This window comes from Simplicispira hankyongi (assembly GCF_003570885.1).
Lineage (GTDB): Bacteria > Pseudomonadota > Gammaproteobacteria > Burkholderiales > Burkholderiaceae_C > Simplicispira > Simplicispira hankyongi.
Window position 1 is genome coordinate 571,582 of sequence record NZ_QXJC01000001.1, and the last position, 111,027, is coordinate 682,608.

The following is a 111,027-nucleotide window of genomic DNA, read 5'->3' on the forward strand; positions in this document are numbered from 1 at the left end:
TTGCGGCCGTCACGCATTGAGCCCGATGGCGACAACGGGAAGAAGATGGCCTGGAACCTGCTGATGAGTTCCTATCAACGACGCATCGGCTATACCTGGATCGAATTTGGTCGCCGGACAGCAGATGGTGTTTCACACTACCTCACCCTGGGCGCCGGCCTGTCAGCTGCGGTGGGGAAAACACAGGTGGACAGCTGGTTTTTTATCCTTGAAGGCGGGGCCAACGGCGCGGATCCCCGCATTGGCCAGGATATCTGGCTCACCAATGAACAGAAAATGGTTCTTACCCGGGAGCGCTTGCGCGAAGCGGTTGAAGGACAGGGTCGAGGCAAGATTTTCGAGAACGCACACAGCTACCGCCGCGCAGTCGATGAGCGCTTGTTCAAGATTGGGACCAAGCGCTATGAAGCGTTGATGGACACCCTGATCCAGCTGCGCCAGCCCCAGTTGTCAAAGAAGCCGGACGAAGCAGGGCTGTCGCATGCATTGACCGAGGCGCTACCGCCCATGCCCATTGAGCTGCTCGGAGATGTGGCTGAGGCTCTCAACCAGTTGGAGGAGGACCGTATCCAGTTGGAGGACATCCGCTCACTGGAACGTGCCATCAATCACTTCGAACAGCGCTACCGCACGTATGCAGGCACGGTGACGCGACGTCAAACCCGAGAGCTCAGGCAGGCCCAGACGGGGTTCGACAAGGCGAGCGAAGGACGCAACAAGGCCCATGTGGATTTGAAGGAGGCCCAGGACGCAGAAGTCCTGGCCCAAACCGATCACGCGGAGACCAAACAGATTTTGGCCGCTGCCAGGACCCGCCTGCAAACGCTTCAAAGCGATCCGGCCAATCAAGACGCCAACCGCCTGAGTCAGGCAGAAACCGATGCCAAGGAACGGAAAGCCGAGGCCGAAGCCGCCGAAACGCTCCGCAATCAGGCAAAGAAAAACCTGGACAGAGAGGAAGAGCGCAGCCGCCAATCAAACCAGCGCTCAACAGCGGCCAAGAGCGAGCTCCTGACAGCAAGAGCTCATTGCGCCGAAGCAGCAGAAACGGCGGGTACGGCGTCCTCGCTCACGGACAACCTGCTGATCACCCTCGTGCCGGAAGATCTGCCCCAGCTGGCTCCTGCAGAAATCCAGCAAGCGGCAACTCTGCTGCGCAATGCCACCAGCAAACGCCGGGAGGACATTCGTCACCTGGAGTCGCGACATACGGCGGTGAATGTCAAGCAACAGGCTCTGGTCAATCTGCAGGCCTCGCAACGTGATCGCCAGGCAGAGCTGGAAGAAGCGGCTGAGCGACGGGCCGTGGCCGACCTGGACACCGAAACTGCTGGCAACGAGCTGATCGACGCTTGGCACACCCATTGTTCCAACCTGGTCCACCTTCACCTTGACCAAGTTGCACCACTGGAACAACTTGTCGATTGGGTTACACGTCCAGAAGGTGCAAACCCCATTCAAGAGGCATTGACCGAGGCGTATCGGAAATCGACCCAACGCCATGCCGCCCAGCACTCGGCGTTGACTACCCAACAGAACACCCTCCAGTCCGAACAGGAAACGCTCAGCACTGAAAGGGATCGGCTGCTCGCCGGACACGATGCGGTTCCCACGCCTCCAGCCATGCGCGCCGCGGGGATACGCGATGAACGTCCAGGGGCTCCGTTGTGGCGACTGGTGGACTTTCAGCCGGATCTCGACGCGAAGCAGCGAGCGGGATTGGAGGCCGCGCTTGAAGCCTCGGGCCTGCTGGACGCCTGGCTGTCGCCCGACGGTGCATTGGTAGACGCCAATGGTGTGCAGTTGCTTGACAGCTCATGGGTACGTCGCCCGCCGATCCCTGGCCACCACCTTGCGAGCGCGCTGCACCCCGACGTCCCTGACGACAGCGCAGTGACCGCTGAACTGGTCGCGTCCTTGCTTGCCACCGTAGCGTATGGGTCGGAAGATCACGGCGAGAGCGAGTCGTGGGTCAGCGAGCGAGGCGGTTACCGCTTAGGTGCTCTCGCCGGCGCCTGGCAGAAGACACAGGCTGTCTACATTGGTCACACAGCCCGCGCGAACGCACGACAACGACGCCTCAACGAGATTGCCGACCGTCTGGACGAGATCGTCACGCTGCTGGAAGAGTTGCAACAAAAATTCCTGCGCCTCGCACAGGATGGACAAGAGGCGGAGCGTGAATGGAAGGGCGCGCCTTCCGACCATTCGCTGCGCGCGGCGATTCTCGCTGCGGCCGGTGCGGAGCGGGAAGTGCTCCAGGCCCGTCAGCGTCTTGACGCTGCGGATGCCCAATGTCGAACCGCTGAAGCGGAACTTCAGTCCGCCCGCGAGACCTTGGAGCGCGACGCTGCTGACCTTCAATTGCCTGCGGTGCTTGCGGACTTGTCGCTCATCAACGAAGCATTGGACCGATTCGCCAACGCTCATCAGCAACTGGCCCTGGCAACACGGGAATGGTGCAGTGCCTGGCCCGAGTACCAGACGCAACAGGAGCGTGAGAAAGAGGCTGTGGAGACCATGAGCGAACGGGAAGCGTCGTTCTTCGCAGCCAGCGAGCGCGCAGCTGAGTCTGCGGCGCGATATGAAGTCCTGAAAGGAATGATCGGCGCCAAGGTTGAAACGCTGCGTCAACAGCTGCAAGATGCATCCGCAGAGGTATCGATTGCCAATGGTGCGTGGGAAGCCGCCCAGTCTGCATTGACAACGGCCAGCGAGAAGCGTGCGGTGGCGGCAAGCCAAGCAGACACCGCTGACGCCGTACTGGCTGAACGAGCAGCCACCCGCGCGCACGCCATAGAGCGCTTGCAGCGCTTCACCGAGAGCAGCTTGCTGGCATCCGCTCTTCCGGACTTTCCGGTTCCGGACGGGAACATCCCCTGGACCATTGACCCGGCTTTGAACCTCGCTCGTAGGGCGGAGCACGCTCTCGCCCACATTGCAGACGATGAGGCGGCATGGGGTCGGATTCAACGACAGATCGCTGAAGACCTGACCGAGTTGCAGCGATCACTCAGTTCGCTGGGCCATCAGGCGACCTCGGAACCCAATGACTGGGGATTCTCTGTTCATGTTATCTACCTGAACAGGCCTGAGCGACCCGACGCACTGTCCAATCGGCTGGCCGACGAGATTGCGCAACGCAGCGAATTGCTCACAGCCAAAGAACGGGAGGTTCTGGAGAACCACTTGCAGGCGGAAATCGCTGCCGAGATTCAGCGCCTGATGCGCGCCGCCGACAAGCAGGTGGATGCCATCAACGAAGAGCTCCGCAAACGCCCCACGTCCACGGGGGTGCGCTACCGATTGCAGTGGCTCCCTCTGACACCGGAACAGGGCGCCCCCACCGGTCTTGAAGTCGCCCGCGAACGCTTGCTCAACCGAAGTGCCGACATGTGGTCGGCTGAAGACCGCAGCGTGGTGGGTGCCATGCTTCAGCAGCAAATCGCGGCGGAGCGCGCGCAAGCAGACGCCGGCACCACAGGTTCAAGCCTGGTTGAGCAGTTGGCAAAAGCTTTGGACTATCGCCGCTGGCATCGGTTCAGCGTACAAAGGCATCAGGATGGTCAGTGGCGCAAGCTCTCTGGTCCAGCCTCCAGCGGGGAACGCGCACTCGGTCTGACTGTTCCCTTGTTTGCGGCCATTTCCAGCTTCTACGGACGAGGAGGCAGCCCACACGCACCTCGCCTGATGCTGCTCGATGAGGCGTTTGCAGGCATCGACGACGCGGCCCGAGCACATTGCATGGGACTGATACGCGAGTTCGATCTGGATTTCGTGATCACCAGTGAGCGCGAGTGGGCCTGCTACGCAGAGCTTCCTGGCGTATCGATCTGCCAGCTCCAACGCCGCGAAGGCGTGGACGCGGTCTTCGTCTCTCGTTGGGCCTGGGATGGTCGAGCCAAGCGGCGGGAAGACGACCCGGACCGCCGCTTTCCCACTCAGTGATCCACATGGCGAACGATCCCGGTATTGATCCAAGGCTGATCCGAAGGCTCGGGGGCGGCGAGCTTGCTGAATTGCGACAGCGGATGAGGCAGCATTTCGAGCGCCATGGACGCACTCCAGAAAAATCGGGCTTCCACCTGACCAAGCTGAGCGCCGTTGAATACGAGGCGTTGGCTCTGCTCATCGGTCTACCTCCTCGATCCACCCAATCTGTCCGAATCGACATTGCCCGGTTCGACGCTGCCCTGCAGCATGCGGGCATGGCCAACTCGCTTCATGAAGCCCTGGAAATGCTGGATGGCCCCATCGTGAACCGAGCAGAGGCCAAGGCCGAGCTGCAGTCACGCTGGTCCAGCGTCACCGACGGTCAAGGGCTTCACCCCTCTCTGCAGGCGTGGTTGCAGGGTGCATCAGCCGTCGGCCTGCTCAAGCGGGTGTCCAAACAGGAGACCCAAACGGCTCACCTACTGCTTCAGCAAGCGCACGTGGTCTTGCTTCGCCTGCCAGCCCAGGGTCTGACACGCGCCCAACTGGCCGCCGAAGTGCTCGGCAATGCCCATGCCCTCGACACTGGACAAGCCGTAGCTTCGGTTGTGTTGGCCGTATTGCAACATGGCGCCAGTACCGATGAGCAGGAACAACCCCCTTCTGAGGAAGCCACAGAGGAAGCAGATGGCGCTCGTCGACCCAACGAACGGGTGCGAGATATCTGGGCTCGATCGGGCGTGCTCGTCAACGAGTTGGCCCGCCCTGCCCTGTTTCTGAATCTGCCAGTCCGCACTCCATCAAACACGCTGGCCGCACCAGGTGAACCAGGATACCTTTCCCTGCGCCGCCTCGTGAGAACACCGCCTGACTGGGACGTTGCGGATCAGATCATCTATGTCTGCGAGAACCCCAACATCGTCTCGATTGCAGCGGATCAACTTGGTGCCGCATGTGCTCCGCTCGTATGCACCGACGGCATGCCTGCAGCCGCGCAGCGTGTGCTGTTGAAAAAGCTGTCAGACGCTGGAGCCAAGCTGCTGTATCACGGTGACTTTGATTGGGCTGGTATTCACATCGCCAACAACGTCATGAAGCTCTGCGATGCACGTTCATGGCGATTTGGAGCCGAGGACTATCTCCAGGCAGTCAAGTCCCTCGCGCCCAAGGAGCGGGACCTAGAGGTTGTGCGCATTGCCGCATCTTGGGACTTTGCTTTGGTCGAGTCGATGCGATTGAAGGGAGTAGCCATAGCTGAAGAGGCTGTAGTCTCGCAATTGGTTGGTGATCTGCGGCATCCCCTTTGAAGTCAAATTGAACCTGAAGTGCATTCGTGTGCACCCTGTCTCGCTTGCCTCAGCGTCCGACCACCCTAAGAAGCGCTGCTCTTTGATACGATGAGTTTCAAGATGCAACGCCTTTTCAAGGCAAACAGGGAGCACCACATGGCCAATAGCCGCAACGTATTCATCAGCCACATCCATGAAGATGATCACCGTCTCACCCCGTTGAAGGACTTGCTGAACAAAGCAGGCATGGAGGTCCGGGACGGATCCATTCACAGCGACAAGCCCAACAACGCCAAGAGCCCGGACTACATAAAATCCGAAATCCTAAAGCCCCGGATCGAATGGGCTTCAGTGCTGGTGGTTCTGATTTCCCCAGACACAAAGGACAGTGATTGGGTGTCTTGGGAGATCGAATGTGCCGAGCGCATGGGTAAGCGAATTGTGGGTGTCTGGGACCACGGAGAGGCCCAATGCGACATGCCGCCTGCGCTTGACCAGTACGCAGACGCCATTGTGGGCTGGCAGGGTGAACGCGTGAAAGACGCGATCGAAGGACGCATCAACAATCGCGAACAGTCGGATGGCTCGCCCGCAAGTCCGCGCTCAGTCCCTCGGTATTCCTGCTAATCCATCGGCTATGCACTTGTATTCCTATGTGGTGGCGCGTGACTATGGTTTTGCGCCCAACCCATTCGGTGGCGTCTGCACCCTCGCCACTTGCAAGCCAGAGATCCGCCAACGTGCGGACGTGGGGGATTGGGTAGCCGGGTTGACCTCGGCAGCTGATCGGGCCACGCTAGGCTTCGTTTACATCATGAAGGTAGATGAAGTTCTCACTTACGATGCTTACTGGAACGACGCTCGATTCCAGCTTAAGAAGCCATCTCGCCGTGGAAGTGTGAAGCAACTGTTTGGGGACAACATTTATCACCAGAGCCCGACAGGTGTCTGGCATCAGGCGGACTCTCATCACAGCCTTGATGGGGGCGGCGCCAACCCAAGGAACATTGCTAACGACACAAGGTCGCACGGCGTGTTGGTCGGCCGTCGCTTCGCTTACTGGGGCAGCGCGGCCATTGATGTCCCGCAAGAATTTCTTAACTTCAATGGACACAGCATTCGACTGAATCGAGGGTATCGGTCGAAGTTTCCAGATGAATTCATCCGGGCCTTTGTCTCCTGGTTCGAATCGCTGGATGCACAGGGGTTTATTGCGCCTCCTTTCATGTGGCAGCGTCAGCGCTCAACCTGGGCCCGCCCGCAAACCTGACAGGGTATTCATGGAGTCCAAATGCCAAACGCCGTTCCAAAGCAACCTCCACTTACCCTCTCGCAGTACGCCAGCGCCGCAAGCGAGACGGACCGCTTTGCCAAGGTTCCGGGTGGAACCAGCAAGCTTACGTTCGGTTTTTTCGGCGAGGTTGGGGGATTGCTCGCTGCACTTAAGAAAGTCAATCGCGATCAACTCCTGGAATCGGAGACCGAGGTAGCAGGAGAAGAAATCGGCGATGCGCTTTGGTACCTCGTCGCAATGTCGGCAGCCCAAAACGTTGATCCTCAGCAACTCGGTCAGCATTGCCTCGCTTCGCTCCGTAAGCGATTTAATGAGTGTGACCATGATGGCCATGGTGCTGTCAGCTTTAGACAGATCGACGGCATCATTGACGTTCATGGCAGCGACTTGGCTCCGCGCCGAGTCGAACTGCTAAGTGAACTCGCACGAATGAGCGGTGAGGTGGTCGGCCACGGTACCCGCGAACAGTTGAGCCTAGGGGACGCTACTCGCGCCGATCAGTTCGGCCAATTGTTGGCCGTTCTCGGCCTTGTCTGCGCGTCATTCTTGCTGAAGCTGGAGGACGTCGCCCGAGACAATCTGGTGAAAATCCGCGGACGCTGGCCAGGGTCATCTAGAGCCTACCGGGATGCGTTCGATAACAGCTTCCCTGAACATGAACGGCTTCCTCGGATCCTACCCATTGAATTCATCGAACGCGGGCGAGTGGGTAGTACGTACGTGGTGCAGCGACTCAATGGAGTTCATGTTGGCGACCGTCTCACAGACAACAGCAATGAGGCCGATGACTATCGCTTTCACGACGTGTTCCACCTTGCCTACGTGGCGCATCTAGGGTGGTCACCTGTGATCCGTTCTCTGCTGAAGCTCAAGCGAAAATCCAACGCTGCGGTCGACGAAAATGAGGACGGCGCCCGCGCGATGATCATCGAAGAGGGGATCGCCACGTGGATATTCAACCATGCCAAGAGGCGCCGCTTCTACGAAGACGTGGAGCCCGGAAAGCTCGACTACGGTCTTCTCAAACAAGTCCACAGTATGGTGAGTGGCTACGAGGTTGATTCCTGCCCATTGTGGCAATGGGAACAGGCGATACTTGACGGGTTTCGCGTCTTTCGCGAGTTGCGAAAGACCGAGCACCGTGGAGGTATGGTCGTGGTGAACATGACCGATCACACCTTGACGTTTCAGCCAGCAACAAGAAGTGCCGAATGAACCCGAACACCTTCGTTCGAGAACTTGCATCCATCGAACTGATCAACGTGTTCAATCCGTATACGGACACGTGCCATGTGTACGACAAGAGCAATGCGGCATCTGTGAGACGAAGGAATCTCCGAACGTACTTGAGTGCGGCCCTGGCCCAAGGTGTTGACACGATTTGGATGGGGCGGGATCTTGGATACCGCGGAGGCAGGCGCACAGGCTTGGCGTTGACCGACGAGTATCACCTGGTTGATCTGGAGCGTATCTTTCCAAACACGACCTTTTCACGTGCAACGGTCGGGGACGCCGTTGCGGAACGTACGGCCGCAGAGATCTGGCGTGCTTTGAGATGCATTCCGAAGCAGCCGTTGCTCTGGAACGTCTTTCCACTTCACCCGCACGAACCCGGGAGCCAATTGAGCAATCGCCGCTTCGCGTCGCGCGAACTAGCGGCCGTTGAGGGGTTAAACGCACAGCTCATCCGTGAGCTGGGCGTCACGAGGATCGTCTCGCTTGGTCAAGACGCTGCCCACTACGCAAAGCGATTCGGAGTGGGCGTTGAGACTGTACGGCATCCGAGCTATGGTGGCGTGGTTGACTTTCGCCGAGGCATAGCAGAGTTGTATGGGCTTCGGGCAGACCTGATCAATCCTCAACAGAAACAAGCGTGTCTGTTTGCCGCGCAGTAGAAGGCTCCAGTGTCATTGCCCACTCGTCCGTTTCTCGTCCTTTACGTTGCGTGGCATCCAGCGTTCGAAGAAGGACATGCGATCGCCAAAAAACTTTACGATCACTATCGGCGTGAGCTATATAGCAATGTTGCGGGTGGTGCAGGACTGAGTGTGATCTACAGGCATGCTCCGGACCCTGCAACGTCAGCGCCAGCAGTAGTCGATTGCTCAGAAAGCGAAACCTGTGCCGTGGTCATGCTGATCGACGAACACTTTGCCAGTGATGAAAAGTATGTGTCTTGGGCAAAAGACTTGTTCACTCAGACAGATGCCATCGGACTAAGTGCTCGCGTTTTTCCGATTGCCATCACCGCTGGGGCAACCCACATTGGATTTGCCGAGCAGGCTGTACGTTGGGACCGATGGTCAACGCTGGACCATGAAGCGCGGCTGCGCCGCCTGACATCCGATCTGACATATCAGTTTTGCCGGATGTTGCGCGCCTACCTTGAGCACCTTGTCCGGCCACACGAGGAAGAAACTGCACTGGAACAGTATCTTAGAAAGGTGCAGATCTTCCTCAGCCACTCCAAGCACGACGCTGACGGGGAACGCATCGCCAAAGAAATTCGACAGCGCATTTTTGCTGGCGATGGTCTAGGTACGTTCTTCGACGTTCACGACATTCCTACAGGTCTGCGCTTTGACAGCGTCCTCTTGCAACAGGTCAAGGTCAGCGCGGTTGTTGCGGTACACACCGACAGCTTTTCTTCTCGGGAGTGGTGCCGACGGGAAATTATCGAAGCGAAGCGATGGAACGTCCCCTTGGTCGTCGCGGACTGCATTTCGGACACCGACGAGCGTGGCTTCCCGTATATGGGCAACGTTCCTGTCGTTCGGATGGATCCAGTCAAGGTTGACCGAATTGATCACGTCATCGCGCGCCTGCTTGATGAAGTGCTCAAGGACTTCCTATGGAAGTGCCGGGTTCAGTTGATGCAAAACGCTGGAACGCTTGATGCCGTATTTTTCCCTCGCTCACCCGAACTTGTCTCGTTGGCTGGGCTGAGCAATCAGGCGGGAGACCGCATTCTCGTCGTCTACCCGGACCCGCCGTTGGGTACTGAAGAGCAACGTCTCTTTGAACAGATCGCACCGCGCTATCAGTTGCGCAGCCTGACCGAATGGTTGGCATCAGCGAAGGCGACGCAGTGAGCTACAGCGAGCCCCTAAGCCATACTGCCATCGGAATCTCTATCTCTGGCAGCCAGGACATGGAAGCCCTAGGACTTGCCGAAGAGCATCTACGTGATGCCATGACTGAGGTGGCGCGACACTTGCTGGCGATGGGTGCGCGCTTGGTGTACGGCGGAGACCTCCGGGAGCACGGCTTCACCGAACTGCTCTTCGAATTGGTTGCGAGATACCGACGCGATGCGGACGTGGGTGACAGCCGACCCGCCATCGTGAACTACTTGGCGTGGCCGGTTCACCGCAGCATGCAACCCGAAAAAATCCAAACCCATTCCCAAGCCGTTGCAGGTCTGGCTGAGCTGCACTACCTAGACATTCAAGGCCGCAATATCGCGGCCGAGAAGCTGGAGGTATCCACCTCGCTTCCTACACCCGAAGAATGGTCCACAGGCCTTACCGCCATGCGCCACGTGATGACCAAAACGTGTGACGCGCGAATCATCCTTGGCGGGAAAGTCTCTGAGTTCAAGGGCCGTATGCCCGGTATTGCTGAAGAAGCTCTTTGCTCCATAGATTCAGGGCAGCCACTGTATGTGCTTGGGGGATTTGGAGGGTGTGCCCGCGGCATCGCCGAAGAACTGGGCTTGGTCGCTCCGCTTCAAGTACAGGCGACTCCCTGGGGCGACCGCGCCAAATTTAAAGGATTGACCGTTAACGCCCTCAACAATGGCTTGGATGAAGCTGAGAATCTAACGTTGGCACGAACAGTTCACGTCGACGAAGCCGTCGCGCTCATTCTTAGAGGACTGCTTCGGCGCTTCAGCGATCCTGATCGGTAAGTATCGGTTTTCGTGCTTTTCAAGCACCCCAAAAAAAATATCACGCGAACTTGGAAGCTGGTGCACAAGATCAAGGACCTTCAGCGGTGTCCCTGTCCGAATCGTCCCGGCGAGCCGAGCTGAGTGCCTTCTCCAGAGCTTTCTCCACCGCATCAATGCGGGACTGGCACACCTTGTAGGCGGCGACGGATTCCGTCACGATACTCAACAGATCATCGATGTTCGGTTCCTGCTGGTCACGCAAGGCCTGAGCGTGTTGCTGCAGCGTGCCGTAAGCTTCTTTGAACGTTTTCTGGGTCATTGGGCTCTGCCTTTCAACTCAGCGGCACGCTGGCCGTCTCTGAAATCGATGGTGATGTGGGTGTCTAGTGCAGTGGCGCTGGTGATCACCCGGCCTGTGGCGTCCCTGACGAGTGCAAAGCCTCTGTGGAGCGTCTTCTCGGGTCCCTGCCCTGCGATCTCTCGCATGAGCGCCTGAGCGTTGGTGCTTGCATCGGACAAAGTCCTTCGCGCGCGGGCACCTATGTCGTCGAAGGTTCTCGTCACGGCTTCTTGTCGTTGGCGCAGATCGGTGGACACCCTCTCGGAGACATAGCGCCATTCCGCTGTGCTCAGTACCTGCGCAGTGCGAAGCGACTGGCTGGCCTCGGCCCGGATTTCGTTCATCAAGGCCGGGACATCCCGCTGTGCCTGGTGCAGTTGCTGTTGCGCCAGGTGTTGGACGTCGGTCAACTGGCGTTGCGAGGTTTCGGCTGCAACACGCAGTTGATAAGCCGCATCGAGCTTGAGTTCAGACAACCACGCAGAGGTTTGCTGTTTCGCATGGGCCAATTCCTGTCTGGCGCCCGTTTCCACTGCGGTATAGAGCTGCGTGGTCATGCGACGCGAGTGCTCCAGGGCATGTGTTGCCCTCTGGGTCACGAATTCGAACATCGCCTTGGCTTCGCGCGTGCGTTTGACGATGGTGTGCTCGATCCCGGCGATGACTTTGGAGGGGGTGTCAAAACAGGCGTTTGAATCGACTCGGGTTTTCTAGACACCTCTGAGCCTCAAACCTGAGGCCCAATAGGAGGTGCCATGACAAAGCAACCATATCCCGAAGAATTCAAGATCGAAGCGGTCAAGCAGATCACCGAGCGAGGCCACCGGGTGGCCGATGTTTCTGCCCGGATCGGCGTGAGCCAGCACAGCCTGTACAAGTGGATCAAGGTTTACGCGGTGCCTGCGCCTGAGCGGCAGGCGCAGGCGTCCCAGACTGAGGAACTGCGGCGCCTGAAGGCTGAGCTCAGGCGCGTGACCGAGGAGCGCGACATCCTAAAAAAGGCCGCCGCGTACTTTGCCAGGCAGTCCGGGTGAGGTACGCGTTCATCAAGCAGCACGAGCAGGAATACAGCGTGCGGCGCATGTGCAAGGTGATGCAGGTCCACCCCAGCGGCTATTACGCATGGAAGGCGGCGCCGCAGAGCCTGCGTGCCAAGGAAGACCAGCGGCTGCTGAGCTTGCTCAAACAGGCGTGGCTGGAGAGCGGCGGGGTCTACGGCTACCGCAAGCTGACGCTGGACATGCGCGACCTGGGTGAGCGCTGCGGCAAGCACCGGGTGGCGCGCTTGCTCAAGGGCGAAGGCCTGCGCTCGCAGACGGGCTACGGCCGCAGGCCTGGGATGCGAGGTGGCAAGCCCGCAGTCGTCGCGCCCAACCACCTGCAGCGCCAATTCACGGTGGCCGAGCCCAACCAGTCGTGGGTCACCGACATCACCTACATCCGAACCCACGAAGGCTGGCTCTACCTGGCGGTCGTGGTCGACCTGTTCTCTCGTCAAGTGGTGGGCTGGTCCATGGGCAGCCGTATCGACACCGGCCTGGTCCTTGATGCGCTGCTGATGGCGCTGTGGCGCCGCCAGCCGCAGGCGCCTGTCCTGGTTCACTCCGATCAGGGATGTCAATTCACTGGCCACGAGTGGCAGACCTTCCTGCGTGAACACAACCTTGTCAGCAGCATGAGCCGGCGCGGCAACTGCCACGACAACGCCGTGGCCGAGAGCTTCTTCCAGTTGCTCAAGCGCGAACGCATCCGCCGGCGGATCTATACAACCCGTGACGATGCGCGATCGGACGTCTTCAACTACATCGAAATGTTCTACAACTCACAGCGCCGTCATTCGTCGGCTGCCGGGCTATCACCGGTAGAGTTCGAACAGCGACATTCCCAACGGCTCAAAAGTGTCTAGGAAAGCCGGGGCGATTCAGTGTGGACTGGCGCGAGCGGCTGGGGGCGTTCATTGCCGAGACCGACCGGGTGTTCGACCTCCTCGACGGCGTGATGCCCGAGATCGCCTGGTTGCAGGACACCGACACGCTGAGCTACCTGCACGCCACCGTGTCGCCGCGCGCCTACCCGGTGGCCGTGCCCGAGGTCCCCTTCCACCTCGATGCGCTGCTGGCCGATGCCCCGCTGCTCGGCGGTCTGGCGCCGATGCTGGGGAATGCGCACCTGCGCGTGACCACGGTGCGCGGGTTTCCCACATCCACCTGGCCCGGTGTGCTGGACGACCTGAATCGGCTCGGCTTTGCCTACCGCTGGTCCACGCGCTTTCTGTGCATGGACAAGGCCGAGGCAGAGAAGGAGCTGGGCCGCCTGCGCCGCCAGTGGTTCGCCAAGCGCAAGAACGTGATCGCCCTGCTGCGCGAGACGTTGTTCCAGCAAGAGTCGCCGCTGGTGGACACCGACGCGGGCAACAAGGCCGCCGACGCCGATGCGGCCCTGCAGGAACTGGGCAGCGACCAGGTGGCCTTCGGCTACGTGACCGCCACGCTCACCGTGCTCGATGGCGACGCGACCGCCGCCGATGAAAAGCTGCGCATGGCCGAGCGGGTGATCCAGGGCCGCGGCTTCGTCACCATCCCCGAGACGCTGAACGCCGTGGAAGCCTGGCTGTCGTCGATCCCGGGCAATGCCTACGCCAACGTGCGCCAGCCAATTATCTCAACGCTGAACCTGGCCCACCTGATGCCGGTCTCGGCCGTGTGGGCCGGGCCGGAGCGCAACCGGCACCTGGACGGCCCGCCGCTGGTCGTGACCCGCACCGAAGGTTCAACACCCTTCCGGCTGGTGACCCACGTGGGCGATGTCGGCCACACGCTGGTGGTGGGCCCAACGGGCATGGGCAAGTCGGTGCTGCTGGCCTTGCTGGCCCTGCAGTTCCGGCGCTACCCCGGCTCGCGCATCTTCGCGTTCGACATGGGCCGATCGATGCGCGCCACCGTGCTGGGCCTGGGCGGAGAGCACTACGACCTGGGCCACGACGGCGACATCGCCTTCCAGCCGCTGGCCGGCATCGACCAGGAGGGCTACCGCAGCTGGGCCGCCGAATGGGTCGAAGGCCGGCTGGTGCACGAAGGCGTGTCGGTGGGACCGGACGAGAAGGCAGCGATCTGGTCCGCACTGGGCAGCCTGGCCGGCGCGCCGCTAGAGCAGCGCACGCTCACCGGCCTGTCGGTGCTGCTGCAGTCCAACGCGCTGCGCCAGGCGCTCGCTCCCTACGTGCTGGGCGGCGCCCACGGCAAGCTGCTGGACGCCGACCACGACCGACTGGGCGCGGCCGACGTGCAGTGCTTCGAGATGGAAGAGCTGATGGGCAGCCGCGCGGCGGTGATGGCCGTGCTCGGCTACCTGTTCGCACGGTTCGAGGCCCGCTTCGACGGTGCACCCACCCTGCTGATGCTGGACGAATCCTGGCTGTTCCTGGACGACCCGGTGTTCGCGGCGCGCATCCGCCAGTGGCTCAAGACGCTGCGCAAGAAGAACGTGTCGGTGCTGTTCGCCACGCAGAGCCTGGCCGACATCCAGGGTTCGAGCATCGCGCCGGCCATCGTGGAGAGCTGCGCGAGCCGCATCTTTCTGCCCAACCCGCAGGCCACCGAGCCGCAGGTGCGTTCAATCTACGAGGCCTTCGGCCTGAACCGCCGGCAGATCGAGATCGTGGCCACCGCCGTGCCCAAGCGCGACTACTACTACCAGTCCCGGCTGGGCAACCGCCTGTTCGATCTGGACCTGCGTGCCGTGGCCCTGGCCTTTGCCGGCGCCTCCTCGCCGCAGGACCAGCGGCTGATCGACGAGGTACTGGCCACCTGTCCACCCGAGGGCTTCGCCCCGGCCTGGCTGCGCCGCCATGGACTGAACTGGGCCGCCGATCTCTTTCACCACCACACCGATCACCACCCCGGGCATGCCCGACCTTCAGGAGAAACGCCATGAGCCTTCGTGCACCGCTTCGCTCTTTCCACTCTTTCAAACCCCGCCTCGTCGCGCTGGCCACCGCTGCCGCGCTGACTCTGGGCGCCACACAACCCGCGCACGCACTGTTCGGCGTGGGTGACATCGTGCTGGACCCGGTCAACCTGGTGCAGAACACCATGACGGCCGCGCGCACGCTGGAGCAGATCAACAACCAAATCCGCCAGTTGCAGAACGAGGCGCAGATGCTGATCAACCAGGCGCGCAACCTGGCTAGCCTGCCGTTCAACGTGGTCAACCGCCTGCGTTCGACGCTGGACACAACCCGGCAACTGATCGCACAAGCTCAGGGTCTGGCCTACCAGGTGTCGCATCTCAACACCGAGTTCGCCCGCCTCTACCCTGAGCAGTACGCCGCCACCGTGAGCGGCAACCAGATGTTCCAGGACGCCCACCAGCGCTGGAAGAACACGCTGAGCGGCCTGCAGACCGCCATGCAGATGCAGGCCCAGGTGTCGCAGAACCTGAGTCTGGACGAAGGTGTGCTGGCCGATCTGGTGAGCCAGAGCCAGTCGGCCACCGGCGCGCTGCAGGCCATGCAGGCGACCAACCAGCTGCTGGCCCTGCAGGCCAAGCAGTCCATCCAGTCGCAGCAGCTGATGCTGACGCAGGACCGCGCCGCCTCGCTGGAGCTGGCGAGACAGGCCGCGGCCATCGAGCGCGGCCGTGAGGTGACGCGCCGCTTCATTGGCAGCGGCACGGGCTACACGCCGCAGGGCGTGAGCTTCTACAGCCACTGAAGCACCGGAGGCCCTGCCATGGACGACGTCGCCGTCATCGACCGCTTCCTGAACACCTTCTCCACCTACATCGACTCGGGCTTCGGGTTGCTGAGCGGCGAGGTCGCCTTCCTCACCGCCACGCTGGTGGCCATCGACATGACCATGGCCGGCCTGTTCTGGGCCATGGGCCACGCCACCGGCCAGGGCGAGGATGTGCTGGCCCGGCTGCTGCGCAAGGTGCTCTATGTCGGTGCTTTTGCCTACATCATCGGCAACTTCAACAGCCTGTCGGGCATCGTGTTCCGCTCGTTCGCCGGGCTGGGCCTGCAGGCCAGCGGATCGGGCATGAGCCTGGCCACCTTCCTGCAGCCCGGTCATCTGGCCAAGGCCGGCATCGATGCGGCGGCGCCCATCCTGCAGCAGATCAGCGACCTCTCGGGCTTCCCCGAGGTGTTCATCAACATCGCGCCCATCGTGGTGCTGTTCCTGGCCTGGCTCGCGGTGATCGTGAGCTTCTTCGTGCTGGCCGTGCAGCTTTTCGTGACGCTGCTCGAGTTCAAGCTCACCACGTTGGCCGGGTTCGTGCTGGTGCCCTTTGCCTTGTGGAACAAGACCACCTTCCTGGCCGAGAAGGTGCTGGGCAACGTGGTGTCCTCGGGCATCAAGGTGCTGGTGCTCGCGGTGATCGTGGGCATCGGCACGGGTCTGTTCTCGCAGTTCCAGACCGCTCCGGCCGAGCCCTCCATCGACCACGCGCTGGTGGTGATGCTGGCCTCGCTGTCCCTGCTCGGACTGGGCATATTCGGGCCTGGCATCGCGACCGGTCTGGTGTCCGGCGCGCCGCAACTGGGTGCGGGTGCGGCGGCTGGAACGGCGCTGGGTGCCACCGGCCTTGCGGTTGCAGGAGGCGCTGCCGTGGCCGGTGCTGGTGCGGCCGTGGCCGCCGGTACACGCATGGCGCCGGGCGCGGGACGCGCTGCGATTGGCGGTGGCGCATCGGCGGCCCGATCGGCCAGCGGCCTTGCGGCAGGTGCGAGGTCGGCCTACGAGGCAGGCGCTGCCGCGTCCTCGGGCGGACCGCTGCGCGCCGCTGGTGCGGGCGTGGCCAACGTGGCTCGCACGGGTGCCAGCGCCATGGGCCAAAAGCTGACCGAGGGTGCGAAGGCCGTGAAAGACAAGGTATCGGGCTTCGTGGCCGAGGCCGCTGCGCCTGCTGCGGTATCGGGCGCCGATTCGGCCACGTCCAGTGCAACCACCACGGCACCCGCCAACGAGCCGGCCTGGGCGCAGCGCATGCGCCGGCGCCAACAGATCGGCCATGCCGCCACGACAGCCGCACACACCCTGCGCGGTGGTGACGGCGGTGGCTCGGGCAGCGGTCCCAGCCTTCGAGATTCGGATTCCTGAGGAGAACCCAGCATGCGATTCAAACGACCGCAGGTGCGCTACGCCGACACGCCGCAGCCTGCCACCCCCTACCAATCGGCCGCACAGGCCTGGGACGAGCGCATCGGCTCGGCCCGCATGCAGGCCCGCAACTGGCGCCTCATGGCCTTCGGTTGCCTGTCGCTGGCCCTGCTGATGGCAGGTGGCCTGGTCTGGCGCTCTGCGCAGTCCATCGTCACGCCCTACGTGGTGGAGGTGGACCAGGCCGGTCAGGTGCGAACCGTCGGAGAAGCCACCTCGCCCTACCGCCCCGGTGATGCGCAGATCGCGCACCACCTCGCCCGCTTCGTAACGCTGGTGCGTTCGCTGTCTATCGACCCGATCGTCGTGCGTCAGAACTGGTTGGACGCCTACGACTACACGACCGACCGTGGGGCAGCCGTGCTCAACGAGTACGCCCGCACCAACGATCCGTTCGTGCGGGTGGGCAAGGAGTCAGTGACGGTGCAGATCACCAGCGTGGTCCGCGCCAGCGACGCCTCGTTCAACGTGCGCTGGACCGAACAGCGCTACGTCAATGGCGCGCCGGCCGGTACCGAGCGGTGGACGGCCGTGGTCTCCACCGTGCTTCAGACGCCGCGCACCGAGCAGCGCCTGCGCAAGAACCCCCTGGGCATCTACGTCAACGGCTTGTCCTGGAGCCGCGAGCTGGATGCGAACGAAGGAACCAAGCCATGAAAACCCTGAATACCAATACGCATCACGTTGTGGTCTCCCTTGCCCTTGCGACCGCCCTGGCAGGGTGTGCATCGCAGGGCGTGCCGCCGCCCGTGATCCCGCTGGACGAGCCGGTGATGGCCCAGCCGCTGCCCGAGCCACCTCAGCCGGTGGAAGTGGTCGCCGTGCCGAGGGTGCTGCCGATGCCCGCCCAGATGAAGCCGCTGCCGGAGGCGCAGGACAAGCCGCCAACACCCGAGCCCACCGACGAGCGACTTCGCGTGTCGCGCGCCAACGCAGAAGCCCGGGTGGCGCCCACGCGCGAAGGCTACGTCAACGCCATCCAGGTCTGGCCCTACACCGACGGAGCGCTGTACCAGGTCTATGCCGCGCCCGGCCGCGTGACAGTGATCTCGCTGCAGGCCGGGGAAGAACTGGTGACCGTGGCTGCGGGCGATACGGTTCGCTGGGTCGTGGGTGACACGTCCAGCGGCTCGGGCGACGCGCTGCGCGTGAACGTGCTGGTCAAGCCAGTGCGCACGGGTCTGAAGACCAACCTGGTCGTCACCACCAACCGCCGCACCTACCTGATCGAGCTGACTTCCACCGAAAGGGCCTGGATGGCGTCGGTCTCCTGGGACTACCCCAAGGACCACATGTTGGCGCTACAGCGGCAAGCCCAGGCCGCTCAGACGGCAGCGCCGGTGGACGCCGGGCTGACCCTGGAGCGGATCCGCTTCCGCTACGCGATCAGCGGCAGCACACCGCCCTGGAAGCCGCTGCGAGCCTTTGACGATGGCGAGAAGGTCTACATCCAGTTCCCGACCGGCATCGCGCAGGGCGAGTTGCCACCGCTGTTCGTCATCGGTGCACAGGGCGACGGGCAGTTGGTGAACTACCGCTTCCGCTCGCCCTACTACATCGTCGATCGCCTGTTCGGCGCGGCCGAGTTGCGGCTGGGCGCAGACAAGGGTGACGCGGTCCGCATCGAGCGCACGGATGGTGTGCCGCCCACCACTCGGAGGGACTGAGCATGGCCACGAACGACTCCACCCCATCGGGCGCCAGCAGCCGTCCCGCAGCGGCCAAGGTGTCACCCGAGTCGGTTGCTCTGCGGGCGCAGCCACAACCTGTGACCCGCCTGAATCGCCGCAGCCTCGCGTTCATGGCGGGCCTACTGGCCTTGGGGGTGCTGGGGGCGACGGTGTGGTCGCTGCAGCCCAAGGCGCGCCGCGAGGTGAACGACTCCGCCGAACTGTTCAACGTAGATCGGGTGTCGCGTTCCGAAGGCCTGGGAAAGTTGCCTACCGACTACTCAAAGCTGCCGCCACTGCTACCTGCGGCCGTGCCCGAACTCGGGCCGCCCTTACCCGGCGATCTGGGGCCGGCCATCGTCAAATCGCAACAGCCGGTGGTACCGAGCTATTCGCCGCCGGGACACGATCCCGCCGCGGCAGAGCGCGATGCCCGGCGCAAGGAAGCCGAGCAGGCAGCGGCAGCGTCGGTGTTCTTTCGCAGTGGTGGGCAGCGCGCTACCGCTGCTTCATCAGCCGCTGCAGCGCCTGGCGCCACCAGCAGGACACAAAGCAATATGGCCAGCTTCGACCCGATGGCGGCTGGGCTGACGTCCACGCCAGCGCAGGCTGGCGGTGCCGACGCCACGACGGCACAAAACGGACAACACCAGAAAGAGGCCTTCCAGAAAGCCGCATCCACGGAAACACGCAATTCCGGCTCTCTGCAACTGCCAGCATCGCCCTACCAGGTGATGGCGGGCACGGTGATCGCCGGGGCCTTGATCACCGGCATTCAGTCGGACCTGCCCGGCGACGTGATCGCCACGGTCACCGAACCGGTGTACGACACCGCCAGCGGCAAACACCTGTTGATTCCCCAGGGCTCGCGCATCCTCGGCCGCTACAACAGCCAGGTGAGCTTCGGCCAGAGCCGTGTGCAAGTGGTGTGGAACCGGGTCATCCTGCCCGACACGTCCTCGCTGACGCTGGACAACCTGGTGGGCTCGGACCCTGCTGGCCGGGCCGGACTCGAAGATGGCGTGGACTGGCACTGGGATCGCGTCTTTGCCGGTGCAGCATTGACGTCGCTGCTGGGAATCGGGGCCGAACTGGCCGCGCCCGAAAATCGGCAAGACGGCAACCGCATCGTGATCGCCGGCCGCGACAGCCTGCAAGACAGCGTGAACCAGATCGGTCAGGAGGTGACCCGCCGCAACCTGAACATCCAGCCGACGCTGACCGCGTGGCCGGGCCTGCCCATGCGCGTCATCGTCAACCGCGACCTGGTCCTGCGGCCCTACCAGCCGCTGTTTTTCGTCCGAGGGGGGCAGCGATGAGCACAAACCGTCAACTTCGCTTGGGGCCACTGCCCAAGACCGAAAGCGTCAAGCTGACCTTCTCATGCTCTGCCAACTTGAAGGCGGAGCTGGATCGCTACGCCGCGCTGCACGCGCAGACCTACGGCGAGGCTACCGATGCCCTGGCGCTGATCCCGCACATGCTGGAGGCCTTCATGGCGCGGGATCGGGGCTTCAAGAAGGGCTTGGCTGAATACCGTCGCCATACGGCTCCACCAGCCCCGCCAGTACCAACGGCGACCTCTACTCAGGTCCAGCCGACCAACTCCTCCCGTGGAGAATTGATGGACCGTGCAATGACCACCCACCTATGACACCTTGGTGCTACGCCCTGCTACGCCGTGGCGAGTTTTCTTCGACGACTTCTCTTTTGAGAATGGCATCAGGCGCTCGATGACCGCGCGCAGGAGCCACGCCATGAAAAACGAAAGGTCGGAACCGTCGTACAGACCCATCACGAGCTACCCGCCAGGTGCACTGGTGCGCAGTTCGGACATCTGCCGCGATCCCAGACGCGGCTATGCCGGCATCCTGCCGATCGACCGAAGCACCTGGCACCGGTGGGTGAAGTCGGGCAAAGCTCCGGCAGGCCGCTTCCTCGCCGGAACCGCCACGCGGGTCTGGGAGATCGAGACGGTCCGCAGCCTGGGAACATCTACGTCGTAATTTTGTCGATCCGGTCCGCCAGCCACTGCAACGCTTTGCGGCGCTCATCAGCGTATTCGGCATGGGTATAGGCCGCCACGACGGAACTGCGTTCCTGGTGCGCAAGCAGCCGTTCCACCACATCACGGGAGAACCCATTTTCCCGCAACAAAGTGGCTGCTGTCCCCCGCATTCCATGCGGTGAAAACTCAGGCACCCCAAAATCCAAACGCTTGATGAAATGGTTGAGCGTGGCGTCCGAGATTGGCTTGCCTTGCCCTCCCAGGAATCGCATCGGGAACACATATTCGCCATGCCCTGACATCTTCTTCAACTCCTGCAGCAGGTTGACTGTCTGCTCCGACAAGTAGACCCGGTGCGGGCTACGCATCTTCATGCGCGCGGCGGGAATGTCCCATATGCGTGCCCCCAGGTCGAACTCGCCCCACTTTGCCAGCCGCAATTCGGACTTGCGCACCATGGTCAGCATGAGCAACTTGACCGCATAGACGGTCACGGCACTGGCCGTATGCTGCATGCCGACCTTCTTCCAAAAAGCGGCCAGTTCCTTCTCCGACAAGTGCCGATGGTGGGTTTTGGGCGGCACCTTGATGACGCCCCGAATCGCCACGGCCGGGTTGCTGTCTACCAGCAGCTTTCGGATCGCGTGGTTGAAGATCTGCTGAATCAGTGCCCGGCAGCGATCAGCTGTTGTCGGCACATGCTTGAGCGCCTCCACGATGGTCAGCACGTGGGCCGGCTTCACCTCTGCCAAAGCCTTTTCCCCGATCGTGGGATTGATGTGAGCATCCAGCAGACGGATCGTCTGGCTTCGGTAGCTCTCGGACCGATAGAACAGGGTATCGGCGATCCACTGCTTGGCGAACGAGGCAAACGTGATGCGTGCACGGTCCTCCGCTTCCCGCTGAGCCGTTGTCTCCCGCGTGTACCGGATCGGGTCTACCCCCTTGGCCACCAACGCGCGCAACTCTGCATGCTTGTCGCGCGCATCGGCAATGCCGATCTCGGGATATGAGCCGATCGTCAACTTGGGCCGGCTACCGCCGAGCCGGTAGCTGTAACGCCAAACCTTCGATCCCGTGGCCAGTACCTCGACATACAGGCCCCCACCATCCGTCAGGACGTAGGGTTTGGCCTTGGGTTTGGCCGCGTTGATGACCGTCGCACGAAGGGCGTAGTTGACACTGCGATCTGCCATGGGTGGCTCCATGAAACCGGCGATAGGTCGCTGGTATGGCTCCATATTCTGCACCATGGAGCAATTCATGGAGCCATGGCGCCGCAATGCAGGCCGACCTCGCGCAACGATGGGCAACAAAAAAGCCCCTCTTCCAGAGAGAACGTGGCCTTTTTGCAACCCGGAACACCCGGGGGAAACCAGTTTACATGTTATCGATCATGACCTGGCCAAAGCCCGAGCAGCTCACCTGCGTGGCGCCGTCCATCAAACGGGCGAAGTCGTAGGTGACTTTCTTGCTGGCAATCGACTTCTTCATCGAGCTGATGATGAGGTCGGCCGCTTCCACCCAGCCCATGTGGCGCAGCATCATTTCGGCCGAGAGGATTTCGGAACCGGGGTTCACGTAGTCCTTGCCGGCGTACTTGGGCGCCGTGCCGTGCGTGGCTTCGAACATGGCAATGGTGTCCGACAGGTTGGCGCCGGGGGCAATGCCGATGCCGCCGACTTGCGCGGCCAGGGCGTCAGACACATAGTCGCCGTTGAGGTTGAGCGTGGCGATCACGCTGTACTCGGCCGGGCGCAGCAGGATTTGCTGCAGGAAGGCGTCGGCGATGCTGTCCTTGACGGTGATTTCCTTGCCCGTCTTGGGGTTCTTGAACTTCATCCAGGGGCCGCCGTCGATCAGCTCGGCGCCGAATTCCTTGGCGGCCAGGCCGTAGGACCAGTCGCGGAAGCCCCCTTCGGTGAACTTCATGATGTTGCCCTTGTGCACGATGGTGACGCTGGGCTTGTCGTTGTCGATGGCGTACTGGATGGCCTTGCGCACCAGGCGCTCGGTGCCTTCGCGCGAGACGGGCTTGATGCCGATGCCCGACGTGGCGGGGAAGCGGATCTTCGTGACACCGAAGTCGTCCTGCAAAATCTTGATGAGCCGCTTGGCCTTGTCGGATTCGGCTTCGAATTCGATGCCGGCGTAGATGTCTTCCGAGTTCTCGCGGAAGATGACCATGTTGGTCTTTTGTGGTTCTTTCACGGGCGAGGGCACGCCGTCAAAGTACTGGATGGGGCGCAGGCAGACGTACAGGTCAAGCTCCTGGCGCAGGGCCACGTTCAGCGAGCGGATGCCGCCGCCCACGGGCGTGGTGAGGGGCCCCTTGATGGACACCACATAGTCTTTGATGGCCGCCAGGGTTTCTTCGGGCAGCCACACGTCAGGGCCATAAATCTTGGTGGATTTCTCGCCAGCAAAGACTTCCATCCAGTGAATCTTCTTTTTGCCGCCGTAGGCCTTGGCCACGGCTGCGTCGACCACCTTGATCATGACCGGTGTGATATCGGCGCCAGTGCCGTCGCCTTCGATGAACGGAATAATCGGTTGGTCTGGCACATTCAATGACATGTCGGCATTGACGGTGATTTTCTGGCCTTCGGCGGGCACTTTGATGTGCTGGTAGGTGGTCATGGTCGCAAGACTCCGTTGGGGGCTGAAGGGCTTTCAGCAGGTTAGGCAAAACTCTCTAAACCTTTTAATTCTACCGACAAAAGATTTTGCAAATCCCTGTCAACGGCCCGGCCCGGGCGCCGTTGTGGACGGGCTTGGCAAGCTTTGCAAAGCACCAAAACAACCGGCGTTTCCCTTTTTCTGGAAAGTTCCTATGAACAAACTTCTTGCCACCCTTGCAGCAACTCTTTTCGTGTTCTCTGCCCAAGCCCAGACCGCCGCCCCCGCAGCACCGGCACCTGCCGCAGCACCGGCACCTGCCGCAGCACCGGCACCTGCCGCAGCACCCATGGCTGCTGCAGCTCCTGAGGCAGCACCCGCGCCCCAAGCAATGAAGGCCACCAAGACGCACAAAGCGGCCAAATCCCACAAGAAGACCGCCAAGAAAAAGGCCCACAAGGCTGCGGCAAAGGCCGCTTGATTGGATTTCCAGGCGACCTCGGCGGTGCTGCTCGCCACCCCGCCTGATGTATGAGAATGGCCCGCTTCGTGCGGGCCTTTTTTTGCCTGTATCGCAACCGTTTCACCGTTTTCTCGGAGTGTTCATGACTGGGCTTTCTCTGGCTCCCCGTTTTTCGCTGCCGCTTGTGCTGGCGGCGCTGCTGGCACCCTTGGCCAGCGTGCAGGCCCAGGAGGCGCCGCAGATGGATTTGCCGCGTACCGAACTCTCGGCCGGAATGTACCGCATCGATGCCCAGGTCGCGCAGACACCCAGCGAGCGCCAGATCGGGTTGATGCAGCGCCAGTCCATGCCGCCTCAGGAAGGCATGTTGTTCATCTTCGAGCGAGCCGGTGTTCAGTGTTTCTGGATGAAGAACACCTTGCTGCCGCTGACCGCTGCCTTTGTTGCCGACGACGGCACCGTGGTGAACCTGGCCGATATGCAGCCGGAGACCACCGATTCGCATTGCAGTAGCAAACCCGTGCGTTACGTGCTGGAAATGAACCAGGGCTGGTTCAAGGCGCGCAATGTCAAAGCGGGGTTCAAGCTTTCGGGCGCAGTGTTTGCCGCAGCCAAACGCTGACCAAATACCGAGGCAGCCTTCAAAAAGAAGAGCTACAGACGCTTATCCAGCCTGCGCAAAGTCCATTAATTAAGCAAAAAAAGCGGCCCCAAGGGGCCGCTTTTCATTGGAGCAACGCGGATCAGGCGAAGTTCGACTCGGCGAACTTCCAGTTCACCAAGTGCTCGAGGTACGCCTCAAGGAATTTCGGCCGCGCATTGCGGTAGTCGATGTAGTAGGCGTGCTCCCAGACGTCCACGGTCAACAGCGCCTTGTCGGCCGTCGTCAAGGGCGTGCCAGCGGCGCCGGTGTTGACGATGTCCACGCTGCCGTCGGGCTTCTTCACGAGCCAGGTCCAGCCCGAGCCGAAGTTGCCGGCAGCCGACTTGACAAAGGCTTCCTTGAACGCGGCATACGAGCCAAACTTGGCGTCAATGGCCGCGGCGAGCGCGCCGGACGGTGCACCGCCGCCAGCCGGCTTCATGCAGTTCCAGAAAAATGTGTGGTTCCAGATCTGCGCGGCGTTGTTGTAGATGCCACCGGTGGCGCTCTTGACGATCTGCTCCAGCGGCATGCTGGCGTATTCGGTGCCTTCCTGCAGCTTGTTCAGGTTGTCCACATAGGCCTTGTGGTGCTTGCCGTGGTGGTACTCCAGGGTTTCCTGGCTGTAATGGGGTGCCAGCGCGTCGATGGCGTAAGGCAGAGGGGGAAGCTGGTGTTGCATGGGGAACTCCTTTGGAATGGCTTGTTGTGGGCGCGCAGGCCAGCCGCGCGGGCTTCAACAGGCATTCTAGGAAGAACGCGCCGAAGCTGCTCGCTGCGGGGCCATGGCCCCACCGCTGCAGGGCGAAACCCGGTCTTGTCCTACAACAGCCGCGGCGGCACCACCGTCAGGTCAAGCGAGCCATCGGCCAAGCGCGCGCGCAAGGCAGTGGCGGGCGGCGCCTGGCGCACGCTGCGCACCAGCTCTCCAGACGGGGTTTGCAGCAGGGCGTAGCCACGCTGCAGCACCAGAGCCGGGTCCAGCAGTTGCAGGCGCAGGGCCGCGGTGGCCAGGCGCTGCTGATGCGCCCCCAGCGCAGACCTTAATTTTTGAGGAAAATCGGCCTCTAGCGCTTTTACTATCTGAGTTTCATGCTGCAATTTCAATAGCATTGCATGCTGCAGCCGCTGTGCAAGCCGCGCCAGGCCAAGCTGCTCGCGCTGCGCAATCTGCGAGGGCCGTCCCAGGCGGGCGGCGGCCTGGTCCAGGCGCAGGTGGCGCTGGTCAATCTGGCGCTCCAGCGCTTCGGTGAGGCGCTGCTGCAACAACGCAAGCGCAGCCAGCCAGGTGTCGCGCGGCGCCGACACCAGTTCGGCTGCGGCCGTTGGCGTGGGCGCGCGCAGGTCAGCGCAGAAGTCGGCGATGCTGAAATCGGTCTCGTGGCCCACACCGCAGACCAGCGGCACCGGGCTTTGCACCACGGTGCGTGCCAGCGCCTCGTCGTTGAAGGCCCAGAGATCTTCCAGTGAACCGCCGCCGCGCACCAGCAGAATGACGTCTATGGGCACGGCGCCAGCTTCGGGCGGCGCGGCAGCTCGGGCGTAGAGCTGCTCCAGCGCGCGCACCAGCGACTGCGGTGCCTGCGCGCCCTGCACCTGGGCCGGTACCAACAGCACCGGAATGTGCGGTACGCGCCGGCGCAGCGCGCTGACGACGTCGTGCAGGGCGGCAGCCCCGAGCGAGGTGACCAGGCCAATGCCGCGCGGCGCGAGGGGCAGCGGCCGCTTGCGAGCGGCATCGAACAAGCCCTCTTTTTCCAGTTTTTCCTTCAGACGAAGAAACTGCTCGAACAAAGCCCCCTGGCCGGCGCGCTGCAGATGTTCGACCACCAGTTGCAGATCGCCACGCTGCTCGTAGACGCCCAGACGGCCGCGCAACTCCACACAGTCGCCGTCCTTGGGGCTGAAATCGAGCAGACTGGCAGCGCGGCGGAACATGGCGCAGCGGATCTGACCGCCAGCGTCCTTGAGGGAAAAATAGCAGTGGCCGCTGGAAGCGCGGGAAAACCCTGAAATCTCGCCGCGCACGGCCACCGGATTGAAGCGCGCCGCCAAGGCATCGCCCACCGCACGGCACAGGGCGCCTACGTCCCAAACGCGTTCGCCGCCAGGGACCAGCGCTTGCTCAAACATGAGCGTGAAAACACGTGCTGGCGTGGCCTGCGCGCACTTGCTGCAGCGCAGTACTCCACAGCGCAGGCGCAGCGAGCACGCGCCCTACAATTTTTAGGGGAAATCGCCAGAAACCAAGCAAATACGTACAAGTCATTGATTTTATTGGATTTTTTACTGCACAAAAAATCATCAAAGTGTTCTAATCACGTATTGGCGCCACATTGCAGGCCATTGGCACTGGCTTACCCACAAAGTTATCCACAGCTTCTGTGGGCGAATGGCGAGGCGCTGCACCGCACAAGCCAAAGCACGAATGGCGCAAAAAAGCTGGTCCATAATGCCCGCTTGCCCAATCCGCGCGGAGAGAGAATTGCTGTCCATCATACAAGCCGCAGGCTGGCCCATCTGGCCTTTGGTCGCCTGCTCGATCCTCGCGCTGGCGCTCGTGATCGAGCGCTTCATTGCGCTGCAAACAGCCCGCGTGGCGCCGCCCAAACTGCTTGATGAAGCCATTTCCGTCTCTTCCGTGAGCTTGCCCGGCCCCGACGTGGTGGCGCAACTGGCGCAAAACTCGGCCCAGGGCGAAGTGCTGGCGACGGGCTTGCGGGCGCTCAACAGCAACCCACGTTGCACAGAAACCGATTTGCGCGCCGCCATGGAAGGCGCTGGGCGGGTGGTGGCGCACCGGCTCGAAAAGTACCTCAGTGCGCTGGCCACCATTGCCTCGGCGGCGCCGCTGCTCGGCCTGCTGGGCACCGTCATCGGCATGATCGAGATTTTTGGCTCGCAAAGCCCGGGGTCTGTCAGTGGTGGCGGCAACCCGGCGCAGCTCGCACACGGGATTTCGGTGGCGCTCTACAACACCGCTTTTGGCCTGATCGTGGCCATTCCTTCGCTGATCTTCTGGCGCTACTTCCGCGCCCGGGTAGACGCCTATCTGCTGACGCTTGAGCTCTCGGCCGAGCAGTTCTTGCGCCACTTGCTGCGCATGCAGAAGAAGTGACGCCATGGTGTGCAGCAAGCCAGTACCCTGGACGGCAGGCGTAAACCGGAGGTTCGCTCCATGAACTTCCGCTCCCGCGACCGGGAAGAGCCCGAGATCAACCTGATCCCCTTTATCGACGTGCTGCTGGTGATTCTCATCTTCATGATGCTGACCACCACCTACAGCAAGTTCACCGAGCTGCAGCTCACGCTGCCGGTGGCCGACGCCGAGCAGATGCGCGACCGCCCCAAGGAGATCATCGTCTCCGTGGCCGCCGACGGCCGCTATGCAGTCAACAAGAGCACTCTGGAAGGCCGCAGCGTGGACGACATGACCGCGGCCCTGCGCGCCGCCGCAACGGCCGGGCCGCAAAGCATCGTCATCATCAGCGCCGATGCCATGTCGCCGCACCAGTCCGTCATCACCGTGATGGAGGCCGCGCGCCGGGCAGGCCTCTCGCAGATCACCTTCGCCACGCAATCTGCCGCCAGCGCCGCTCCGGCGCAGCACTGACATGCAGCGCGTCTGGGCCCGCCGCGGTGCTGCGAGCCGGGCGCTGTGGCCCCTGTCGCTGCTCTACCGCGCCCTCGTTGCCCTGCGCCGGTACCTGTACCGCATTGGCTGGCTGCACAGTGCGCGGCTGCCCGTTCCCGTCATCGTCGTCGGTAACGTGGTGGCTGGCGGTGCGGGCAAGACGCCGGTGGTGATGGCGCTGGTGCAGCACCTGCAATCGCGCGGCATGCATCCGGGGGTGATCTCGCGCGGCTATGGCCGCCGCAGCCGAGGCGTGCACCATGTGCAGGCTGACAGCGCAGTCAGCGAAGTGGGCGACGAGCCCGCCCTGATCGCCCGCCGCTGTGCCGTGCCCGTCGTGGTGGCTGAGCAGCGCAGCGCTGCCGGACTCGCCCTGCTGGCACGCCACCCGCAGACCGATGTGATCGTCTGCGACGACGGCCTGCAGCACCTGGCGCTGGCGCGCGACCTGGAAATTTGCGTCTTTGGCGCGCAGGGCGTGGGCAACGGCTGGCCGATGCCGGCGGGGCCGCTGCGCGAGCACTGGCCACGCGCGGTGGATTTCGTGGTGTATGCGGGAAGCCCGCCGCCCTCCTCTGGCGCCCTCTCCTTTCCCATTGAGCGCCAGTTGGGCGACGCGGCCATCACGGCCAATGGCCAGCGCGTGCCTTTGTCGAGTCTTGCAGGCGAGGCGCTGCTCGCCGTCGCCGGGACGGCCCGCCCGGAAGACTTTTTTGCCATGTTGCGCGCGCACGGTGTGCCGCTGCAGCAGACACTGGCACTGCCAGATCACTTTGATTTCAATAGCTGGAAACCTAATACAGACAAGCGCCAGAGGCTTATTTGCACCGAAAAAGATGCCGTGAAACTCTGGCCCCGCTTTCCCGACGCGCTGGCCGTGCCGCTGGAAGTGCGCCTGGACCCCGGATTTTTTGCCGCACTGGACAAGCGCCTGGCCCAACTGGGCTCGCTATCATCGTCCCTCCGGTCGCCCTCTTGACCACCACTTCGCTTTTGCCGCACGCCGCCATGGAACCCCGTCTGCTCGAACTGCTCGTCTGCCCCGTCACCAAGGGCCCGCTTACCTACGACCGTGAGCGACAGGAACTCGTCTCGCGCAGTGCCCGTCTGGCTTACCCGGTGCGCGACGGCATTCCCATCCTGCTGGAGGCCGAAGCGCGCACGCTCAGCGACGAGGAACTTGAGGCGTGAGCACAGCGCCTGAGCCCACCGCCGGGGTGAGCAGCGCGGCATTCCAGGGCGCAGCGGTACGCTTTACCGTGCTGATCCCGGCGCGTATGGCGTCGAGCCGGCTGCCAGACAAACCCCTGGCCGACATCGCCGGCCTGCCCATGGTGGTCCGCGTGGCGCAGCGGGCCGCGCAGAGCGGCGCATTGCGCACCGTGGTGGCGGCCGACGACGCACGCATCCTGCGCGCCTGCACCGAGCACGGCGTCGAGGCCATTGCCACGCGCGCCGACCACGCCAGCGGCAGCGACCGCCTGGCGGAGGCCTGCGCAGCGCTGGGACTGGAGGGCGACGACCTGGTCGTCAACGTCCAAGGCGACGAACCGCTGATGGACCCGCAGCTGGTGCACTCGGTCGCTGCCATGCTGGCGGCCCAGCCTGCTGCCAGCATGGCGACCGCCGCCCACGCCATCGCTTCGCTGGAGGATTTTCACAACCCCAACATCGTCAAACTGGTACTGGATGCCCACGGCTGCGCGAGCTATTTCAGCCGCGCGCCCATCCCTTGCGCACGCGACTTGCGCGGTACCGAGTGGTGGAACGGCGCGGCAGAGCGGGCGCAGCCACGCCTGGGCAGCCTGGCGGGATTCACGCCACTGCGCCACATCGGCATCTACAGCTACCGGGCCGCCTTCCTGCGCAGCTTTCCCACGCTTGCACAGGCGCCTACCGAAGCCATTGAACAACTGGAGCAACTGCGCGCCCTCTGGCACGGCCACCGCATTGCGGTGCACCTGGCAGAGCAGGCACCCGGCCCAGGCGTGGACACGCCTGAAGACCTGGAGCGCGTGCGCGCCCTTTTTGCCTGAGTCGGCCCCGTAAGCAAGAGCGCGGGAAGCGCGTGCTATCCTCGTTTGCTGACGTGCACGCTGGCAGAGGGACAAAGGAACGACGTGTGCAAAGTCACCCGCTAACACCAACCAAGAGGACCCCATGAAACTCATATTGCTGGGCGCCCCCGGTGCCGGAAAGGGCACACAGGCCGCGTTCATCTGCCAAAAGTACGCCATTCCGCAAATTTCGACTGGCGACATGCTGCGCGCCGCTGTCAAGGCTGGCACGCCGCTGGGTCTCAAGGCCAAGGCCGTCATGGATTCTGGCGCGCTGGTGAGCGATGACATCATCATTGGCCTGGTGAAAGAGCGCATCGCCCAGGCCGATTGCGCCAATGGGTTTCTGTTCGATGGCTTTCCCCGCACCATCGTACAGGCCGACGCCATGAAGGACGCGGGCGTCAAGCTCGACTATGTGCTGGAAATCGACGTTCCGTTTGACGCCATCATCGAACGCATGAGCGGGCGCCGCTCGCACCCTGCCAGCGGCCGCACCTACCACGTCAAATTCAATCCCCCCAAGGTGGCCGACACCGACGACGAGACGGGTGAGCCACTCATTCAGCGCGAGGACGACAAGGAAGACACGGTCAAGAAGCGCCTGGAGGTCTACAGCGCCCAGACGCGGCCGCTGGTCGACTACTACGCTGGCTGGGCCGAACGTGACCCGGCAAGCGCCCCCAAATACCGCTCCATCAGCGGCACCGGCAGCGTGGAAGACATCACCGCCCGTGCGCTCCAGGCACTGGCCAACTGACGCCGCCGACCCCGGCAGCGCCAGCAGACAAAGCGCCCAGCGATGGGCGCTTTTTTTTTTGCGTCGCCCGTCCCGCCCGAAGCTGTACGCAGCTCACTGGGCCTGCATCAGCTCCAGCATCAGCGAAATGCGCGCCTTCACCGGCGAAAGCCCACCAGTCAGTGGCAAGCCATGGCCAGGCGTGCCTACGATCTGGCCGAACGGGCAACGGCTCCCCACACGCACCTGCACCCCTTCCTGCTGCGCCCGCTGCAAAGCGGCCTCAAGTCGGTAGTGCAAGCTTCCATTGCCCGTCGCTGCGACCACCAGGCCGCGCACCCCTGCCCGCACCAGAGCGTCCACCTGTGCCCCACTGGCGCCCGCGTGACTAAGGACAATTTCAACCCATGGCCAGGCAGCCCCCTCCTTGGGCACGGAGAAAGCGGGCTTGTCCACCTCCCCGGCACTGGGCCAAGGGTGTGCCAGGCGCAGGTGACCTTCTTCCATCCAGCCCACCGGTCCGACATCGCCTGAGCCCAGAGCGTCCAACCGGTAAGGGTGAAGTTTTTGCACATGGCGCGGCAGGTGCACTGCGCCCGCGCTCACCACACTCACACCGGCAGCACGGGCGCCGCAGGCCAGCGCCAACGCATCGCGCAGGTTCTGCGGACCATCAGGCGAGAGCGCCGTCGCAGGCCGCATGGCACAGGTCAGCACCACCGGCTTGCGCGCCTCCAAGGTGCAGGCCAGGAACCAGGCCGTCTCCTCCAAGGTGTCCGTCCCATGCGTAATGACAATGCCTTGAATCGCCTCATCCGCGAGGTGCACCACACACCTGCGGTGCAACGCGGTCCAGAGCTCGAAATCGACATTTTTGCTGTCAATCTGCGCCACTTGCTCTGCGTCCAGGTCCATTTCCGGCGGCAAGGCAAGGTGCCCAAGCCCCCCCAGCAAGGCCTGCACTGACCGTTCACCCGCCTGGTAGCCAACGTTGTCACCAGGCTGCACAGCGCTCCCGGCAATCGTGCCGCCAGTACCCAACACCATGATTTTTTGTCTCGCCACTTGCATCTCCCGAAAAACTGTTTAAAAATACAGGTACTGAAGCTTCATACAGGCCTGCTTTGCGCAGTACGACCATGTTCAACGGCCCCCGTCTTACCCCCAGACAGCAACAAATTCTGGATCTGATCCAGACTGCCATTGCGCAATCCGGCGCGCCCCCAACGCGCGCCGAAATTGCCACAGCCCTGGGCTTCAAGTCGGCCAACGCGGCAGAAGAGCATCTTCAGGCGCTGGCTCGCAAAGGCGTTATCGAACTGATCAGCGGCACGTCGCGCGGCATCCGGCTGCGCAGCGAGGCGGTACGCAACATCAACGCCGCGCGCGGCACCCAATTCAGCCTTCCCATTCCCGGACTCACCCAGCTTGCGCTGCCCCTGGTAGGGCGCGTGGCGGCAGGCTCTCCCATTCTCGCGCAGGAACACATCGAACAGACCTGGTGCGTCGAGAGCAGCCTGTTCGAGCACAAACCCGACTACTTGCTCAAGGTGCGCGGCATGTCCATGCGCGACGTGGGCATCATGGATGGCGATCTGCTCGCGGTTCGGCAAACACGCGAGGCACGCAACGGCCAGATCATCGTGGCCCGCATCGGTGACGAGGTAACCGTCAAGCGCCTGCGGCGCACGGCACACGCAATTGAGTTGCTGCCCGAGAACCCGGACTTTCCCGTCATCGTCGTCCAGCCAGGTGAGCCCTTCGAGATTGAAGGCCTGGCTGTCGGCCTGATCCGCAACACCATGTTGAACTGACCCTTTTCTATGCGCCGCAGGTGGCGGGCGCTTGGCGGGGCAGGAGCCTCACCATCCCTGCGATGCATAGCTACGTCAATCCTGCCTGTGTTCATCCATTTTCATGGGAGCTTCACATGCACAGTCTTCTGGCTCGCGCCTCACAACTGACTTTGTCCTTTTTTTCTGCGCGCCAATGGCTCGGCACAGCCGGGCGCCACATGCCCGCACGTCCCCGTCCCGCACACGATTTCCCGCACACGCGTGGTTTCACCCCCAACCATAGAACCGGATGTGCAGCGCAATCCGAGCAGCCGCCCGAGAGACATGCATGCAGCGCTGCGTCAGGCATGCTGAAAACTCACCCGGCGCGACCCGTGCGCGTACTGCGCATGCGTGAGGGCACTACAGAGCGGCTGGCCATCGTGGGCCGCATGGCCGACGTATGTGCGGAACTTGACCGCCTGGCTGCGCGCGAACGCCTTTGTTGACGAGAAGGCAAGGGGAAGTCTGCAAGGCACAATCGGGCGATGAATATCGTGATTCTCGACGACTATCAGGATGCGGTTCGCAAGCTCCACTGCGCAGCCCGCCTCGATGCCCACTCCGCCAAGGTGTACACCAACACCGTCAAGGGCGTTGGTCAGCTGTCAGTGCGACTGAAAGATGCGGACATCATTGTCCTGATCCGCGAGCGCACGCACATCACACGCCAGTTGGTCGAGAAACTTCCCCGCCTGAAAATGATTGCGCAGACCGGCAAGGTCGGCAACCATATCGACGTGGGGTCCTGCACGGAGCACGGCATTGCAATCTCCGAAGGCGTCGGGTCTCCCGTGGCGCCAGCCGAGCTCACTTGGGGGCTGGTGCTCGCGGCCATGCGCCGCCTGCCGCAGTACATCTCCAACCTCAAGCACGGCGCCTGGCAGCAGTCAGGACTCAAGGCTGCCTCCATGCCGGCCAACTTCGGCGTTGGCAGCGTCCTGCGCGGCAAAACCCTGGGCATCTGGGGGTACGGTCGCATTGGTCAAATCGTGGCCGGATACGGCCGTGCCTTCGGGATGAACGTGCGCATCTGGGGCAGCGAGGCGTCACGTGCGCAAGCACTGACCGACGGCTACCAGGTGGCCATCACGCAGCAAGATTTCTTTTCCCAATGCGACGTTGTTTCACTGCATTTGCGGCTTACCCCGGAAACCCGCCACTTGATCACCCTCGAAACTCTGTCCTATATGAAGCCCACTGCTTTGCTGGTCAATACTTCACGGGCTGAATTGATTGAGGCCGATGCCCTGTTGGCAGCACTCAACCGGGGCCGTCCCGGCATGGCCGCGATCGATGTTTTCGAAAGCGAGCCCATTTTGCAAGGACACGCGCTGCTTCGCCTGGAAAACTGCATTTGCACACCCCACATCGGCTATGTGGAGCTGGACAATTACGAGCTGTATTTTGGCTCCGCTTTCGACAACGTGCTCAATTTCATACGCGGCACACCTACCAATATCGTCAACCCAGGAGCGCTTCAGGTTCGACGGTAACGCAAGCCCGTACGCGGCTGGAAATTAAAAAGGCTTCCCGAGGGAAGCCTTTTTTGGGTTCAGGCACAAGGCCTGAAAACAGGACCTTAGTTCAGCGGGTTTTTCTTGCCATCGATGTAGTGGTACAACGTGATGGCGGGAGTCTGCATTTCGCCATTCTTCGTAAAGGCGATCGTGGCGGTCACGCCCTTGTAGTTGGACTTCGCCAGTTCTTTCACGTACACCTTGGGGTCCACTGAGTTGGCACGCTTCATAGCGTCGACCAGCAGCATCGTGGCGTCGTAGGTGTAGGGGCTGTACACTTGGAACTCGCCTGGGTACTTGGCGTCATAGCGCTCCTTCCACGCCTTGCCGCCAGGCATCTTGGCGAGCGACGAACCACCTTCAGCACAGACCACGTTGTTCAGCGTCTTGGCGCCGGCTGCGAGCTGGGCGAGTGCAGCGGTGCAAACGCCGTCGCCGCCAAAGTACTTCACGTCAGCCATCCCCAGCTGCTCCATCTGGCGCAGCATCGGGCCGGCTTGTGGGTCCATACCGCCGAAGAAGATGGCGTCCGGCTTCTTGGCCTTGATGGCGGTCAAAATCGCCATGAAATCCGTCGCCTTGTCGGTCGTGAACTGCTGATCAACCTGCTTCATGCCCAGGCCCGCTGCGGTCTTGGCAAACACGTCTGCCACGCCTTGGCCGTAGGCCGTGCGGTCGTCGATCACGGCAAAAGACTTGAGCTTGAGCGTATCGTGGGCATAGTGCGCCAAGCCTGCGCCAAGGGCGTTGTCGTTCGCGATGATGCGGAACGTGGTGTCATAGCCGGGCTTGGTCAGGCTGGGGTTGGTGGCAGCACCCGTCACCATGGGAATGCCGCAGTCGTGGTACACCTTGGATGCGGGAATGGTCGTGCCCGAGTTCAGGTGACCCACCACACCGGCAACCTTGGAGTCGCACAGCTTCTGGGCAGCTGCCGTACCTTGCTTGGGATCCGCTGCGTCATCTTCGGCCTGCAGTTCAAACTTGATTTTCTTGCCGCCGATGGTCACACCCTTGGCATTCAAGTCCTCAATGGCCATGCGCGCGCCATTTTCGTTGTCCTTGCCGTAGTGGGCTTGCGCACCCGACACCGGGGCGACGTGACCAATCGTGACCACTTGCTCCTGGGCCAGAGCCATGCCGGCAACAGCTGCAAACGCTGCGGCTACGGTCAGTTTCAACTTCAATTGCATAGGAATCTCCAGTAAAGATTAAACGCTGAGCATCTTTTTGTGTCTCAACGCCGAAGAAGATAACGCATATTCATGCCCAGCGGCACTAGGGAACACGCGCAAATCAGCGCAGCGCGATGCGCAAAAGCTGTCCTTATGCTGGCGGCGTTCCTACCCCTGCCGCGAGCTCGTCAGCGACTGCTTCGTACACCGCCTGACGAACTACCGCCTCGATCTCTTCGCGCAGGCGAGGGACGATGGAGCGGGTTTGCTCTTCCACCACTGCGGCAATGGCACCGCGAAGGCGAATATCGAGCGATACGTCCACACGTTGCATCACCCGGTGCACCAACAGCTCCTCAAAATCCTTGCTCAGCACCGAATGCACAGGTTCGGGCGGCGGCACCTGGGTAGCCGACCCTTTGGAAGGCGCGCTGGAGTGCGCCCTGGGCGTTGGTGCATCCGGCCGCAATGCTGCGGCACCAGGGACAGCTGGACGGCTCACAGCCGACGGCGCATGAAGCCCAGCCATCGACCCGGTCGATGGCGATGGCGATGGCGATGGCGATGGCGATGGCGATGGCGATGGCGATGGCGATGGCAATGGCGACGATGGCGATGGCCCGGCCCGCTCGGCAGCGGCATCCTGCACCACCTCGGTCAGGGTGGGTACAAATCGGGGCGGCACTCTTGGAACGGAAGGTTCTGGCATCACACCCCCTGCGCTAGATCGTGGCGCACCAGCGCGTAGCCACGTTGCACATAATGTCTCCAGCGCACGCGGGCGGCAGCACGGTCTGCCTCATCGTCGGCGACCACCACTTCAATCAGTCGCTCGAAGCTGCCAAACCCTGGCGGGACGCCGCCTTCCAGGTTCAGCAGCACCTGCCTGTGCGGCAGCTCACACGCATCGTCATGCGCCAACACGATGGGAGAGGCCTGCAGCAACTCTGGAGCATCCCCCAGCCTGCAGTGCGCAACAAAATCCTGCGGCGCCATGTTCCACAGCATGGCGTCGAGCGGGTCCATCAACGCCAGCGGCGTCCGGATCACCAAGCGCTGGCCCTGGCGCAGCAACTTTCGCGCTACACGGCAGGCGTATGTCACCTTGTCCGGTGCATTGAAGTGAAACGCAATCTCGGTCATGTACCAGAGATCTTGGCGGCGCGGGCAGGTCGCGGCGCCTTCTTGGCCCGACCGCGTGGCACGTTCTCAGAAGAGGCGGCATCTGGTTGTGCACGCGCAAGCAGCCAATTCACCAGCAAGCCCACCGGCCTGCCCGTCGCGCCTTTGGCCGTCCCACTCTTCCAGGCCGTGCCCGCAATATCCAGGTGCGCCCACGGCACCTCGCCCACAAACGACTGGAGAAACTTGGCAGCAGTAATCGAACCTGCCGGTCGCCCGGCCACATTGGCAAGATCGGCAAAATTGCTCTTGAGTCCTTCGGCATATTCATCGTCCAGCGGCAGGCGCCAGGCCAGATCGCCAGCACCTTCGCCAGCGGCGAGCAATGCCTGGGCCAGCGCCTCGTCTGAGGCAAACAGCCCGCTGCGCACGCCGCCCAGCGCGATGACACAGGCGCCGGTCAGGGTCGCGATGTCCACGATGACGGCCGGCTTGTGGCGCATGCCATAGCACAGAGCGTCGCACAGCACCAGCCTGCCTTCGGCATCGGTGTTGAGCACTTCGATGGTCTGTCCGCTCATGCTTGTCACCACATCGCCAGGCTTGACCGAGCGGCCGTCCGGCATGTTTTCACAGGCGGGGATCAGGCCCACGACATTGATGGCAGGCTGCAACTGCGCCAGCGCTCGAAAAACGCCCAGAACACTGGCCGCGCCACACATGTCGAACTTCATCTCATCCATTTCGGGCGCCGGCTTGATGGAGATGCCGCCGGTGTCAAACGTAATGCCTTTGCCTACGAGCACCACGGGCGCCTGCGAGCGGGCCGCGCCCGTGTAGCGCAGCTCGATAAAGCGAAGCGGCTCTTCAGATCCGCGCGCCACCGCGAGGAACGCCCCCATCTTCAGACGGCTCACTTCGGCAGGCCCCATCACCTTGCAGGCGATGCCGGGTTGCTTGGCAAGCGCCTTGGCCGCGTCGGCCAGCATGCGCGGCGTGGCATGGTTGGCCGGTCGGTTGCCCCATTCGCGCGCCAGTTCCACCCCGAGCGCCACCGCCACGCTGGATGCGAAGGCCTGTGCCACGGCGGTTGGTTCGCGCACGCCCACCACCACGCGTGACAGCGAAGACGCTTCTCCCTTGGGCTTCGTGAGCGTATAGACATAGGACACGTGCGCAGCACCTTGCACGGCGGCGGAGACTGCCGCCGCATTGGCCTCTGCGGCAAAGCAGATCGCAACCCGCTTGGTGCCGGGTGACCGAAAAGCGGCTGCGGCGCCCGCAAGTGCCTGGCGCACGCCACGGGCATCTCCCAAGCCAATCCCGGCAAAAAGAACCCGACGGGCGGCAATGCCCGCACTCTGGTAAAAGCTCAGCAGCTTTCCCGGCTTGGGATCAAAGTCCTTGTGCTTGATCGCCTCACCAATGAGGGCAGAAAGCGGATCGGTGCCAGCGACAAAATCCTGCCCGACAAGCACCACCAGTTGGTCGCATTTTTCGGCCGCAGCTGCCCGCAGGTCCATGGTTTTGAGATCAAAGTTCATAATCGCCTCTTTACATTGCGTCCATGTTATTCGATTCATCACTGCGCAAGGAGTTGGCCCGCAGCTTTGGCGCCACCCTGGTAGTCCTGGTCACGGTGGTCATGACCATGATCCTGATCCGTACCCTGGGGCAGGCCTCCAGAGGCAACGTCAGCCCGTCTGATGTCATGCTCGTCATGGGGTACACGGTCCTCGGCCAACTCCCCACCATTCTCTGTCTCAGCCTGTTTGTTGCCACCATCGGCAGCCTCTCGCGCATGTACCGAGACAGCGAGATGGTGATCTGGTTTTCCAGCGGCCGTGGCCTTGCCAGTCTGCTGCCCGCGTTGCTGCGTTTCGCCTGGCCGGCAATGCTGGGCGTGGCCGTGTTGTCGCTGCTCGCCTGGCCCTGGGCCAACCGGCAAGTTCAGGAGCTGCGCACGCAGTACGAACAGCGCGGCGACGTGGACCGGATTGCGCCGGGTGAATTTCAGGAATCCGCCAGCGGCAAGCGGGTCTTTTTCATTGACAAGGACAGCCCTGAGCCCAACACGGCCAGCAATGTCTTCATCGCCGCGAACGAGCACGGCACGCAGGCCGTGACATCGGCGCTCAGCGCGCACATCGAAATGCGCGGGGCAGACCGCTTTGCACTGCTGAGCAATGGGCAGCGCCTGGAAACCAGCACTGACAAGCCGGAAATCAAACTGAGCGAGTTCAAGTTGTACGGCACCCGTGTCGGCTCGGCCAAGGCTGGGCTGGGTGACGATGGCGCTGCCAAGACGCGCAGCACCCGCGAGCTTCTGGCGCAGAGCGCGCCCACATTCCAGGCCGAACTGGCATGGCGTGTGGGCCTGCCGTTCACCGCCTTCAACCTGGTGGTGCTTGGCCTGGGGCTGGCGAGCGTCAATCCCCGTGCCAGCCGCAGCGGCAATCTGCTATTTGCCTTGTTTGCCTTTGTTGTTTACTACAACTTCATGACGCTTGGGCAGAGTTGGGTCGAATCCGGGCGCTTTGGCCTGTTGCCCTACGTCGGCATGCTGCACGGCGGCGTGCTGGTGTTTGCGCTTGCCCTCATCGGCATTCGCCACAACCGCTGGTCATGGACCACACTGTGGCGCAGGAGGGCCGCATGAAGACCATTCGCCGCATGGTTCACCGCGAAGTGCTCGCTGCCGTGGCTCTGGTGACGCTCGGGTTTCTGGCGCTGTTCTTCTTCTTTGACCTGATCGATGAGCTGCGTTCGGTGGGCCGCATGCCCGATACCTATCCGGTCTCCCAGGCCGTGCTGTATGTGCTGCTCGGCATACCGACCCATTTGTACGAACTGCTACCGATCACGGTGCTGATCGGGACGATTTTCGTGATGGCGCGTTTTGCGCAAAGCTCTGAATTCACCATTTTGCGCACCAGCGGCCTCGGCCCAGGGCGTGCACTGGGCATGCTGCTGATGCTGGGCAGTGCATTCGTGATGGTGACCTTTGCCCTGGGCGACTATGTGGCGCCAGCGAGTGACCGCGCAGCGCAGGTGCTCAAGTCCAGAGGGCTTGCGCGCCTGACCACTGGCGGCACCGGCGCCTGGCTCAAGGAGCGCCAGGGAGACGATTCGGTCGCCGTGAACATTCGGACCATTCGCTCGGACGGCCTGATGGAAGGCATTCGCATTTATCGCTTCGACGCCCATAGCCGCCTTGTATCGCAAACCCTGGCTGAGTCTGCAAAGCTTGCAAGCGACGGGGAGGCGTGGCAGCTCAAGCAGGTGCACAGCAATACCTTTTTGCGAGATGCCGACGGTGAAACACAGAGCGCAGAGCGCCTTGAACTTGCCGAACTGCGCTGGCCTACGCGGATCACAGCCGACATGGTCTCGGCTGCAGTCCTCCAACCCGATCACATGGCAACCGTGGATCTCTTTCAATACATTCGCCACCTGGAGGCCAACGGCCAATCGGCACAACGCTACGAAATCGAGTTCTGGCGCAAGGTGTTCTACCCCTTGAGCTGCCTGGTGATGGTGGTGCTGGCCCTGCCTTTTGCCTACCTGCACTTTCGCGCGGGTTCGACCACCGGCTATGTGTTTGGCGGCGTGATGGCGGGTATCAGCTTCTTCCTGCTCAACAACGTGTTCGGTTTTGCCGGCACCCTGCAAAACTGGTCGCCTTGGCTCACGGCGGCGGCGCCAGGCCTTATTTACACCTTCGCCTCACTGGCCGCCTTCGGCTGGCTGGTGCTGCGGCGCTGACGGGCAGGCACGCCATGCACCACCCCGTTGGAATCGTCCTGTTTGCCCACGGGTCGCGCGATGCCGGCTGGCGCGCGCCTATTGAAGCGGTGCGAGCCGAAATTGAGCGCAGCCGGCCAGACGTCGAGGTACGCTGTGCCTACCTGGAGCTGTGCGAGCCCGACCTGGCGCAGGCAAGCCGCAGTTTGCACGCGGCCGGCGTGCGCACGCTGACCATCGTGCCCATGTTTCTGGGCACCGGGCGGCACGCGCGGGACGACCTGCCCCTGTTGGTCGCCGACCTGCGCGCACAGCACCCCGACATGTCCATCGAGGTGCAAGAGGCGGTCGGCGAGAACCCTCGCATGACGGCGCTGATGGCCGAAATTGCCTGTGGTGGCCCTCCGATCTAGTGTCGTACACACGGGATCAGACGCGATCCATATTGCATAATGATTGGCTTCTTTAGCCAAGATTCAATATGAACCTGCACCAATTTCGCTTTGTTCAGGAAGCCGCTCGCCGCAACCTGAACCTCACCGAGGCGGCGAAAGCGCTGCACACCTCGCAGCCCGGGGTGTCCAAGGCGATCATCGAACTCGAAGGCGAACTCGGCATTGATATCTTCGCGCGCCACGGCAAGCGCTTGAAGCGCATCACCGAACCGGGCCAGCATGTCCTCAAGAGCATCGAGCTCATCATGCGCGAAGTCGGCAACTTGAAGCGCATCGGTGAGCAGTACAGCGCCCAGGACAACGGCACCTTCAGCATTGCCACCACGCACACACAGGCGCGCTACGTGCTGCCGCCGGCCGTCGCGAAACTGCGCGAGGCCTACCCCAAGGTGAACATCAGCCTGCACCAGGCCACGCCCGACCAGGTGGCCCGTATGGTGATCGACGAGGTGGCCGAAATCGGCGTGGCCACCGAATCCCTGGTCGATTACCCAGAACTCGTCACCCTCCCCTGCTACGAATGGCAGCATGTGCTGGTCATGCCGCACGGCCATCCGCTGGCGCAAAAGGAGCGCATTGGCCTGGACGACATCGCCCACGAGCCGCTCATTACCTACCACCCATCGTTTACCGGCCGCACCAAGATCGACCAGGCCTTTGCCACGCGCCGGCTGCAGCCGAACGTGGTGCTGGAAGCGATCGATTCGGACGTCATCAAGACCTACGTGCGCCTGGGCCTGGGCCTGGGCATCGTGGCGGAAATGGCCATGCGGGACGATCCGGTAGGCGACCTGCTGGTGCGCCCGGCCGGCCATTTGTTTGGCCAGAGCGTGGCGCGCGTGGCGTTCAAGCGCGGCGCCTACCTGCGCAATTTTGTGTACCGTTTTGCCGAACTGCTGAGCGACCGCCTGGGCCGCGATCTCGTCATGCGCGCCATGACCGGGCAAGTAAACGACTACGAGCTTTGAACCTAGAAACCTCTCCCGCACCGACCATGGACCGCGCCACCGCACCCCGCACCCCGCACCTCACCAGCCGCCTGCCGCAAGTGGGCACCACCATCTTCAGCGTGATGTCGGCGCTGGCGGCCGAGCACGGCGCGGTGAATCTGGGCCAAGGCTTTCCTGATTTCGACTGCGACCCGCGCTTGCCGGACGCCGTGACCGCCGCCATGGGCGCTGGCCACAACCAGTACCCACCCATGCCGGGCGTGCCCGCGCTGCGGGAAGCGGTTGCTTCAAAAATAGAAGCGCTCCACGCCCGCCAATACAGCGCTGCAACCGAAATCACCATCACGGCTGGTGCAACGCAGGCCATCCTGACGGCGATCCTGGCCACCGTGCACCCCGGTGACGAGGTGATCGTCCTCGAACCCTGCTACGACAGCTACGTCCCCAACGTCGAGCTGGCGGGTGGCGTGGCGGTGCGCGTGCCGCTCACACCCGGCAGCTTTCGCCCTGATTTCGACAAGATCGGCGCCGCCATCACGCCGCGCACCCGCGCCATCATCGTCAACAGCCCGCACAACCCGAGCGCGACGGTCTGGAGCGCCGAGGAGATGCAGCAGCTGCAAGACTTGCTGGCGCCGACCGACATCCTGCTCATCAGCGACGAGGTCTACGAGCACATGGTGTTCGACGGCGCCGAGCACCAGAGCGCGGCGCGCTTTCCCGGTCTGGCCGCGCGCGCGTTCATCGTCTCCAGCTTTGGCAAGACCTTCCACGTCACGGGTTGGAAGGTGGGCACCGTGGCCGCACCCGCTGCCTTGACCGCCGAATTCCGCAAGGTGCACCAATTCAACGTGTTCACGGTGAACACCCCCATGCAGCATGGCCTGGCGGCCTACCTGCAGGATTCGGCACCCTACCTGCAACTGCCCGCCTTCTACCAGGCCAAGCGCGACCTCTTTCGCCAGGGGCTGGAAGGCTCGCGCCTGAAGCTCTTGCCCAGCGCCGGCAGCTACTTTCAGTGCGTGGACATCGCAAAGGTCAGCGACTTGAGCGAGGCCGATTTCTGCCAATGGCTGACCCGCGAACTGGGCGTGGCTGCGATTCCGCTCTCGGCGTTCTACCGCGACGGGTTTGACCAGCGCGTGGTGCGATTCTGCTTCGCCAAGAAAGACGAGACCCTGCGCGCAGCGCTGGAGCGGCTGCGGCGGCTGTGAAGGCTAGAGGCTCTGCGACGGACAGCTAATCCAGCTAAATTCTTAGCAAAAAATGGCTCTAGCGTATACCCCATAAGCGTTAGCAGCTATTAATTTAATAGCTTTCTGCGCGCTGTCCAAGCAGCGCTTGCCTGCGTTTTGGCGGACGTGGCCGCAAGGCCAACCCGCTGATCCGCGTCAAGTTTTCTGTACAGAGGACGGACTCAAGGGATTCACCCGAGAGCCAGCGCCAATGGAGCGAACCTAGACTGTGGCGTCCTGCGCCACCGTGGCCGCAGGCAGAGGACTGGAGTTTGCCTTGCAGCCTACCCAAACCGCCCATCCGGACTACTTCCACAAGGTGGTCGATTGCCAGTGGGCCTGCCCTGCCCACACCCCGGTGCCCGAGTACATCCGCCTGATCGGCCAGGGCCGCTACGACGACGCCTACATGGTCAACTGGGTGTCCAACGTGTTTCCCGGCATTCTTGGCCGCACCTGCGACCGGCCCTGCGAGCCCGCCTGCCGGCGCGGCCGGGTCGAGGAAAGCAATGGCGCCCACCCCGAGCCCGTGGCCATCTGCCGCTTAAAGCGTGTGGCAGCCGACAACAAAACCGCCGGAATCAAGGCACGCATGCCCGCCATCGCACCCCGCAACGGCAAGCGCGTGGCCTGCGTGGGCGCCGGCCCCGCATCGCTGACCGTGGCGCGCGACCTGGCGCCGCTGGGCTACGAGGTGACGGTGTTCGACGCCGAATCCAAGGCGGGCGGCTTCATCCGCAGCCAGATTCCACGCTTTCGCCTGCCGGAATCGGTGATCGACGACGAAACCGGCTACATCCTCGACATGGGGGTGCAGTTTCGCAGCCAGGAAAGCGTGGACTCGCTGCGTACGTTGCTGCAGCAAGGCTACGACGCGGTGTTTGTGGGCAGCGGCGCGCCGCGCGGGCGCGATCTGGAGATTCCAGGCCGGCGCGAGATCGAGGGCAACATCCATATCGGCATCGACTGGCTGGCTTCGGTGTCGTTCAGGCACATCACCCGCATCGCACCGCGCGTCATCGTGCTGGGCGGCGGCAACACCGCCATGGACTGCTGCCGCTCGGCGCGGCGCTTGGGCGGCACCGACGTCAAGGTCATCGTGCGCAGCGGCTTTGACGAGATGAAGGCTTCGCCCTGGGAAAAAGAGGATGCGCTGCACGAGGGCATCCCGATCCTGAACTTCCATGTGCCCAAGACTTTTGAGCACGACAACGGCCAGCTCACCGCCATGACCTTCGAGATCGTGCAGGCCGAGTACGACGCGCAAGGCCGCCGCAGCCTGGTGCCCACGGGTGAGCCCGAGGTGCGCGTGCCCTGCGACGTGGTGCTGATCGCCGTGGGCCAGGAAAATGCGTTTCCGTGGATCGAGGACGACGTGGGCATTGCCTTTGACCGATGGGGTTTGCCGCAGCTCACACCAGACACCTTCCAGTCCACCCTGCCCCAGGTATTCTTCGGCGGCGACGCGGCCTACGGCCCGAAAAACATCATTACCGCCGTGGCACAGGGGCACGAGGCGGCGGTGTCGATCGACCGCTTCCTGCACGGCGAAGACGTGCGCCAGCGCCCGGCGCCGCACACCAACCTGATGTCCACCAAGATGGGTATCCACGAGTGGAGCTACAACAACGACGTCTCGAACGACCTGCGCTTCAAAGTGCCATGGGCCAAGGCCGAGGTGGCGCTGGCCAGCATCCGGGTGGAAGTGGAGCTGGGGTTCGATGCCGCCACCGCGTTCAAGGAAGCCAGCCGCTGCCTGAACTGCGACGTGCAGACGGTGTTCAACCGCTCCACCTGCATCGAGTGCGATGCCTGCGTGGACATTTGCCCCATGGACAGCATTACGTTCACCTTCAATGGCGAAGAGGACGAGTTGCGCAAGCGGCTCAAGGCCCCCGCCGGGAACCTGACGCAAGCACTGATGGTTTCCGCGCCGCTCAAAACCGGGCGCGTCATGGTCAAGGACGAAGACGTCTGCCTGCACTGCGGCCTGTGCGCCGAGCGCTGCCCCACGGGCGCCTGGGATATGCAGAAGTTCCGCCTGGATACCACCCAGGCCGGCCCGCAATGCCGCGACGCCCAGACCACCCGCCACACGCTGGAGGCCGCATGAAGCCCATTGAAGCCGTCAACGACTTTGTCATCAAGTTCGCCAACGTCAACGGCTCGGGCTCGGCGTCCGCCAACGAGCTGTTCGCCAAGGCCATTCTGCGCATGGGTGTGCCAGTCAGCCCGCGCAACATCTTCCCCAGCAACATCCAGGGCTTGCCGACCTGGTACGAGGCCCGCGTGTGCGAGCGCGGCTATTCCGGGCGGCGCGGCGGCGTGGACATGATGGTGGCCATGAACCCGCAGACCTGGGACGCCGACGTGGCCGAGCTCTCGCCGGGCGGTTACCTGTTCTACGACAGCACCCGGCCTATTCCTGCGTCCAAGTTTCGCACTGACACCACTGTCATCGGCGTGCCGCTGACCGAGATCAGCAACAGCGCCTACACCGAGCCGCGCCAGCGCCAGTTGTTCAAGAACATCATCTACGTGGGCGCCCTCTCCATCCTGCTCGACGTGGAAGCCGAGGTATTCGAGAAGCTCTTTGCCGAGCAGTACAAGGGCAAGGAAATACTGCTCGATTCCAACATCAAGGCCCTGCACCTGGGGCGTGACTACGTCAAGGCACACCTGCAGGCGCCCCTGGGCATCCGGGTGCGCCGTGCCGACGAGGTAGGCGACCTCATTTTTACCGACGGCAACAGCGCAGCCGCCCTGGGCTGTGTGTACGGCGGCGCCACGGTGGCGGCTTGGTACCCGATCACGCCCTCATCGTCGGTGCCCGAGGCCTTCCAGAAATACTGCGACAAGTTCCGCATCGACCCGGACACCGGCCGCAGCAACTTCGCCATCGTGCAGGCCGAAGACGAACTGGCCTCCATCGGCATGGTGGTGGGCGCGGGCTGGAACGGCGCCCGCGCCTTCACCGCCACCTCGGGCCCGGGCATCTCGCTGATGACGGAGTTCATCGGCCTGGCCTACTTTGCCGAAATCCCAGTCACCATCATCGACGTGCAGCGCGGCGGGCCGTCCACCGGCATGCCCACGCGCACCCAGCAGTCGGACCTGCTCGCCTGCGCCTACGCCTCGCACGGCGACACCAAGCATGTGCTGCTGTTTCCCGAAGACCCACACGAATGCTTTGAACACGCCGCCGCAGCGCTGGACCTGGCCGACCGGCTGCAAACCCCGATTTTTCTCATGACCGACCTGGACATCGGCATGAACCAGCGCCTGTGCAAACCCTTTGCCTGGGACGACACGCGTACCTACGACCGGGGCAAGGTGATGACTGCCGAAGAATTGGAGGCGGGCAAGGATTTTGGCCGCTACAAGGACGTGGATGGCGACGGTATTCCCTGGCGCACCTACCCCGGCACGCACCCCACCAAAGGCAGCTTTTTCACGCGCGGCACCACGCGCGACTCCTATGCCCGCTACTCGGAGCGCGGGCCGGACTACCTCTACAACATGGAACGTCTGCTGCGCAAATTTCGCACCGCCGCCGACCTGGTGCCCCAGCCCGTGCTGCGCAGCGCGGCGCATGCCACGCCGCTGGGCGTAATCTACTTCGGCTCCACCAGCCCGGCCATGCAGGAGGCGCTGGATGTTCTGACGGCCTCCGGCACCGACATCGACGCGATGCGCCTGCGCGCCTTTCCCTTCCCCGATTCGGTGGACCGCTTCATCGCCGCGCACGAACAGGTGTTTGTGGTGGAGCAGAACCGCGACGCCCAGATGCACGCCCTGCTGGTCAACGAGCTGGGCGTGGACCCGGCGCGCCTCGTCAAGCTGCTGCACTACGACGGCACGCCGATCACGGCGCGCTTCATCACCCAGGCGATTCAGACCCATCTGCAAGGCGCCACGGCGTCGCTGAAGGAGGCCGCATGACCTACCTCGCCAAGCCCCGGCTGCACCACCCCACGCTGACCCACAACAAGGTGGGCTACACGCGGCGCGACTACGAAGGCCGCATCTCTACCCTGTGTGCGGGCTGCGGGCACGACTCGATCTCGGCGGCCATCATCCAGGCCTGCTGGGAGCTCGACATCGAACCCCACCGTGTCGCCAAGCTCTCGGGCATTGGCTGCAGCTCCAAAACGCCGGACTATTTTCTGGGCGCCTCGCACGGCTTCAACACCGTGCACGGGCGCATGCCCTCGGTGCTGACCGGCGCCAACCTGGCCAACCGCGACCTGCTGTACCTGGGTGTCTCGGGCGACGGCGATTCGGCCTCCATCGGCCTTGGGCAGTTCGCCAATGCCATGCGCCGGGGCGTGCGCATGGCCTATATCGTCGAAAACAACGGCGTCTACGGCCTGACCAAGGGCCAGTTCTCGGCCACGGCCGACCGGGGTTCGCGCAGCAAGAAGGGTGTGGTCAACAACGACAGCCCGGTGGACCTGGTAGGCCTGGCGCTGCAACTGGGCGCCACCTATGTGGCGCGCAGCTTTTCGGGCGACAAGGAGCAGCTCGTGCCGCTCATCAAGGGCGCCCTCGGCCACGGTGGGGCGGCGTTCATCGACGTCATCAGCCCCTGCGTCACCTTCAACAACCACAGCGGCAGCACCAAGAGCTACGACTACGTGCGCCAGCACAACGAGGCCGTGAGCCGCATCGACTTCATGCCCCGGCACAGCGAGATCACGGCGCAGTACGCGCCCGGCGAAGTGATCGACGTGCAGCAGCACGACGGCAGCCCGCTGCGCCTGCGCAAACTGCACACCGATTACGACCCCACCGACCGCTACGCCGCGCTCAGCTACATGAACGCCCACCAGGCGCGCGGCGAAGTGGTGACCGGTCTGCTCTACCTCGACCCGCAGGCCACCGACCTGCACCTGTCCCTCAACACCAGCAACACGCCGCTCAACAGCCTGGGGCCGGCCCAACTGTGCCCCGGCTCGAAAGCACTGGAAAAACTCAACGCATCGCTGCGCTGACCCTGTTGTCCCCTGCCAAAGGAGCCCTGCCATGGCCGAACGCACCGTGTTCCAGTCGATCTCCCAGCGCCACGTGGTGAGCCTGGGGCCCCAGGCCAGTGTCTGGGACGCGGCCTGCGTGATGACGCGCGCCAACTGCGGCAGCGTGCTCATCCTCGACACCCTGGGCGCCATCCTGGGCATCCTGACCGAACGCGACCTGATGACGCGCGTGCTGGCCAAGGCGCTGAGCCCCGAGACCACCCTGGTCTGCGACGTGATGACACCGCACCCGCAAACGGTGGGTCCCGACATGAAGGTCTCCGAGGCGGTGCTGATCATGATCGAGCGAGGCTTTCGGCACCTGCCCATCGTCTCGCCAGCGGACAAGATCCTCGGCGTTTTCTCGGTACGCGACGCGCTGCCGCGCGAGATCGGCGACGCGGTAAGCCTGGCGGAATTCAACGACCAGGTGAACGACGCCCTGGGCTGATGCGGCGACCGACATGCCGGCGCCAGTTCGACCCGCATAGGAACGGACGAATCATTGGCGTTCCCGTCTCTGGGATACTTGCGCCCCAGGAAACGGCCCCCTGAGAGAAAAAGAAAACCCACACCATGAGCCTCTTTGACCGACTCTGGGGCGGCGCGCGCAAAAAAACGCCCTCCCCCAAGCCTGCCGCCCCCGCACCGCTCGCAGTGGCAAGCGCTGAGCCAAAAGGCGCCGTGGAACGCCGCCAGTCCCCTCGCAAGAACGCCCGCAAGGGGACGCGGGCGCTGATCATCGACGACTCGCCGACCGTGGTGGCCGTGTTGCGCAAGGCGCTGCGCTCGGCCGGGTGCAGCACGCGCGAAGCGCTGGATGCCGAGCATGGCCTGGCGCTGCTCGACCAGGACCCGCCCGATCTGATTTTTCTGGACATCGTCCTGCCCGGCATGAACGGCTTTCATGCCCTGCGCCTGATCCGCAAGAACCCGGCGTACCAGCACATCCCCGTCATCATGATCAGCGGCAACGAACACGCCATCGAACAGTTCTACGTCAATCGCATCGGGGCCGACGATTTCATGAAGAAGCCGTTTTCCCGCTTCGAGATCTTTGCCCGCATTGAAAGCCTGCTCGACGATGACCTGGTGCCCCGCCGCAAAGGCTTGAGCACACCAGCGCTGGCCAGCGAAGCAATCCGCCCACGGACGGGCAGCGCAAGCGCGTAGGGGAAAAATATCAATCAAATTGGCCTCTAGCGCTTATCCACCAAGCGCTATTAGCTATTAATCTGATAGTTAAAAACCACCTCTTTGACCGGCTTCGGAGCCACAACAGCCCAGGCAGCCGCAAACCGTTTCACCCGGCCCCATCGGCCCCGTCACGCTCGCGGTCGCGTTTTGCCCGCAGCACTGCAGCGCGCCAGCGGGCCAGCGCCACCGCATAGCCAAGGGAGTAGCCCGCCAGCAGCCCATACGCGCACACCGTGGTGGCGCTGCCCATGAACTCTGCCGTACTCCTAGACACCACCGGCGCCAACCAATAGACCTCGGCGACCCGCCAGGCAATGCGCGCCAGGAACAGCGCGGACAGCGCAAACCCCAGGTGCGCATTGGGCGTGTAGAACAGCCCTTCGCCGCGCCGCGCTTCAAACTGCGTGTGGCGAACGCCCAGCAAGGAGAGCACCGCGCCCGCCAGCAGGCTGCCAATAAGCCACCCCACCCGACCCGGATGCGCCAGCGCTGCGTGCGCGACCCAGATGCTGAGCAGCGAATACACCGCTAGCGTGATCGGCGCCCGGTAGCGCGACAGGCGCTGGCGCCCAAACATCTTGCGCAGGCGCGCGTAGATGCGCCAGACAATCAGCGGGGAAAGCGTCAGCAGCGTGAGGGTGGACGAACCGGGAGCTTGCATGGGAACGGGGAAGAAGAGGTGGCCGTGGTCACGAAATAATCCAGCGGCCAATATAGTGCGTACGTCCATCGGCCTGTCAGCGCCTGTTCAAAGGTCCGTGGCTCATTGACAGAATTAAAGCAGCTCTCGCGCAGCGAGCAGGCCTGAAATGTCAGGCAATGCGATTTCTTCGATGCCCGCAATAGGCCCCCGACAGCCTCTGCCCCAGTTGCAGCCCACAACCAGCTCTACCCCTCACACCCCCACAATCCATCCTCCCGCGCCCGCAACAACACCGGTGCGATAAATATGCACAGGAGGCCAAACGCCGCCATCCAGCAAAAACCGGCCAGCGCCATCCAGGCAACAGAGTATTCCCCCACCCACGCCGCCCCTGCGCGCAGCAGCGCGGCCAAGGCAATCAGGCCCGCACCCCACATGCCCCACGCGCGCTCGTCAATCGCCAGGCCGCAGTGCGCGCGCCCAGCAATACAGATGACGGCGTAAATCGCCAGGCCAATCGTTCCCACGGTCAGCAGATGGCGCCCCGCAATGACGCCCGGGCCGCCGGCCAGCAGCGCCCAGCCCATCAGCGCGTAGCCCAACGCCATGCACAGGTACACGGCGTAGAGCATGAGCGGCCAGCGCCGCAGCAGCGGGCGGCCCACATGCCAGTCGCCCAGCAGGTTGAACACGGCAGCGGCGCTGGCGCAGGCCAGCCAGCCGCTGGTGCGGCTGCCCTCGTGCAGAAACTCGGCCAGGGTGAACAGGGCAATGCACAGCACCGCCAGGTTGCGCCGGTGTGGGCGGGCCAGGTAGGGCTCGGCGCCGGGGTCCGCCTGGTCGATGGCGCGGTTCACGATGCGCATGGAGATACGGCTCATGGCGACGACGATGAGCACCATCAGCAGGCCCAGAAAGGCGTGCAGCCAGCGCATGGGGTAGGCACCGCGCAGCGCATCGAAGTAAAAACCAGCGACCAGCAGTGCCAGGCCTGAGATCGCCCAGCCAAAGGCGTGGTGGCGCTGGCCGGCGGGCGTGCGAAATGCGGGCCAGAGCAGCACGATGAGCATGGCCAGCAGCGCGAACTGCGCCGTGCCCGCCACGGCCAGCGCGGGCAGCCCGCCCACGCCCGAGAGCCAGAAGCCCGCACGGCCGAGCAGCCACAGCGCGGTCAGCCAGCGCGCAGCACGGGTCGAGGCGCCTGGGGTGTTCGTGAACTCAGGCACGGCGGTGAGCACGAAACCGACCACCGCTGCCAGGCCAAAGCCCAGTAGCAGTTCATGCGCGTGCCACACCAGCGCACCGCCAGTGACGGGCGGCGGCGGCAGGCCCAGCGCCAGCACGGCGCTCCACAGGCCAATCAGCAGCACCGCCGAGCCCATCGCGATCAGAAAAAACGGCCGCATGGCGCACATCCACACCGGGTGGCGGGCCGAGAGCAGGCTGGGCGCTTGGCCTGGCGTGGCGGCTACCCGCATTGGCGGCTCCGGCTGCCGGGAAGTTGTGCGGCGCCTGGGTCTGCGGGTAGCGCTAGAGGCACGCGCGCACCCGGCAGGGGCAGCACCGCGGCTGCGGGTTCACTCGCAGCGCGCCCTTCTTCCTGCAAGGCATCGAGCCCAAAGGCCTCGCGCACCACCGGCACGCGCAGCAGTTCGGCGGTGTCATGGTAGACCGTCGCATCGCTGCGCGTCAGTGCGGCACCAGGCGGGGTATGGCGGTGCACGATGCGGCCCGGCGCTGCGGCCATGACCAGCACGGTATTGGCCAGGCGCACGGCCTCCATCAGATCGTGGGTGATCATCAGCACTGCGGTGCCCTGCTCCGCCTGGTGGCGCAGCAGCAGGCGGTGCAACTGGGCTTTGAGGCCAATGTCGAGTGCGGCAAAGGGTTCGTCGATCAGCAGCAAGTCGGGTTGCAGCACCAGCGCACGCGCCAACGCGGCACGGCTTTGCATACCGCCCGAGAGCTGGTGCGGGTAGGCGGCCAACGCCTCGGCATCGAGCCCCAGGGCGTTGCCCATCGCCTGGGCGCGGGTGCGCGCATCGGAGCGCGCCACACCTTGTGCACGCAGGCCCAGGGCGATGTTGTCAGCGGTGGTCTGCCAGGGCAGCAGGCGCGGCTGCTGGAACATGAGGGCGGGCTTGGCAAAGCCGCTGTGCATAGCCCCCTCTTGCAAGGTGAGCAAGCCGGCGCACAGGTGCAAGAGCGTGGTCTTGCCGCAGCCAGACGGGCCGACCAGCGCCACTACGCCGCCGGGGGGCAGCGTGAGGCTGACGCCGCCGATGACCTCTGTCAGGGCGTAGCTGTGGCGAACGTCTTGCAATTGCAAACTCATATAGGCGTCTCCCGCCAGCGCTCCACTTCGCGCTTGAGCGGCTCCAAGAAGCCGTACTCGACTGCCAGCAAGCAGCCCACCACGGCGACGATCCAGCCCATGGTGACAGCCGTATCGAGCTGCGCACGGCTGGCCGCGAGCGCTGCGCCCACACCATCACTGCTGGCCAGCAGTTCGGCCATCACGGTGACCTTCCAGGCGCTGCCCAGCGCCGTCACCCAGGCCGGGAACAGGTAGGACAGCACATGCGGGCCATACACCTCGCGCAGCGCCATGCCGCGCGGCAGTCGGTAGGCGCGCGCCATGTCGCGCAACTGCAAATCGAGCGTGCGCGTGCCTTGCAGCGCGCTCACAAACACCACGGGGAAGCAGGCGATGAAGACGGTGAACACGGGCGTGCCGTCGCTCATGCCAAACCACAGCATGGCGAGCACCAGCCAGGCAATAGGCGGCGTGCCCAACAGCACGGTGACCAGCGGGCGCGAAAGCACAGACGCGGTGACCGAAAGGCCGGCAGCCAGCCCCAGCAAGCTGCCCACCGAGACGGCCAGTGCCAGCCCCATCAGTGCGCGGCGCCCGGTGGCGACGATCGCGGGCCAGGCAGCGCCCTGCTGCACCAGGCCCCACAGCGCGGCGAACGCGGCGAGCGGATCGGGCAGGATCAGCGGGTCGTAGAAGGCGGCGACGGCCTCCCAGGCGGCAAGCAACAAGAACAGGCTGGCGGCGGCACCCCAGCCGCTCCACAGATAGCCAGGCAGGCCCCGGAGCACGCGCGCCAGCAGCCGCAGCATTAGGCAGCCTTTGCTGAAGCCGGTGCACCAATCCCGTAAAACGGGTCGGTAGGCAGCTTGCCCCCCACCAGCGCGGGGTTGCGCGCCATGAGCTGCCCAAAGAAAAACTCCAGTTCGGGCCGCGCTGCAGCGGCAGGTACATCATCGAGCTGGCTGACGGCAATGGCGTCGGCCACCGCTTCCGGGGTGAGCAGGTCGATGTGCTTGGCCATCATGGCGCCGCACTCCATGGGGTTGGCACGGCACCAGTCGAGCGACTGCGCGTAGGCTTTTTCAACAGCTGCCAGCACCTCGGGCTGCTGGCGCACGGCGCCCACGGCGGCAATACCGGCCTGTGGAATATGGGGTTTTCGGTGGAACAAGCGGCCCCACTCCTGCTGCAAATCTGCGCCCCGGTACAGATCGGGCGCGATCAGCCCGATGGGAAAGGAATGGGTTTTGCGCAGCGCCAGCGACACGGCGGGCTCGGCCAGCAGCGCATGCGAGACGCGCCGCGTGATCAGCAGCAGCATGGCCTCCATGGGGGTCGGCACGTACCGAATGCGAAAGTCCTTCTGCAAATCCAGCCCCTGCTTGGCGGCCAGCAGTTGCAGCACGATGTCGGGCATGTCGCCATGGAAAGGCACGGCGATTTCTTCGCCACGGTAGTCGGCCAGTGTCTTGCGATGGGCATCGCGCGTCACGAGCCACAGCGCGCCCCAGGTCGAGATGTTCAGCAGCGTGACACCCGCGCCCCGGTTGAACAAATTTGCCGCCACATTGCTGGGCATGGCCAGGATGTCGGCCTTGCCGCCCATGGCCATCATGCGCAGTTGGTCGGGGTCGCGCCAGGCGACAAAGCTCGTGCGTCCTGCGACGTTGGCCAGCGCATTGGTATCGGCCATGCGCATCAAGGGCGCCGAGACAATGGCGGGCGGTCCCGAAAGAGTGATGCCCTCGCGCAGCGGGGACGCGGGCGCGGCCTGCATCACGACTGGCAGGCTGCTTGCCACCAACCCAGCGAGCACCTGGCGACGTGAAAGACCTGAGGAATCCAAAGATTTCAGCACGACGATCCCCTTAGAACTGGTAGTTCAAGCCTACGGTAAAGCTGCGCCCCAAGCCTTGCAGATAGCCCGGCTGCGCTGCGATGGCCTGGTTGCGGATGGCGTAGGCACTGGCGTAGCGCCGGTCGGTGACGTTGTCGGCCTGCGCATACAGCGCCAGAGGGCCATTGCGCCATTCGAGCTTGAGGCCCAGCAGTGCATAGGCGTCCTGCTCGGCACCCGGCGTGTTGGCGTGGTCGGTCGGGGTGCTGACGGGCATCCAGCGCACGTTGGGGCCAAAGCGCCAGGCACCCATGTGAAGCATCACTTCGGCGTTGATCAGCTGGCGCGGCACACCGGCAATCTGCTTGCCCGCGTATTCGCCACCCCGAAACCGGAAGTCGCTGTAGGTCCAGCTGGCACGGTAGTCCAGTGCACCGATACCGATCCGCCGGCTGCCCGAGAGGCCCAGCTCCACACCCTGGTGGCGCGTGCCGCCACGGTAGTTGTAGGTGCCGACCTTGATGCCGTTGGCGTCGGTGGTTGAAATCAGCTCGTCCGCCAGCACACTGCGGTACACGGCAGCCGTCCAGTGCAGGGCGTTGGTGCCAGCGCCCCATTGGCCCGCGCCGCCGAGTTCCAGTGTGGTGGCACGCTGCATCTGCAGGCGCACCAACTCGGCCTGGGCCGTGGCCGGGCTGTTGGGCGCCACCGCGGCGCTGACGATTTCCCAGAAGGTGGGCGCCTCCTGGCTGCGGCTCAGGTTGGCCCACAGGCGCGTGGAGGGCGTGGCCGCCCAGTTCACGCCGACCTTGGGCGTGGCAAAGTTCCAGCTCTGGTCGAGCTGCGTGCCCGTGTCGCGGCTTTGCGCGTCGCGTGTGAGATGGCTCCATTGCATGCTGCCCAGCAGGGTCCAGTCGGGCGCCAGCCGCCAATCAGCCGCTGCCAGCGCCTGCAAATTTTGCGCACCCAGGTTGTAGCGGCCAAAGCGCTGCATCTCCTGGCCGTTGGCGGGATTGGTGGCGAACAGGTCACGGTCCATGGTGCTGTCGGCCCATGACACAGCTGTGCGCCAGCCCAAGGCGCCTTCACTGCCCGCTGGGCGCCCACTGGCTTGCCACTGTGCGCCGGTGGTATAGCTGTGCGTGACGGTGTAACTGGTCATGTTGTTGAACAGGTCGTCGGTGTCTTGCCAGTACACACCCACCTCCTGGCGCAGCGTGTCGTTGCCCCAGCGCGAGCGGTTCGCCAAGCGCAGCTGGGTGGCAGTGCGGCGCGGATCGCGCTTGTAGACGTTGAGCAGCGTGTCCTGAGGCGCGTTGCCGTCGCCCATGACACCGCGCGGGTCGGAGTGGATGCGATCTTTGGGTACCACATTCGGAATGTGAAAAGCCAGGTCTGTCCAGGTCAAATACGTACGGTTCTCAAACCCGCCCTCGCCCTGAAAGCCTACGTTGGCCTGCAAGCTGTCGCGCCGCGAATCCGAATGGTGGCGGTAACCGTCGTAACGGTCGCTGCTGATGGACACCCGGCTGTCAAAGCGCTCGCCGACACCGCCCACGGCTGCCTGTGCGCCGCGCCGGCCAAAGCTGCCGCCCTCCAGGCGCACACGGCCGCGTTCATCGGCACCCGTCATCGACACGAAATCCAGCTCCCCTCCCAGCATGGTGGCGCCGGGCGACCTGGCATTGGCGCCGCGCAACGCGCTGACGAAGGCGGCGTTGCGCGGCTCGATCATTCCGATGATGAAAGAACCATCGGCCTCATTGAGCGGCAAGCCGTCTTGCAGCAGCAATACACCCCGGTTGACCGGGTTGCTCTGGATGCCCGAGCCGCGAATCCCCAGGCGCGGCTGGTCGGTACCGCCAAAAAAATCTTGCAACACGATGCCGGGCTGGTAGTCGAGGGCGTCGCGCAGTGTGGCCAGACGGGCTTCCTTTTGCGGCTCGGCCAGATTGGTGCCTCCAGGCACCTGTGCCAACTTCTCACGCTCGGCCTGCACGGTCGCGGCGAGCGGCAGCTTGGTGCTGTCGCGGCTGGCGTTTACGGTGACCGGTGGCAAGCTGGTATCGGACTGAGCGAGCGCTTGAAGGGACGAGAAGGCCGAAACGCTGACGAGGCCACTCAGGTAAAAAGGACGCAAAAGAAGGCTTTTTGTCATATTGATATTGATTCGCGTTTGCATCTATTATGCCGAAGATTAGATGAATCTTTTGCTGGTGCAACAAAATTCCTGCACTGTCGGCCGGTTTACAGCGCTGGCGCATGCCTTGGCTGACCGAGCGTGGCAAATGGGACAATGCAAACGCTTGCCCACGCGCGGTCGCTAGCGACCGCCTCCGACCCACCCTTCTGGCTTGGCCCATCGGCCTGTTTCCCGAGACACCATGCAAATTGCCACCTGGAACATCAACTCACTGACCGTGCGCCTGGCCCAGGTGCTCGCCTGGCTGGCCGCCAACCCGGTCGATGCCCTGTGCCTGCAAGAACTCAAGCTCACCGACGACAAGTTTCCCCACGAGGCGCTGCGCGAGGCAGGCTATGAAGCCGCTGCTTTCGGCCAAAAGACTTACAACGGCGTGGCCATCCTGAGCCGCAAGCCCCTGCGCGACGTGGTGCGCAACGTGCCCGGCTCAGAGGACACGCAGGCGCGCGTCATTGCCGGCACGCTGGACACGCCACATGGCGCGTTGCGCCTGGTCAATGGCTACTTTGTGAACGGCCAGGCACCAGACAGCGAAAAGTTCGCCTACAAAATGCAGTGGCTGCAGGCGCTGCAGGACTGGTTGCGCACTGAGCTGGTCGCGCACCCGCAGTTGGTGCTGGTGGGCGACTTCAACGTGGCACCGGAAGACCGCGATTCGTACGATCCCATCGGCCTGGCGGGCACTATCCACCACACGCAAGAGGAGCGAGACCATTTCCAGGCGCTACTGGCGCTGGGGCTGCATGACGCTTATCGATTGTTCGAGCAGCCAGAAAAAAGCTACTCCTGGTGGGACTACCGCATGCTGGGTTTCCAGAAAAATCGGGGATTGCGCATCGACCACATCCTGGTGAGCGAGGCGCTGCGCCCCAGCGTGCGCGCCTGCACCATTGACCGCGCACCGCGCAAGAACCCGCAACCCAGCGACCACGCGCCGGTGGTAGTAACGCTGGCCGACTGACGCACCGCCCCTTCAGCATGCTGACGATTACGGCTATTTTGCTGGCACTTGCATTGGCGACTGCGCTGTGGCTGCGGCCCTGGCAGTTCCTGCGCGGTGGCGCATTGGTCTCCCCGCTGCTGGGCAGCCTGGTGGTGCTGCCCTGGCTGTGGGCCCTGCCCTGGATGCACACCATGCCTTTGCAAATGCACTGGTCATTTGCCTGCCTGGTGCTGCTCATGCTGGGCTGGCCGCTGGCGGTCCCCACCTTGTGCACCATCGCCCTGATGGCCGGCTTGCTGGGCAGCCAACCCTGGGAAATCGTGGTGATGCTGGCCTTCTGGCGCGGCGTTCTGCCTGCCACTTTGGCACTAGGCCTTGGCGCAGCCATTCGCCGCGTGATTGGGCCGCATTTGTTCGTCTATGTGCTCGGGCGCGGGTTTCTGGGCGCGGCCGCCTGCTTGTTTGCTGCCAGCGCCTTGCTGCAATGGTCAGGCCCGACGCAACCTGGGCTGAACAAGGAGTTGTCGCTGGTGGCTCACTGGCTGACAGCCTGGGGCGATGCCTTTGTCACCGGTATGCTGACCGCTATCTTTGTCGCGTTCAAACCCGAGTGGCTTGCCACCTGGTCCGACACACTTTATTTGCACAAAACTTAACGCCCATGACCACTGCCCGCGAATTTGCCCCTGGCCTCATCGTTCAAGGCGCAGACGCGCCCCTGCGCCTTGCCGATTTCCGCCTGATTGCGTTCGATATGGATTCCACGCTGATCAACATCGAATGCGTGGACGAGATCGCCGATGCCGCTGGCCGCAAGGCAGAGGTAGCGGCCATTACCGAAGCCGCCATGCAGGGCGTGATATCTGATTACAAGGAAAGCCTGCGCCAGCGTGTGGCGCTGCTCAAAGGCGTGCCGATGAGCCACCTGGAGCAGGTTTACACACAGCGGCTGCGTTTCAATCCAGGGGCACAGCAGCTGGTCACCGCAGCCAAGGCGGCCGGGCTGGCGACCTTGCTGGTCTCGGGTGGCTTCACATTTTTCTCGGACCGCGTTCGCGCCGGGCTGGGCATCGACTTCGCGCGGTCCAACCAACTGGAAGTATGCGACGGCGTGCTGACCGGACGCATGCTCGACCAGACCTGGGGCGACATCTGCGACGGCGCGGAAAAGCGCCGCACCTTGCTGGAACTGACCTCGCTCATGGGTATTTCACCCGCGCAGACCATTGCCGTGGGCGACGGCGCCAATGATTTGCCCATGATGGGCGCTGCCGGGCTCTCGGTGGCCTACCACGCCAAGCCAGCCGTGCGGGCGCACGCCAACGTGGCGATCAACGAGGGCGGGTTGGATCGTCTGCTGGAACTGATGCCGCCTGAAAAGGTGTGAAGGCCGGTATGCCGATCGACGCGGCGGCTTGCGGAACCGCACGGCTGGGCAATCCCGGCACCAGCCGCACAAGGCTCATATTTTGTTGCCCCGCCAGTTGCGGCTGGTTGGCAACCAAAAGGTCGGCCAGCGTATAACGATCAAGCACAGCAAAAAAGCTGTGCATCGCCTCGCCCAAGATGCCTTGCAACCGGCAGTGGCTGCTCAGCCGGCATTGGTTGGTGGCCGAATCAAAGCACTCGACAAGGCTGAAATCGGTCTCGGTGGCGCGCACCACGACACCCACGTTGATCTCACCCGCAGGCCGCATCAACCGCATGCCGCCGCCCCTCCCCCGCGTGGTTTCCAGCAGTCCGGCGGCGGCAAGCTGCTGCACGATTTTGGTCAGATGGCTGCGCGAGATCCCGTAGCTCTCGGCCACTTCGGTAATGGTGACTGGCTGGGACCGTCCGTCGCAAGCTGCGCAGTACATCAGCACGCGCAGCGTGTAGTCCGTCCACTGGGTCAGTCGCATAGGCACATTCGGGTTGGTAGAGAGATCACTCTGGAATTTTATTGCGATAAAATATTCACGCAACATGCCTCTTTAAGGATAAACCCCATGAACGCCCGCGTTGACGCCCTGAACCCCACCCTGGCACTGACCCCGCAAGCCACCATCGGCAGCATTGCCGTGGCATTGCCGGGAGCGACTGCCGTCTTTCGCCGCCTGAAACTCGACTTTTGTTGCGGTGGCCAAATAGCACTGGAGCAGGCCGTGGCCGACAAAGGCCTGGCGCTGGATTCCGTCCTGGCAGAGCTGGCGGCACTCAACCGCCCCGTGAGCGCCCCCGAAGCCGCAACGCCAGCCGAGATGGTGGACCACATCATTGCACGCTACCACGATGTGCACCGCGAACAATTGCCCGAGCTGATCCGCATGGCACGGCGCGTTGAGGTCGTGCACCGCGAAAACCCCAACGTGCCGGCGGGTTTGGGCGATCTTCTGGAAGAATTGCAGGCCGAGCTGCTTACCCACATGCACAAGGAAGAGGCCATCCTTTTCCCCATGCTCAAATCAGGCGGTAACCCCTTTGTCACGCAGCCCATCGGCATGATGCGCGCCGAGCACGTGGACCACGGCGCGGCGCTGGAGCGACTGCTCGCAATGACCAACGACGCCAACCCGCCAGCCGGCGCCTGCAACACCTGGCGTGCGCTCTACACCGGCATTGCGCAGTTTTCCGACGACCTGGTCAACCACATTCACACCGAAAACAACATGCTGTTCCCGCAATTTGAACCGGTAGCGGCAGACAACGGCGGTTGCGGGAGCTCTTGCGGATGCAGCTGAGCCAGCCAGCCACCCCCGCCACACCAAGCTGCGAGCGCGGCCCGGTCACCAGGGAGCGCTTGGCCACACTGGTGCATTCGTTCTACGCCGATGTGCGTGCCGATCCCCTGCTAGGGCCGGTGTTCGAGCACGCGCTCGCCGAGCGCTGGGAGCCCCACCTTGATCGCATGGTGGAGTTCTGGAGCACCGTGGCGCTGGGCAGCAAGTCGTTCAGTGGCAACGTCTTTGGCAAGCACATGGCGCTTGAGGACGTCACGCCAGCGCATTTTTCTGCCTGGGTACGGCTATGGGGCGAGCACACCGAACGCCTGTTCGAGCCTGACGACGCCCGCGAACTGCAGTTCACGGCGCACGGCATTGCACGCAATCTGTTTCAGGGGTATTTCGGCACGCTTCCCACCTTTGCGCACCGCGGCTGACACGCACCGCTGCGCGCTCAAGCGGGTTGGCATCAAGCGGCCTGCGTGCCCGACCACACCCACCAGGCCAGTACCAGATCATGCAGCCCGTTGCCGCGTCCAGCACCCGCCAGGACTGGGGGCGCGCAAACCAGCCCTGCAACTTCCGGCCAGCAAGTGCGAGGAACAAAAACCACGCCAGGCTGGCCGATGCCGCGCCGGCCACGAACGCCGCCTTGAGAAAGCCAGCCTCGCGCGCGCCCATAGAGCCCATCAGCACCACGGTGTCCAGATACACATGTGGATTGAGCAGCGTGATGGCGGCCAGCGCCAGCAGCACGGCACGCTTGGTGGGAGCTGCGGCCTCGGCTGACTTTGTTGCTTCTGCAGCAGCACGCCGGGGCAGCAAGCGCGACCAGGCCAGCAGGCCGTAGCACAGCAAAAACACCGCGCCGCCCAGGCTGAGCGCCTGCGCCAGCACAGGCCGGTTCGCCAGCATTTGCGCCATGCCAGCCACGCCGACCGTAATCAGCAGGGCATCGCTCAACACGCACCAGGCGACGCAGGCCCGCACATGCCGGCCACTGACCACCTGGCGCAAAACGAAAAGATTCTGCGCACCAATCGACGCCACCAGTGCAAAACACACGGTAAAGCCAGCGAGCCAGGAAGAAACGGCATTTGCAATCCACATGCCGCCATTCTGGTCAACGGGCAGTGTTAAGTACACTTCATTTTTCTAACCATGATTAAGCATTGCTGATGTTTGACTACGCTGCTCTCGAAGCTTTGGCCGCCGTGGTACGCGAGGGTGGCTTCGAGCGCGCCGCGCGGCGCCTGCACGTGACGCCGTCCGCCATTTCTCAGCGCATCAAACAGCTCGAAGAGCGCTGTGGCCAGGTGCTGGTGCTGCGCGGCTCCCCCTGCACGGGCACCGACGCCGGGCGCCAGCTGTGCCTGCATTTCGAACAGGTGGCGTTGCTGGAGCACCAGTTGCGGCGCAGCCACCCAAGCCTGGCCGGCCAGGCGGCAACCGCGCCGACGCTCAAGCTCGCCATTAATGCCGACTCGCTCTCGACTTGGTTCATGGACGCCTTGGCAGCCTTCACCGATACCGGCAATGAGCTGCTCGATCTGCGTCTGGACGATCAGGAGCACACGGCGCAGCGCCTGCGCGAGGGCGAGGTTCTGGCCGCCGTGACGGCCACAACGGCCGCCATTGCCGGCTGCAACAGTTGGCCGCTGGGCACCATGCGTTATGTGGCCGCCGCCAGTCCTGGTTTTGCCGCACGCCATTGGCCGCAGGGTGTGTCGGTAGAGGCCCTGGCCACAGCCCCCATGCTGACCTTCGACCCCAAAGACCGCCTGCAGGAGCAATGGTTGGCACAACTAGGCCTGCCGGCCCGGGCGCACCCGCCGCACCACTACGTGCCGTCCAACGATGGCTACGTCCGGGGCTGCGAGCGCGGCCTGGGCTGGGGCATGCACCCCCTGGCCCTTGTGGCGGAGCAGTTGGCGGATGGCCGGCTGGTACGCGTACTGCCCAACACCGACCTGCACATTCCACTGTTCTGGGTGCACCTGCGCAGCGCGCAGGCGCCTTTGGCGCGCCTCACCCACTGCGTCATGGCGGCAGCGCGTGCCTGGCTGGAACCGGCAGACGCGTGAAGATCACGTACCGCGCTTGGCACGCAGGCCGCGCTCGCTCAGCTCGGCGAGCACGCGCTCCACGTGGTCGCCCTGCAGCTCGATGACGCCCGCCTTGAGCGTGCCACCCACGCCGCAGGCCGCCTTCAACTCACGTGCCAACTGTGCCAAGGCATCTGCTGCCAGAGGCACGCTGCGCACCACGGTGACGGCCTTGCCGCGCCGGCCCTGGGTATCGCGGGCCACGCGGGCAACCCCGTCGCCCACGGGCGCCGCACTTCTTGCACAGAGGCAGTCGGCCACCGGCTGGCGGCAGGTGGGGCACATGCGCCCCTGCTCTGTGGAATACACCAGGCCACCCAAGCCGGCGGTGCGCTGCAAACGGCTCATGGCAGCCTGCTCACATGGCCAAAATTGAGGATGCGGGTGGCGGCAACCGTTTCGACAAAAAACAGCACCAAAGCGCCCAGAAAGCACATCACCCCCGCCAAAAAACTTCCGACGGCCCAGCGGGGGCTGTTGAACTCGGTGGTCTGCCCCAAAAACAGAAAAAGAATGGTCAGCCCGATGAGAAAACCGCACAGTGTCAGCAGGCCAATGCACAGCGTGACCAGCCAACCCCGAGTCCGCAGCAGCGCCAGTTCCGCCACGGTGCGGGCATGGACATCTGCGTCTTCGACGTTGCGCCGCTGCGCCTCCAGCACCCGTGCCCGGTCAACGATGCGGGCCAGGCGGTTGGCCACCGTGCCTATCATTCCCGAGACGGCCGTCAGCAAAAATACCGGTGCGACCGCCAGCTGAATGCTGTGGACAATGGCCCCTGAGTCGTCAACAAAGTTCATGCGGCCGGATTATCGCGGCGGCGGCGCACAATCGCCCACTGCCCACGCCTCCCCTTTCTTCTCTTGGGCCTTCCATGCCTTTTTCTGCACTCGGCCTCCACACCGCCCTTGCCCAGGCTGCGCAAACGCGCGGCTACACCGCGCCCACCCCCATCCAGGCAGAGATGCTGCCCGCCGTGCTCGCCGGCCGTGATGTGCTGGCACAGGCGCCCACGGGCTCGGGCAAAACCGCTGCCTTCGCCCTCCCCTTGCTGCAGCGCGTTGCGGCCCAGCCCAGCGAGCGCCCACGCCGGGTGCAGGCGCTGGTGCTGGTGCCGACACGCGAATTGGCTGCGCAGTGCGGCGGCGTGCTGCGCGATTTTTCCGCAGCCTGCTCGCCGCGTGTGGAAGTGGCACTCGCGTTCGGCGGTGTCTCGATCAACCCGCAAATGATGGCGCTGCGCGGCGGCGCCGATATCGTCGTGGCGACGCCGGGGCGCCTGCTCGATCTGGTGCGCCAAAACGCGCTGCGGCTGGACAATGTGCAGACCCTGGTCCTCGACGAGGCCGACCGCCTGCTCGACCTCGGTTTCGCCGACGAACTTGCACAAGTGCTGGCTTTGCTGCCGGCCAAACGGCAGAACCTGCTCCTGTCCGCCACGTTCCCGGGCAAGGTGCAGGCACTGGCAAAAGCCTTGCTGGATGGCCCCGTGCATATCCGGGTCGATGCAGTGCAAGAGGCGCCAGCCATCGCGCAGCGCAGCATTGCTGTCGATCCAGAAAAGCGCACGCAGCTGCTGCGCCACCTCGTCACGCAGGAAGCGTGGAGCCGTGTCCTGGTGTTTGTCGCCACGCAGTACACGGCGGAACACGTGGCGGAGAAGCTCTACAAGGCCGGTATTTTCGCCACGCCGTTTCACGGTGGTCTCAGCCAGGGCGCGCGGCGCCAGGTGCTGGAAGAATTCAAGGCCGACCGCTGGCAGGTGGTGCTGACCACCGACCTTGCCGCACGGGGGCTCGACATCAGCCTGTTGCCGGCGGTGGTCAACTTTGACCTGCCGCGCTCCAGCGCCGACTATGTGCACCGCATTGGCCGCACGGCCCGAGCAGGCGAGCAAGGGGTCGCGGTGAGCTTCGTCGTGCCGCAGAGCGAGCCGCATATGCGGCTGATTGAAAAACGCCTGGGCATGCAGCTGGCGCGCGAGGTGCTGCCCGGCTTCGAACCCACCGAGGCGCCCGCGCAAGCCGTCGCGGGCGCGGGCGGCATCAAGGGCAAGCGCCCCAGCAAGAAGGACAAATTGCGCGCTGCGGGCCTGCTACCCCCGTTGGAGTCGGGCCAACAGCCCGATCAGTCGCCTACATAAGGCGCAGCAGCAAGCGGCGTACCGTCAGCGTTCTCGGTCGGATGGATGCGCGGCGCCCGCTTGGCTGCGCGTGCCAGCACCTCCAGGTAAAACTGGGCTGCCTGCGCGGCAGCCGCTGCGTCCACCAGCGCCATGACGGCGCCCACCGCCACAGGCTCGGGCGCGTTCGGCGGCACGGCAAAACGGCAATCAAAATCCCAAAAATCAGCGCCCTCTGGCAGCGCCTTGCTGCGTTCACGGCGCAGGTATTTGCGAATTTCGTGCTTGATGGCGTCCAGGCGCCGGTCGGGGTGCAGGCCCTCGACCTGCAGGGAAAAAGTCTTTTTCATGGCCAATGGTAGCGCTCTACTTGTAAGCCCATGGTTACAGGGGAAGCAAAGTGCCACAATATTCCTTCATTGAACCTGTCCACGGCCATGATTGCGATGTCCGCCCTGCAAGAACTGCTGCATGCTCTGCCCGGCGCGGTGCTGCTGGCGCGCAACGACGTCATCGTGTATGCCAATGCCGCCAGCGCAGCGCTGCTCGAAGTGGCATCGCCTGAACAGCTCCACGGCCGCACGACCAATGAATTCGTGCACCCGCTGGACAAGCAGCGCTCGAGCGAGCGCATCTACCGCATCAGCAGCCAGGCGGTGGAGCCCGCTACAGCGCCCAACAAACCCTCGGAATTCCGACTCCGCACCAGCCTTGGCAACCTGCGCATGGTGCTGATCTCCAGCGTGGCCCTGGTGGTCGAAGGTGCGCCCGCCGTGCTGATGTGCGGCCTGGACATGACGCACCAGAGTGAGATCCAGCAGCAGCTGCGCGAGAGCGAGCAGAACTTCCGGCGACTGTTCGAGAGCATGCAGGATGTGTACTACCGCACCAACGCCCAGGGCGTGGTACAGCACGTAGGCCCCGGCGTGCGCCGGGTACTCGGCTACGAACCGCACGAGATTGAAGGCCGCACCGCGGAGTCGTATTACCCGCAAAGCAGCGACCGGGATGCCTTCAAGGCCGCCATCATGGCGCATGGGGAAGTCTCGGATTTTCCAGGCCAGATGGTGTGCAAGGACGGCAGCATCATCGACATTTCCATCAGCAGCCATGCCTTGTTCGACCACAACGGCCAGTTCGCCGGCATCGAGGGCATTTACCGCGACGTGACGCAGCGCAAAAACCTCGAACGCGAGCTGCAGCGCCTGGCCACCACCGACATGCTTACCGGCATGGCCAACCGCCGCGCATTCCTCGACGCTGCCGAGCAGGCCTGGGCCGAGGCGAGGGGAAACGGCCAGGCCATGTGCCTGCTGATGCTCGACCTGGACCACTTCAAGAACATCAACGATCGCAATGGCCACCTTGAGGGCGACCGGGTCCTCGTGGCCTTTGCGCAGGCGGTGCGCGCGCAACTGCGTGCCAGCGACACCGTGGGGCGCCTGGGTGGCGAAGAGTTCTGCGTACTGCTGCGAACGACCGACGCCGACAGCGGCAGCGAGGTCGCCACACGCATTCTGGAGGGCGTACGCACCATGCCGCTCACAACCGCCACCGGCGAACGCTTGAGCGTGACGGTCAGTGTGGGCTTGGCCAACCTGCGTTCTGTAGACCGCAGCCTGCACGAATTGCTCGACCGCGCCGATCAAGCGCTGTACAACGCCAAGCGCGGGGGACGTGACCGGGTAGCGTTCAATGCGGGCGGCGGGCCTTCACACACGGACTCCCTCGGACCAGAGCATCAGGACACTTAGATAGAAAATGGCCTCTAGCGCTTACCCAGAAAGCGCCATAAGCTATCTTATAAATAGCAACAAGCCCTGTGCAAATACCGCCCGCTGTCAATAGTGCGGGGGCATTTCGTCGCGCGGGTTGCGCTCACCGCCTTCAGCGCCCGGCGCCTGCTGGCGCAGTTGGACCAGCTCGCGCGCCAGCCGATCGATCTGCTCCTGCTGGCGGTAGATGTTGAGGTTGAGCCCATCCACCAGGTCTTCCAGGTAGCTCAGCTTCACTTCCAGGCTCTCGAACCGCTGGTCGCTATTGTTTGCTTCCCGCATGGCGTTTACAGGGCACGCGCCAGGCGCGCCACGCCTTCGCGAATCTTGTCCGCGTCGGCGGTGGCGAACGACAGGCGCAGCGTGGCGTTGTCGGGCTGGGAGCAGAAGAATGGCGCGCCCGGCACAAAAGCCACGCCTTTTTCAATGGCGCGCTTGGCAAACACATTGCCATCGGCCACCTTGCCGCCCGCTCCCGTCAGCCGCGCCCAGACAAACAGGCCGCCTTGGGGCTGCACGAACGCGATGGCATCGCCCAGCTCCTTGCGCAGCGCATCGCCCATGGCCTGTGCGCGTTCGGCGTACACCGCGCGCACCCTGGCCAGCGTGGCCGGCATGCGGCCGGCCTTGAGGTACTGCGCCGCCGTGGCCTGGGCAAACGTGCTGGTGTGGGCATCGCTGAACTGCTTGCACATGGTGGCCTTGGCCAGCAGCTCGGGCGGGGCAATCATCCAGCCCACACGCAAGCCGGGCGAGAGCACCTTGCTCAAGGAACCGCAATGCACCAGCAGCTCGCGGCTGCCGGGCACCTGGGCAGAGAGCGCCAACAGGCTGGGCGGCGGTGCCTCGCCGAAATACAGGTCGCCATAGGGGTCGTCTTCCACCACCAGGGTGTTGTACTTGACGGCCAGTTCCAACACCTTCTTGCGGCGCTCCAGCGGCAGCAGCGCACCGCTGGGGTTGCCAAAGGTGGGAATCAGGTAAACAAACTTCGGTTGGTGTTCGGCGATGAGCTGCTCCAGCACATCGGTCTGCACGCCATCGCCATCAATGGGCGCGCTGATGAGTTCGGCACCGTACAGGCGAAAACACTGGATGGTGGCCAGAAAGGTCGGGCCTTCGACAATGACCTTGTCACCGGGGCTGATCAGCGTCTTGCCCAGCAAATCGAGTGCCTGCTGGCTGCCGGTGGTGACGATGAGGTTCTCGGGCGCGATATCCTGCGCGCCCTTGCTGGCCATGAAGGCGGCAAGCTGCTCGCGCAGCGGCTGGTAGCCCTCGGTGGCGCCGTACTGCAGCGCCGCGCCGGGCTCTTCATCCAGGGCTGCGTTGCTGGCGGCGCGAATGCCGTCCACGTCGAACATGGCACTGTCGGGGAACCCCCCGGCAAAGCTGATGATGCCGGGCTTGCCCAGCAGCTTGAAAAGCTCGCGGATGGCAGAGGTTTCAACGTTGTTCAGGCGGTCGGCAAATTGCAATGGCATGGTGGGGTTCCGTAAAGTCTGGGCGCAATTGTCCCAAAACCGCAAGCGGTTTTCCTGCGTTTACGCCGCACGCACCGTAGACTGCCGGCCATGCCCATCGAACTGCCCAAAGAGACCCGAACCGCTGCCATTGCCTCCATCGAGCGCTACTTCTCGGAAGAACACGGCGAGCGCATCGGCAACATGGCCGCAGGCGCCTTGCTGAACTTCTTCCTCGCCGAGATTGGCCCCGCGGTCTACAACCTGGCGGTGGCGCAGGCGCAGGAGCGCATGCAGGCGCGGGTGGCGGAACTCGACATCGAACTGCAGGAAGACGCGTTCACCTGGTGGCACCGCAGCGCGGCGAAACGCTGAGGCGCGGCGCACACCGCACGCCGCCTTCGAGCCACTCACGCCGGCCGTTTTGGTGCCAGCACCACCAGCGCAATGCCGCCCAGGATGGCCAGGCCCGTCCAGCTCAGGCGCTGCGTCCAGGCTTCCCCCAGCAGCAGCGTGCCGCCCAGTGCCGCCAGCATCGGCACGCTCAGCTGCACCGAGGCGGCAGCGCTGGAGCGCAAGCGCGGCAACACGGTGTACCAGACGATGTAGCCCAGACCCGAGGTAACGGCCCCCGAACACAGAGCGTAGACCAGCCCGGCACCACTCACCGACAACTGCGTGGCGCACACGGCGACCAGCAGCGCGGCAAACGGGACAGCCCGCACGAAATTGCCCGCCGTCGCCGCGCCGGGATCCAGCGCCTGCTTCCCATACAGCGAATACGCTCCCCAGCCCACGCCGGCCGCGAGCATGAGCGCCGCGCTGCCGGGCGACGGCGCGCTCAAACCCGGCAGCAGCAGTGCCACCAAGCCGCCCATGGCGAGCACCAGCCCGCACCACTGGCGGGGCAACAGGCGCTCGCCGCGCCACAGGCCCGCTCCCACCATGGTCGCCTGCACAGCGCCAAACAGCAGCAGGGCCCCCACACCCGTAGGCAGGCGAACGTAGGCAAACGAAAACGCGGCCGCGTAGGCAAACAACCAAAAGGCTGGCACCCAGCCGCCCCGCGCGATGGGCGACACCTTGCGCACGCGCATCACCACCACCAGCATGGCGGCGCCGGAGGCCAGGCGGATGGCGGAAAAACTGGCCGGGTCGATGGAGCCGCTGGCCAGCGCCAGACGGCACAGCAACGAATTGGCGGCAAAGGCCAACATGGAAAGCAGGGTCAGGAGCACAAGGCGCATAGGACATCCAGGGGAAAACTGCTTGAAGCATACGGGCTCCGCGCGCGCGGCGCCGCTTGCAGCTTGGCCGCAAAGCCGTGCGGCGCCCCGATCCCGCCTCTTCTATAGTGGCCGGGCTGCCCATCCAACAAGCGCCACCCATGAAAACCGCACTGATCCCACCCTTTTTTGCTGCATTGCAGGCAGCCAACCCCGAGCCGCGAACCGAGCTGGAGTACAGCAGCCCGTTCGAACTGCTGGTTGCCGTGCTGCTTTCCGCCCAGGCCACCGACGTGGGCGTGAACAAGGCCACGCGCAGACTGTTCCCCATAGCGAACACGCCGCAAGCCATTCTTGATCTGGGGCTGGAGGCGCTGGAGGAGCACATCAAGACCATCGGCCTGTACCGCAGCAAGGCCCGCCACCTGATGCAGACCTGCCAGATGCTGGTCGAGCAACACGGCGGCCAGGTGCCCGACACGCGCGAAGCCCTCGAGCAGCTCCCCGGCGTGGGCCGAAAGACCGCCAACGTGGTGCTCAACGTGGCCTTTGGCCAGCCCACCATGGCGGTGGACACACACATCTTTCGCGTCAGCAACCGCACAGGCCTGGCGCCGGGCAAAACGCCGCTGGCGGTAGAGCAGCAACTGCTCAAACGTGTACCGCCCGAATACGCCGTAAATTCGCACCATTGGCTGATTCTGCTGGGCCGCTACGTCTGCCAGGCGCGCAAGCCGCGCTGCTGGGAATGCCTGGTTGCACCGTATTGCGACTACAAGCCCAAAACGCCACACCCCTAAGGTCGGCGCATAGCTATGTATTTTGTAGCTATAAGTTCTTTATTTGTAAGCGGTACGGCCCATAAACTTCCAAATATTGCGAAACGCTCCACCCCCAATAGCGTGCACGCCGCTGGCTATACTGAAATTCACCACCCGCCTGCGCACCCCACACTTTCTACGCATGAATTCCCTTGATCCGCGTTCCCTGATTGCCATGGGCGGCTTCATGGCGTTGGTGATGGGATTGGTGCTGGGCTTCATGCGGCGCTACTACCCTCCCAGCATCCTGGGGCTGGGCTACTGGGCACTGGCACCCGCCGTCTGGCTGATTGCCACGGTTTTCTTCGCCGCCCCCGGTCCATGGCCTCAAGAAATGGGACGCTGGCTAGGCAACGGACTGATCTTGCTGGGTTTCGTCCTGTTCCATGTGGGCTGCCGCTGCTTCTTCGGTCAACCCGCCAAATGGCGCCGAATCGTGGTTGCATTCGCGCTGGTCATGCTGTGCCTGGCCTGGTTTACCGGGCCCGAGCCGTCCTACCGCATGCGCGTGGCCATTGTCACCGCAGCCATTGCCGTGGTCCACAGCAGCACGTTGGTGTTCCTCTGGCTGAGCGGCAACCGCAATTTCCCGGTGCGCATGGTGCAGGTGACCCTGGCGCTGCACCTGTGCGTGCTGCTGGTGCGGCTGCAAAGCGTACTTTCTGTACCCGAAGTTGGAGACCTGATGGACGCCTCCACCGTGCAGTCCTTCTACCTCGGCGCCTACGTGCTGGCCGTGCTGCTGCTTTCCATTGGCGCAGTGCTCATGGCCACGGACCGTGTGCGCACCGAGCTGGAACACATGGCCACGCACGATGTGCTGACCGGCACGCTCAACCGCCGCGCCATTCTCGATTTCTGCGAGGACGAGCACGAACGCAGCCTGCGCTACGGGCAGGCGTTCTCGCTGATGATGATCGACCTGGATCACTTCAAGGCCATCAACGACACCCACGGCCACCAGCACGGCGACCGGGTACTGGCCCACTTTGCCGAATGCACCCGCGCCGCCCTGCGCCGCGCCGACCGCTTTGGGCGCTATGGCGGTGAGGAATTTCTGGTGCTGCTGCCCAACACCGCCACCGAAGCGGCGCTGCCCGTGGCAGAGCGCATTCGCACCGCACTGACCACTGGCCACGCACTTGACTGCACCGCCAGCATCGGCGTGACCCAATGGCGCGGCCCCGAAGACACGGTGGACGCCATGCTCGGCCGCGCCGACGCGGCGATGTATCAGGCCAAGGAACGGGGCCGCAACCAGACCTGCGCAGCCTGAAGCTGGCGTGCTGCGGCGCCCCGCGCACCGGCCTTTGAGCAGGTTCACGGGCCTCTTGCCAAACAAAACTGTATACATATACAGTATCGGTGTGCAACGTATGCACGACCCTAACCACCCCACAGGAGCCACCCCATGCTTGACCACATGACCTTCCGCGTCACCGACATCCAGCGCGCCAAGGCGTTTTACGGCGCCGCCCTCGCGCCCCTGGGCTACAGCGTTTCTTTCGAAGGAAACTACGGCATGAACATCCTCGGGTTCGCCTACCCCGACCCGGCGGAGCCCGACGGCAAAAAGGCCGACGTGTGGTTCATCGACGGCCCCTCGCCCTACGGCGGCCCGCCGGCCACCACAGGCTGCCACCTGGCCTGGAAGGCCCAGACCCGCGCCCAAGTGGATGCTTTTTACGCCGCCGCCATCGCCGCCGGCGGCAAGGACAACGGCGCCCCCGGCCTGCGCCCCGACTACCACCCCCACTACTACGGCGCTTTCGTCATCGACCCTGAAGGCAACAACATCGAGGCGGTGTGCCATTTGGCGGAGTAGGCGGGGCACGGTGCCTTGGCGTTGCTGGGCGGGAAATTTTGGATATCAATTAGCCAATACCGCCCGTCCATGTTGCGTTATGAGCTCTTACTCTAATAGCATTCACGTCGACCAAAAAGGCGCTCGACTTGATAAACCACGCTCTCCTGGCTGAACAGCCTCGCACCTTTTCTTCAGGCTCTTCTTCATCGCACACAGTACGGCAATGCCGTATAATCCTAAGTGAAAACTGTTGCCGAAACTGCCATCTTCCAGCGCTACGCCAGCGAAGCCTGGTCAGACGCCGAACGCGTTGAGTTCATCAACTGGATCGCCGCCAACCCCGACGCCGGAGATGTGATCCGAGGCAGCGGCGGCTGCCGAAAGGTACGCTGGACTTCCGCTGGGCAAGGCAAACGCGGCGGCGCCAGGGTGATTTATTTCAACGCGAGCACGGAGACCATTTGGCTCTTGATCGTTTACAAGAAAGCCAAGTTCGACAACCTCCCCACATCCTTCCTGGCGCAGTTGAAGCAAGGAGTCGAAGATGCCCACTGAAATCGAAAAATTCCAACGCGATCTGCTGGAGTCCGTCCAGCAAATGAAACGTGGCGAAGCCGCCCGCACCACCCAAGTCAAGCTGCCGGTGGCTGCGGAGGCACGCGCAAAAATGGGGCTGTCCCAGCAAGCGTTTGCATTGCTTCTGGGCGTTTCGGCGAGAACATTGCAAGACTGGGAGCAGGGCCGCCGCTCGCCTACGGGCGCGGCGAAGACATTGCTCCGTGTGGCCGTTGCACACCCGGAGGTTTTGCAAGAGTTGCGCGTGTAGAGCGATGCCCAACAGGCATTTCACGCAGAGCCCTTAAACGTTAGCCCCTCAAGACGATGAACGCACTTCCACCAGAACAACTCCTAGCAGAGGTCGAGGACGTTTTGCGCACAATGCCAGAGCGCAAAACTATCCGCCATGAACTGCCGGAAAACTACGCTTGGTTTGGACGTGCAGCCGCTCTTGTCGCTCAGTGGAACTCGGTAAAGTCAGTAGAGTTTGATGTGTGCGTTCGGCAAATACATAGCTTCATGGCAATGGATGCAAGTCAGGCGCTCGGCGGCATACTCACGCTACTTCAACAGGCTCGGCACGACCTTCGACTAAAGGCTGTTGGGCCGCTCACTGTTGCCATAGACAAAGGAAGCGTCTTTGACTATTTCGACGAAGTACGAAAACTAATCGAAGAAGCACAAACCGATCTACTTTTCGTCGACCCCTACCTAGATGCGGAGTTCGTTTCCAGGTACCTTCCGTTCGTAAGGTCTGGAGTAGCCATTCGTCTTCTAGGAAAAGAGAAAATGCCCACACTGGTACCAGCGGTGCAGGCATTCGCGCAACAAAACAGCGTAAACATACAAGTCCGTGCAGCAACCGCGCTGCATGACCGATTCGTCTTTATTGACAAGAAATCATGCTATCAATCAGGGGCCTCATTCAAAGATGGCGCAAAGAAGGCTCCAACAAGTCTGGCGCAAGTTAACGATGCTTTCGCTCCAATTCAAACAACTTATGAAACGTCGTGGAGCACCGCTCAGGTTCACATTTAGTGCCAGGGTCTAACTGACGGTTCAACTCGGACACCAACACTCGCCATGGATTCACCATTTTCATGGCCAGTGATCCTGCGAAGCAGAGTGGTGCCCAACATACAACGCCATTTCGCGCCAGCTCTGCCTCTCCCACACCGCGCAGATCCACAGCCAAATCGCCTTGCAGCGCATACGCAACAGGCGGCAACACCAAGGCTGCCCCTCACGCTGCAGCGCTTTGCTCCGACACCCCCGCCGCCTCAAAGCTAGCCATCTCACGCAAGATGGCGCAGGCCGATTGCAGCAGCGGCCAGGCCAGCGCGGCGCCGGAGCCTTCGCCCAGGCGCAAGCCCAGATCCAGCAGCGGCTCGGCCTGCATTTGCGCGAGCATGAGCTGGTGGCCGCGCTCGCCCGAGCGGTGGGCGAACACGCAGCGTTGCAGCACATGGGGCTGCAGGCGGCTGGCGACGAGCACGGCGGCGCTGGTGATGAAGCCGTCCACCAGGATCACGCGGCGCTCCTGCGCGGCCTGCAGCACGGCGCCGACCATGGTGGCCACCTCGTAGCCGCCCAGGGCGGCCAGGGCTTCGAGCGGCGTGGTGGTGGCGGCGTTGGCGTCCAGCGCCTGTTGCAGCACGGCGCGCTTGCGCTCGATACCTGCGGCATCGAGCCCGGTGCCCGCGCCCGTCACCTCGGCCAGCGGCAGGCCCGCCAGGCGCGCCAGTAGCAGCGATGCCACCGAGGTGTTGGCAATCCCCATCTCGCCCAGCAAAAGCGCGTTGCCCGGCAGCCCACGCACCACCTCCACACCGTTGGCCAGCGCCTGGGCACATTGCTCCGCACTCATCGCCGGGCCGACCGACGCATCCTGCGTGCCAGGCGCCACCTTGCGCAGCAACAGGCGCGGCTGACCGGGCGCGGCGTCGCGCGCCGCGATGGGCTTGGCCACACCACAGTCCACCACTGTGAGGCCCAGGCCATGCTGGCGCGCGAGCACACTCACGGCTGCGCCACCGGTCAGAAAGTTCTCCACCATCTGCCAGGTCACATCGCTCGGGAACGCCGAGACACCACGCGCTGCCAGGCCATGGTCGCCCGCACACACCAGCATCTGGGGGGCATTCAGCACGGGGGATTCGGTGCCCAGAATCACACCCAGGCGCAGCGCCAGGCGCTCCAGCAGGCCCAGCGAGCCCAGGGGCTTGGTCTTGTGGTCAATGATGTGCTGCAGGCGGCTGGCCAACGCGGCATCATGCAGGTCAGCAACGGATGGAAGTACGAAAGGTGATGTCATGGTGATGGAGAACACAAAGAACGCCGTGCACAAAGCGGCACAGCAGGGTTTTGAAAAAGAGGCGCAGGCCTACGCGCGCGGCAGGCCGGACTACCCGGCGGCGCTGTCGGCCTGGTTGGCGCAGACCGTGGGCCTGGGCCCCGGTCGCGAGGTGGCCGATGTGGGCGCGGGCACCGGCAAGTTCACCGCGCTGCTCGCAACCACCGGGGCCACGGTGGTGGGCGTGGAGCCCGTGGACGCCATGCGTGCCAAGATCGAGGCACTGCAACTGCCCACGGTGCGCGCCGTGGCAGGCACAGCGCAGGCCATCCCGCTGCCGCCCGGCACACTCGATGCCGTGGTCTGTGCGCAGGCCTTCCACTGGTTTGCCACCAACGAGGCGCTGGACGAGTTCCACCGCGTGCTGCGCCCCGGTGGCAAGCTGGGCCTGGTGTGGAACGTGCGCGATGAATCGATGGACTGGGTGGCCGAGCTCACGGCCATCATCACGCCCTACGAAGGCGATGCCCCGCGCTTCTACAAGGGCGACTGGCGCGAGCCCTTTTCGCACCCCGGCTTCAGTCCATTGGTCGAGACCCGGCTGCCGCACGAACATGTGGGGCCGCCACAGCGGGTCATCGTGGACCGCTTCATGTCGGTGAGCTTTATCGCCGCCCTGCCCGATGCCGAACGGGCCCAGGTGCGCGCGCAAATCGAGGCTTTGATAGCCCGGCACCCCGCGCTGCGCGGGCAAGACACCGTGCGCTTTCCGTACACCACCCTCGCCTACCACTGCGAACGGGTGTGAGGAGCTGCGGCGTACCACGGTAGCCGGTTTCCTACGGCGCCACCAGCGCATCCAGCACGCCCGGTGTGAAGCTGGTGCCCAGAAAACCCGCCAGGCCGTCAAACACACTGTCCAGCGTAGGCACCTGCGCGCCAAACAGCGCGTGCAGCACGGCGGCATCCTCAAACAGACCGTGCAGGTACACGCCCAGTACATTGCCCGCCGGGTTTTGCCAGGCAATGCCCGGGATGACCTCACGGGCCACATCGCCCTTGGCAGCCATGGCCGGGTGCTGGGCCGTCTGGCCGTGATGGATTTCGTAGCCCGTAGCCGGTACACCAGCCAGCGCAGCCCAGGCGCCCAACACCACGCCAAACTGCGTCTGTGTGCGCTGCACGGTCTTGGCGGGCTCGAACACGGTGACCAGCGGCAGCAGGCCCAGGCCGGGGCCGTTGCCGTCAATGCCCTCGGGGTCGATCAGCGCCTCGCCCAGCATCTGCAGGCCGCCGCACACGCCCAGCACGGCGCCGCCCTGCCCTGCATGCGCGGCAATCGCACGGTCCAGCCCCTGCGCGCGCAGCCAGGCCAGGTCGGCGGCGGTAGCCTTGGAGCCGGGCAGCACGATCCAGTCGCTGGGACGCAGGCCCGCCACATCGGCCGGGCTGCGCACCCAGAGCAGGCGCAGGCCGGGCACGTTCTTGAGCGGCTGGAATTCGTCGAGGTTGCTGATGCGCGGGTAGGCCACCACGGCCACGGTGGTGTGCACGGCGCCGGGCGTGGTGCTGCGGTCGTCGAACACGCCATCTTCCTCGGGCAGGCCATGGTGCCATTGCATGGGAATGGTGGCCACGGTGGGCACGCCGGTGCGCTCCTGCAGGTGCTGCGGCGCGGGCGCGAGCAGGCTGGCGTCGCCCCTGAACTTGTTGAGCACGAAGCCGTGGATCAGCGCGCGCTCGTCCTCGGGCAGCAGTGCCCAGGTGCCGTAGAGGTGGGCGAAGGCGCCGCCCCGGTCGATGTCGGTCACCAGCAGGCAGCGCGCACCAGCATGGCGCGCCACGCGCATGTTCACGATGTCGCTGGCGTGCAGGTTGGTCTCGGCGGGCGAGCCCGCGCCTTCGATGACGACCACGTCGTTCTCGGCGCGCAGCGCATCGAGCGCGGCGGCGATCTGCGGCCACACCACGGCGCTGCGGCCGCGCCAGGGCAGCGCGGTGAGCAGCTCGCTCACCTGCCCCAGCAGCACCACCTGGCTGTGCGTGTCGGCCTCGGGCTTGAGCAAGAGCGGGTTCATGCGCACTTCAGGCACGGCACGCGCGGCCAGGGCCTGGAAGTACTGCGCCGAGCCGATCTCGCCCCAGGCGCCGTCGACACCCTCGACCACGCGGGCGTTGTTGCTCATGTTCTGCGCCTTGAACGGCGCCACCTTCAGGCCCAGGTTGCTGTAATAGCGGCACAGCGCAGTGGTGAGCCAGCTTTTGCCGGCGCCGCTGGTGGTGCCCAGCACCATGACGCAACGCGCCGCCATCAGCCGTCCACCTCCGCCCAGCAATTGGGCGTCTCGTACAGCGTCACCTTGGTCAGCGACAGGTGGCGGCCGAAGCGGTCGTGGTAAACGTCTTTGAGAATGTCAAACGCGGCCTGGGCCAGGTTTTCCACCGTGGGCACGCGGTCGATGACCACCGTCTTGTGGCCCGGCATGCTGTCCAGAAAGGCGCGCACGGCGGTGTCTTTTTCATGGACGATGAAGGCGTGGTCCCACAGGTCCACCAGGTGCGCCTTGGCCAGCGCCTTGATGTCGCCAAAGTCCATGACCATCCCGTTGTCGGATGCGCCGTCTTTTTGCACCACATCGCCTGTGAGCGTGATGAGCAGCGTATAGCGGTGGCCGTGCAGGTTGCGGCACTGGCTGTTGTGGTCGGGAATGCGATGGCCGGCATCGAACTCCATTTTTCGCGTAATGGTCAGCATGGGTAGGTTCTGTTTCAGGGAATCTGCAGCAGCTTGTGGGTCTGCACCGACAGGTTCCACAGGGGATGGGCTTTGCAGAAGCCAATGGCCAGGCGCAGATTCGTGGCCTGCAGTGGCCCGTCCATGGCCTGCACAAAATGGTGTTCAAAATCCAGCGCGGCATAGTCGTCCAAGGGCTGTCCGGGCTGCGGAATGACGACCTTGATCTCATTGCCCCGGCGCACCACCAGTTCCGCGCCCATCTTGGGGCTGACGCAGACCCAGTCCACGCCGCCAGGAACCGGCAGCGTGCCGTTGGTTTCAATGGCCACCGCAAACCCGGCCGCATGCAGGGCGTCGATCAGGGGGGCATCGAGCTGCAGCAGCGGCTCGCCGCCTGTGCAGACCACGTATTTCTGCGCGGGGTAGTCCACAGGCCACAGGGCGTTGACGCGCGCGGCCAGGCTGGCCGCGTCGGCAAACTTGCCACCACCTTCGCCATCGGTGCCCACAAAGTCGGTATCGCAGAACTGGCACACCGCGCTGGCACGGCCCTCTTCCACGCCGCTCCAGAGGTTGCACCCGGCAAAACGGCAGAACACGGCTGGGCGCCCGGCATGGTGGCCTTCGCCTTGCAGGGTATAGAAAATTTCCTTGACGCTATAGGTCATGGGGGAGGGCCTCACACATCGACACGGGGGCGTATTGTCACCACCCGGTGCCAGACACCGCTGCCAGCAAGGCCTCCTGGGCCTGTGGCCCCAGAACGCCCAGCCGATACCAGCCGGTCAGACCGAAGGACGTGGTATCGCGCAGCTTGATGCCCTGCGCGCGCAAGTCGCGCAGCCGTTCGGGCCGGGCGGCACCCGGTGGCCGCGCGCAGAAGTAATTGGCCTGGCTGCCGGGCAGCACCTGCCAGCCCATGGCGGCACACAATGCCACCTGGCGCGCCTTCCAGTCGCGCAGCACGGGCAGGCAGTCGGCCAGCCAGCGCTGCGTGCGCGGCTGCGCCCAGGCCTGCAGCAGCGCCACGCCGTGCGCACCCACGGGCCAGGACGGGGCCAGTGCCACGAGGGCCGCAGCATCGGTTTCGCTGCCCTGCGGTGCGATGGCGTAGGCCGCGCGCACGCCCGTCAGGCCCAGGGCCTTGTTGGGTGTCCACAGTTGCCAGAGACCGCCCAGGCGCCCCGGCGGCGGCGCATGGCCTTCAAGGCGCAGGGGGTTATAGGCGCAGTCGAGCACGCGCAGTTCCTCGGCCCCGCCGCCCTCCCGCAGCCAGGCCGCCAGGGCCGTATCGTCCCGGCCCAGCGGGCTGGAGGGCTCGCAGGCCCAGTGCAGCGCCGCGCCCACCCCAGGCGCGTGCCGCACCGCCAAGCCCCAGGCGCGGGCGGCCTGGGCGTAGTCGCCGTAGCCATGCTGGGGTACGGCCACGGCGCGCACACCGCGCTGAGCGGCCAATGCGGTGATGCGGTGGATGAATTCGCTGGCGCTGCCCGCCAGCACGATGCGTGCGGGCGCCACGCCGTGAAAGGCGGCCAACTGCGCGCGCAAGGCGGCGTAGGCCGGGTCGGGGTAGCGCGTGGCATCGGCCTGCTGCACGGCGGCCAGCGCCTCGGGGCACGGACCGCAGGCGTTGGCGTTGGTGGAAAAGTCGTGCAGCGGCACGCCCTGGACATCGGGGCCGCCGTGCATGAGGCATGCATTCGGCATCAGGAACCCCTACAGAAAACTACCAAAACAATAGCTGACAGCGCAATCAGGACAATCGCTAGAGCCACTTTTGACACCAAATTCTGCGCACGCGCAGCATCGTGCGCCGTGGGCACGCGGCCCGCCGCATGGAGCTGGTACACGCCTGGCTTGGTCAGCCGCACGCCCAGCGCCAGCGCCATCGCCGCCATGGGCCAGCCGCTGTTGGGCGACGGGGTCTTGCGGGCTTCCTGCGCCAACCTGCGCAGCGGCACGCCCCCGGCCATCAGCGCCAGCAGCAGAGCCGTCAGCCGCGCCGGCAGCCACGAGAGCACATCGTCGGCCCGTGCCGCCCATTTGCCGGCCCATTGCCAGTAGCGGCCGCCGCGCATGCCGGGGTAGCCCCACATGGCGTCGGCGGTATTGGAAAATCGGTACAGCACCGCGCCGGGCAGGCCCGCCAGCGCGAACCAGAACAGGGGCGCCACCACCGAATCGTTCAGGTTTTCGGCCAACGATTCGATGGCGCTCTGGCGCACTTCATCGGCACTGAGCCGGTCCACCTCGCGGCTGACCACCCAGGCCAGGCGCGCACGGCCCGCCTGCAGCGATTCACCCAGAGCAGTTTCCACGGCGCGCACTTCGCCTTGCAGCGCGGCCAGCGCCAGCATCGGCTTGAGCAGCAGGCCCAGCGCCGTGGCCGTCAGCACGGTGACCAAGGCCGTTTGCACCGCTTGCGCACCCGCCATGCCAACGCCTTCAATATCCAGCCCCGGGGGATGGGCAGGCGCCGGGACACTGAGCCACAGCACCACGCCTTGCAAAATGGCGGCTGCTATCGTTACAAGAGCTGCCAAGGCACACCAGACAAGCGCTGCAAGCCAAAAATGCTTGAAGCATTGCTGGGTCTCGGCAGCCGGTGCGATGCGCGCTCCGCAGGCCTCCAGGGCGCGGCCCATCCACACCACCGGGTGCCAGCGCGCAGGCGGCTCGCCCCAGAGGCGGTCCACCGCCAGCGCCACGAGCACGGCCAGCGCCAGGCAGGCGCCACCAAAACCAGGATGTGCCGCGAGGGGATGGAGCCAGTACCAGGGCATGCAACGGGGGCCGTTCAGTCCTCAATCCCACGCTGCGCCGGAATGCCCGCCTGGAAGGCATGCTTGATCAGCGCCATCTCGGTCACGGTGTCGGCCAGCGCGATGATCTCCGGCGGGCAGCGGCGGCCGGTGAGCACCACATGCACGTCTTTGGGCCGCGTGCGCAGCGTCTCCAGCACGGGTTCGAGCGGCAGCCAGCCGTAGATCAGCGGGTAGGTGATTTCGTCGAGCACCACCAGGAAGTGATCGCCCGAGGCGATGGCGGCGCGCGCCCTGTCCCAGCCGTCGCGCGCCAGCTGCGCCGAGTGCTCCAGGTCTTTGCTCTTCCACGAAAAGCCGTCGCCCAGCCCCTCGATGGGAATGCCGAGCTGCTCGAACACGCGGTGCTCGCCAAAGCGCGCGCTGGGCACCTTCATGAACTGGAAGATGCGCACCACCTTGCCGCGCCCGTGCGCACGCAGTGCCAAGCCAAAGGCGGCGGTGCTTTTGCCCTTGCCGTCGCCGGTGTTCACGATGACCAAACCTCGGCGCTCGCCTTCCGGTTTTGCGTAATTTTTCTCGGTGGGTGCGGTTTCGATTTCCATGGAGTCCTTGTCAGACGACAGCTTCAGGGGCGTGCAGGCGGGGCAAGGCCAGCCACTGGCCCTGCACGCGGTGGATGGTGATGCGCTGGTCGAACACGGCCTCCAGCGCACGGTGCGTGGCCGGGTCGCGCGCGGCGCCGTGGTGCTGCAGGCGGCCGTCCTGCAGCACGGCCACGTCATCGGTCTGCAGCGCCATCGACAGCTCATGCAGCACGCTGACCACCGTGCAGCCGCGTGCCACCAGGCTGCGCACCAGCAGCAGCCAATCGGCCTGGTGCGGCGGATCAAGGTTGGCCAGCGGCTCATCCATCAGCAGCACCGGAGCGTTCACGGCCAGGGCGCGCGCCAGCAGCACGCGCTGGCGCTCGCCGCCCGAGAGCTGGCCCAGCGGGCGCTCGCGCCAGGCCCAGGCCTGCGTCTGGCGCAACGCCGCTTCGGCGGCGGCATGGTCGGCCGCGCTGGGCGGCTGCAGCCAGCCCTGGTGCGGCAGACGGCCCAGCAGCGCCACATCAAGCACCGTCAGGTCATCGGCCGCCGCTTCGTTCTGGCCCAGCCAGGCCATCTGCCGGGCGCGTTCGCGGGGCTGCCAGTCGTGCAGAACGCGGCCAAACAGTTGCACTTGCCCCGTCTGCGCCGGCAGCAGCCCAGCCAGCACCTTGAGCAAGGTCGATTTGCCCGCGCCGTTGGGGCCGACGATGCTGGTCCAGCGGCCCGCCGCCAGCGGCAGCGTGATGCCGTGCAATATGGAGCGTTTTCCTATTCCAGCGCTTACCTGATCTGCGCCAATAGCTATTTTTTCAGTAGCAATCACAACAGCCCCCCAGGGGATGTGCGCCGGTGCATCAGCCACAGCAAATAGCCGCCGCCGAGCACGGCGGTGAGCACGCCCACGGGCAGCTCCTGCGGCGCGAGCAGCCCACGCGCGAGCAGGTCGGCGCCGGCGAGCAGCGCGCCGCCCATCAGGCTGGAGAGCAGCATCAGCCGCCCGTGCGGCACCGGAGCGGCGGCGCGCACCAGGTGCGGCGCCGCCAGGCCGACAAAGGCAATCAAACCCGTCTGCGCCACTGCGGTGCCCGTGGCCAGCGCCAGCACCGCCACCAGCGCGGCGCGCAGCGGCGCCAGCCGCAGCCCCAGGCTCAGGGCGGTGGCTTCGCCCAGCGCCAGGCCATCGAGCCCACGCGCCAGCAGCCAGGCCACCACCAGGCACAGCAGCCACACACCCGCCATCAGCACGCAGGAAGTCCAGCCGACAAAGCCGGTGGAGCCCAGCAAAAACGCCTGCATGGCCTGCAGCGAATCGGGCGACAGCAGCAAGATGAGCGAGGTGAGCGCCCCCAGCACCACGCCCACCACCACACCGGCCAGCAGCAGGCGCAGCGTGTGCTGCACGCCGCGCGCCAGCACCAGCGTCAGCAGCACCGCCAGCACGGCGCCCACAAAGGCCGCGCCGGTGAGGCCCAGGCGCACCAGCCAGTGGCTGGAATACACCGAGACGGTGATGGCGCTTTGCGCCCCGCCCAGCATGCCGGCGCCGCCGCCCATCAGGGCCAGCGCCAGCGCCACGCCCAGCGAGGCGCCCGAGGCACTGCCCAGCAGGTACGGGTCGGCCAGCGGGTTGCGAAACAGCCCCTGCGCCACCGCACCCGCCAGCCCGAGCAGCGCGCCTGCACACCAGGCGCCGAGCGTGCGCGGCAGGCGAATGTCCCAGACGATTTTCTGCGCCATGGCGTGCGCCGCGCTGTCGCCCTGCGGGTTCCACAGCGCGGGCAGGAGGTTTTCAAACCCGCTGCTGCCCACCGCCGTGCCCAGCACGAACAGGCCCAGCGCCAGAGCGATGAGCACCAGCGCCAGCCAGCGGCCGCGCCGTGCGTGCACGGTGCTGGCACAGGTGGGCAAGGTGGCGGGCGGCAGGGGCATGACGGCGCTCATCGTCGCACTTCTTTGCTGGGCGCTTTGTCGGTGAGGCAGGTCGCCATCAGGCGGGCCGCTTCGGCCATGCGCGGGCCGGGGCGGATCAGCACGTCGGACTGCGCTGCGTCAAACCGGCACAGCCGGCCGTCCCGCAGCGCGCGCATCTGGCTCCAGCCGGGGCGCGCGGTCAGGCCCTCGGCGCTGCGCGCACCGACCATGATGAGGTCAGGGTCGGCGCGCACCACGAATTCAGGGTTGAGTTTGGGGAAAGGCCCGAGCGCCGCGGGAACAATGTTGCGGGCCCCCAGCCGCGCAAGCGTCTCGCCAATGAAGGAGGACGGGCCTGCCGCGTACGGCCCGCTGTTGACTTCGAAATACACCCGCGTGCCGCGCGCCGAGGCGGGCACCGACTGGGCGGCGGCCTGCACGCCTGCATCAATCACGCGCCAGACCTGCTGCGCATCCGCCACGCCCAGCACCTGGCCCACCTTGCCGAGCACGCGCTGCACGTCGGCGTGCGTCTTAGGCTCCAGCGCCACCACTTTCACGCCCAAGGATTCGAGCTGCGCCTGGGCGCGCGACGAGGTCGCCATCAGCACCACGTCGGGCCGCAGCGCCACGATGGCCTCGATGTTCGGGTCCAGCCCGCCACCCACCACGGGCAGTCGCACCACCTGCGCAGGCCAGTTGGAATAGCGGTCCACGCCCACCAGGCGCTCGCAGGCACCGAGCGCGCACACGGTCTCCGTCAGCGAGGGCAGCAGGCTGACGATGCGCTCGGGCGGGTGGGCCAGCGTGACGGTTCGGCCCCGATCGTCCACCACGCTGATGGGCGCAGCCTGCGCCAGCGTGGCCATGAGCAGCACCAGCACCAACAACACGGCCAGCACCGCGAGAATGCGTTTGATGGGCGTGGGTTTCATGGCGGGTCTTTCAAGGTGAGCGGCAGCCCGGCCGCCATCAGCGTGACGCGCTCGCAGGCCTGCGCCGCCTGCTGGTTCAAGAGGCCCAGCGCATCGACAAAGGCGCGCACTTCGCGTCCCATGGGAATGACCCCCAGGCCGATCTCGTTGCCCACCAGAACAACGGGCCCAGGGGTTTTCGCCAATACTTCAAAAAAGAGAGCTGCTTGCGCACGCCAGCCGTTCGTTAGAGCCTCTTTTTTATCAAAATTTTTATCGTGCCGAAATAGCCAGTGGGTCAGCCACAGCGTCAGGCAATCCACAACGATGAGCGTATCCGGCGCGCCGTGCTGCGCCAGGGCACCCGCCACATCGCGCGGCTCCTCCAGCGTCTGCATGCGCGGCACGCGCGCGGCGCGGTCGCTCTGGTGGCGGGCAATGCGCTGGCGCATTTCCTCGTCGTGCGCCTCTGCGGTAGCAATCAACAGCGCGCGGTGCGCGGGGCTGGCCGCCAGCCATTGGGCCGCCAGCGCCTCGGCGCGGCGCGATTTGCCGCTTTTCTGGCCACCCAAAATCAGCTCGCTGCGGACCACGGAGAGGCTCATGCTGCGCCTCCGAGCAACTGCGCAACCGCCACCGGGTTCGAGGCAAACCAGGCGTGGAAGTAGCTGGCACGCAGGCTGCCCAAGGCGAACAGCGGCTCGCCGTCTGCATCTGCTCCGCCGGGCCGGCTGCTGCGAACGAGCACCGGGGCGCTGCAGTCGGCGGTCGAGTAATGGAAGCTGTGGCCGCGCAGCATCTGGCCCGCCAAATCCAGTTGCCGCGGCCCGAGCGACGCCAGGCGCGCTTGCATGGCCGCTGTGCCGGGCAGCAGGCCCCACATGGCTTGCACGCTGCCGTCTTGCAGGCGCAGCGACTCGAACAGCGCCAGCATGCCGCCGCATTCGGCCCACAGGGGTTTGTCTGCGGCCAGATGGGCGCGCAGGCCGTCTTGCAGGCCCCGGTTGGCGGCAAGTTGCGCCGCGTGCAGCTCGGGGTAACCGCCGGGCAGCCACACGGCATCGCAAGCAGGCAAGGCATCGCCCGCCAGTGGCGAGAAAAACCGCACTTGGGCGCCAAGCTGCGCCAGGGTATCGAGGTTGGCCGGGTAGATGAAGCTGAACGCCGCGTCGCGCGCCACGGCCACCGTGCGGCCAGCCAGCAGTGGGGGCACGGGCAGACGGTCGGGCGGCGCCGGGAAATCCACCGCCCAGCGCTGCAGTTCGACCAAATCCATTTGCCCCAACGGTGTGGCGGCCAACGCATCGGCGGCGGCGTCCAGCCGGGCCAGCGCATCCGGCAGTTCGTGTGCCGCCACCAGGCCCAGGTGGCGCTCGGGCAGCAGGGCGGCATTCTCCAATGCCACGCGCGGCAAGGCGCCCAGCCAGTCGGCCGGCTCACGCAGCCCGCGTTGCAGCATCTCGGCATGGCGCTCGCCCGCCACGCGGTTGGCCAGCACACCCGCCCAAGGCAAGTCCGGCTGGTAGTGCCGTAGGCCATGCGCCAGCGCGCCAAAGGTGCCGGCCATGGCCGAGGCATCGACAACCGCCAGCACCGGCACGCCAAAGTGTCGCGCCAGATCGGCGGCACTGGGCTCGCCGTCAAACAGTCCCATGACACCTTCGATGAGCACCAGGTCGGCATCGCACGCAGCGGCATGCAGGCGCGCGGCGCAATCCTCGGCGCCGTTGATCCACAAATCGAGCGAATGCACGGGCGTGCCGCTGGCGAGCTGGTGCCAGTGCGGGTCGAGAAAATCCGGCCCGCACTTGAACACGCGCACGCGCCGCCCCTGGCGCGCATGCAGGCGCGCCAGGGCCGCCACCACCGTGGTCTTGCCCTGGCCCGAGGCCGGAGCGGCCACCAGAAGTGCGGGGCAGCGCGTCATCACACAAACTCCTGGCGTTGGATAACCCCCACAACGCTTGATCCTAGCCCGCACCAGGCGCGGGCCGCCGTGCAAGGGCCGCCCCGCCGCACCGGCGGCGTCCCCCTTCCCACGCGAAGCGTGAGAGAAGGGGGAAGGCGCGAAGCGCCACAGGGGGTTGAGCTCACAATGGCTCCCACTTCAGGCCGATATAGAGCTGGCGCCCGCCGGTGGCGTAGGTGCCTGCGGTTTCGTAGTTTTTGTCGGCCGCGTTGTCGATGCGGGCCAGCAGCGTGTAGTCGCGGGCGATGCGGGTGCTGGCGACCAGGTTGAACAGCGTGTAGCCGCCCAGCACCTTGGTATTGGCCGCGTTGTCAAAGCGGCGGCCCGAGGCCTGCATTTCCGCACCCAGGGTCCAGCCGGAAAGCACCGTGTCGGCGCCCAGCGTGGCGTGGCGCTTGGCGCGGCGGGCGAGTTGCTTGCCCGTATCGCGGTCGTGCGGGTCCTGGAAGTCCACCGAGCCGTGCAGTTGCACACCCGCGAGCTTGTAGGAGCCCGCCAGCGTGATGCCGCTGTATTCGGCGTTGCCGGTGTTGAGGTAGCAGCCAAATGCCTGGCCGCAGGTGCCGCCTGCCGCAAAGTTGATGAGGTTGGTCACGCGGTTGCGGTACGCCACGGCCGAGAAGGCGCTGGTGCCGCTGGCATAGCGCAGGCCCAGCTCGACGTTGCGGCTGGTCTCGGGTTGCAGCGAGGCGTCGCCGTACTGGCTGAAGCGCTGGTACAGCGTTGGCGCGCGGAACGCCGTGCCCGCCGACGCCGTGGCGCGCCAGCTTGGCGCAAAGGCGTAGCCATACGACAGGCTGCCGGTGCCCTTGCCGCCGAATTCGCTGTCGCTGTCGTGGCGCAGGTTGGCTTGCACTGTGTGTGCGCCGGTGTGGTAGCCATAGCCCAGGGCCAGCGCATCCTGCGAGCGGCCGCGCGAGAGGCCCACGCTGTAGGCGTCCAGCGCCGGGTTGTCCAGATGGTCTTCGCGGCGCTCGAGCGCGGCGCTCAGACGGTGCGCGCCCAGGCGCCACTCGTTTTGCCACAGGTAACCGCGCAGGTCCGTTTCGGTCAGGTAGAGGGACGGCGTGGTTGCGTAGCGGCTGGCCGAATCGCTTACCGAGACACGGGTGCTGTACACATCGCTCCACTGCGCGTCCCAATGCGCACCCACCGTCTGCAAGCGGTGTTGGTTGCGGTCGTCCACGGGCGCGGAGGGCAAGTAGCCATACGCGTCATAACCAGAATCAAGGCGACTGCTCAGGAGGCTGGCGCCGATCTTGTGCTGCGCGTTGACGCGGTAGTCCACACGCGCACTGCCACTGGTGCTGTGATAGCCGTCGTCATCCGGGTTGTGCACGCCGCTGGTCTTGCTGTCAAAGCCGCTGCTGCGCGCATGCGCCAGGCCCACGGCGTAGTCGAGTGCGCCATCCGGCCCGGCCGTGCCACTCACGCCAGCCTCGATCTTGCGCGTGCCCTGGTTGCCCAGGCCCACACCCACATAAGGCGCCGCCGGGCCTTCGCCCTTGCGCGTAAAGAGCTGGATGACACCGCCAATGGCATCCGACCCATACACCGCAGCAGCCGGGCCGCGCAGCACTTCGATACGCTCGATCTGCGCGAGCGGAATTTGCTCCCACAGGGCGCCGCCGGTGGATTGCGAATCGACGCGCACACCATCGATATAGACGGCCGTAAAGCGCTGCTCAGCGCCGCGCAGGTACACGCTGGCCGCATTGCCTAAACCTCCGTTGCGCGTCATCTCGACGCCGGGCAGTCGCGCCAGCACGTCGGCGATACCCGTCGCACCGCTGGACTCGATCGTCTCGCGGTCCACGATGGAGACGTCGGCCACCAGATCTGACAGAGGCTGCTCGGTGCGCGTGGCCGTGACAACGGTTTCTTCGAGCTGCGGTGCACGCAGGTTCTGCGCGACCTGTATGGGGGCAGCCTGCTGCGCACGCGCCACTTGCATGGCCAACAAGGACAGCGCAGAAAAGACAGCGGGAGACAGGCACAGCGCAGCCGCACGGCGCACACGGGAAGAGCGATTTTTCATGGGGAACAAAGAAAACAGACAACCCGTGCCGGCTTCCCCGCCAGCGTATGGGTGAAACGGCCGCACCCACCGCAAGGCGTGCGCAACCACCGTGTTGGCCGGTATCCGGGCTGGCGGCGCGCCTTTCACGGCCTTCCCAGGCGCTTGTTCAAGGCGCCCAGTGGCACTGGGTGTGAAAGGTGAATCGAAAGATTCGGCCGCTGACCGTTGCGGGGGCAGCGCAGGCTCGGCGGCACCGTGGACGGCACCCTCCTCCCTGCTTCCCGTTGAACTGCGACGTGCGAACCACGGCGCGAGCACCAACGGGTAGAGTTTACGACATGGTGCCCCCTCTGTTGCTTGCCTCGAACACGGCCGAAGGCCTTGGGACGCCCATCCCATCTGAAGAACTCCTCGGGCACAGATTTCTAGACGCCGACAAAGCGTATTTCGGAGCGCACCGCCTACAATTGTTCGGCTATGTCCATGGACTCTTCGTCACCCTTCGATCGGATTGCCAAACGCGTAGAGCAACTGCTCGTGCGCCACGAGCAGTCTGAACGCACCATCGCCCTTCTGACGGACCAGGTTGCCACGCTGACGCAGGAGCGCGATTCGCTGCGCTCACGTTTGCAGGCCGCGCGCGCCCGTGTGGATGCCCTGATTGAACGCCTGCCCCCGCCGCCTGCAGAAGAATAGGACGCGCCATGAAACAGCTGGAAGTGCAAATCATGCAGCAGAGCTACCTGCTCGGTTGCCCCGAGGGACGCGAAGCGCGCCTGCTCGACGCCGTGGAGCGCGTGGACACCGCCATGACCGCCATCCGCGACGCCGGCAAGGTGCGCGCCCGCGAGCGCATTGCGGTATTGGCCGCGCTCAATCTGGCGTTTGATCTTGCCGACCGCGAGGCCGCTGAATTGGCTCATCCCTCGGCATCTGCTGCGCCGTCGCAGCAAGCCGATTCGTCCGAAAGTGCACTCCCCCCCAGCGACAGCGAACGCCTTGAAGCCCTGGTCAAGCGCCTGGACGACGCGCTCGGCGCAGACGGACGGCTTTTCTGAAACCTTGTGCATCCGTGCGACGCCGGTGCCGTGCCAAGCCTACAATCAAGCGGTCTGCGGTGCTGTCGGGTTGTAATTCCTTGAACCAATGCTCATAGAGCCCGGGCTTGGTACATTGCTTGGTGAGCGTGATCATCTCGCGTCAGATGAACCCAACGTCAGGCTGCCCTCGCCCACCTGAACCCCCGGTTCAGGATGCCGGCTCGGCGGCATCCGCAGACACCTATGCCTTGAGCCACCAAGCGTTGCGACCCGCCCCAGGCAGCGCAAGTCTGGCGCCCCCCTCGGTTCATTTCCTCCTGTGATGATGTCCATTTCGCTCACCCTTTTGGCTGGTTTGGCCGTGCTCGGCCTGTTCACAGGGCTTCTCGCAGGCCTGTTGGGCATTGGCGGCGGCATGCTGCTGGTGCCTTTTCTTACCTACATCATTGGCCTGCAAGGCGTGGCCCCCGGTCTTGCCGTGAAGATGGCGATTGCGACGTCCATGGCCACCATCATGTTCACCTCACTCTCCAGCATGCGCGCCCACCACAGGCGCGGCGCGGTGCGCTGGGACATTGCACAGCGCCTGGCACCGGGCATCGTGATGGGCGGTCTGGCCGCCAGTCTGGGCATGTTTTCACTGTTGCGTGGTTCAGTCCTGGCCATCGTCTTCGCCATTTTTGTGAGTTTCTCTGCGCTGCAGATGCTGCGCGGAACCAAGCCTGCAGCCAGCAGGCAGCTCCCCGGAACCGCTGGACAGCTCGCCGCCGGCGGCGGCATCGGCTTTCTCTCGGGCCTGGTGGGCGCCGGGGGCGGCTTCGTCAGCGTTCCCTTCATGACCTGGTGCAACGTACCTATCCACAGCGCTGTGGCTACCAGCGCGGCGCTCGGTTTTCCCATTGCGGTGGTCAACGTGCTCGGATACGTGCTGGCCGGTCGCTCCGAGACAGGGCTGCCGCCTGCTGCATTGGGTTACGTCTGGCTACCCGCACTGGCGGCGGTGGCCCTGTGCAGCGTGCTCACCGCACCGCTAGGCGCCCGGGTGGCACACCAGTTGCCCGTGGCGCAGCTCAAGCGCGTGTTTGCCAGCCTGCTGTTCGGCCTGGCAGCCTACATGCTCTGGAAGGGACTCAGGGCGGGCTGAGCCGAAGCCAGCCACTGCTCGAAATCGGGGGCGGTCATGGCCGCAGCACACAGGTATCCCTGGTAGTGGCTGCAATGCATGGATTGCAGGCTACTGCGCTGCGCCTGGGTTTCCACACCCTCGGCCACCACCGTGAATTTGAGCGCCTGGCCCAAGTGCACGATGGCACTGACAATGGCGCAGTCGCCCTCGTCGTCCGGCAGGCCGCGTACAAAAGATTGGTCGATCTTGAGCTTATCGATGGGCAGGTTTTTAAGATACGCCAGACTTGAATACCCGGTACCAAAATCATCAATCGCCAGTGCAATGCCAAGGTCTGCAAGTGCATGCAAGCGCTGTGCTGCTTCCTGGGCATCTTGAAGCAGCATGGATTCGGTGAGCTCCAGTTCGAGACAGTGAGCGGGCAAGCGATGCTCCTGCAACAACTTGGCGATACGTTCCACAAAATCCGCCTGCCTGAGCTCGAGCGCCGACACATTGACCGACACCACAAGCGACAAGCCGGCGCGTGCCCAGTGGGCCGCCTGCATCACGGACTGCTCCAGGACCCAGGCGCCGAGTGTGACGATGTAGCCCGTATCTTCGGCCAGGGGAATAAAGGTGGCGGGAGACACCACGCCCATTTCTTCATCCGTCCAGCGCAGCAGCGCCTCCACACCGACGATGCGGCCCGAGCCCATCTCCACCTGTGGCTGGTAGTGCACCTGCATGGCGTGGCGGCCAAGGGCTTGGCGCATCGCGTGTTCGAGCTTCATGCGAGCCAACAGGTTGGCATTCATCTGCGGCTGATAGAAGCCGAAATTGCCTCGCCCGCGCTCCTTGACGCGGTACATCGCCGAGTCCGCCTGTTTGATCAGTTCGTCCAGCGACATACCATCCTGCGGATACAGCGCAACACCGATACTGCACTGGATGGAAAAGCTCATGCCATCGAGCGAATAGGGCAGCAACATCTCCTGCAACATGCGCCGCGCCACGTTTTCCGCGGCAGCGCTGTCGCTGGCGTGAATATAGGCGACAAATTCGTCCCCGCCCAGACGGCACAACATGTCGGTCTGGCGCAGGCAAATCTGCAGCCGCGCTGCAACGAGGCGCAGCACCCGGTCCCCAAACGCATGCCCCAGCGAATCGTTGATGATCTTGAAGCGGTCCAGATCCAGCACGAGGATGGCAAATCCGGCCTGCCCTGGCCGTGCGCCGCGCAATGCCGACTCGACGCGCTGCGACAGCTGCAGGCGATTGGGCAGGCCGGTGAGCACATCGCTGTAGGCCAGTTCGTCAATGCGCTTGCGTGCCGCATGGTGCTGCGTGAGGTCACGCACAAAACCGATACTTTGCCCGATGTTGCCAGCCGCATCGCGCAGCGCCACCCAGGCCAATTGCACAGCGCAGTCGCCGTGCGAGGCGCGTGGCAAGGTCAATTCACCCTCCCACACCAAGTTGTTCTGCCAGGCGAGCTGCACTTGCTCCATGAAAGCCGGCCCGCCCGATGTGCCAAACAGGCCCGCTGCCGGGCGGCCCAGGATGCCGGCGATGGGAATGCCCATGAGCCGCTCGAACTGAGGGTTGACCTGGGTGACTACCTGCCTTGCATCAGCAACAAAAATGGCATACGGGCTTGCCTCAAAGGTCAGCGACGCGATGCGCAGTGCGGCCTCCGACTGCGTTTGTTCGGTGATATCCCGAAACGAGTACACCCGCCCCGTCACACTGCCATGGCTGAGTTGCGGAACGCAGCGCCGCTCCACAATCTGGCCGCCGTGCAGTTCCAAAACGTCACGCGAGGGCGTTGCCGGGTCGCGCGCTATCTCATTGAGTCGGTCCTGGTACGGTCCGGGCGCCATGACCCGACTCGCGAGATAGGCATGCAGTGCTGCATCATCGCGGCGCAATAACAGCGCCTGCGGCAGGTGCCAAATGCTGACCAGACGGTGGTTGAATGCACGAATGTGTCCGTCGAGACCGCAGACCAGAATGCCATCGGCGACGGAATCCAATGTGGCGCGCAGCTCTGCCAAGAGGCGTTCGAGCTCTCGCTCAGCGCGCTGGCGCTCGCTCAAATCAAGCATGGTCACCAACATCGAACCAAGGCCGGGAGCCATGGTCAGCGGCGTGACACGGCGCATGACAGGCACCAGTTCGCCATCGGCGCGCAACACCACGGTCATCGATTCAATGCCGTCGGCCACCACCTGCCGGGTATCGGTCCAGAACAGATGATCTTGCGGCGTTGCAGCAAAGCGCTCGACTGAGGCGCCTTGCAATTCCTCACGCGGCAGCCCCAGCAAGCTCGCGGCGCTGGGATTGGCAAACACGATGTTGCGTGCGCTTGCGTCCACCACCCAGACGGCCTCTTGCAGGTCGTCAAATGCGTTGTGCCATGACGGATCGATGGCGGTTCGGCTCACGGCGTCGCTTTCATGCCTTGTGCATCGACCGCACGCTCGAAAAAGTAGCAGATGCGCTTGCGTGGCGAGAGATAGTCCAAGGCCTCGCGCGGCAGTTGGGTAGGTTTGAGGCTGCGGCGAATGCCCAGTTCAGGCACTGTTTCAAGATCCAGGATGAGTGCCTGCTCCTTGGGAATCGCCGGATCGTGCACGATCACGCGCGGTCGCAGCGGACGCGAAGAATTGACCGACACCACAATGGCATAGCGGTCGTTGACGAGTTGCACCACAGAGCCCGGCGGGTACACGCCCATCATGCGGATAAAGACGCCCAACACCTGAGAATCAAATTGCGTCTTGCATTTGGCAAAAATGACAGACAGCGCCTCATGGGGCGTAAGCGCCTCTACTCCATGCACCGGGTTGCACAAGCGGTCGTAGTAGTTGACAAGACCCACGATGCGCCCGGCATTTCCAATCGCCTCGCCGCGAAGCCCCATGGGGAAACCGCTGCCATCGACCATCTCGTGGTGCTGTGCAATGCCGTCCAGCACGGCTGCAGGCAACTCCATTCGCCGGCCTATGTCGATCGAATAGCCCACGTGCTTCTGATAGCCCAGCAGATCGCCCAACGCCATGTCCTTGGTGCGCACCCATTGGTGCGGGGGCATGCGCGACTTCCCGATGTCGTGCAGCAAAGCGACCAAGCCAATGGCGCGCAGATCCCCAGGGCCAGCCCCTTGCGCCTTGCCCAGCAGCAAGCTGAGCACCATGACATTCACAGGATGCAGCGCATTGCGTTCGCCTACCCCCTCAGACAACAACCGAATCACCGAGTCACCGTTGACCAAAAGCCCATCCACGCAACGGCCCACCAGGGCTTCGCTTTGGGCACGTGCGTCCAAAGGCTGCTTGTCCGCCACAGAACCCACGCGAAGACAAGTTCGGGTAGCGGCCAGAAACTGTTGGTCACAGGCTGAAAGCGCCGCGTGCTGCGCCAGCAATTGCAGCTTCAACTGCTCAGCCGCTTCATCGCGCACGTTGTGTTGCGCTTCCTCGGTCCCTGCCTGTGTCCGGTCATCGCTGCGCACTGGCTCAGTGGAAGAGCGGTGAAATTCTGGGTCGCTGCGGGCGGGCAGGTAACGCACGGTGGGCAGCCCCAGGCTCCGGACAGTGTCTATTTGTTCCTGCGAGGCAATGCGAAAACTACCCAGCGGAAATGGGTGCTGCATCCAGTTGAGATCCAACTGGATGAACATGCCAACGCGCAGTTGGTCAATGGGAATTTCAATGGATGTGTTCACATAGTGCCTTCGCACATCCACGTGCAAAGTGGAAACTATTATCGGGTGACAAAACGCAAACGATTCGCGCATTTACTTGCAAATGCAGCTTCAACGCAACACTGATGCAGTATGTTTGCTATTGACAAATGAGCGAGGGGCGGATTATCAGGTCGTGCCACAGCGCCCAGGCTGCGATGCCGCACAGCAGCAGCCCGCCCAGTCGGGTACCCCAGTCGGCACGCAACCGGTTGGCGCGCTGGCGCAGTGCCAGCCAAGCCCAAGGCCCAGCCAGCAGCCACAGGCCGCTGCCCACGGCAAACATGGCCATAGTGACCGCCCCTTGCAGGGCGCCGCCGCTAAGCGCCGCCACAAGCAACGCCGAATACAGCAGACCACAGGGCATCAGCGCCCAGAGGAAACCTGTGGCGAATACCCCACCGGGGGCGTCCACCAGAGGCCGCACGCGTCCCCACACGGATCGCCCTGCCGCCTCGACCCAGGCGGGCTGGCGCGCCAGCAGAAGCATCATCAGCCCCCAGGCCAGCACCGCGACGTGCATGAGGATCCAGACCTGACGAAAGGCAGACGCCTGCTGCGTCACCCAGGCAAAACTCTGCATCGCAAATGCAATCAGCGCGCCCGCGCTGGCATAGCCACAAAGCCGCCCCAGGTGGTAGGCCATCAGGCGCCTGCGGGCGCCGCGCGGGCTTTGCCAATGCAACGGCTGAACGTCGGCGCTTGCCATTGAGGCGGTGCCGGCCGGTAAGGTCGGGCGCGTCACGGCACTGCATGGCGCTGCGCACATGACCAGGCAGTGGGAGCCTCCGACGAGGCCCATCGCCAACGCTGTCCAGGCCAGCGAGCCGAGCACGTCAGATGATGCGCGAGAAGCGCGCGCGGTTGCGATCGGACTGCAGGTAACGGTCGAACACCATGGCAATGCCGCGCACGAAATACCAGCCCATCGACGTGACTTCAACGCCGTCGGGCTTCAAGGCGACCAAGCCCTGCTGCTCCATTTCGACAAGCTGCTCCAGCTCGCGTGCGAAATATTGGCGAAAGTCGATCAGCCAGGACTGCTCAACCGATTCGATGTTCAAGGCGCCTTGGCACATGATGGCCATGATCACCGCGCGGCGCACCAGGTCGTCCCGCGAAAGCGCCAAGCCGCGCACGATGGGCAAATGCCCCTGGTTAAGCCGGTCGTAGTAATCCTCAAGCGTCTTGGCATTCTGGCTGTAGGTCGCCCCCACCCGTCCAATGGCCGACACCCCGAGCCCGATAAGGTCGCAATCGGGCTGTGTGCTGTAGCCCTGGAAGTTGCGGTGCAGGCGCCCTTGCCGCTTGGCAACGGCCAGCGCATCTTCGGGAAGGGCGAAATGGTCCATTCCCACGTACACATAGCCAGCGTCCGTCAGGGCATCAAGCGAGCGCGAGAGCATGGAAACCTTGGCCGACCCCATGGGAAGATCGGCCCACACAATACGCCGCTGTGGCTTGAAACGCTCAGGCAGATGGGCATAGGCATACAAGGCAATACGGTCCGGGCGCAATTCCTTGATCTGCTCCAGCGTGCGGTCGAAGGACTCAGGCGTCTGCTTGGGCAGGCCATAAATCAGATCGACGTTGATGGAATCAAAACCAATGGTGCGTGCAGATTCCACCAGGGCGAACACCTGCTCGGCCGGCTGGATGCGGTGCACCGCCTTTTGCACGTCTGGATCGAAATCCTGCACGCCAAAGCTCAGTCGATTGAAGCCCAGTTCCGCCAGCACCTTGAGCCGCCCGGCGTCTACGGTACGCGGGTCCACCTCAATGGAATATTCGCCGCCCGACACCAGCGTGAAGCTGCGCCGCAGCATGTCCATCAGTTCGCGCAATCCGTCATCGGACAAAAACGTGGGTGTGCCGCCACCGAGGTGCAGCTGGCTCACAATCTGGCCGGTGCCGCAATGCGCCGTGTGCAAGTCAATCTCCCGGCTCAGGTAGCGCAGGTACACGTCGGCACGGTCGTGGTGCTTGGTGATGATCTTGTTGCAGGCGCAGTAGTAGCACAGCGACTCGCAAAACGGGATGTGCACGTAGATGGACAAAGGCATCGCCTTTGCTGCGCTGCCCAGATGGCGCTGCTTCAAGGCCAGCACATAGTCGTTCTCGCCAAACGCCTCTACAAACCGGTCGGCCGTCGGGTACGAGGTGTACCGCGGTCCGGAAACATCGAAACGGGTCAGCAATTCTGGCGTGGCAACGGTCATGGATTCTCCTGGAGAGGCGCTACTGTGCCCCACAGTAGAACGCAGCTTCTTGACCATAATCAAGAATGGACGGCGCCCCTTGGGGTTTGAAGGTACAGACTGCAATAGTTCATAATTTGATGTATGTCAGCATCCAGCACACCCACGGCTCGGCAACCCGCTGCGGCAAAAGCCTTGCCGACAAGCGATATTGCGCACATTCCCATCCAGGACGCATCGTCAACCTTCCGCGTTGCCTGTTCCAACTGCAATCTGCGTGAGCTCTGTCTGCCCGTGGGACTGTCGAGCGAGCAAATGGAGCGCGTGGATGATGTGGTGGCGGTGCGGCGCAAAATCAAGCGCGGCGGCATGCTGTTCCGCAACGGCGAGGCATTCACATCGCTCTACGCGATTCGCACGGGTTTTTTCAAGACCTGCGTGGCCACCGAGGACGGACGCGATCAGGTGACGGGTTTTCAGATGGCGGGCGAGATCATCGGGCTCGATGGCATCGTCAACGACCACCACAGCTGCGACGCCGTGGCCTTGGAGGACGCCGAAGTGTGCGTCATGCCGTTTGACCGTATCGAAGAGATTTCGCGTGAAGTCACCGCCTTGCAGCACCATGTGCACAAGATCATGAGCCGCGAAATCGTACGCGAGCATGGCGTCATGCTGCTTTTGGGCAGCATGCGCGCGGAAGAGCGTCTTGCCGCCTTCCTGCTGAACCTGGTGCAGCGCCTGCACGCGCGCGGTTTTTCACAAAGCGAGCTGGTGCTGCGCATGACGCGAGAAGAGATCGGCAGCTACCTCGGCCTGAAGCTGGAAACCGTAAGCCGCACCTTCTCGAAGTTTGTCGAAGAAGGCATTGTCGAAGTCAAGCAGCGCCATGTGCGCATACAGGACCCCGAGGCGCTCAAGCGCATCGTCAACAGCCAGCAGGAATTCCGATAACCGTCCCCGGCGCTACACACAGACGCAAAAAAACCCTGTCTGCGCTTGGAAACCCGTTTTTTTGCCATTAGCATCCCTCTGCCAGTGGAGAAACAGGTTTTCGCTGGTCCATCGAACACCCAACCAGGAAAAAACCAACATGGCAACTGCAAAAAAAGCCCCGGCCGCTGCCGGCGCCAAGACGGCCGCTCCCGCAAAGAAGCGCACCCCCAACGCCGCCTTCATGAAGGCCCTCACGCCCAGCCCGGCCTTGGCTGCCGTCGTAGGCGCTGCACCGCTGCCCCGCACCGAAATCATCAGCAAGCTGTGGGTCTACATCAAGGCGCACAACCTGCAGGACGCCGCCAACAAGCGCATGATCAATGCCGACGCCAAGCTCAAGGAAGTGTTCGGCAAACCGCAAGTCTCGATGTTCGAAATGGCGGGCCTCATCGGTAAGCACGTGAAATAAGGCGCTTTGCGCTCACACTCAGGCCGGCTTTTGCCGGCTTTTTCACGCCATGCGCACCAATGCTGTTGGAAATCAGCATCATTGTTAACGCGAATAAATCTCATTTGATTTAGAATAATACTCTGTCACGAGGCACAGCCACGGTTTTCCCAGCCACTGCTTCTTGCGCCTGATGGGCCCACGCCCACCAAGACCCAAGTCCACAGCAACCGGAGAACCCTTTTGGCCCACGCTCGCACACCGCGTCCCCCTTCCCAACCCGTCTCGACGGCACCTTCAACAGCAGGCGCCGACAAGGCCTTGATTCCGCTGGGGGCCTTGATGCTGCTGGCAACCTGCAGCGGCTGGGCGCAAACCGCGCCCACGACCGGCGCGCAGCTCCCCACCGTCACCGTCAAGGGCAGCGCAGACATCCAGAACAAAGACACGCTCAAGCCCGCCACCACCACCATCGGCAAAGGCAAACAGGCCCTGCGCGACATTCCGCAGAGCGTGACCGTATTCACCGAGCGGCTCATGACCGACCGCAACCAGGACGACTTTCGCGACGTGCTGCGCAGCACGGCAGGCGTCACCTTCCAGGCGGGCGAGACCGGCGAGGAAGACATCCGCCTGCGCGGGTTCTCGCTTGGCCAGGCCGGCGACATTTATGTGGATGGCATGAAGGACGCCCCGCTCTACGAGCGCGACACCTTCAACAACGACAGCGTCGAGGTGCTCAAGGGCTCGGCCTCCATGCTGTTTGGCAAAGGCTCGACCGGCGGCGTGGTCAACCAGGTCAACAAGATGCCGCTGCTGATGGACCAGCACGAAATCAGCTACACGCTGGGCACCGGCCAGGAAAACCGGCTGACGGGGGACTTCAACTTTCTCACGGGCGAGAACGCCGCCTTTCGCCTCAACGCACTGGTGCACGACGAAAAGAACTACGGCGCCAAACAGCGCAAGCTCGGCATCGCCCCCACCTACAGCTGGGGCATTGGCACGCGCGATGAGTTCTCGGTGGGCCTGTATTCGCTCGATATCGAGGGGCGGCCGCTTTACAACCACCCGTGGTTCCTCAACGACGGCAAGCTGGTGCCTTCACTGCCGGCGCGCAACTACTACGGACTGGCCAGCGACAAGCTCGACACCTCGGCGCAGTACGTCACGCTGGCGCACACGCATCGGTTTGATGACAACGGCGAACTCAAGACGCGCCTGCGCCACGGCCGCTACGAGCGCGACCTGCTGGCCAGCGCCGTGCGCTTCGCCGCCGGCACCACGCAGGACAACCTGAGCGACAGCACCGTGATCACCCGCTCGCCCAAAGGGCGCCTGGGCATCAGCGAGCTGACGCAACTGCAAAGCGACTACACCAACACCTTCAACTGGGGCGGCCGCAAGCACGCGCTGATCGCTGGCGTGGACCTTTACCACGACGATGCCAAGCGCGACCAGCGCTACACCGGCACGGGCAGCATGCCCGACACCACCGTGGGCACGCCCGACGACGGCGCCGTACGCCCCACGCCGCGCGGCGAGCCGACGTTCAACACCTTCGACGCGAGCAACGTCGGCTTGTATGCGCAGGACACTGTGTCAGTGACCGACACCGTCAAGCTCCTCGGCGGCCTGCGCTACGACGACTTCAAGGCCTCGTACCACACGCCTATGGCGCTGTCGAATGAGCGCTCGGACGGCCTCTGGAGTCCGCGCGTCGGCATCATCTACCAGCCGAACGACAGCAGCTCGTACTACGCTTCCTACGGCACCTCCTACAACACCTCGGGCGACACCTACCAGTTCGGCCTGAGCGTCAATAACAGTACGGCACGCGCCTCCAACACGCCACCCGAGAAGAGCCGCAATTTCGAGATCGGCGGCAAGTTCGACCTGTGGGGCAAGCGGGCACTGCTCAGCGTCGCGGCCTTCTACAGCGAGAAATATAACGAGCGCAACACCGATCCGGATTCGGCCGCTACCCAGGAACTTCTCTCAGGCAAGCGCCACGCCGCAGGCATGGAATTCAACCTGGCCGGCCGCATCACGCCCAAATGGGAAGTGTTCTTCAACCACACCTGGATTCCCAGCGCCAGGATTGACGAGAGCAACGTAGCGCTTGCAGCCGGCGACGGTGGCGCCCAAGTGAAGGGCGACCGGCCGGGCCTGACACCACGCCACAGCGGCAGCCTCTGGACCACCTATGCCGTGGCGCCGCAGTGGCGCCTCGGCGCGGGCGTGAACTACCGTGGCGAGCAGAACCCGGACGGCCAGCGCTCGGTCACGGCCGGCAGTTTTGCCGTGGTGGACGCCATGGTGGAATACACCGTGAACGACAAGACCAGCCTCAAGCTCAACGTTACCAACCTCACCAACAAGCTCTATGCCGACACGCTGTACCGCGGCTTCTACGCCCCAGGCGCCGCCCGCAGCGCACAGCTGACGGTCAAGACGCGCTTCTAAGAAAGCCTGCAGGCCATGTTTTTGCACATCAAGAACCTGCTCATGGCAGAAGAAGTCGCGCAAATGCGTGGCCTGCTGGGGGACGACGCGCCCTGGGTGGACGGGCGCACCAGCGCCGGCACCCAGGCGCTGGCGCACAAGCGCAACCAGCAGTTGGCGCAAACCAGCGAAGCGGCCAGCACCCTGCGCCCCCTCGTGCTGGCCGCCTTGCAGCGAGACCCACTGTTCTTCTCCGCTGCGCTGCCGCGCAAAATTTTCAACCCGCTGTTCAACCGCTACAGCGGCGACACCAACTTCTACGGCGCCCACGTTGACGGCGCCGTGCTGCGCTCCCAGGCCACGGGCGAATGGGTGCGCAGCGACCTCTCGTGCACCGTTTTTCTGAGCGATCCGCAGGAATACGACGGCGGCGAACTGCTGATCGCGCAGCCGGGGGGCGACCAGCGCATCAAGCTGCCGGCCGGCGACGCCATCCTCTACCCCGGCTCCACGGTGCATCAGGTGGCGCCGGTGACGCGCGGCGCCCGCATCGCCAGCTTCTTCTGGGTGCAGAGCATGGTGCGCAGCACCGAGCAGCGCGAGTTGCTGTTCGCCATGGACATGGATTTGCTGCGCCTGCGCCAGCGTGTGGGTGAAAGCGACAGCGCTGTGGTGGGCCTCACGGGCACCTACCACAACCTGCTGCGCATGTGGGCGGACGCCTAGGCCTGCCACCCGAAATTGTTCTTATTTTGATAGCTGCTTGCACAATACCCATAAGCGTTAGAGGCCATTTTGACTCTAAATTCTTCTCGCACCCCGCAACGGGAGGCGCTGGCCCCCGGCACGCTGACCTTGGCCGACCACGAACGCCATGCACGGGCGCGGCTGGACGCCAATGCCTGGGCCTATTTCAGCGGTGGCGCGGGGGACGAGCACACCCTCCACGCCAACCGCCACGCCTGGGACAGCATCGCATTGCTGCCGCGCGTGCTGCGCCCGCTGGCCGGTGGACACACCCGCTGCACGCTGCTCGGCCGTGAGCTTGCCCACCCGATCCTGCTCGCACCCGTGGCGTACCAGTGCCTGGCGCACCCGGACGGCGAAATCGCCACGGCCTGGGCGGCGGCGGCCCTTGGCGCCGGCATGGTGCTGAGCATGCAATCGAGCACCACGCTGGAAGCGGTGGCCGCGGCCATGGTGGGCGAGCGGTCCGCCGGCCCGCTCTGGCTGCAGTTGTATCTGCAGCACGACCGCGCTCTGGTGCGTGAGCTGATTGCCCGCGCGGAGGCGGCCGGCTGCGAAGCCCTGGTACTCACCGTGGACGCGCCGACCAGCGGCGTGCGCGACCGCGAGCGTCGCGCCGGTTTCGCGCTGCCGCCCGGCATCCGCGCCGCCAACGTGAGCGCCATGGCGGCACCGCCACCAATGCGCCTGGGCGCTGGCCAGAGTGCCCTGTTCGACGGCCTGCTCCAGCACGCCCCCACCTGGGACGACGTCGCCTGGCTGCAGGCGCAAACCCGCTTGCCGGTGCTGCTCAAAGGCGTGTTGCATCCAGAAGACGCGCGGCTTGCCGCTGCCCAGGGTGTCGCCGGCCTGATCGTCTCCAACCACGGTGGCCGCACACTGGACACCGCGCTCAGCACTGCCAGCGCCCTGCCCCGCATTGCCGACGCCGTGGGCGGCGCACTGCCGCTGCTGGTCGATGGCGGCGTGCGACGGGGCACCGATGTGTTCAAGGCCCTGGCGCTGGGCGCCACGGCGGTGCTGGTCGGCCGCCCAGTGGTCTGGGGCCTGGCGCACGCCGGCGCAGCGGGCGTGGCCCACGTGCTGCGCGTGCTGCGCGACGAGTTGGAAGTGGCCATGGCGCTCACCGGTTGCGCCACGCTCGGCGGCATCAGCCGCGCGGCGCTGGCACCGGCACCAACGGCGGCAGTCGTTTAAAAATTTGCTAATGCGACCGATTCGTATTTATAATAAACCACCTCAGCACCTTTCGGCCCCTGCGGCCTGTTGCCATGATCGTCTGCGTTTGCCGCCGAATTTCCGACCGCGAAATTGCCCGCCATGCCAAGGCTGGCATGGGCTTTGACGAAATTCAATGGGAGCTGGGCGTGGCCACCCAGTGCGGCCGGTGCGAGAATTGCGTCCGCGAGGTGGTTGCACAATGCAGCGCCGACAGCCCGGTAGCGGCCGTGCGCAATGAATCTCAGCTTGCCTGCGCCTGCGCGCAAGGCGGGACTTGCGCCTGCGCAGCCTGAGACTTGGGCATGCTGGCATTCGCGCTCTGCCTGTCGCTGGCCGCCGTAGGCTTGGCACTTTCCTGGATTTTTAGGCGCTGAATTGGTAGCAAAATTGGCTGCCAGCGTATGTACCGTGTGCGCTGGCAGCTATTCTTTTTGATGTCTTCTGATCATTTTTCACCCGTATCGCACAGCAAACGCAATGCCGCAGTCTTCGCCGGCATTGCCTTGGCGCATGGCGCTGCCTTGTGGGCGCTGCAAGCTGGGTTGAGCCACCAGCGGCCGATAGAAGTCATCGTTCCCGCGGTGCTGCTGAGCGAGTTCGTCGCACCGCCGGCACCTCCCGCCCCACCGCCGCCCAAGCCCGCAGCGCCACCGCCCGTTCCGGTGAGCCAGCACACCAAACCTACCCCCAGACCGGCACCGGTTCACACACCACTGCCCAGCCCGACCCCCATCGCCAACGCGGCACCGGAGGCTCCCGTGGTGAGCGCGCCGGTGCCGACGCCCGCACCCACCAATGCGCCGTCGGCACCGCCTGCGCCGCCGGCACCTCCCGTACCACCGGCGCCACCCCGCATTGATCTGCCGTCGAGCAACGCGGCCTACCTGAACAATCCGGCTCCCGCCTACCCATCGATCAGCAAGCGCATGGGCGAACAGGGCAAGGTGGTGCTGCGCGTGCTCATCAGCGCCGATGGGCGGCCGGAACAGGTGGAAATCAAGCAATCGAGCGGTTTTGACCGGCTGGACCGGCAGGCCCACGACACCGTTCTGCGCTGGCGCTTCGTACCGGGCAAGCGCAATGGCGTCGCCGAGACCATGTGGTACCTCGTGCCGATCAACTTCGTTCTCGAATAATTAACGGATCTTCAGGAGTTTTCATGGAATCGCAATTCGGCTTGGCCAACCTCTGGAACCAGGGCGACCTGATCACGCGAGGCGTCGCGCTGCTGCTGCTGCTGATGTCCCTGGCCACCTGGGCTGTCATCGCCATCAAGGCGCTTGACATCGTGCGCTTCAAGCGCGACGCCCGTGCAGTTCAGACGTTCTGGCACAGCGACGATTTTGCGGCAGCACTCGCCACGCTGGGCACTGACCCGGCAAACCCGTTTCGCGCACTGGCCATCGAAGGGCGCGAGGCCACAGCGCACCACCGCAATACCAAGGGCCAGTTGCACGAGAGCCTGGATGTGAGCGACTGGGTCACCGGGAGCCTGCGCAACAGCATCGACGAATTCACGGCCCGCCTGCAATCGGGCCTGGCCATCCTCGCGTCGGTAGGCTCCACCGCCCCGTTCCTCGGGCTGTTCGGCACCGTCTGGGGCATTTACCATGCCTTGATCGCCATCGGCACCTCAGGCCAATCGACGATTGACAAGGTGGCCGGCCCCGTCGGCGAGGCCTTGATCATGACGGCGCTCGGCCTGGCCGTGGCCATTCCCGCCGTGCTCGGCTACAACGCACTGGTGCGCGGCAACAAGCACATTCTGGTGCGCATGAACAGCTTCGCCCACGACCTGCACGCGTATTTCGTCACCGGTGCGCGCGTTTCAGGCGGCGACGCTGGCAAGGTGCTGCCGCTCAAAAAGGGAGTCTGAGCATGGCCTTCGGCACCCAGGACGACACCGACGAAGTGATGAACGAAATCAACATGACGCCGCTGGTCGACGTGATGCTGGTGCTGCTTATCATCTTCATCATCACGGTGCCTGTCATGAAGCACTCGGTCAGCGTCGATTTGCCGAAAGCGAGCGTGCAGGCCGAACAGGTCAAACCTGAAACCCTGCGCCTGTCGGTGCAGGCGGACGGCAGCTATGCGCTCGACGGCACAGCCCTCAGCGACGAGGCACTGGAGCAGCGCCTGCAGGCGGCCGCCGTGCAGACGCCGCAGCCCGAACTGCACCTCAGCGGCGACAAGAATGTGCGCTACGAACGTGTGGCGCTGGCCCTGGCCGCGGCCCAGCGCGCCGGTGTGCGCAAGATCGGGTTTGTCACCGAGCCCAAGCCCTAGGACACGCGCTCCTGTAGACAAAAAAATCGCACAAGGCATTGACCAAATGAATGCGAATCAATATCATTAGCGAATGCCAACATTGCAAACCCTTGCCGCCGAATCACCGGACTCCTGCGCCACCGCTACCCACAAGAACGATAGCGCCATGCGCCCGACGCCCGTGTGCAGCAACACCGCGCAGCCGTGCTTCACCTGGCAGAGCGCCGAACTGCTGCAAGGCAACAAACGCGTGCACATTGCGCACAACGGCGGTGTCTACCAATTGCAGGCCACACGGCAAGGCAAGCTCATCCTGACCAAATAGTTCCTGATCTCGTTTCATCGTGGGGCGACTCCAGTGCCAGGGGGCACATGTCGTTGTTTGCCAGCCAGCGGGCCCTGCCCTTGTAGCCAGGCTTTTTTCCCCCCACGTGGCAGCGTTGCGCTGCCAGTTGGCCGCTTCAGCCCAGCGCGGCAATGCCTGCGCGGGCAATCTGCACGTCTTCGTTCGACTTCACGCCGCTCACGCCCACCGCGCCCAGACAGTTGCCGCCCTGCAGGATGGGCACGCCGCCTTCAAGCAGCGCCTCGGCGCCAGGAGCGCTCAGGAAGGACACGCGGCCGCCATTGACCATGTCTTCGTAGGTTTTGCTCTCGCGCCGCCCCAATGCCGCCGTGCGGGCCTTGCCGGGCGCAATGTGTGCCGAAAGCGGTGCCGCACCGTCCAGGCGCTGCAACCACAGCAGGTGGCCGCCCGCATCCACGATGGCAATCGTGACCGCCCAGCCGTTGGCCAGCGCCTCGGCTTCCGCGCCTGCCGCAATTTTGCGAATGTCGACGAGTTCAAGTTCGGTGGTGGTTTTCATGCAGACGTTCCTAAAAAGTAGCCGGGCCGAAAGAGCGAGGCCGAGGCGTTGGAGCATAGCGGGGCCTGCATGCGCAGGGAACCAAACGCCGGGTAAAAGAATCATGACCAAAACAAGCCCATTGCATCGATTGATGGCAAAGGCAATGCCCACGCCTTGCAATGGTGGATGGGACCACCATCTAGAATGCCACTTACCCGCACCGTGCGGGCCACTCTGGAGAGACACCATGAACGATCGGGTTACCCCCTTCCCCTCCTCTGCGGGCTACGGCACTGGCGTATCGCAGGAGCAGCGCCACAGGGTGCTGCGCAATACCTACTGGCTGCTGGCCTTGAGCCTGCTGCCCACCGTTCTGGGCGCCTGGGTTGGCGTGGCCACGGGCATCACGCAGTCGCTGCGCGGTGGCCTGGGGCTGATGGTTTTCCTCGGCGGCGCCTTTGGCTTCATGTACGCCATCGAGAAAACCAAAAATTCTGCAACGGGCGTACCGGTGCTGCTGGGCTTCACCTTCTTCATGGGCCTGATGCTCTCGCGCCTGATTGGCATGGTGCTGGGTTTTTCCAATGGCGGCCAACTCATCATGACGGCATTTGCCGGCACGGCCGGCGTGTTTTTCGTCATGGCCAGCTTGGCCACGGTCATCAAGCGCGATATCTCGGGCCTGGGCAAGTGGCTGTTTGTCGGTGCCATGGCGATCGTCGTGGGCGCTGCCATCAACGTGTTTATCGGCTCGACAGCGGCCATGATGGCCATTTCGGTGGCGGCCATCGGCGTTTTCAGTGTCTACATGCTGTACGACCTCAAGCGCATCCTGGATGGTGGCGAGACCAACTACATCAGCGCTACGCTGGCCCTGTACCTGGACCTGTTCAACGTGTTCCAGAGCCTGCTCATGCTGCTGGGCATCATGGGCGGCGATAGCGACTGATCTCACTGCGTTGACACCGCAGGCAAAGGCTCCGTATCGGGGCCTTTGTTTTTCCGAATCCTCAAGCCAAGGCTTCTGGCGCCGATATGACCTGTATGCGCTCAACCTTTCTGCCATCGCTGCGTCTTCCGATCGCACTTGCGTTGCTCAGCCTGCTGGCGGCCTGCGACATCCCTGGCCTGGGGCCTGACCCGCGCGTTGCACAGCGCGAGGAAGAGGCCAAAGCCATTGGCGGTGCTTGCCGCTTCGCCGTGCGCGGCATTGAAGACTGCTACGCGAACAATCCGAAATCGTCCAAGGCAGCCATTTTTGCCGGTTGGAAAGACATGGATGGCTACATGCGCGACAACAAGATCGAAGGCATTCCTGCTTCCGGTTCTGCCGCAGCGACCCCACCCGAAGACACCCCGGCACCCGTCGCGGCGGCAAGCGCCCCGGCCAAGAAATAACGCGGGGCTGGCGTCAGACTCGCTCGAACACCGCCATGCTCTCCACATGCGCTGTATGCGGGAACATGTTCACAGCCCCCGCCGCCGTGCAGCGGTAACCCGCCAGATGCACCAGCAGGCCGGCGTCGCGCGCCAAAGTGGCCGGGTTGCAGCTCACGTAGACAATGCGGCGCGGCGGCGTCCAGCCCTCGGCCCCGCCGGGCAGTGGCAGAGCGTCTTGCACACCCCGGCGCGCCTGCTCGATGTCGGCCAGCGCTTTGGCGAGGGCAAAAGCGCCTTCACGCGGCGGGTCTACCAGCCACTTGTCGGCAACCCCGTCGGCCACCAGCATCGCAGGCGTCATCTCGAACAGGTTTCTAGCTACGAATTTCGTAGCTGCTAGCGCACGACCCATATGCGGTAGAGCCCTATTTGACTCATAATTTTGCAGCGCACGGGCCACCAGCACCTCGCTGCCTTCAATACCCAAGACCTCGCCCGCCTGGGTGGCCAGCGGCAGCGTGAAATTGCCCAGGCCGCAAAACCAGTCAATCACGCGCTCGTTGGCTTGCACATCCAGCAGGCGCAGCGCCCGCACCACCAGCACGCGGTTGATGTGCGGGTTCACCTGCGTGAAGTCGGTGGGTTTGAAGGGCATGGTGATGCCGAACTCGGGCAGCGCATAGGCCAGCTGAGGCCCGCCCTCATCGAGCAGGCGCACCGTGTCGGGGCCCTTCGATTGCAGCCACCATTGCACACCGTGCGCGGCGGCAAAGTCGCGCAGGCGCTGCAGGTCGGCACCAGACAGCGGCTCCAGGTGGCGCAGCACCATCGCCGTGACCGCATCGCCGCAGGCCAGTTCAATCTGCGGAAGCGTGTCGCGCGCGTCCATGTCGCCGATCAGCGCGCGCAGCGGCATCAGCATGGCGCTGACGTGCGGCGGCAATACCGGGCAGACGCGCATGTCGGCGACATAGCGGCTTTTGCGCTCGTGAAACCCAATCAGCACCTCGCCCTTTTTCACCACGTAGCGCACGGACAAACGCGCGCGGTAGCGGTAGCCCCAGGCGGGGCCTTCTATCGGGCGCAGCACAATCTCGGGCTTGATCTTGCCCAGGTGCCACAGGTTGTCTTCCAGCACCCGCTGCTTGACCGCCACTTGGGCTGCCGGGTGCAGGTGCTGCATCTTGCAGCCGCCGCAGGCGCCCGCGTGCAAGCCGAAATGCGGACAGCCAGGGCGCACACGCTGCGAAGATTCGCGGTGAATCTCGGTCAGCTCGGCCTGTTCCCAGTTGTTCTTGCTGCGGGTGCGTCGGGCACTGACCCGCTCGAACGGCAGTGCGCCATCGATGAACACCACCTTGCCATCGGGCCGCCGGGCAACGCCCTGCGCGTCGAGGTTCAACGACTCGACTTCCAGCCACTCGGGCGCCTGCACGGGCGCCAATTCTTTCGTATCGCTCATGGGGCCGATTGTCTCAGGCCCGCGAAGCGTTACAGAAACCGGGCCATTCAAGCGCCGCGGTGGGTGCGGGCCACTCGGGCCGGCCGTACCTTGCTCGGAGCCGGTTGAACCATGCTGTGCAGCGTGTCCAGCTTGTGGATTTCCAACTCGCAGCCGGTCGGCTCAAGCGCAAAGACAAGGTGCCCGCCCGGAGCCACCAGCGGCATCGTCGCATGCAGCGGCATGGACAGGTCGACCGGTGGTTGCAACGATCGGTACACCACCGTGTTGTCCGGCGCATACACCAGGTAACAGGCGGCACTTGCCGCTTGAACCAGAGAGGTGGCTGCAATCAGCACGGCCGCTTTCCAAAGTGCGTGCATGGAATTTCTCCTGAGGGTGTGAGGGACAAGGGACAGGCCATTATGCAAGCCTCTTCGCAGCCCGCGCCGCGCGCCCGGCGACCTTACGTGAGCGGTAAACGCGTGGAATGCTTGACCTCTTCCATCACCGCGTACGTGCGTGTCTCACGCACGCCCGGCAATTGCCAGAGCACCGCTCCCGCGAAAGCCCGGTAGGCGTTCATGTCGGCGGTACGTGTCTTGAGCAAATAGTCGAAGCCCCCAGCCACCATATGGCACTCCATGATTTCCGGGCGTACCTGCACCGCGGCATTGAATTGCTCGAATACGTTGGGCGTGGTGCGGTCCAGCAGCACCTCGACAAACACCAGCATCGCAGCGCCGAGTTTGAGCGGGTTGAGCCGCGCCTCATAGCCCAGCACATACCCGTCGCGCGAGAGGCGCTGCACCCGGCCGAGCACTGCGGTGGGCGACAAACCCACTTGCTCGGAAAGGCGGAGATTGGAGATACGTCCATCCTCTTGAAGAATCGAGAGGATTTTTCGATCTATTCTGTCTATTTCGTTTTTTTCTTCTGACATATTGGATTTATTGACTGTAGATATTTATAAATTCGAAATTTTATTCTCTCACCCGTGACGCATGATGCGCCATTCCTTGTCCTTCTGGCCTCGCACCATGCCCAACATGACTGAACCCTTTGCTCCCCGCGCACCTGTGGGCGTCTTGCAGCACGCAGCACTGCAGGCGCTGTGCCGGGCACCCGAACCCGAAGCACTCGCGCCCCTGCTGGTGCTGGCACGCAGCGATACCGCAACGGCAGATCGGATTCACTCCCTGGCCCGCCGCCTTGCGGGCACATTGCGCGACCGCAAAGGCGGCGCCGGGCGCGCCGGGCTGGTGCAAAGCCTGCTGCAGGAGTTCTCACTTTCTTCCCAGGAAGGCGTGGCCCTGATGTGCCTGGCCGAGGCCTTGCTGCGCATTCCGGACAAGGCCACGCGCGATGCGCTGATCCGCGACAAGATCGGCAACGGCCAGTGGGAAGCGCATCTGGGCAAGAGCCCCTCGCTGTTTGTCAACGCAGCCACCTGGGGCCTGCTGCTGACCGGCAAGCTGGTGGCCACGCACAGCGAAAAGACTCTGTCCTCATTGCTCACCCGGCTCACGGCCAAGGGTGGCGAGCCCTTGATTCGCAAGAGCGTGGACATGGCAATGCGCATGATGGGCGAACAGTTCGTCACCGGGGAGACCATCAAAGAGGCACTCGCCAACGCCCGTGCGCGCGAAGCAGCGGGATTTCGCTTTTCGTACGACATGCTGGGCGAGGCCGCACTGACGCAACCAGACGCCGAGCGCTACCTGGCGGCGTACGAAGCCGCCATCCACGCCATCGGCCAGGCCTCGGGTGACCGCGGCATTTACGCCGGGCCGGGCATTTCCATCAAACTCTCGGCTCTACACCCGCGCTATGTGCGGGCCCAGACGCAGCGCGTGCATGACGAGCTCTACCCGACGCTGCTGTCCCTGGCCACGCTGGCGCGCCAGTACGACATTGGCCTGAACATCGACGCCGAAGAAACCGAGCGGCTGGAACTCTCCTTGGAACTGCTGCAACGCCTGTGCACAGAGGACGCACTGGCAGGCTGGAACGGCCTGGGCTTCGTCATCCAGGCGTACCAGAAACGGTGTCCCGCTGTGGTGGACGAAGTGATTGCCTTGGCGCGCCAGAGCGGGCGCCGCTTGATGATTCGGCTCGTGAAGGGCGCTTACTGGGACAGCGAAATCAAGCGCGCCCAGGTCGATGGTTTGAGCGACTTCCCGGTGTACACACGCAAAGCGCACACCGATGTCTCCTACATCGCCTGCGCCCGCAAGCTCCTGGCGGCTCCCGACGCCGTTTTCCCGCAGTTCGCCACGCACAACGCCCATACGCTGGCAGCCATCTATGAAATGGCGGAGCCGGCCACCTACCGCCCGGACCAATACGAATTCCAATGCCTGCATGGCATGGGTGAGCCGCTGTACGAACAGGTCGTGCGCCCCGTCAGCCAAGGGGGTCTGGGCAGGCCATGCCGCGTCTATGCCCCGGTGGGCACGCACGAAACCCTGCTCGCCTACCTGGTACGCCGGTTGCTGGAGAACGGCGCCAACACCTCGTTCGTGAACCGCATTGCCGACGAAAGCATCGCCCTGGACGAACTGGTGCGCGACCCTGTCGACACGGTGGACGCGGCGGCGGTCGTCGAGGGCGCTGCCGCGCTGCCGCACCCACGCATCGCGCACCCCTGGGCACTGTACGGACCAGCGCGGCGCAACTCTGCCGGACTGGACCTGGCCAGCGAGCCGGTTCTGGCAGACCTGGAGACTGCCTTGCAAGACTCGCGCAACCAGCGCTGGCAGGCCGGCCCGCTGCTCGCCTGTGATGTGGCCGAAGGCGCACGGCTAGCCGTGCGCAACCCGGCCGATGCGAGCGACACCGTAGGCGAGGTGCAGGAAGCCAGCCTGCAGGACGTTGAGCATGCGCTTGCACTCGCCCAGGCTGACGGTCAAGCGTGGCGAGCCACCCCGGCAGCAGAGCGCGCCCAGGCCCTGCTGCGCGCTGCCGACCTGGTGCAGGCCGACATGCCGGCCCTCATTGCCCTGCTGGTGCGCGAGGCCGGTAAAAGCGCCGCCAATGCCATTGCCGAAGTGCGTGAAGCGATTGATTTCCTGCGCTACTACGCGACTCAGGCCAGCAGCACCCTTGCCCCCTCACAGGCGCAGGCTCATCCCGAAGTCCAGGCGCTTGGCACCGTGGTCTGCATCAGCCCATGGAACTTTCCACTTGCCATTTTCACGGGGCAGGTGTGTGCCGCGCTCGCCGCCGGCAACTGCGTAATCGCCAAGCCGGCGGAACAAACCCCGCTGATCGCCGCGCAGGCGGTTCGCCTGCTGTGGCAGGCGGGAGTACCGCGCGCCGCGCTGCAGTTGTTGCCTGGGCGTGGCGAAACCGTCGGTGCAGCACTGGTCGCAGACCCGCGCGTAATGGGCGTGGTCTTCACCGGGTCCACCCAGGTGGCCCGTGCCATCCAGCACACGCTGGCAGGGCGGCTCGACAGCGCAGGCCGACCAGTGACGCTGATTGCCGAAACCGGTGGCCAGAACGCCATGGTGGTGGATTCCTCAGCGCTGGCCGAACAGGCCGTGGTTGACATCCTCGCCTCGGCCTTCGACAGTGCCGGGCAGCGCTGCTCAGCACTGCGCGTGCTGTGCATTCAAGAAGACGCTGCCCCCCACCTGCTGCCCATGTTGCGCGGCGCAATGGGCGAACTGCGGCTGGGCAACCCGGCCCTGCTGGCCACCGACGTCGGTCCCGTCATCGACGCCGAGGCGCAAGCCGGCATTCAGGCGCACATTGATGCCATGCGCGCGCGCGGCTGCACTGTGTTCCAGTCGCACGACTCGGCACAAGCTGGCCCAGGCACCTTCGTCTCGCCCACGCTGATTGAACTCAAAAGCATCAGCCAACTGGAGCGCGAGGTATTTGGCCCCGTACTGCATGTGGTGCGCTATGCGCGTACTGCCCTCCCCCGGTTGCTCAAAGACATCAACGCCACGGGCTACGGCTTGACGCTGGGGGTACACACGCGCATCGACGAAACCATTGCGCAGGTGCTGGCGCAGGCACATGCCGGCAATGCCTATGTCAACCGCAACATGGTGGGCGCTGTGGTGGGCGTACAGCCCTTTGGCGGCGAAGGCTTGTCAGGCACCGGCCCCAAAGCCGGTGGGCCGCTGTACCTGCGCCGCCTGGTCGCGCAAGCACCCGGCAGCGCCCGCGGCACGATTTGCAGCCCCGATACGGAAGACGCACCCTCCGCCCTGGCCCCGCTCAATGCCCTGCAGCAATGGGCGACGGCCACAGGCCGCTCCGCGCTGGCAACCAGCTGCCAGATGTTTGCAGCCCAGTCTCCCACGGGTGTCTCTCAGACCTTGCCTGGCCCCACGGGCGAGCGCAATGTCTATTCGGTGCTGCCGCGTGCCATCACAGGTTGCCTGGCAATACAAGACGTCGACTTGCTAACGCAGCTTGCGGCTGTGCTCGCCGTGGGATCGCAGGCTCTGTGGCAGGGGAACGCTGCAGCAA

General features: G+C 64.2%; 114 protein-coding genes, 2 pseudogenes and 1 riboswitch (2 of these 117 cut by a window edge). Of the genes and pseudogenes, 70 read left to right on the forward strand and 46 right to left on the reverse strand.

Features of this window, described 5'->3' with window-relative positions; translation table 11 throughout:
• The 8 genes from D3F03_RS02500 to D3F03_RS02535 all read left to right on the forward strand — a co-directional run.
• Nucleotides 1-3,948, forward strand: partial view of a TIGR02680 family protein gene (locus D3F03_RS02500; RefSeq protein ID WP_119107776.1) — the 3' portion only. It extends 222 nt beyond the left edge of the window; the window shows 3,948 of its 4,170 coding nt (coding positions 223-4,170); its start codon lies off the left edge, out of view; the stop codon is at nt 3,946-3,948.
• A gap of 5 nt (nt 3,949-3,953) precedes the next feature.
• A complete protein-coding gene (locus tag D3F03_RS02505; RefSeq protein WP_245960473.1) occupies nt 3,954-5,240 on the forward strand; it encodes a TIGR02679 family protein in 1,287 nt (428 codons plus the stop codon).
• 90 nt (nt 5,241-5,330) lie between these two features.
• Complete coding sequence (locus tag D3F03_RS02510; protein WP_342769294.1) at nt 5,331-5,849, forward strand: TIR domain-containing protein; 519 nt, start codon at nt 5,331-5,333, stop codon at nt 5,847-5,849.
• Between the two features lie 10 nt (nt 5,850-5,859).
• Nucleotides 5,860-6,492 carry an Nmad2 family putative nucleotide modification protein gene (locus tag D3F03_RS02515; RefSeq protein ID WP_119107777.1) on the forward strand — a complete coding sequence of 211 codons (633 nt, stop codon included), beginning with the start codon at nt 5,860-5,862 and terminating at the stop codon, nt 6,490-6,492.
• 21 nt (nt 6,493-6,513) lie between these two features.
• Nucleotides 6,514-7,731: a nucleoside triphosphate pyrophosphohydrolase family protein gene (locus D3F03_RS17200; protein ID WP_158606126.1), complete on the forward strand. Its 1,218-nt coding sequence runs from the start codon at nt 6,514-6,516 to the stop codon at nt 7,729-7,731.
• Nucleotides 7,728-8,411, forward strand: coding sequence for a uracil-DNA glycosylase (locus D3F03_RS02525; protein WP_119107778.1), 684 nt, complete (start codon nt 7,728-7,730; stop codon nt 8,409-8,411). The genes D3F03_RS17200 and D3F03_RS02525 overlap by 4 nt, the downstream gene beginning before the upstream one ends.
• A gap of 9 nt (nt 8,412-8,420) precedes the next feature.
• Entirely contained in the window at nt 8,421-9,608 is a 1,188-nt protein-coding gene (locus D3F03_RS02530; protein ID WP_119107779.1) for a toll/interleukin-1 receptor domain-containing protein, read from the forward strand.
• On the forward strand, nt 9,578-10,426 hold the full coding sequence (locus tag D3F03_RS02535) for a hypothetical protein (RefSeq protein ID WP_245960474.1): 849 nt from the start codon (nt 9,578-9,580) through the stop codon (nt 10,424-10,426). Before D3F03_RS02530 ends, D3F03_RS02535 begins: the two co-directional genes overlap by 31 nt.
• Nucleotides 10,427-10,496: 70 nt before the next feature.
• Here D3F03_RS02535 and xseB read toward each other — a convergent pair whose 3' ends face one another.
• Nucleotides 10,497-10,727: an exodeoxyribonuclease VII small subunit gene (gene xseB, locus D3F03_RS02540; RefSeq protein WP_119107780.1), complete on the reverse strand. Its 231-nt coding sequence runs from the start codon at nt 10,725-10,727 to the stop codon at nt 10,497-10,499.
• On the reverse strand, nt 10,724-11,305 hold the full coding sequence (locus D3F03_RS02545; protein ID WP_342769295.1) for an exodeoxyribonuclease VII large subunit: 582 nt from the start codon (nt 11,303-11,305) through the stop codon (nt 10,724-10,726). Before D3F03_RS02545 ends, xseB begins: the two co-directional genes overlap by 4 nt.
• Before the next feature lie 198 nt (nt 11,306-11,503).
• Here D3F03_RS02545 and D3F03_RS02550 point away from each other — a divergent pair.
• From D3F03_RS02550 to D3F03_RS17130, 9 genes and pseudogenes are all read left to right on the forward strand, one after another.
• Nucleotides 11,504-12,654 (forward strand): IS3 family transposase gene (locus tag D3F03_RS02550; RefSeq protein WP_119107782.1). Its coding sequence is split into 2 segments (ribosomal slippage): nt 11,504-11,750 and nt 11,750-12,654, totalling 1,152 coding nucleotides; the frame shifts between segments, so codons are not numbered across the junction.
• A 20-nt stretch (nt 12,655-12,674) separates the two neighbouring features.
• Nucleotides 12,675-14,681, forward strand: a pseudogene (trbE, locus tag D3F03_RS02555) (conjugal transfer protein TrbE); the annotation flags it as partial.
• Complete coding sequence (gene trbJ / locus D3F03_RS02560) at nt 14,678-15,460, forward strand: P-type conjugative transfer protein TrbJ (RefSeq protein ID WP_119107783.1); 783 nt, start codon at nt 14,678-14,680, stop codon at nt 15,458-15,460. The pseudogene trbE and the gene trbJ, both read left to right, overlap by 4 nt.
• Before the next feature lie 18 nt (nt 15,461-15,478).
• A complete protein-coding gene (trbL, locus tag D3F03_RS02565) occupies nt 15,479-16,849 on the forward strand; it encodes a P-type conjugative transfer protein TrbL (RefSeq protein WP_119107784.1) in 1,371 nt (456 codons plus the stop codon).
• 12 nt (nt 16,850-16,861) lie between these two features.
• Entirely contained in the window at nt 16,862-17,566 is a 705-nt protein-coding gene (gene trbF / locus D3F03_RS02570; RefSeq protein WP_119107785.1) for a conjugal transfer protein TrbF, read from the forward strand.
• Nucleotides 17,563-18,576, forward strand: a complete 1,014-nt coding sequence (gene trbG, locus D3F03_RS02575; protein WP_119107786.1) for a P-type conjugative transfer protein TrbG — start codon at nt 17,563-17,565, stop codon at nt 18,574-18,576. The genes trbF and trbG overlap by 4 nt, the downstream gene beginning before the upstream one ends.
• Before the next feature lie 2 nt (nt 18,577-18,578).
• Nucleotides 18,579-19,898: a TraB/TrbI/VirB10 family type IV secretion system protein gene (locus D3F03_RS02580; protein ID WP_119107787.1), complete on the forward strand. Its 1,320-nt coding sequence runs from the start codon at nt 18,579-18,581 to the stop codon at nt 19,896-19,898.
• Nucleotides 19,895-20,143: pseudogene (locus D3F03_RS17360) on the forward strand (DUF2274 domain-containing protein); the annotation flags it as partial. The gene D3F03_RS02580 and the pseudogene D3F03_RS17360, both read left to right, overlap by 4 nt.
• A gap of 193 nt (nt 20,144-20,336) precedes the next feature.
• The gene (locus tag D3F03_RS17130; protein WP_147414696.1) at nt 20,337-20,585 is read left to right on the forward strand and encodes an AlpA family transcriptional regulator; all 249 of its coding nucleotides are present in this window, start codon (nt 20,337-20,339) and stop codon (nt 20,583-20,585) included.
• Here D3F03_RS17130 and D3F03_RS02590 read toward each other — a convergent pair.
• Nucleotides 20,575-21,783 (reverse strand): tyrosine-type recombinase/integrase, encoded by a 1,209-nt coding sequence (locus D3F03_RS02590; protein ID WP_119108527.1) that lies wholly within the window; start codon nt 21,781-21,783, stop codon nt 20,575-20,577. The genes D3F03_RS17130 and D3F03_RS02590 overlap by 11 nt on opposite strands.
• Before the next feature lie 184 nt (nt 21,784-21,967).
• Entirely contained in the window at nt 21,968-23,227 is a 1,260-nt protein-coding gene (gene icd / locus D3F03_RS02595) for an NADP-dependent isocitrate dehydrogenase (protein ID WP_119107789.1), read from the reverse strand.
• Nucleotides 23,228-23,420: 193 nt separating this feature from the next.
• On the opposite strand from icd, the gene D3F03_RS02600 reads away from it, so the two are divergent.
• Nucleotides 23,421-23,687, forward strand: a complete 267-nt coding sequence (locus tag D3F03_RS02600; protein ID WP_119107790.1) for a hypothetical protein — start codon at nt 23,421-23,423, stop codon at nt 23,685-23,687.
• A gap of 124 nt (nt 23,688-23,811) precedes the next feature.
• Entirely contained in the window at nt 23,812-24,291 is a 480-nt protein-coding gene (locus D3F03_RS02605) for a DUF192 domain-containing protein (RefSeq protein WP_119108528.1), read from the forward strand.
• A gap of 121 nt (nt 24,292-24,412) precedes the next feature.
• Here the strand turns inward: D3F03_RS02605 and D3F03_RS02610 are convergent, their stop codons facing one another.
• Together D3F03_RS02610 and xseA are read right to left on the reverse strand one after the other, a co-directional pair.
• A complete protein-coding gene (locus D3F03_RS02610) occupies nt 24,413-24,994 on the reverse strand; it encodes a superoxide dismutase (protein WP_119107791.1) in 582 nt (193 codons plus the stop codon).
• 140 nt (nt 24,995-25,134) lie between these two features.
• Nucleotides 25,135-26,445, reverse strand: a complete 1,311-nt coding sequence (xseA, locus tag D3F03_RS02615) for an exodeoxyribonuclease VII large subunit (protein ID WP_119107792.1) — start codon at nt 26,443-26,445, stop codon at nt 25,135-25,137.
• Nucleotides 26,446-26,797: 352 nt separating this feature from the next.
• Between xseA and D3F03_RS02620 the strand changes: the two genes are divergently transcribed.
• From D3F03_RS02620 to adk, 6 genes are all read left to right on the forward strand, one after another.
• The gene (locus D3F03_RS02620; protein WP_119107793.1) at nt 26,798-27,430 is read left to right on the forward strand and encodes a MotA/TolQ/ExbB proton channel family protein; all 633 of its coding nucleotides are present in this window, start codon (nt 26,798-26,800) and stop codon (nt 27,428-27,430) included.
• 60 nt (nt 27,431-27,490) lie between these two features.
• Nucleotides 27,491-27,925, forward strand: a complete 435-nt coding sequence (locus D3F03_RS02625) for an ExbD/TolR family protein (protein WP_119107794.1) — start codon at nt 27,491-27,493, stop codon at nt 27,923-27,925.
• 1 nt (nt 27,926) lies between these two features.
• A complete protein-coding gene (gene lpxK / locus D3F03_RS02630; protein WP_119107795.1) occupies nt 27,927-28,925 on the forward strand; it encodes a tetraacyldisaccharide 4'-kinase in 999 nt (332 codons plus the stop codon).
• 29 nt (nt 28,926-28,954) lie between these two features.
• Nucleotides 28,955-29,137: a Trm112 family protein gene (locus D3F03_RS02635; protein ID WP_119107796.1), complete on the forward strand. Its 183-nt coding sequence runs from the start codon at nt 28,955-28,957 to the stop codon at nt 29,135-29,137.
• A gap of 26 nt (nt 29,138-29,163) precedes the next feature.
• Nucleotides 29,164-29,982 (forward strand): 3-deoxy-manno-octulosonate cytidylyltransferase, encoded by an 819-nt coding sequence (gene kdsB / locus D3F03_RS02640; protein ID WP_281271415.1) that lies wholly within the window; start codon nt 29,164-29,166, stop codon nt 29,980-29,982.
• Nucleotides 29,983-30,106: 124 nt separating this feature from the next.
• Entirely contained in the window at nt 30,107-30,763 is a 657-nt protein-coding gene (gene adk, locus D3F03_RS02645) for an adenylate kinase (RefSeq protein WP_119107797.1), read from the forward strand.
• Between the two features lie 93 nt (nt 30,764-30,856).
• Here the strand turns inward: adk and D3F03_RS02650 are convergent, their stop codons facing one another.
• The gene (locus D3F03_RS02650; RefSeq protein WP_119107798.1) at nt 30,857-31,813 is read right to left on the reverse strand and encodes an asparaginase; all 957 of its coding nucleotides are present in this window, start codon (nt 31,811-31,813) and stop codon (nt 30,857-30,859) included.
• Between the two features lie 68 nt (nt 31,814-31,881).
• On the opposite strand from D3F03_RS02650, the gene lexA reads away from it, so the two are divergent.
• From lexA to D3F03_RS02660, 3 genes are all read left to right on the forward strand, one after another.
• A complete protein-coding gene (gene lexA, locus D3F03_RS02655; RefSeq protein ID WP_119107799.1) occupies nt 31,882-32,556 on the forward strand; it encodes a transcriptional repressor LexA in 675 nt (224 codons plus the stop codon).
• Nucleotides 32,557-32,885: 329 nt separating this feature from the next.
• Nucleotides 32,886-33,026, forward strand: a complete 141-nt coding sequence (locus D3F03_RS17205) for a hypothetical protein (RefSeq protein WP_158606127.1) — start codon at nt 32,886-32,888, stop codon at nt 33,024-33,026.
• A gap of 39 nt (nt 33,027-33,065) precedes the next feature.
• Nucleotides 33,066-34,073, forward strand: coding sequence for a D-2-hydroxyacid dehydrogenase family protein (locus tag D3F03_RS02660; RefSeq protein WP_119107800.1), 1,008 nt, complete (start codon nt 33,066-33,068; stop codon nt 34,071-34,073).
• Between the two features lie 86 nt (nt 34,074-34,159).
• On the opposite strand, the gene D3F03_RS02665 is transcribed toward D3F03_RS02660, so the two are convergent.
• The 4 genes from D3F03_RS02665 to D3F03_RS02685 all read right to left on the reverse strand — a co-directional run bounded on the left by D3F03_RS02665 (nt 34,160) and on the right by D3F03_RS02685 (nt 37,938).
• Entirely contained in the window at nt 34,160-35,290 is a 1,131-nt protein-coding gene (locus D3F03_RS02665; RefSeq protein WP_119107801.1) for a branched-chain amino acid ABC transporter substrate-binding protein, read from the reverse strand.
• Between the two features lie 133 nt (nt 35,291-35,423).
• Nucleotides 35,424-35,675, reverse strand: a complete 252-nt coding sequence (locus D3F03_RS17365; RefSeq protein WP_245960475.1) for a hypothetical protein — start codon at nt 35,673-35,675, stop codon at nt 35,424-35,426.
• 305 nt (nt 35,676-35,980) lie between these two features.
• Complete coding sequence (locus D3F03_RS02680; RefSeq protein WP_119107803.1) at nt 35,981-36,415, reverse strand: DNA polymerase III subunit chi; 435 nt, start codon at nt 36,413-36,415, stop codon at nt 35,981-35,983.
• Complete coding sequence (locus D3F03_RS02685) at nt 36,412-37,938, reverse strand: leucyl aminopeptidase (protein ID WP_119107804.1); 1,527 nt, start codon at nt 37,936-37,938, stop codon at nt 36,412-36,414. The genes D3F03_RS02680 and D3F03_RS02685 overlap by 4 nt, the downstream gene beginning before the upstream one ends.
• A 23-nt stretch (nt 37,939-37,961) precedes the next feature.
• Between D3F03_RS02685 and lptF the strand changes: the two genes are divergently transcribed.
• The 10 genes from lptF (at nt 37,962) to D3F03_RS02735 (ending at nt 48,966) form a co-directional block, all read left to right on the forward strand.
• Nucleotides 37,962-39,053 carry an LPS export ABC transporter permease LptF gene (gene lptF, locus D3F03_RS02690; protein ID WP_119107805.1) on the forward strand — a complete coding sequence of 364 codons (1,092 nt, stop codon included), beginning with the start codon at nt 37,962-37,964 and terminating at the stop codon, nt 39,051-39,053.
• On the forward strand, nt 39,050-40,159 hold the full coding sequence (gene lptG / locus D3F03_RS02695) for an LPS export ABC transporter permease LptG (protein ID WP_119108531.1): 1,110 nt from the start codon (nt 39,050-39,052) through the stop codon (nt 40,157-40,159). The genes lptF and lptG overlap by 4 nt, the downstream gene beginning before the upstream one ends.
• 14 nt (nt 40,160-40,173) lie before the next feature.
• Nucleotides 40,174-40,551 (forward strand): sirohydrochlorin chelatase, encoded by a 378-nt coding sequence (locus D3F03_RS02700; protein WP_119107806.1) that lies wholly within the window; start codon nt 40,174-40,176, stop codon nt 40,549-40,551.
• 68 nt (nt 40,552-40,619) lie between these two features.
• Nucleotides 40,620-41,561, forward strand: coding sequence for a CysB family HTH-type transcriptional regulator (locus D3F03_RS02705; protein ID WP_119107807.1), 942 nt, complete (start codon nt 40,620-40,622; stop codon nt 41,559-41,561).
• A gap of 26 nt (nt 41,562-41,587) precedes the next feature.
• Nucleotides 41,588-42,757, forward strand: coding sequence for a pyridoxal phosphate-dependent aminotransferase (locus tag D3F03_RS02710; protein ID WP_119107808.1), 1,170 nt, complete (start codon nt 41,588-41,590; stop codon nt 42,755-42,757).
• Between the two features lie 298 nt (nt 42,758-43,055).
• A complete protein-coding gene (locus D3F03_RS02715; RefSeq protein WP_119107809.1) occupies nt 43,056-44,891 on the forward strand; it encodes an FAD-dependent oxidoreductase in 1,836 nt (611 codons plus the stop codon).
• Entirely contained in the window at nt 44,888-46,720 is a 1,833-nt protein-coding gene (locus D3F03_RS02720; RefSeq protein WP_119107810.1) for a 2-oxoacid:acceptor oxidoreductase subunit alpha, read from the forward strand. Before D3F03_RS02715 ends, D3F03_RS02720 begins: the two co-directional genes overlap by 4 nt.
• Nucleotides 46,717-47,772, forward strand: a complete 1,056-nt coding sequence (locus D3F03_RS02725; RefSeq protein WP_119107811.1) for a 2-oxoacid:ferredoxin oxidoreductase subunit beta — start codon at nt 46,717-46,719, stop codon at nt 47,770-47,772. The genes D3F03_RS02720 and D3F03_RS02725 overlap by 4 nt, the downstream gene beginning before the upstream one ends.
• Before the next feature lie 31 nt (nt 47,773-47,803).
• A complete protein-coding gene (locus tag D3F03_RS02730; protein ID WP_119107812.1) occupies nt 47,804-48,244 on the forward strand; it encodes a CBS domain-containing protein in 441 nt (146 codons plus the stop codon).
• Nucleotides 48,245-48,369: 125 nt separating this feature from the next.
• Entirely contained in the window at nt 48,370-48,966 is a 597-nt protein-coding gene (locus tag D3F03_RS02735; RefSeq protein WP_119107813.1) for a response regulator, read from the forward strand.
• Nucleotides 48,967-49,096: 130 nt separating this feature from the next.
• Here D3F03_RS02735 and D3F03_RS02740 read toward each other — a convergent pair whose 3' ends face one another.
• The 6 genes from D3F03_RS02740 to D3F03_RS02765 form a co-directional block, all read right to left on the reverse strand.
• Nucleotides 49,097-49,651, reverse strand: a complete 555-nt coding sequence (locus D3F03_RS02740) for a CcdC protein domain-containing protein (protein ID WP_119107814.1) — start codon at nt 49,649-49,651, stop codon at nt 49,097-49,099.
• 227 nt (nt 49,652-49,878) lie between these two features.
• Entirely contained in the window at nt 49,879-51,111 is a 1,233-nt protein-coding gene (locus tag D3F03_RS02745) for an NnrS family protein (RefSeq protein WP_245960476.1), read from the reverse strand.
• Nucleotides 51,102-51,968, reverse strand: a complete 867-nt coding sequence (locus tag D3F03_RS02750) for an ABC transporter ATP-binding protein (RefSeq protein ID WP_119107815.1) — start codon at nt 51,966-51,968, stop codon at nt 51,102-51,104. Before D3F03_RS02750 ends, D3F03_RS02745 begins: the two co-directional genes overlap by 10 nt.
• Entirely contained in the window at nt 51,965-52,759 is a 795-nt protein-coding gene (locus D3F03_RS02755; protein WP_119107816.1) for an ABC transporter permease, read from the reverse strand. Before D3F03_RS02755 ends, D3F03_RS02750 begins: the two co-directional genes overlap by 4 nt.
• On the reverse strand, nt 52,759-53,808 hold the full coding sequence (locus tag D3F03_RS02760) for an ABC transporter substrate-binding protein (protein ID WP_245960477.1): 1,050 nt from the start codon (nt 53,806-53,808) through the stop codon (nt 52,759-52,761). The genes D3F03_RS02755 and D3F03_RS02760 overlap by 1 nt, the downstream gene beginning before the upstream one ends.
• 10 nt (nt 53,809-53,818) lie before the next feature.
• On the reverse strand, nt 53,819-55,945 hold the full coding sequence (locus tag D3F03_RS02765) for a TonB-dependent receptor family protein (protein ID WP_119108534.1): 2,127 nt from the start codon (nt 55,943-55,945) through the stop codon (nt 53,819-53,821).
• Nucleotides 55,946-56,171: 226 nt separating this feature from the next.
• Between D3F03_RS02765 and D3F03_RS02770 the strand changes: the two genes are divergently transcribed.
• Genes D3F03_RS02770 through serB form a run of 3 tightly spaced genes read left to right on the forward strand, consistent with a single transcriptional unit; the run spans nt 56,172 to nt 58,320 of the window.
• Nucleotides 56,172-56,951, forward strand: coding sequence for an exodeoxyribonuclease III (locus D3F03_RS02770; RefSeq protein ID WP_119107817.1), 780 nt, complete (start codon nt 56,172-56,174; stop codon nt 56,949-56,951).
• A gap of 20 nt (nt 56,952-56,971) precedes the next feature.
• Nucleotides 56,972-57,589: a hypothetical protein gene (locus D3F03_RS02775; protein WP_425453085.1), complete on the forward strand. Its 618-nt coding sequence runs from the start codon at nt 56,972-56,974 to the stop codon at nt 57,587-57,589.
• 5 nt (nt 57,590-57,594) lie between these two features.
• The gene (gene serB / locus D3F03_RS02780) at nt 57,595-58,320 is read left to right on the forward strand and encodes a phosphoserine phosphatase SerB (RefSeq protein WP_119107819.1); all 726 of its coding nucleotides are present in this window, start codon (nt 57,595-57,597) and stop codon (nt 58,318-58,320) included.
• On the opposite strand, the gene D3F03_RS02785 is transcribed toward serB, so the two are convergent.
• Nucleotides 58,265-58,834 carry an RrF2 family transcriptional regulator gene (locus D3F03_RS02785; RefSeq protein ID WP_119107820.1) on the reverse strand — a complete coding sequence of 190 codons (570 nt, stop codon included), beginning with the start codon at nt 58,832-58,834 and terminating at the stop codon, nt 58,265-58,267. The two genes, serB and D3F03_RS02785, sit on opposite strands and share 56 nt — an antisense overlap.
• 87 nt (nt 58,835-58,921) lie before the next feature.
• Here D3F03_RS02785 and ytfE point away from each other — a divergent pair, with 87 nt between their 5' ends.
• Nucleotides 58,922-59,653 (forward strand): iron-sulfur cluster repair protein YtfE, encoded by a 732-nt coding sequence (ytfE, locus tag D3F03_RS02790; protein WP_119107821.1) that lies wholly within the window; start codon nt 58,922-58,924, stop codon nt 59,651-59,653.
• Nucleotides 59,644-60,072, forward strand: a complete 429-nt coding sequence (locus D3F03_RS02795; RefSeq protein ID WP_245960478.1) for a group III truncated hemoglobin — start codon at nt 59,644-59,646, stop codon at nt 60,070-60,072. Before ytfE ends, D3F03_RS02795 begins: the two co-directional genes overlap by 10 nt.
• Here the strand turns inward: D3F03_RS02795 and D3F03_RS02800 are convergent.
• A complete protein-coding gene (locus tag D3F03_RS02800; protein ID WP_425453058.1) occupies nt 59,996-60,745 on the reverse strand; it encodes a LysE/ArgO family amino acid transporter in 750 nt (249 codons plus the stop codon). The two genes, D3F03_RS02795 and D3F03_RS02800, sit on opposite strands and share 77 nt — an antisense overlap.
• A 68-nt stretch (nt 60,746-60,813) precedes the next feature.
• On the opposite strand from D3F03_RS02800, the gene argP reads away from it, so the two are divergent.
• Complete coding sequence (argP, locus tag D3F03_RS02805; protein WP_119107822.1) at nt 60,814-61,719, forward strand: HTH-type transcriptional regulator ArgP; 906 nt, start codon at nt 60,814-60,816, stop codon at nt 61,717-61,719.
• 3 nt (nt 61,720-61,722) lie between these two features.
• On the opposite strand, the gene D3F03_RS02810 is transcribed toward argP, so the two are convergent.
• Nucleotides 61,723-62,088 (reverse strand): translation initiation factor Sui1, encoded by a 366-nt coding sequence (locus tag D3F03_RS02810; RefSeq protein ID WP_119107823.1) that lies wholly within the window; start codon nt 62,086-62,088, stop codon nt 61,723-61,725.
• Nucleotides 62,085-62,540 carry a DUF2721 domain-containing protein gene (locus D3F03_RS02815; RefSeq protein ID WP_119107824.1) on the reverse strand — a complete coding sequence of 152 codons (456 nt, stop codon included), beginning with the start codon at nt 62,538-62,540 and terminating at the stop codon, nt 62,085-62,087. Before D3F03_RS02815 ends, D3F03_RS02810 begins: the two co-directional genes overlap by 4 nt.
• A gap of 74 nt (nt 62,541-62,614) precedes the next feature.
• On the opposite strand from D3F03_RS02815, the gene D3F03_RS02820 reads away from it, so the two are divergent.
• A complete protein-coding gene (locus tag D3F03_RS02820) occupies nt 62,615-63,883 on the forward strand; it encodes a DEAD/DEAH box helicase (RefSeq protein ID WP_119107825.1) in 1,269 nt (422 codons plus the stop codon).
• Here the strand turns inward: D3F03_RS02820 and D3F03_RS02825 are convergent.
• Nucleotides 63,868-64,212: a DUF6172 family protein gene (locus D3F03_RS02825; protein ID WP_119107826.1), complete on the reverse strand. Its 345-nt coding sequence runs from the start codon at nt 64,210-64,212 to the stop codon at nt 63,868-63,870. The genes D3F03_RS02820 and D3F03_RS02825 overlap by 16 nt on opposite strands.
• Before the next feature lie 96 nt (nt 64,213-64,308).
• Between D3F03_RS02825 and D3F03_RS02830 the strand changes: the two genes are divergently transcribed.
• On the forward strand, nt 64,309-65,616 hold the full coding sequence (locus D3F03_RS02830) for a sensor domain-containing diguanylate cyclase (protein WP_119108536.1): 1,308 nt from the start codon (nt 64,309-64,311) through the stop codon (nt 65,614-65,616).
• Between the two features lie 87 nt (nt 65,617-65,703).
• Here D3F03_RS02830 and D3F03_RS02835 read toward each other — a convergent pair whose 3' ends face one another.
• Nucleotides 65,704-65,919, reverse strand: a complete 216-nt coding sequence (locus tag D3F03_RS02835) for a SlyX family protein (protein ID WP_119107827.1) — start codon at nt 65,917-65,919, stop codon at nt 65,704-65,706.
• 5 nt (nt 65,920-65,924) lie between these two features.
• Nucleotides 65,925-67,115 (reverse strand): aminotransferase-like domain-containing protein, encoded by a 1,191-nt coding sequence (locus D3F03_RS02840; RefSeq protein ID WP_199665415.1) that lies wholly within the window; start codon nt 67,113-67,115, stop codon nt 65,925-65,927.
• A 96-nt stretch (nt 67,116-67,211) separates the two neighbouring features.
• Between D3F03_RS02840 and D3F03_RS02845 the strand changes: the two genes are divergently transcribed.
• The gene (locus D3F03_RS02845; protein ID WP_119107829.1) at nt 67,212-67,475 is read left to right on the forward strand and encodes a DUF2164 domain-containing protein; all 264 of its coding nucleotides are present in this window, start codon (nt 67,212-67,214) and stop codon (nt 67,473-67,475) included.
• Between the two features lie 35 nt (nt 67,476-67,510).
• Here the strand turns inward: D3F03_RS02845 and D3F03_RS02850 are convergent, their stop codons facing one another.
• Nucleotides 67,511-68,347 (reverse strand): DMT family transporter, encoded by an 837-nt coding sequence (locus D3F03_RS02850; RefSeq protein ID WP_119107830.1) that lies wholly within the window; start codon nt 68,345-68,347, stop codon nt 67,511-67,513.
• Between the two features lie 140 nt (nt 68,348-68,487).
• Between D3F03_RS02850 and nth the strand changes: the two genes are divergently transcribed.
• From nth to D3F03_RS17135, 6 genes are all read left to right on the forward strand, one after another.
• Nucleotides 68,488-69,126 carry an endonuclease III gene (gene nth / locus D3F03_RS02855; RefSeq protein WP_119108537.1) on the forward strand — a complete coding sequence of 213 codons (639 nt, stop codon included), beginning with the start codon at nt 68,488-68,490 and terminating at the stop codon, nt 69,124-69,126.
• A gap of 163 nt (nt 69,127-69,289) precedes the next feature.
• The gene (locus D3F03_RS02860) at nt 69,290-70,423 is read left to right on the forward strand and encodes a GGDEF domain-containing protein (RefSeq protein WP_119107831.1); all 1,134 of its coding nucleotides are present in this window, start codon (nt 69,290-69,292) and stop codon (nt 70,421-70,423) included.
• Between the two features lie 135 nt (nt 70,424-70,558).
• Nucleotides 70,559-70,972, forward strand: a complete 414-nt coding sequence (locus D3F03_RS02865) for a VOC family protein (protein WP_119107832.1) — start codon at nt 70,559-70,561, stop codon at nt 70,970-70,972.
• Between the two features lie 222 nt (nt 70,973-71,194).
• Nucleotides 71,195-71,509 (forward strand): transcriptional regulator, encoded by a 315-nt coding sequence (locus tag D3F03_RS02870; RefSeq protein WP_119107833.1) that lies wholly within the window; start codon nt 71,195-71,197, stop codon nt 71,507-71,509.
• A complete protein-coding gene (locus tag D3F03_RS02875; protein ID WP_119107834.1) occupies nt 71,499-71,780 on the forward strand; it encodes a helix-turn-helix domain-containing protein in 282 nt (93 codons plus the stop codon). The genes D3F03_RS02870 and D3F03_RS02875 overlap by 11 nt, the downstream gene beginning before the upstream one ends.
• 56 nt (nt 71,781-71,836) lie before the next feature.
• Entirely contained in the window at nt 71,837-72,550 is a 714-nt protein-coding gene (locus D3F03_RS17135; RefSeq protein ID WP_147414697.1) for a phospholipase D-like domain-containing protein, read from the forward strand.
• 205 nt (nt 72,551-72,755) lie between these two features.
• Here the strand turns inward: D3F03_RS17135 and cobT are convergent, their stop codons facing one another.
• Entirely contained in the window at nt 72,756-73,826 is a 1,071-nt protein-coding gene (cobT, locus tag D3F03_RS02880) for a nicotinate-nucleotide--dimethylbenzimidazole phosphoribosyltransferase (RefSeq protein ID WP_119107835.1), read from the reverse strand.
• On the opposite strand from cobT, the gene D3F03_RS02885 reads away from it, so the two are divergent.
• On the forward strand, nt 73,825-74,613 hold the full coding sequence (locus tag D3F03_RS02885; protein WP_119107836.1) for a class I SAM-dependent methyltransferase: 789 nt from the start codon (nt 73,825-73,827) through the stop codon (nt 74,611-74,613). The two genes, cobT and D3F03_RS02885, sit on opposite strands and share 2 nt — an antisense overlap.
• Before the next feature lie 31 nt (nt 74,614-74,644).
• Here the strand turns inward: D3F03_RS02885 and D3F03_RS02890 are convergent, their stop codons facing one another.
• The 12 genes from D3F03_RS02890 to D3F03_RS02945 form a co-directional block, all read right to left on the reverse strand.
• Nucleotides 74,645-76,117: a cobyric acid synthase gene (locus tag D3F03_RS02890; RefSeq protein ID WP_119107837.1), complete on the reverse strand. Its 1,473-nt coding sequence runs from the start codon at nt 76,115-76,117 to the stop codon at nt 74,645-74,647.
• On the reverse strand, nt 76,117-76,560 hold the full coding sequence (queD, locus tag D3F03_RS02895) for a 6-carboxytetrahydropterin synthase QueD (protein WP_119107838.1): 444 nt from the start codon (nt 76,558-76,560) through the stop codon (nt 76,117-76,119). The genes D3F03_RS02890 and queD overlap by 1 nt, the downstream gene beginning before the upstream one ends.
• Before the next feature lie 14 nt (nt 76,561-76,574).
• Entirely contained in the window at nt 76,575-77,210 is a 636-nt protein-coding gene (gene queE / locus D3F03_RS02900; RefSeq protein WP_119107839.1) for a 7-carboxy-7-deazaguanine synthase, read from the reverse strand.
• Nucleotides 77,211-77,247: 37 nt separating this feature from the next.
• On the reverse strand, nt 77,248-78,249 hold the full coding sequence (locus D3F03_RS02905) for an aminotransferase class I/II-fold pyridoxal phosphate-dependent enzyme (RefSeq protein WP_119107840.1): 1,002 nt from the start codon (nt 78,247-78,249) through the stop codon (nt 77,248-77,250).
• The gene (cbiB, locus tag D3F03_RS02910; protein WP_119107841.1) at nt 78,249-79,325 is read right to left on the reverse strand and encodes an adenosylcobinamide-phosphate synthase CbiB; all 1,077 of its coding nucleotides are present in this window, start codon (nt 79,323-79,325) and stop codon (nt 78,249-78,251) included. Before cbiB ends, D3F03_RS02905 begins: the two co-directional genes overlap by 1 nt.
• A gap of 14 nt (nt 79,326-79,339) precedes the next feature.
• The gene (cobO, locus tag D3F03_RS02915; RefSeq protein ID WP_119107842.1) at nt 79,340-79,909 is read right to left on the reverse strand and encodes a cob(I)yrinic acid a,c-diamide adenosyltransferase; all 570 of its coding nucleotides are present in this window, start codon (nt 79,907-79,909) and stop codon (nt 79,340-79,342) included.
• A gap of 10 nt (nt 79,910-79,919) precedes the next feature.
• Nucleotides 79,920-80,654, reverse strand: a complete 735-nt coding sequence (locus tag D3F03_RS02920) for an ABC transporter ATP-binding protein (protein WP_425453086.1) — start codon at nt 80,652-80,654, stop codon at nt 79,920-79,922.
• A gap of 62 nt (nt 80,655-80,716) precedes the next feature.
• A complete protein-coding gene (locus D3F03_RS02925) occupies nt 80,717-81,838 on the reverse strand; it encodes a FecCD family ABC transporter permease (RefSeq protein ID WP_119107843.1) in 1,122 nt (373 codons plus the stop codon).
• The gene (locus tag D3F03_RS02930) at nt 81,835-82,743 is read right to left on the reverse strand and encodes an ABC transporter substrate-binding protein (RefSeq protein WP_119107844.1); all 909 of its coding nucleotides are present in this window, start codon (nt 82,741-82,743) and stop codon (nt 81,835-81,837) included. The genes D3F03_RS02925 and D3F03_RS02930 overlap by 4 nt, the downstream gene beginning before the upstream one ends.
• A complete protein-coding gene (locus tag D3F03_RS02935; protein ID WP_119107845.1) occupies nt 82,740-83,327 on the reverse strand; it encodes a bifunctional adenosylcobinamide kinase/adenosylcobinamide-phosphate guanylyltransferase in 588 nt (195 codons plus the stop codon). Before D3F03_RS02935 ends, D3F03_RS02930 begins: the two co-directional genes overlap by 4 nt.
• The gene (locus tag D3F03_RS02940) at nt 83,324-84,649 is read right to left on the reverse strand and encodes a cobyrinic acid a,c-diamide synthase CobB (RefSeq protein ID WP_119107846.1); all 1,326 of its coding nucleotides are present in this window, start codon (nt 84,647-84,649) and stop codon (nt 83,324-83,326) included. The genes D3F03_RS02935 and D3F03_RS02940 overlap by 4 nt, the downstream gene beginning before the upstream one ends.
• Nucleotides 84,650-84,812: 163 nt before the next feature.
• Nucleotides 84,813-86,729, reverse strand: coding sequence for a TonB-dependent receptor domain-containing protein (locus tag D3F03_RS02945; protein WP_119107847.1), 1,917 nt, complete (start codon nt 86,727-86,729; stop codon nt 84,813-84,815).
• Nucleotides 86,730-86,808: 79 nt separating this feature from the next.
• Nucleotides 86,809-87,048: riboswitch (cobalamin riboswitch) on the reverse strand.
• A 146-nt stretch (nt 87,049-87,194) separates the two neighbouring features.
• Between D3F03_RS02945 and D3F03_RS02950 the strand changes: the two genes are divergently transcribed.
• From D3F03_RS02950 to D3F03_RS02960, 3 genes are all read left to right on the forward strand, one after another.
• Complete coding sequence (locus D3F03_RS02950) at nt 87,195-87,407, forward strand: DUF904 domain-containing protein (protein ID WP_119108539.1); 213 nt, start codon at nt 87,195-87,197, stop codon at nt 87,405-87,407.
• Nucleotides 87,408-87,415: 8 nt separating this feature from the next.
• On the forward strand, nt 87,416-87,769 hold the full coding sequence (locus D3F03_RS02955) for a cell division protein ZapA (RefSeq protein WP_119107848.1): 354 nt from the start codon (nt 87,416-87,418) through the stop codon (nt 87,767-87,769).
• Between the two features lie 304 nt (nt 87,770-88,073).
• Nucleotides 88,074-88,895 carry a sulfite exporter TauE/SafE family protein gene (locus D3F03_RS02960; protein WP_425453059.1) on the forward strand — a complete coding sequence of 274 codons (822 nt, stop codon included), beginning with the start codon at nt 88,074-88,076 and terminating at the stop codon, nt 88,893-88,895.
• Here the strand turns inward: D3F03_RS02960 and D3F03_RS02965 are convergent.
• From D3F03_RS02965 to hemN, 4 genes are all read right to left on the reverse strand, one after another.
• Nucleotides 88,862-91,303: a sensor domain-containing protein gene (locus D3F03_RS02965; protein ID WP_119107849.1), complete on the reverse strand. Its 2,442-nt coding sequence runs from the start codon at nt 91,301-91,303 to the stop codon at nt 88,862-88,864. The genes D3F03_RS02960 and D3F03_RS02965 overlap by 34 nt on opposite strands.
• Nucleotides 91,300-92,586, reverse strand: a complete 1,287-nt coding sequence (locus tag D3F03_RS02970) for an HD-GYP domain-containing protein (protein ID WP_245960480.1) — start codon at nt 92,584-92,586, stop codon at nt 91,300-91,302. Before D3F03_RS02970 ends, D3F03_RS02965 begins: the two co-directional genes overlap by 4 nt.
• Nucleotides 92,587-92,704: 118 nt before the next feature.
• Nucleotides 92,705-93,439 carry a sulfite exporter TauE/SafE family protein gene (locus D3F03_RS02975; protein WP_119107851.1) on the reverse strand — a complete coding sequence of 245 codons (735 nt, stop codon included), beginning with the start codon at nt 93,437-93,439 and terminating at the stop codon, nt 92,705-92,707.
• Between the two features lies 1 nt (nt 93,440).
• Nucleotides 93,441-94,823, reverse strand: a complete 1,383-nt coding sequence (gene hemN / locus D3F03_RS02980) for an oxygen-independent coproporphyrinogen III oxidase (protein ID WP_119107852.1) — start codon at nt 94,821-94,823, stop codon at nt 93,441-93,443.
• 123 nt (nt 94,824-94,946) lie between these two features.
• Here hemN and fnr point away from each other — a divergent pair, with 123 nt between their 5' ends.
• The 10 genes from fnr to hemP all read left to right on the forward strand — a co-directional run bounded on the left by fnr (nt 94,947) and on the right by hemP (nt 103,195).
• Nucleotides 94,947-95,756 carry a fumarate/nitrate reduction transcriptional regulator Fnr gene (gene fnr / locus D3F03_RS02985; protein WP_245960481.1) on the forward strand — a complete coding sequence of 270 codons (810 nt, stop codon included), beginning with the start codon at nt 94,947-94,949 and terminating at the stop codon, nt 95,754-95,756.
• Nucleotides 95,757-95,895: 139 nt separating this feature from the next.
• On the forward strand, nt 95,896-96,207 hold the full coding sequence (locus D3F03_RS02990) for an SWIB/MDM2 domain-containing protein (RefSeq protein ID WP_119107853.1): 312 nt from the start codon (nt 95,896-95,898) through the stop codon (nt 96,205-96,207).
• A gap of 321 nt (nt 96,208-96,528) precedes the next feature.
• A complete protein-coding gene (locus tag D3F03_RS02995; RefSeq protein WP_119108542.1) occupies nt 96,529-98,652 on the forward strand; it encodes a TonB-dependent receptor in 2,124 nt (707 codons plus the stop codon).
• A 15-nt stretch (nt 98,653-98,667) separates the two neighbouring features.
• The gene (locus D3F03_RS03000; protein WP_119107854.1) at nt 98,668-99,357 is read left to right on the forward strand and encodes a Fe2+-dependent dioxygenase; all 690 of its coding nucleotides are present in this window, start codon (nt 98,668-98,670) and stop codon (nt 99,355-99,357) included.
• Between the two features lie 66 nt (nt 99,358-99,423).
• Nucleotides 99,424-100,575, forward strand: coding sequence for an alpha-hydroxy acid oxidase (locus D3F03_RS03005; protein ID WP_119107855.1), 1,152 nt, complete (start codon nt 99,424-99,426; stop codon nt 100,573-100,575).
• A gap of 74 nt (nt 100,576-100,649) precedes the next feature.
• The gene (locus D3F03_RS03010) at nt 100,650-100,892 is read left to right on the forward strand and encodes a (2Fe-2S)-binding protein (RefSeq protein WP_119107856.1); all 243 of its coding nucleotides are present in this window, start codon (nt 100,650-100,652) and stop codon (nt 100,890-100,892) included.
• Between the two features lie 138 nt (nt 100,893-101,030).
• Nucleotides 101,031-101,735: an energy transducer TonB gene (locus tag D3F03_RS03015; protein ID WP_425453060.1), complete on the forward strand. Its 705-nt coding sequence runs from the start codon at nt 101,031-101,033 to the stop codon at nt 101,733-101,735.
• 23 nt (nt 101,736-101,758) lie between these two features.
• On the forward strand, nt 101,759-102,475 hold the full coding sequence (locus tag D3F03_RS03020) for a MotA/TolQ/ExbB proton channel family protein (protein ID WP_119107857.1): 717 nt from the start codon (nt 101,759-101,761) through the stop codon (nt 102,473-102,475).
• A gap of 2 nt (nt 102,476-102,477) precedes the next feature.
• Nucleotides 102,478-102,888: an ExbD/TolR family protein gene (locus D3F03_RS03025; RefSeq protein WP_119107858.1), complete on the forward strand. Its 411-nt coding sequence runs from the start codon at nt 102,478-102,480 to the stop codon at nt 102,886-102,888.
• Between the two features lie 73 nt (nt 102,889-102,961).
• A complete protein-coding gene (gene hemP, locus D3F03_RS03030) occupies nt 102,962-103,195 on the forward strand; it encodes a hemin uptake protein HemP (RefSeq protein ID WP_199665396.1) in 234 nt (77 codons plus the stop codon).
• Between the two features lie 136 nt (nt 103,196-103,331).
• On the opposite strand, the gene D3F03_RS03035 is transcribed toward hemP, so the two are convergent.
• Nucleotides 103,332-103,736: a GlcG/HbpS family heme-binding protein gene (locus D3F03_RS03035; protein ID WP_119107859.1), complete on the reverse strand. Its 405-nt coding sequence runs from the start codon at nt 103,734-103,736 to the stop codon at nt 103,332-103,334.
• A 229-nt stretch (nt 103,737-103,965) separates the two neighbouring features.
• Here D3F03_RS03035 and D3F03_RS03040 point away from each other — a divergent pair, with 229 nt between their 5' ends.
• On the forward strand, nt 103,966-104,667 hold the full coding sequence (locus tag D3F03_RS03040) for a Bax inhibitor-1/YccA family protein (RefSeq protein WP_119107860.1): 702 nt from the start codon (nt 103,966-103,968) through the stop codon (nt 104,665-104,667).
• 95 nt (nt 104,668-104,762) lie between these two features.
• The gene (locus D3F03_RS03045; protein WP_119108545.1) at nt 104,763-105,116 is read left to right on the forward strand and encodes a hypothetical protein; all 354 of its coding nucleotides are present in this window, start codon (nt 104,763-104,765) and stop codon (nt 105,114-105,116) included.
• Nucleotides 105,117-105,129: 13 nt separating this feature from the next.
• Here the strand turns inward: D3F03_RS03045 and rlmD are convergent, their stop codons facing one another.
• The 3 genes from rlmD to D3F03_RS03060 all read right to left on the reverse strand — a co-directional run bounded on the left by rlmD (nt 105,130) and on the right by D3F03_RS03060 (nt 107,482).
• Nucleotides 105,130-106,560: a 23S rRNA (uracil(1939)-C(5))-methyltransferase RlmD gene (rlmD, locus tag D3F03_RS03050; RefSeq protein WP_119107861.1), complete on the reverse strand. Its 1,431-nt coding sequence runs from the start codon at nt 106,558-106,560 to the stop codon at nt 105,130-105,132.
• Between the two features lie 47 nt (nt 106,561-106,607).
• Nucleotides 106,608-106,922 carry a hypothetical protein gene (locus D3F03_RS03055; protein ID WP_119107862.1) on the reverse strand — a complete coding sequence of 105 codons (315 nt, stop codon included), beginning with the start codon at nt 106,920-106,922 and terminating at the stop codon, nt 106,608-106,610.
• Nucleotides 106,923-107,005: 83 nt separating this feature from the next.
• Nucleotides 107,006-107,482 (reverse strand): Lrp/AsnC ligand binding domain-containing protein, encoded by a 477-nt coding sequence (locus D3F03_RS03060; protein ID WP_119107863.1) that lies wholly within the window; start codon nt 107,480-107,482, stop codon nt 107,006-107,008.
• Between the two features lie 106 nt (nt 107,483-107,588).
• On the opposite strand from D3F03_RS03060, the gene putA reads away from it, so the two are divergent.
• Nucleotides 107,589-111,027 carry the 5' portion of a trifunctional transcriptional regulator/proline dehydrogenase/L-glutamate gamma-semialdehyde dehydrogenase gene (putA, locus tag D3F03_RS03065; protein WP_119108546.1) on the forward strand. It continues 284 nt past the right edge of the window, so only the first 3,439 of its 3,723 coding nucleotides appear in the window; its start codon is at nt 107,589-107,591; its stop codon lies beyond the right edge, outside the window.

Coding starts and splice junctions, on each gene's coding strand:
- D3F03_RS02505 (WP_245960473.1), top strand. CDS start 3,954: ATGGCGAACGATCCCGGTATTGATCCAAGGCTGATCCGAAGGCTCGGG.
- D3F03_RS02510 (WP_342769294.1), top strand. CDS start 5,331: ATGAGTTTCAAGATGCAACGCCTTTTCAAGGCAAACAGGGAGCACCAC.
- D3F03_RS02515 (WP_119107777.1), top strand. CDS start 5,860: ATGCACTTGTATTCCTATGTGGTGGCGCGTGACTATGGTTTTGCGCCC.
- D3F03_RS17200 (WP_158606126.1), top strand. CDS start 6,514: ATGCCAAACGCCGTTCCAAAGCAACCTCCACTTACCCTCTCGCAGTAC.
- D3F03_RS02525 (WP_119107778.1), top strand. CDS start 7,728: ATGAACCCGAACACCTTCGTTCGAGAACTTGCATCCATCGAACTGATC.
- D3F03_RS02535 (WP_245960474.1), top strand. CDS start 9,578: ATGGTTGGCATCAGCGAAGGCGACGCAGTGAGCTACAGCGAGCCCCTA.
- xseB (WP_119107780.1), bottom strand. CDS start 10,727: ATGACCCAGAAAACGTTCAAAGAAGCTTACGGCACGCTGCAGCAACAC.
- D3F03_RS02545 (WP_342769295.1), bottom strand. CDS start 11,305: ATGACCACGCAGCTCTATACCGCAGTGGAAACGGGCGCCAGACAGGAA.
- trbJ (WP_119107783.1), top strand. CDS start 14,678: ATGAGCCTTCGTGCACCGCTTCGCTCTTTCCACTCTTTCAAACCCCGC.
- trbL (WP_119107784.1), top strand. CDS start 15,479: ATGGACGACGTCGCCGTCATCGACCGCTTCCTGAACACCTTCTCCACC.
- trbF (WP_119107785.1), top strand. CDS start 16,862: ATGCGATTCAAACGACCGCAGGTGCGCTACGCCGACACGCCGCAGCCT.
- trbG (WP_119107786.1), top strand. CDS start 17,563: ATGAAAACCCTGAATACCAATACGCATCACGTTGTGGTCTCCCTTGCC.
- D3F03_RS02580 (WP_119107787.1), top strand. CDS start 18,579: ATGGCCACGAACGACTCCACCCCATCGGGCGCCAGCAGCCGTCCCGCA.
- D3F03_RS17130 (WP_147414696.1), top strand. CDS start 20,337: ATGAAAAACGAAAGGTCGGAACCGTCGTACAGACCCATCACGAGCTAC.
- D3F03_RS02590 (WP_119108527.1), bottom strand. CDS start 21,783: ATGGCAGATCGCAGTGTCAACTACGCCCTTCGTGCGACGGTCATCAAC.
- icd (WP_119107789.1), bottom strand. CDS start 23,227: ATGACCACCTACCAGCACATCAAAGTGCCCGCCGAAGGCCAGAAAATC.
- D3F03_RS02600 (WP_119107790.1), top strand. CDS start 23,421: ATGAACAAACTTCTTGCCACCCTTGCAGCAACTCTTTTCGTGTTCTCT.
- D3F03_RS02605 (WP_119108528.1), top strand. CDS start 23,812: ATGACTGGGCTTTCTCTGGCTCCCCGTTTTTCGCTGCCGCTTGTGCTG.
- D3F03_RS02610 (WP_119107791.1), bottom strand. CDS start 24,994: ATGCAACACCAGCTTCCCCCTCTGCCTTACGCCATCGACGCGCTGGCA.
- xseA (WP_119107792.1), bottom strand. CDS start 26,445: ATGTTTGAGCAAGCGCTGGTCCCTGGCGGCGAACGCGTTTGGGACGTA.
- D3F03_RS02625 (WP_119107794.1), top strand. CDS start 27,491: ATGAACTTCCGCTCCCGCGACCGGGAAGAGCCCGAGATCAACCTGATC.
- lpxK (WP_119107795.1), top strand. CDS start 27,927: ATGCAGCGCGTCTGGGCCCGCCGCGGTGCTGCGAGCCGGGCGCTGTGG.
- D3F03_RS02635 (WP_119107796.1), top strand. CDS start 28,955: ATGGAACCCCGTCTGCTCGAACTGCTCGTCTGCCCCGTCACCAAGGGC.
- adk (WP_119107797.1), top strand. CDS start 30,107: ATGAAACTCATATTGCTGGGCGCCCCCGGTGCCGGAAAGGGCACACAG.
- D3F03_RS02650 (WP_119107798.1), bottom strand. CDS start 31,813: ATGCAAGTGGCGAGACAAAAAATCATGGTGTTGGGTACTGGCGGCACG.
- lexA (WP_119107799.1), top strand. CDS start 31,882: ATGTTCAACGGCCCCCGTCTTACCCCCAGACAGCAACAAATTCTGGAT.
- D3F03_RS17205 (WP_158606127.1), top strand. CDS start 32,886: ATGCTGAAAACTCACCCGGCGCGACCCGTGCGCGTACTGCGCATGCGT.
- D3F03_RS02660 (WP_119107800.1), top strand. CDS start 33,066: ATGAATATCGTGATTCTCGACGACTATCAGGATGCGGTTCGCAAGCTC.
- D3F03_RS02665 (WP_119107801.1), bottom strand. CDS start 35,290: ATGCAATTGAAGTTGAAACTGACCGTAGCCGCAGCGTTTGCAGCTGTT.
- D3F03_RS02680 (WP_119107803.1), bottom strand. CDS start 36,415: ATGACCGAGATTGCGTTTCACTTCAATGCACCGGACAAGGTGACATAC.
- D3F03_RS02685 (WP_119107804.1), bottom strand. CDS start 37,938: ATGAACTTTGATCTCAAAACCATGGACCTGCGGGCAGCTGCGGCCGAA.
- lptF (WP_119107805.1), top strand. CDS start 37,962: ATGTTATTCGATTCATCACTGCGCAAGGAGTTGGCCCGCAGCTTTGGC.
- lptG (WP_119108531.1), top strand. CDS start 39,050: ATGAAGACCATTCGCCGCATGGTTCACCGCGAAGTGCTCGCTGCCGTG.
- D3F03_RS02700 (WP_119107806.1), top strand. CDS start 40,174: ATGCACCACCCCGTTGGAATCGTCCTGTTTGCCCACGGGTCGCGCGAT.
- D3F03_RS02705 (WP_119107807.1), top strand. CDS start 40,620: ATGAACCTGCACCAATTTCGCTTTGTTCAGGAAGCCGCTCGCCGCAAC.
- D3F03_RS02710 (WP_119107808.1), top strand. CDS start 41,588: ATGGACCGCGCCACCGCACCCCGCACCCCGCACCTCACCAGCCGCCTG.
- D3F03_RS02720 (WP_119107810.1), top strand. CDS start 44,888: ATGAAGCCCATTGAAGCCGTCAACGACTTTGTCATCAAGTTCGCCAAC.
- D3F03_RS02725 (WP_119107811.1), top strand. CDS start 46,717: ATGACCTACCTCGCCAAGCCCCGGCTGCACCACCCCACGCTGACCCAC.
- D3F03_RS02730 (WP_119107812.1), top strand. CDS start 47,804: ATGGCCGAACGCACCGTGTTCCAGTCGATCTCCCAGCGCCACGTGGTG.
- D3F03_RS02735 (WP_119107813.1), top strand. CDS start 48,370: ATGAGCCTCTTTGACCGACTCTGGGGCGGCGCGCGCAAAAAAACGCCC.
- D3F03_RS02740 (WP_119107814.1), bottom strand. CDS start 49,651: ATGCAAGCTCCCGGTTCGTCCACCCTCACGCTGCTGACGCTTTCCCCG.
- D3F03_RS02745 (WP_245960476.1), bottom strand. CDS start 51,111: ATGCGGGTAGCCGCCACGCCAGGCCAAGCGCCCAGCCTGCTCTCGGCC.
- D3F03_RS02750 (WP_119107815.1), bottom strand. CDS start 51,968: ATGAGTTTGCAATTGCAAGACGTTCGCCACAGCTACGCCCTGACAGAG.
- D3F03_RS02755 (WP_119107816.1), bottom strand. CDS start 52,759: ATGCTGCGGCTGCTGGCGCGCGTGCTCCGGGGCCTGCCTGGCTATCTG.
- D3F03_RS02765 (WP_119108534.1), bottom strand. CDS start 55,945: ATGACAAAAAGCCTTCTTTTGCGTCCTTTTTACCTGAGTGGCCTCGTC.
- D3F03_RS02770 (WP_119107817.1), top strand. CDS start 56,172: ATGCAAATTGCCACCTGGAACATCAACTCACTGACCGTGCGCCTGGCC.
- serB (WP_119107819.1), top strand. CDS start 57,595: ATGACCACTGCCCGCGAATTTGCCCCTGGCCTCATCGTTCAAGGCGCA.
- D3F03_RS02785 (WP_119107820.1), bottom strand. CDS start 58,834: ATGCGACTGACCCAGTGGACGGACTACACGCTGCGCGTGCTGATGTAC.
- ytfE (WP_119107821.1), top strand. CDS start 58,922: ATGAACGCCCGCGTTGACGCCCTGAACCCCACCCTGGCACTGACCCCG.
- D3F03_RS02795 (WP_245960478.1), top strand. CDS start 59,644: ATGCAGCTGAGCCAGCCAGCCACCCCCGCCACACCAAGCTGCGAGCGC.
- D3F03_RS02800 (WP_425453058.1), bottom strand. CDS start 60,745: ATGTGGATTGCAAATGCCGTTTCTTCCTGGCTCGCTGGCTTTACCGTG.
- argP (WP_119107822.1), top strand. CDS start 60,814: ATGTTTGACTACGCTGCTCTCGAAGCTTTGGCCGCCGTGGTACGCGAG.
- D3F03_RS02810 (WP_119107823.1), bottom strand. CDS start 62,088: ATGAGCCGTTTGCAGCGCACCGCCGGCTTGGGTGGCCTGGTGTATTCC.
- D3F03_RS02815 (WP_119107824.1), bottom strand. CDS start 62,540: ATGAACTTTGTTGACGACTCAGGGGCCATTGTCCACAGCATTCAGCTG.
- D3F03_RS02820 (WP_119107825.1), top strand. CDS start 62,615: ATGCCTTTTTCTGCACTCGGCCTCCACACCGCCCTTGCCCAGGCTGCG.
- D3F03_RS02825 (WP_119107826.1), bottom strand. CDS start 64,212: ATGAAAAAGACTTTTTCCCTGCAGGTCGAGGGCCTGCACCCCGACCGG.
- D3F03_RS02830 (WP_119108536.1), top strand. CDS start 64,309: ATGTCCGCCCTGCAAGAACTGCTGCATGCTCTGCCCGGCGCGGTGCTG.
- D3F03_RS02835 (WP_119107827.1), bottom strand. CDS start 65,919: ATGCGGGAAGCAAACAATAGCGACCAGCGGTTCGAGAGCCTGGAAGTG.
- D3F03_RS02845 (WP_119107829.1), top strand. CDS start 67,212: ATGCCCATCGAACTGCCCAAAGAGACCCGAACCGCTGCCATTGCCTCC.
- D3F03_RS02850 (WP_119107830.1), bottom strand. CDS start 68,347: ATGCGCCTTGTGCTCCTGACCCTGCTTTCCATGTTGGCCTTTGCCGCC.
- nth (WP_119108537.1), top strand. CDS start 68,488: ATGAAAACCGCACTGATCCCACCCTTTTTTGCTGCATTGCAGGCAGCC.
- D3F03_RS02860 (WP_119107831.1), top strand. CDS start 69,290: ATGAATTCCCTTGATCCGCGTTCCCTGATTGCCATGGGCGGCTTCATG.
- D3F03_RS02865 (WP_119107832.1), top strand. CDS start 70,559: ATGCTTGACCACATGACCTTCCGCGTCACCGACATCCAGCGCGCCAAG.
- D3F03_RS02875 (WP_119107834.1), top strand. CDS start 71,499: ATGCCCACTGAAATCGAAAAATTCCAACGCGATCTGCTGGAGTCCGTC.
- D3F03_RS17135 (WP_147414697.1), top strand. CDS start 71,837: ATGAACGCACTTCCACCAGAACAACTCCTAGCAGAGGTCGAGGACGTT.
- D3F03_RS02885 (WP_119107836.1), top strand. CDS start 73,825: ATGGTGATGGAGAACACAAAGAACGCCGTGCACAAAGCGGCACAGCAG.
- cobT (WP_119107835.1), bottom strand. CDS start 73,826: ATGACATCACCTTTCGTACTTCCATCCGTTGCTGACCTGCATGATGCC.
- D3F03_RS02890 (WP_119107837.1), bottom strand. CDS start 76,117: ATGGCGGCGCGTTGCGTCATGGTGCTGGGCACCACCAGCGGCGCCGGC.
- queD (WP_119107838.1), bottom strand. CDS start 76,560: ATGCTGACCATTACGCGAAAAATGGAGTTCGATGCCGGCCATCGCATT.
- queE (WP_119107839.1), bottom strand. CDS start 77,210: ATGACCTATAGCGTCAAGGAAATTTTCTATACCCTGCAAGGCGAAGGC.
- D3F03_RS02905 (WP_119107840.1), bottom strand. CDS start 78,249: ATGCCGAATGCATGCCTCATGCACGGCGGCCCCGATGTCCAGGGCGTG.
- cbiB (WP_119107841.1), bottom strand. CDS start 79,325: ATGCCCTGGTACTGGCTCCATCCCCTCGCGGCACATCCTGGTTTTGGT.
- cobO (WP_119107842.1), bottom strand. CDS start 79,909: ATGGAAATCGAAACCGCACCCACCGAGAAAAATTACGCAAAACCGGAA.
- D3F03_RS02925 (WP_119107843.1), bottom strand. CDS start 81,838: ATGAGCGCCGTCATGCCCCTGCCGCCCGCCACCTTGCCCACCTGTGCC.
- D3F03_RS02930 (WP_119107844.1), bottom strand. CDS start 82,743: ATGAAACCCACGCCCATCAAACGCATTCTCGCGGTGCTGGCCGTGTTG.
- D3F03_RS02935 (WP_119107845.1), bottom strand. CDS start 83,327: ATGAGCCTCTCCGTGGTCCGCAGCGAGCTGATTTTGGGTGGCCAGAAA.
- D3F03_RS02940 (WP_119107846.1), bottom strand. CDS start 84,649: ATGACGCGCTGCCCCGCACTTCTGGTGGCCGCTCCGGCCTCGGGCCAG.
- D3F03_RS02945 (WP_119107847.1), bottom strand. CDS start 86,729: ATGAAAAATCGCTCTTCCCGTGTGCGCCGTGCGGCTGCGCTGTGCCTG.
- D3F03_RS02950 (WP_119108539.1), top strand. CDS start 87,195: ATGGACTCTTCGTCACCCTTCGATCGGATTGCCAAACGCGTAGAGCAA.
- D3F03_RS02955 (WP_119107848.1), top strand. CDS start 87,416: ATGAAACAGCTGGAAGTGCAAATCATGCAGCAGAGCTACCTGCTCGGT.
- D3F03_RS02960 (WP_425453059.1), top strand. CDS start 88,074: ATGATGTCCATTTCGCTCACCCTTTTGGCTGGTTTGGCCGTGCTCGGC.
- hemN (WP_119107852.1), bottom strand. CDS start 94,823: ATGACCGTTGCCACGCCAGAATTGCTGACCCGTTTCGATGTTTCCGGA.
- fnr (WP_245960481.1), top strand. CDS start 94,947: ATGTCAGCATCCAGCACACCCACGGCTCGGCAACCCGCTGCGGCAAAA.
- D3F03_RS02990 (WP_119107853.1), top strand. CDS start 95,896: ATGGCAACTGCAAAAAAAGCCCCGGCCGCTGCCGGCGCCAAGACGGCC.
- D3F03_RS02995 (WP_119108542.1), top strand. CDS start 96,529: ATGCTGCTGGCAACCTGCAGCGGCTGGGCGCAAACCGCGCCCACGACC.
- D3F03_RS03000 (WP_119107854.1), top strand. CDS start 98,668: ATGTTTTTGCACATCAAGAACCTGCTCATGGCAGAAGAAGTCGCGCAA.
- D3F03_RS03010 (WP_119107856.1), top strand. CDS start 100,650: ATGATCGTCTGCGTTTGCCGCCGAATTTCCGACCGCGAAATTGCCCGC.
- D3F03_RS03020 (WP_119107857.1), top strand. CDS start 101,759: ATGGAATCGCAATTCGGCTTGGCCAACCTCTGGAACCAGGGCGACCTG.
- D3F03_RS03025 (WP_119107858.1), top strand. CDS start 102,478: ATGGCCTTCGGCACCCAGGACGACACCGACGAAGTGATGAACGAAATC.
- hemP (WP_199665396.1), top strand. CDS start 102,962: ATGCCAACATTGCAAACCCTTGCCGCCGAATCACCGGACTCCTGCGCC.
- D3F03_RS03035 (WP_119107859.1), bottom strand. CDS start 103,736: ATGAAAACCACCACCGAACTTGAACTCGTCGACATTCGCAAAATTGCG.
- D3F03_RS03040 (WP_119107860.1), top strand. CDS start 103,966: ATGAACGATCGGGTTACCCCCTTCCCCTCCTCTGCGGGCTACGGCACT.
- D3F03_RS03045 (WP_119108545.1), top strand. CDS start 104,763: ATGCGCTCAACCTTTCTGCCATCGCTGCGTCTTCCGATCGCACTTGCG.
- rlmD (WP_119107861.1), bottom strand. CDS start 106,560: ATGAGCGATACGAAAGAATTGGCGCCCGTGCAGGCGCCCGAGTGGCTG.
- D3F03_RS03055 (WP_119107862.1), bottom strand. CDS start 106,922: ATGCACGCACTTTGGAAAGCGGCCGTGCTGATTGCAGCCACCTCTCTG.
- D3F03_RS03060 (WP_119107863.1), bottom strand. CDS start 107,482: ATGTCAGAAGAAAAAAACGAAATAGACAGAATAGATCGAAAAATCCTC.